This window comes from Aliidiomarina haloalkalitolerans (assembly GCF_003987315.1).
GTDB lineage: Bacteria > Pseudomonadota > Gammaproteobacteria > Enterobacterales > Alteromonadaceae > Aliidiomarina > Aliidiomarina haloalkalitolerans.
The window spans coordinates 1-92,499 of record NZ_PIPI01000010.1 but is presented as its reverse complement, the minus strand read 5'-3'; the positions used below and the strand labels follow the sequence as shown (position 1 = coordinate 92,499).

85 protein-coding genes are annotated in these 92,499 nt (G+C 51.3%); 67 read left to right on the top strand and 18 right to left on the bottom strand.

Translation table 11 applies throughout. The annotated features are described in order from the left end of the window. Positions 1-183 precede the first annotated feature (183 nt). On the bottom strand, positions 184-984 hold the full coding sequence (gene suhB, locus CWE06_RS11590) for an inositol-1-monophosphatase (RefSeq protein ID WP_126794439.1): 801 nt from the start codon (positions 982-984) through the stop codon (positions 184-186). 149 nt (positions 985-1,133) lie between these two features. On the opposite strand from suhB, the gene trmJ reads away from it, so the two are divergent. The 8 genes from trmJ (at position 1,134) to fdx (ending at position 7,384) form a co-directional block, all read left to right on the top strand. Beyond that, the gene (trmJ, locus tag CWE06_RS11585; protein WP_126794436.1) at positions 1,134-1,892 is read left to right on the top strand and encodes a tRNA (cytosine(32)/uridine(32)-2'-O)-methyltransferase TrmJ; all 759 of its coding nucleotides are present in this window, start codon (positions 1,134-1,136) and stop codon (positions 1,890-1,892) included. A 110-nt stretch (positions 1,893-2,002) separates the two neighbouring features. After that, positions 2,003-2,473 (top strand): Fe-S cluster assembly transcriptional regulator IscR, encoded by a 471-nt coding sequence (iscR, locus tag CWE06_RS11580; RefSeq protein ID WP_126794434.1) that lies wholly within the window; start codon positions 2,003-2,005, stop codon positions 2,471-2,473. A gap of 94 nt (positions 2,474-2,567) precedes the next feature. After that, entirely contained in the window at positions 2,568-3,782 is a 1,215-nt protein-coding gene (locus CWE06_RS11575; protein WP_126794431.1) for an IscS subfamily cysteine desulfurase, read from the top strand. 68 nt (positions 3,783-3,850) lie between these two features. Next, positions 3,851-4,231 (top strand): Fe-S cluster assembly scaffold IscU, encoded by a 381-nt coding sequence (gene iscU / locus CWE06_RS11570; RefSeq protein ID WP_126794428.1) that lies wholly within the window; start codon positions 3,851-3,853, stop codon positions 4,229-4,231. 11 nt (positions 4,232-4,242) lie between these two features. Further along, positions 4,243-4,566: an iron-sulfur cluster assembly protein IscA gene (iscA, locus tag CWE06_RS11565; protein WP_126794426.1), complete on the top strand. Its 324-nt coding sequence runs from the start codon at positions 4,243-4,245 to the stop codon at positions 4,564-4,566. 58 nt (positions 4,567-4,624) lie between these two features. Then, entirely contained in the window at positions 4,625-5,134 is a 510-nt protein-coding gene (gene hscB, locus CWE06_RS11560) for a co-chaperone HscB (RefSeq protein WP_126794423.1), read from the top strand. Between the two features lie 41 nt (positions 5,135-5,175). Beyond that, the gene (gene hscA, locus CWE06_RS11555; RefSeq protein WP_126794421.1) at positions 5,176-7,035 is read left to right on the top strand and encodes a Fe-S protein assembly chaperone HscA; all 1,860 of its coding nucleotides are present in this window, start codon (positions 5,176-5,178) and stop codon (positions 7,033-7,035) included. Positions 7,036-7,045: 10 nt separating this feature from the next. Next, positions 7,046-7,384 (top strand): ISC system 2Fe-2S type ferredoxin, encoded by a 339-nt coding sequence (fdx, locus tag CWE06_RS11550; RefSeq protein ID WP_126794418.1) that lies wholly within the window; start codon positions 7,046-7,048, stop codon positions 7,382-7,384. 385 nt (positions 7,385-7,769) lie between these two features. On the opposite strand, the gene msrA is transcribed toward fdx, so the two are convergent. Beyond that, complete coding sequence (gene msrA / locus CWE06_RS11545) at positions 7,770-8,315, bottom strand: peptide-methionine (S)-S-oxide reductase MsrA (protein WP_126794416.1); 546 nt, start codon at positions 8,313-8,315, stop codon at positions 7,770-7,772. A gap of 225 nt (positions 8,316-8,540) precedes the next feature. Between msrA and ndk the strand changes: the two genes are divergently transcribed. From ndk to der, 8 genes are all read left to right on the top strand, one after another. Beyond that, entirely contained in the window at positions 8,541-8,972 is a 432-nt protein-coding gene (gene ndk / locus CWE06_RS11540) for a nucleoside-diphosphate kinase (protein WP_126794413.1), read from the top strand. Between the two features lie 136 nt (positions 8,973-9,108). Continuing rightward, positions 9,109-10,245, top strand: coding sequence for a dual-specificity RNA methyltransferase RlmN (gene rlmN, locus CWE06_RS11535; RefSeq protein ID WP_126794411.1), 1,137 nt, complete (start codon positions 9,109-9,111; stop codon positions 10,243-10,245). Positions 10,246-10,303: 58 nt separating this feature from the next. Beyond that, positions 10,304-11,464: a RodZ domain-containing protein gene (locus CWE06_RS11530; protein WP_126794409.1), complete on the top strand. Its 1,161-nt coding sequence runs from the start codon at positions 10,304-10,306 to the stop codon at positions 11,462-11,464. A gap of 39 nt (positions 11,465-11,503) precedes the next feature. After that, on the top strand, positions 11,504-12,625 hold the full coding sequence (gene ispG, locus CWE06_RS11525) for a flavodoxin-dependent (E)-4-hydroxy-3-methylbut-2-enyl-diphosphate synthase (RefSeq protein WP_126794406.1): 1,122 nt from the start codon (positions 11,504-11,506) through the stop codon (positions 12,623-12,625). Positions 12,626-12,744: 119 nt separating this feature from the next. After that, positions 12,745-14,019 (top strand): histidine--tRNA ligase, encoded by a 1,275-nt coding sequence (gene hisS / locus CWE06_RS11520; RefSeq protein ID WP_126794403.1) that lies wholly within the window; start codon positions 12,745-12,747, stop codon positions 14,017-14,019. A gap of 105 nt (positions 14,020-14,124) precedes the next feature. Further along, entirely contained in the window at positions 14,125-14,742 is a 618-nt protein-coding gene (locus tag CWE06_RS11515) for a YfgM family protein (protein WP_157981177.1), read from the top strand. 2 nt (positions 14,743-14,744) lie between these two features. After that, positions 14,745-15,929, top strand: a complete 1,185-nt coding sequence (bamB, locus tag CWE06_RS11510; RefSeq protein ID WP_126794398.1) for an outer membrane protein assembly factor BamB — start codon at positions 14,745-14,747, stop codon at positions 15,927-15,929. Between the two features lie 93 nt (positions 15,930-16,022). After that, entirely contained in the window at positions 16,023-17,480 is a 1,458-nt protein-coding gene (der, locus tag CWE06_RS11505; RefSeq protein ID WP_126794395.1) for a ribosome biogenesis GTPase Der, read from the top strand. Between the two features lie 129 nt (positions 17,481-17,609). Here the strand turns inward: der and hslO are convergent, their stop codons facing one another. Continuing rightward, positions 17,610-18,476: an Hsp33 family molecular chaperone HslO gene (hslO, locus tag CWE06_RS11500; RefSeq protein ID WP_126794392.1), complete on the bottom strand. Its 867-nt coding sequence runs from the start codon at positions 18,474-18,476 to the stop codon at positions 17,610-17,612. A 17-nt stretch (positions 18,477-18,493) separates the two neighbouring features. Next, complete coding sequence (gene hslR, locus CWE06_RS11495; RefSeq protein ID WP_126794389.1) at positions 18,494-18,886, bottom strand: ribosome-associated heat shock protein Hsp15; 393 nt, start codon at positions 18,884-18,886, stop codon at positions 18,494-18,496. A gap of 149 nt (positions 18,887-19,035) precedes the next feature. Here hslR and gspC point away from each other — a divergent pair, with 149 nt between their 5' ends. The 14 genes from gspC (at position 19,036) to CWE06_RS11425 (ending at position 32,886) form a co-directional block, all read left to right on the top strand. Beyond that, positions 19,036-19,932: a type II secretion system protein GspC gene (gspC, locus tag CWE06_RS11490; RefSeq protein ID WP_126794386.1), complete on the top strand. Its 897-nt coding sequence runs from the start codon at positions 19,036-19,038 to the stop codon at positions 19,930-19,932. A gap of 8 nt (positions 19,933-19,940) precedes the next feature. Beyond that, positions 19,941-22,040 carry a type II secretion system secretin GspD gene (gene gspD, locus CWE06_RS11485; RefSeq protein ID WP_126794383.1) on the top strand — a complete coding sequence of 700 codons (2,100 nt, stop codon included), beginning with the start codon at positions 19,941-19,943 and terminating at the stop codon, positions 22,038-22,040. A gap of 17 nt (positions 22,041-22,057) precedes the next feature. Beyond that, positions 22,058-23,629 (top strand): type II secretion system ATPase GspE, encoded by a 1,572-nt coding sequence (gene gspE / locus CWE06_RS11480; RefSeq protein WP_126794380.1) that lies wholly within the window; start codon positions 22,058-22,060, stop codon positions 23,627-23,629. A gap of 3 nt (positions 23,630-23,632) precedes the next feature. Beyond that, on the top strand, positions 23,633-24,853 hold the full coding sequence (gene gspF, locus CWE06_RS11475) for a type II secretion system inner membrane protein GspF (protein WP_126794378.1): 1,221 nt from the start codon (positions 23,633-23,635) through the stop codon (positions 24,851-24,853). Between the two features lie 2 nt (positions 24,854-24,855). Continuing rightward, positions 24,856-25,293: a type II secretion system major pseudopilin GspG gene (gspG, locus tag CWE06_RS11470; protein ID WP_126794376.1), complete on the top strand. Its 438-nt coding sequence runs from the start codon at positions 24,856-24,858 to the stop codon at positions 25,291-25,293. Further along, positions 25,290-25,862 (top strand): prepilin-type N-terminal cleavage/methylation domain-containing protein, encoded by a 573-nt coding sequence (locus CWE06_RS11465; RefSeq protein ID WP_126794373.1) that lies wholly within the window; start codon positions 25,290-25,292, stop codon positions 25,860-25,862. Before gspG ends, CWE06_RS11465 begins: the two co-directional genes overlap by 4 nt. Continuing rightward, positions 25,856-26,245, top strand: a complete 390-nt coding sequence (gene gspI, locus CWE06_RS11460; RefSeq protein ID WP_126794370.1) for a type II secretion system minor pseudopilin GspI — start codon at positions 25,856-25,858, stop codon at positions 26,243-26,245. The genes CWE06_RS11465 and gspI overlap by 7 nt, the downstream gene beginning before the upstream one ends. Further along, entirely contained in the window at positions 26,245-26,883 is a 639-nt protein-coding gene (gene gspJ, locus CWE06_RS11455; RefSeq protein WP_241972552.1) for a type II secretion system minor pseudopilin GspJ, read from the top strand. Before gspI ends, gspJ begins: the two co-directional genes overlap by 1 nt. After that, the gene (gene gspK, locus CWE06_RS11450; protein WP_126794367.1) at positions 26,880-27,920 is read left to right on the top strand and encodes a type II secretion system minor pseudopilin GspK; all 1,041 of its coding nucleotides are present in this window, start codon (positions 26,880-26,882) and stop codon (positions 27,918-27,920) included. Before gspJ ends, gspK begins: the two co-directional genes overlap by 4 nt. Next, positions 27,880-29,073: a type II secretion system protein GspL gene (gene gspL, locus CWE06_RS11445; RefSeq protein ID WP_157981176.1), complete on the top strand. Its 1,194-nt coding sequence runs from the start codon at positions 27,880-27,882 to the stop codon at positions 29,071-29,073. Before gspK ends, gspL begins: the two co-directional genes overlap by 41 nt. Beyond that, positions 29,070-29,624 (top strand): type II secretion system protein GspM, encoded by a 555-nt coding sequence (gspM, locus tag CWE06_RS11440; protein ID WP_126794361.1) that lies wholly within the window; start codon positions 29,070-29,072, stop codon positions 29,622-29,624. Before gspL ends, gspM begins: the two co-directional genes overlap by 4 nt. 32 nt (positions 29,625-29,656) lie before the next feature. After that, entirely contained in the window at positions 29,657-30,403 is a 747-nt protein-coding gene (locus CWE06_RS11435) for a type II secretion system protein N (protein ID WP_126794358.1), read from the top strand. 34 nt (positions 30,404-30,437) lie between these two features. Then, positions 30,438-31,298: a mechanosensitive ion channel family protein gene (locus tag CWE06_RS11430; RefSeq protein WP_126794355.1), complete on the top strand. Its 861-nt coding sequence runs from the start codon at positions 30,438-30,440 to the stop codon at positions 31,296-31,298. Positions 31,299-31,800: 502 nt separating this feature from the next. Then, complete coding sequence (locus CWE06_RS11425; RefSeq protein ID WP_126794352.1) at positions 31,801-32,886, top strand: hypothetical protein; 1,086 nt, start codon at positions 31,801-31,803, stop codon at positions 32,884-32,886. Position 32,887: 1 nt separating this feature from the next. Here CWE06_RS11425 and xseA read toward each other — a convergent pair whose 3' ends face one another. After that, positions 32,888-34,291, bottom strand: a complete 1,404-nt coding sequence (gene xseA, locus CWE06_RS11420; protein ID WP_126794449.1) for an exodeoxyribonuclease VII large subunit — start codon at positions 34,289-34,291, stop codon at positions 32,888-32,890. A gap of 138 nt (positions 34,292-34,429) precedes the next feature. Between xseA and guaB the strand changes: the two genes are divergently transcribed. From guaB to tadA, 4 genes are all read left to right on the top strand, one after another. Further along, entirely contained in the window at positions 34,430-35,896 is a 1,467-nt protein-coding gene (gene guaB / locus CWE06_RS11415; RefSeq protein ID WP_126794349.1) for an IMP dehydrogenase, read from the top strand. A 175-nt stretch (positions 35,897-36,071) separates the two neighbouring features. After that, entirely contained in the window at positions 36,072-37,649 is a 1,578-nt protein-coding gene (guaA, locus tag CWE06_RS11410) for a glutamine-hydrolyzing GMP synthase (protein WP_126794346.1), read from the top strand. A 113-nt stretch (positions 37,650-37,762) separates the two neighbouring features. Beyond that, positions 37,763-39,181, top strand: coding sequence for a Na+/H+ antiporter NhaC family protein (locus tag CWE06_RS11405; RefSeq protein ID WP_126794343.1), 1,419 nt, complete (start codon positions 37,763-37,765; stop codon positions 39,179-39,181). 32 nt (positions 39,182-39,213) lie between these two features. Continuing rightward, positions 39,214-39,723: a tRNA adenosine(34) deaminase TadA gene (gene tadA, locus CWE06_RS11400; protein ID WP_126794340.1), complete on the top strand. Its 510-nt coding sequence runs from the start codon at positions 39,214-39,216 to the stop codon at positions 39,721-39,723. A gap of 52 nt (positions 39,724-39,775) precedes the next feature. Here the strand turns inward: tadA and CWE06_RS11395 are convergent, their stop codons facing one another. Then, positions 39,776-39,967, bottom strand: coding sequence for a hypothetical protein (locus CWE06_RS11395; protein ID WP_126794337.1), 192 nt, complete (start codon positions 39,965-39,967; stop codon positions 39,776-39,778). A gap of 32 nt (positions 39,968-39,999) precedes the next feature. Next, positions 40,000-41,352: a membrane-bound lytic murein transglycosylase MltF gene (mltF, locus tag CWE06_RS11390; RefSeq protein ID WP_126794447.1), complete on the bottom strand. Its 1,353-nt coding sequence runs from the start codon at positions 41,350-41,352 to the stop codon at positions 40,000-40,002. Positions 41,353-41,647: 295 nt separating this feature from the next. On the opposite strand from mltF, the gene purL reads away from it, so the two are divergent. Continuing rightward, on the top strand, positions 41,648-45,553 hold the full coding sequence (purL, locus tag CWE06_RS11385) for a phosphoribosylformylglycinamidine synthase (protein WP_126794334.1): 3,906 nt from the start codon (positions 41,648-41,650) through the stop codon (positions 45,551-45,553). A gap of 146 nt (positions 45,554-45,699) precedes the next feature. Here the strand turns inward: purL and CWE06_RS11380 are convergent, their stop codons facing one another. From CWE06_RS11380 to CWE06_RS11365, 4 genes are all read right to left on the bottom strand, one after another. Next, positions 45,700-46,503, bottom strand: coding sequence for a thioesterase family protein (locus CWE06_RS11380; protein ID WP_126794331.1), 804 nt, complete (start codon positions 46,501-46,503; stop codon positions 45,700-45,702). Positions 46,504-46,946: 443 nt separating this feature from the next. Then, positions 46,947-48,311 carry an alkaline phosphatase gene (locus tag CWE06_RS11375; protein WP_126794328.1) on the bottom strand — a complete coding sequence of 455 codons (1,365 nt, stop codon included), beginning with the start codon at positions 48,309-48,311 and terminating at the stop codon, positions 46,947-46,949. A 46-nt stretch (positions 48,312-48,357) separates the two neighbouring features. Further along, entirely contained in the window at positions 48,358-48,960 is a 603-nt protein-coding gene (smrA, locus tag CWE06_RS11370) for a DNA endonuclease SmrA (protein WP_126794325.1), read from the bottom strand. A 90-nt stretch (positions 48,961-49,050) separates the two neighbouring features. Then, entirely contained in the window at positions 49,051-50,211 is a 1,161-nt protein-coding gene (locus CWE06_RS11365) for a DcaP family trimeric outer membrane transporter (protein ID WP_126794322.1), read from the bottom strand. A gap of 186 nt (positions 50,212-50,397) precedes the next feature. On the opposite strand from CWE06_RS11365, the gene acs reads away from it, so the two are divergent. Continuing rightward, positions 50,398-52,341, top strand: coding sequence for an acetate--CoA ligase (gene acs / locus CWE06_RS11360; RefSeq protein ID WP_126794320.1), 1,944 nt, complete (start codon positions 50,398-50,400; stop codon positions 52,339-52,341). 40 nt (positions 52,342-52,381) lie between these two features. After that, positions 52,382-53,035: a response regulator transcription factor gene (locus CWE06_RS11355; protein ID WP_126794317.1), complete on the top strand. Its 654-nt coding sequence runs from the start codon at positions 52,382-52,384 to the stop codon at positions 53,033-53,035. 11 nt (positions 53,036-53,046) lie between these two features. On the opposite strand, the gene CWE06_RS11350 is transcribed toward CWE06_RS11355, so the two are convergent. Beyond that, the gene (locus CWE06_RS11350) at positions 53,047-54,609 is read right to left on the bottom strand and encodes a protein adenylyltransferase SelO (RefSeq protein WP_126794314.1); all 1,563 of its coding nucleotides are present in this window, start codon (positions 54,607-54,609) and stop codon (positions 53,047-53,049) included. A 121-nt stretch (positions 54,610-54,730) separates the two neighbouring features. Here CWE06_RS11350 and exaC point away from each other — a divergent pair, with 121 nt between their 5' ends. The 3 genes from exaC (at position 54,731) to CWE06_RS11335 (ending at position 59,660) form a co-directional block, all read left to right on the top strand. Then, a complete protein-coding gene (exaC, locus tag CWE06_RS11345) occupies positions 54,731-56,251 on the top strand; it encodes an acetaldehyde dehydrogenase ExaC (RefSeq protein ID WP_126794311.1) in 1,521 nt (506 codons plus the stop codon). 126 nt (positions 56,252-56,377) lie between these two features. Next, on the top strand, positions 56,378-57,517 hold the full coding sequence (nosP, locus tag CWE06_RS11340) for a nitric oxide-sensing protein NosP (protein WP_198679096.1): 1,140 nt from the start codon (positions 56,378-56,380) through the stop codon (positions 57,515-57,517). After that, complete coding sequence (locus CWE06_RS11335) at positions 57,507-59,660, top strand: PAS domain-containing hybrid sensor histidine kinase/response regulator (RefSeq protein ID WP_126794308.1); 2,154 nt, start codon at positions 57,507-57,509, stop codon at positions 59,658-59,660. Before nosP ends, CWE06_RS11335 begins: the two co-directional genes overlap by 11 nt. Here the strand turns inward: CWE06_RS11335 and CWE06_RS11330 are convergent. From CWE06_RS11330 to CWE06_RS11315, 4 genes are all read right to left on the bottom strand, one after another. Next, entirely contained in the window at positions 59,657-60,325 is a 669-nt protein-coding gene (locus CWE06_RS11330) for a response regulator (RefSeq protein ID WP_126794305.1), read from the bottom strand. The genes CWE06_RS11335 and CWE06_RS11330 overlap by 4 nt on opposite strands. After that, complete coding sequence (locus tag CWE06_RS11325; RefSeq protein ID WP_126794302.1) at positions 60,310-63,783, bottom strand: PAS domain-containing hybrid sensor histidine kinase/response regulator; 3,474 nt, start codon at positions 63,781-63,783, stop codon at positions 60,310-60,312. The genes CWE06_RS11330 and CWE06_RS11325 overlap by 16 nt, the downstream gene beginning before the upstream one ends. 70 nt (positions 63,784-63,853) lie before the next feature. Beyond that, on the bottom strand, positions 63,854-65,098 hold the full coding sequence (locus CWE06_RS11320; protein WP_126794299.1) for a type II toxin-antitoxin system HipA family toxin: 1,245 nt from the start codon (positions 65,096-65,098) through the stop codon (positions 63,854-63,856). Then, positions 65,095-65,355, bottom strand: a complete 261-nt coding sequence (locus CWE06_RS11315; protein ID WP_126794296.1) for a helix-turn-helix domain-containing protein — start codon at positions 65,353-65,355, stop codon at positions 65,095-65,097. The genes CWE06_RS11320 and CWE06_RS11315 overlap by 4 nt, the downstream gene beginning before the upstream one ends. A gap of 286 nt (positions 65,356-65,641) precedes the next feature. Between CWE06_RS11315 and CWE06_RS11310 the strand changes: the two genes are divergently transcribed. From CWE06_RS11310 to rhlP, 6 genes are all read left to right on the top strand, one after another. Beyond that, complete coding sequence (locus CWE06_RS11310; RefSeq protein ID WP_126794293.1) at positions 65,642-65,908, top strand: DUF4212 domain-containing protein; 267 nt, start codon at positions 65,642-65,644, stop codon at positions 65,906-65,908. 3 nt (positions 65,909-65,911) lie between these two features. Beyond that, positions 65,912-67,618 (top strand): sodium:solute symporter family protein, encoded by a 1,707-nt coding sequence (locus CWE06_RS11305; RefSeq protein ID WP_126794290.1) that lies wholly within the window; start codon positions 65,912-65,914, stop codon positions 67,616-67,618. A 140-nt stretch (positions 67,619-67,758) separates the two neighbouring features. After that, on the top strand, positions 67,759-69,600 hold the full coding sequence (locus CWE06_RS11300; RefSeq protein WP_126794287.1) for a DUF294 nucleotidyltransferase-like domain-containing protein: 1,842 nt from the start codon (positions 67,759-67,761) through the stop codon (positions 69,598-69,600). A gap of 32 nt (positions 69,601-69,632) precedes the next feature. Further along, positions 69,633-70,256, top strand: coding sequence for a 3'-5' exonuclease (locus tag CWE06_RS11295; protein ID WP_126794284.1), 624 nt, complete (start codon positions 69,633-69,635; stop codon positions 70,254-70,256). Positions 70,257-70,388: 132 nt separating this feature from the next. Further along, a complete protein-coding gene (locus tag CWE06_RS11290) occupies positions 70,389-70,649 on the top strand; it encodes an acyl carrier protein (protein WP_126794281.1) in 261 nt (86 codons plus the stop codon). Between the two features lie 35 nt (positions 70,650-70,684). Further along, complete coding sequence (gene rhlP, locus CWE06_RS11285) at positions 70,685-71,533, top strand: rhombotarget lipoprotein (RefSeq protein ID WP_126794278.1); 849 nt, start codon at positions 70,685-70,687, stop codon at positions 71,531-71,533. 101 nt (positions 71,534-71,634) lie between these two features. On the opposite strand, the gene rpsT is transcribed toward rhlP, so the two are convergent. Then, positions 71,635-71,901, bottom strand: a complete 267-nt coding sequence (gene rpsT / locus CWE06_RS11280; RefSeq protein ID WP_126794275.1) for a 30S ribosomal protein S20 — start codon at positions 71,899-71,901, stop codon at positions 71,635-71,637. Positions 71,902-72,206: 305 nt separating this feature from the next. Here rpsT and murJ point away from each other — a divergent pair, with 305 nt between their 5' ends. From murJ to CWE06_RS11170, 21 genes are all read left to right on the top strand, one after another. Continuing rightward, positions 72,207-73,721 carry a murein biosynthesis integral membrane protein MurJ gene (gene murJ, locus CWE06_RS11275; RefSeq protein ID WP_126794441.1) on the top strand — a complete coding sequence of 505 codons (1,515 nt, stop codon included), beginning with the start codon at positions 72,207-72,209 and terminating at the stop codon, positions 73,719-73,721. 54 nt (positions 73,722-73,775) lie between these two features. After that, complete coding sequence (ribF, locus tag CWE06_RS11270; RefSeq protein ID WP_126794272.1) at positions 73,776-74,774, top strand: bifunctional riboflavin kinase/FAD synthetase; 999 nt, start codon at positions 73,776-73,778, stop codon at positions 74,772-74,774. 20 nt (positions 74,775-74,794) lie between these two features. After that, complete coding sequence (ileS, locus tag CWE06_RS11265) at positions 74,795-77,647, top strand: isoleucine--tRNA ligase (protein ID WP_126794269.1); 2,853 nt, start codon at positions 74,795-74,797, stop codon at positions 77,645-77,647. Next, positions 77,647-78,171: a signal peptidase II gene (gene lspA, locus CWE06_RS11260; RefSeq protein WP_126794266.1), complete on the top strand. Its 525-nt coding sequence runs from the start codon at positions 77,647-77,649 to the stop codon at positions 78,169-78,171. Before ileS ends, lspA begins: the two co-directional genes overlap by 1 nt. 25 nt (positions 78,172-78,196) lie before the next feature. Then, entirely contained in the window at positions 78,197-78,643 is a 447-nt protein-coding gene (gene fkpB, locus CWE06_RS11255) for an FKBP-type peptidyl-prolyl cis-trans isomerase (protein WP_126794264.1), read from the top strand. Then, entirely contained in the window at positions 78,640-79,584 is a 945-nt protein-coding gene (ispH, locus tag CWE06_RS11250) for a 4-hydroxy-3-methylbut-2-enyl diphosphate reductase (protein ID WP_126794261.1), read from the top strand. The genes fkpB and ispH overlap by 4 nt, the downstream gene beginning before the upstream one ends. Before the next feature lie 175 nt (positions 79,585-79,759). Beyond that, entirely contained in the window at positions 79,760-80,272 is a 513-nt protein-coding gene (locus CWE06_RS11245) for a GspH/FimT family pseudopilin (protein WP_126794258.1), read from the top strand. After that, the gene (locus tag CWE06_RS11240; RefSeq protein ID WP_126794255.1) at positions 80,266-80,943 is read left to right on the top strand and encodes a prepilin-type N-terminal cleavage/methylation domain-containing protein; all 678 of its coding nucleotides are present in this window, start codon (positions 80,266-80,268) and stop codon (positions 80,941-80,943) included. The genes CWE06_RS11245 and CWE06_RS11240 overlap by 7 nt, the downstream gene beginning before the upstream one ends. Beyond that, a complete protein-coding gene (locus CWE06_RS11235; protein WP_126794253.1) occupies positions 80,943-81,449 on the top strand; it encodes a hypothetical protein in 507 nt (168 codons plus the stop codon). Before CWE06_RS11240 ends, CWE06_RS11235 begins: the two co-directional genes overlap by 1 nt. Positions 81,450-81,454: 5 nt before the next feature. Continuing rightward, positions 81,455-81,925 (top strand): prepilin-type N-terminal cleavage/methylation domain-containing protein, encoded by a 471-nt coding sequence (locus CWE06_RS11225; RefSeq protein ID WP_157981175.1) that lies wholly within the window; start codon positions 81,455-81,457, stop codon positions 81,923-81,925. A gap of 96 nt (positions 81,926-82,021) precedes the next feature. Then, positions 82,022-82,645, top strand: coding sequence for a cytochrome c biogenesis heme-transporting ATPase CcmA (gene ccmA, locus CWE06_RS11220; RefSeq protein ID WP_241972550.1), 624 nt, complete (start codon positions 82,022-82,024; stop codon positions 82,643-82,645). After that, positions 82,645-83,460 carry a heme exporter protein CcmB gene (gene ccmB, locus CWE06_RS11215; RefSeq protein WP_126794242.1) on the top strand — a complete coding sequence of 272 codons (816 nt, stop codon included), beginning with the start codon at positions 82,645-82,647 and terminating at the stop codon, positions 83,458-83,460. Before ccmA ends, ccmB begins: the two co-directional genes overlap by 1 nt. A 1-nt stretch (position 83,461) precedes the next feature. Next, positions 83,462-84,244, top strand: coding sequence for a heme ABC transporter permease (locus CWE06_RS11210; protein ID WP_126794240.1), 783 nt, complete (start codon positions 83,462-83,464; stop codon positions 84,242-84,244). A 4-nt stretch (positions 84,245-84,248) separates the two neighbouring features. Further along, entirely contained in the window at positions 84,249-84,467 is a 219-nt protein-coding gene (gene ccmD / locus CWE06_RS11205; RefSeq protein ID WP_126794239.1) for a heme exporter protein CcmD, read from the top strand. Between the two features lie 28 nt (positions 84,468-84,495). Beyond that, the gene (ccmE, locus tag CWE06_RS11200) at positions 84,496-85,044 is read left to right on the top strand and encodes a cytochrome c maturation protein CcmE (protein ID WP_126794237.1); all 549 of its coding nucleotides are present in this window, start codon (positions 84,496-84,498) and stop codon (positions 85,042-85,044) included. Then, a complete protein-coding gene (locus CWE06_RS11195) occupies positions 85,034-87,037 on the top strand; it encodes a heme lyase CcmF/NrfE family subunit (RefSeq protein ID WP_126794235.1) in 2,004 nt (667 codons plus the stop codon). Before ccmE ends, CWE06_RS11195 begins: the two co-directional genes overlap by 11 nt. Then, positions 87,034-87,624, top strand: coding sequence for a DsbE family thiol:disulfide interchange protein (locus tag CWE06_RS11190; protein WP_126794233.1), 591 nt, complete (start codon positions 87,034-87,036; stop codon positions 87,622-87,624). Before CWE06_RS11195 ends, CWE06_RS11190 begins: the two co-directional genes overlap by 4 nt. Further along, positions 87,621-88,118: a cytochrome c-type biogenesis protein gene (locus tag CWE06_RS11185; protein WP_126794230.1), complete on the top strand. Its 498-nt coding sequence runs from the start codon at positions 87,621-87,623 to the stop codon at positions 88,116-88,118. Before CWE06_RS11190 ends, CWE06_RS11185 begins: the two co-directional genes overlap by 4 nt. Next, the gene (gene ccmI / locus CWE06_RS11180; protein ID WP_126794227.1) at positions 88,118-89,320 is read left to right on the top strand and encodes a c-type cytochrome biogenesis protein CcmI; all 1,203 of its coding nucleotides are present in this window, start codon (positions 88,118-88,120) and stop codon (positions 89,318-89,320) included. Before CWE06_RS11185 ends, ccmI begins: the two co-directional genes overlap by 1 nt. Continuing rightward, a complete protein-coding gene (locus tag CWE06_RS11175; protein ID WP_126794224.1) occupies positions 89,320-90,270 on the top strand; it encodes an MlaA family lipoprotein in 951 nt (316 codons plus the stop codon). The genes ccmI and CWE06_RS11175 overlap by 1 nt, the downstream gene beginning before the upstream one ends. 114 nt (positions 90,271-90,384) lie before the next feature. Next, positions 90,385-91,371: a response regulator gene (locus CWE06_RS11170; protein ID WP_126794221.1), complete on the top strand. Its 987-nt coding sequence runs from the start codon at positions 90,385-90,387 to the stop codon at positions 91,369-91,371. Between the two features lie 29 nt (positions 91,372-91,400). On the opposite strand, the gene galU is transcribed toward CWE06_RS11170, so the two are convergent. Continuing rightward, entirely contained in the window at positions 91,401-92,297 is an 897-nt protein-coding gene (galU, locus tag CWE06_RS11165) for a UTP--glucose-1-phosphate uridylyltransferase GalU (protein WP_126794219.1), read from the bottom strand. Positions 92,298-92,499 lie beyond the last annotated feature (202 nt).

The window sequence follows — 92,499 nt, the reverse complement described above, 5'->3', positions numbered from 1 at the left end:
GCAGATGGGGTACTTTAAACTACCAGAACGCCGTGAGGATAGATGTTACCCGAGGTGGGTGAAGCCGAAAACAAGGAAATACCCCCTTAAAAGAAAAAATGCCAGTCAGCTTAACTGACTGGCATTAGCCTCTTGCGAGGCCCTTTTTGATCGTGCTTACTGTGTTACAGGTTAAACAGTTACTTATTTTTTCAGTGCTTCCGGCAACAGTGGACGCATTTGCGAAACCATCGCTTGCAGAACTTTCGGCGCACCAGCAACAATGTTGCCTGATTTTGAATAGTTCATACCACCGGCAAAATCCGTTACTACACCACCAGCTTCGCGAACTAAAAGTTCACCGGCAGCGGTGTCCCAAATCTTCAAGCCCGCTTCCCAAAATCCGTCGTAACGTCCAGCAGCGACGTAAGCGAGGTCCAGTGCAGCAGCACCAGAACGACGCACGTCAGCGGCTTGCTCAAAAAATTTGTTAAATACTTTCTGATAGTCAGGCAGTAAATGCTTCATGCGGAATGGAAAACCAGTTGCCAATAAAGCTCCGTCCAAGTCTTTGCCACCGCCAACGCGGATTCTATAGCCATTTAGTTGAGCGCCAGCCCCACGGCTTGCGGTGAACATTTCTTCACGCACTGGATCGTAGACAACCGCATGCTGCACTGTGCCTTTATGGGCAAGTGCGATAGAAATACAAAAATGAGGAATGCCACGCATAAAATTGGTGGTGCCATCGATAGGATCGATAATCCACTGGTAATCCCCTTGCGCACCACTTTCGCCAGACTCTTCGGCAAGAATCTGATGATCCGGATAGGACTTAAGAATGGTGCTGATAATCACTTGCTCGCAAGCTTTATCAACGTTAGTGACGTAGTCATGTAAGCCTTTGCTTTGAACATCAAGGTGTTGAGGTTCGCTAAAGCTTTTGACCGCCATACGGCCGGCTGCACGCGCAGCACGCACCGCAATATTTAACATTGCATGCATGGGAATTTCCTGTATTGGCAAAGAACGGATTAAAAAATCGCCGGCATTATAGGCAGGTTACCTGCTAATTGCAATGATCAAGGTTAATGCATGCGGGCAGGGCTTGTGCTAAAATTCGCCGGCTTTTTTTACCGGTAGAGGAATCACCCATGTTGGAGAACATCCGCATTGTCTTAGTTGGCACGACAGACCAGCGCAATATTGGCTCGGCAGCACGGGCAATGAAAACCATGGGTTTAAGTCGACTTGTGTTGGTTGAACCGAAAGAACCGCCACAAGGTGCAGCTCAAGCATTGGCAGCAGGCGCCACGGACATCCTTGCCAATACGCAAACGGTCGGTTCTTTAGCCGAAGCATTAACGGGCTGTTCATTGGTGTTAGCCACGAGCGCACGCAACCGTACACTGGACTGGCCGCAACTCGACCCACGTCAAGCTGGTGAAAAGATCGTCCGTGAAGGCTTTGCGAATACAGAAAACCCCGCCCAAATCGCGATTGTGTTTGGTCGTGAAGCGAACGGCTTAACCAACGAAGAGCTACAGCAGAGCAACGTCCATATTCATATTCCGGCAAACCCGGACTATAGCTCATTGAATCTTGCCATGGCCGTGCAAACTGTCTGCTACGAAGTGCGTATGGCATGGTTGGCGGCACAGCAAGAGCCGCCAACAGCAGAAGCTGAGTATCCGCTGCACCAGGACCTAGAAAGCTTCTACGTCCACCTCGAGCAAGTATTAACCAAGTCTGGGTTTATTGTTCGCCAGCACCCGGGCTTAGTCATGACTAAACTACGGCGTATGTTTACCCGCACTCGCCCAGAAGCGAATGAGTTAAACATTCTGCGCGGAATTTTGGCGTCGGTGGAGAAGTTTATACCCACCGAGGACAACAGTAAAAACAAGGGTTAGACCGCTGCCAATAAGAGATGTAATCCCTACTAATTTAGTCAGGTAAATACTTGATTAAAATAGTCGGGAATGGTACGATCTTGAGCAGATTTAGGCAGAGGTAAACCACTATGCGATTAACATCCAAAGGACGCTACGCAGTCACAGCAATGCTCGACGTTGCTTTGCACCGCGACCAAGGACCGGTACCGCTGGCTGATATTTCTGAGCGTCAGGGAATTTCACTGTCGTATCTCGAGCAATTGTTTGCTCGACTACGCCGCAGTGGACTCGTCACCAGCGTGCGTGGACCGGGTGGTGGTTATCAACTCGGCCTAGCGGCCACAGAAATTTCAATTGCCGCTGTGATTCATGCAGTGGATGAAAGCATTGACGCAACACGTTGCCAAGGTAAGTCAGACTGCCACGGTGGTACTCGTTGTTTAACCCATTCTTTATGGTCTGGGCTGAGTGACCGCATTGACGATTTTTTATCGTCGATTACCTTAGGTGAACTGGTTGATGATCATGACGTGCAGCGGGTTGCGAAAGGCCAGCAAGCACGGCGTGGCGAAAAAATTGAATTAAACTTGCAGTTTTAGGCTGACTGTTTTGGTCGGTAAACCGCGAGATTCCTATCTGGTATCCAGCGTCGGTCGCCCCCAGAGCCCGAACAGCTGAAAGAGGAGTAGCTTGATGAAATTACCAATTTATCTGGACTATGCGGCAACCACACCTGTGGATCCGCGAGTAGCAGAAAAAATGATGCAATACCTGACAATGGACGGCATTTTCGGCAATCCAGCGTCGCGTTCGCATCGTTTCGGCTGGCAAGCAGAAGAAGCAGTTGACGAAGCTCGTCAGCATATTGCTGACCTGATCAACGCCGACTCACGGGAAATCGTATTTACTTCTGGTGCGACCGAGTCAAGCAACCTTGCGATTAAAGGTGCGGCTGAGTTTTATCAGCGCAAAGGCAAGCACGTGATTACCGTGAAAACCGAGCACAAAGCGACCTTAGATACCTGTCGTGAACTGGAGCGTCGTGGTTGGGAAGTGACCTACCTGGACGTCCAAGAAAACGGTTTATTGGACTTGAACAAGTTAAAAGACGCCATTCGTGAAGACACCACTGTGATTAGTGTGATGCACGTCAATAACGAAATCGGTGTGATTCAAGACATTAAAGCGATTGCGAAACTGTGTCGTGAAAACAAAATTATTTTCCACGTTGATGCTGCTCAAAGTGCAGGCAAAATCCTCGTGGACGTGCAAGACCTTGATATCGACTTAATGTCGCTTTCTGGTCATAAAATGTACGGCCCGAAAGGTATTGGTGCGCTGTATGTGCGCCGTAAGCCACGGACTCGCTTAGTTGCACAAATGCACGGCGGTGGTCACGAGCGCGGTATGCGTTCAGGTACCCTAGCAACGCACCAAATCGTCGGTATGGGTGAGGCAGCGCGTATAGCGAAACTTGAATTAACAGCCGAAGCCGAGCGTATCCGTCACTTGCGTGACCGTTTGTGGAACGGCGTGAAAGACATTGAAGAAACCTATATTAACGGCGATCCAGAAAATGGTGTGCCGGGTATTTTCAACATTAGCTTTAACTTTGTTGAAGGTGAGTCGCTGATTATGGCGCTGAAAGACTTAGCCGTTTCTTCAGGTTCAGCGTGTACTTCTGCAAGTTTAGAACCGTCTTATGTATTGCGTGCCCTTGGCCGCAATGACGAACTGGCACATAGCTCAATTCGTTTCAGCATTGGCCGTTTTACGACAGAAGAAGAAATCGACTACGCGATTGAATTAATTAACAACTCAATTGGCCGTTTACGCGAAATGTCACCGTTGTGGGAAATGTTCAAAGACGGTGTCGACTTAAACAGCGTCGAGTGGGTTGCACACTAAGCAACCGCAAGCCCAAGTAGAGCTTGGGCGACAACCGAATTAGTTTGCAGGGCTGGAGGTAAATTCCCATGGCATACAGCGAAAAAGTTATCGACCATTATGAAAATCCACGTAACGTGGGCGCATTCGACAAGAATGACCCAAGCATCGCCACCGGTATGGTTGGCGCACCAGCGTGTGGTGACGTGATGAAACTACAATTGAAAATTGGCGAGAACGGCATTATCGAAGATGCCAAGTTCAAAACCTACGGTTGTGGCTCAGCGATTGCGTCGAGCTCGCTCATTACTGAGTGGGTTAAAGGTAAAACGTTAGACGAAGCAGCGTCGATTAAAAACACCGACATCGCACAAGAGTTAGCGTTACCACCGGTGAAGATCCACTGCTCGATTCTTGCTGAAGACGCGATTAAAGCCGCGATCGAAGACTACAAGAAAAAGCACGCCTAACGGAGGTTGGTATGGCAATTACCATGAGCGACGCGGCAGCTGAACGTGTCCGCAAGTTTATGGAAAACCGAGGCAAAGGGTTAGGCCTGCGCTTGGGCGTGAAAACGACCGGCTGCTCAGGTCTTGCTTATGTGCTGGAGTTTGTCGATGCCCTCGAAGAAGGCGACCAGGTGTTCGAAGAAAAGGGCATCACCGTAATTGTCGATGGTAAAAGCATGGTCTACCTCGATGGCACCGAGCTCGATTTCGTCCGTGAAGGCCTCAATGAAGGTTTTACTTTCAAGAACCCGAACGTGAAAGACGAATGTGGTTGTGGTGAAAGCTTCACCGTCTAAACGACAGCTTGTCTAAATGAATGGACTGAAGTAAGTCCGACAGCAAAGTGCGGAGCCCATGAATTATTTCGAACTATTCGATTTAGCCGTTGATTTCGACTTAGATACCGGTGAACTTGCTCGCCGGTATCGTTTATTACAGCAGCAATTTCACCCCGACCGTTTCGCTTCGGGGAGTGAGCGTGAAAAGCTTACGGCCCTGCAAAAGACTGCGCAAATTAATGACGGTTTTCAAACCTTAAAAACGCCGCTAAGCCGCGCCGAGCACATGTTGGCTTTGCGTGGTATTGAACTTGCCCATGAGCAACGGACGTTGCGTGATCCGCAGTTTTTGATGAAGCAAATGGAACTGCGTGAGGCATTGGAAGAAATTGATACGCCAGAAGCAGTGCTCGACATGGACGTGCAGCTACAGAGCGAAATTAAGCAGCTCACCGACGCGTTACGCGCCGAGATTATCGCCATCGACAACGACACTGCCGCTGATACCATTCGTAAACTCAAGTTTATGCACAAGTTACGTGATGAACTCGAGCGCATTGAAGACTCTTTAATGGACAGCTGGTAATCCTGCGAACTTAGAATTCATCAAATTAAGACGAAACGACTATGGCCTTATTACAAATTGCAGAGCCGGGACAAAGTGCGAGTCCCCATGAGCATCGTTTAGCTGCGGGTATCGACCTTGGCACCACCAATACGATGGTGGCAACGGTACAAAGCGGTAGTACCCGAGTATTGACCGATGAGCAAGGTATGGCCGTGATTCCTTCCGTGGTGCGTTATGCGGCAGGGCAGTCACCGCTGGTAGGTTTGCAAGCGCAAGCACAAGCAAGCCAAGCACCAGAAGACACGATTGTGTCGGTGAAGCGTTTTATTGGCCGTACCCTTGCAGACGTGCAACGAACGTTTAGCAATTTACCGTATCGCTTAAGTGAAACCGACTCAGGTGTTCCGGTGTTTCAAACTGCTGCAGGTGACGTCAACGCCGTGCAAGTGTCCGCTGATATCTTGCGAGCGGCGAAAGCACGCGCAGAAACCACGCTGCAAGGTGAGTTAACCGGCGTGGTGATTACGGTGCCAGCCTATTTTGATGACGCCCAACGCCAAAGTACCAAAGATGCAGCGCGACTCGCTGGTCTGAATGTCTTGCGTTTACTCAACGAGCCAACGGCCGCTGCAGTGGCTTATGGTCTTGATAGCCAAGAGCAGGGCCACATTGTTGTGTATGACCTTGGCGGTGGTACCTTTGACGTGTCTATTTTGCGCCTAGACCAGGGCGTGTTCGAAGTGTTGGCGACCGGCGGCGATACGGCCTTGGGCGGCGACGACTTTGATCAATTGGTGGTACAAGCATTTAAACAGCAGCTTGGCTTAGAAGATCGCGTAAGCGCGAGCCTTGAGCGCGAGCTGACTGACAAAGCCCGAGCATTAAAAGAACAACTTACCGGCACCGAGTCTGCATCGATTGCGATTGCCGACCTTGGTTCGGTGAGTATGACCCGCGTTGAGTTTAACGAGCTGATCAGTCCGTTAGTGAAGCGCACGTTAATGACTTGCCGTCGCGTATTGAAAGACTCGGGCTTAAGTTCTGACGAGATCAACAACGTTGTTATGGTTGGCGGTTCAACGCGTGTTCCGTTAGTGCGTGAGCAAGTCGGTGGATTTTTCCAACGCGAGCCGATGATCGACATCGACCCAGACCAAGTGGTTGCAATTGGCGCGGCGATTCAGGCCGATATTTTAGCGGGTAACAAACCTGACTCCGACATGCTATTACTTGACGTGATTCCGTTGTCGCTCGGTTTAGAAACCATGGGCGGCTTGGTCGAAAAAGTGATTCCGCGCAATACCACGATTCCCGTTGCTCGCGCCCAGGAATTTACGACGTTTCAAGATGGTCAAACCGCCATGGCTATCCATGTGGTGCAGGGCGAGCGCGAATTAGTTGACGACTGTCGCTCGCTCGCGCGCTTTGTATTGCGTAATATTCCGGCAATGGCTGCCGGTGCTGCCCACATTCGGGTGACATTCCAAGTGGATGCTGACGGCTTACTCAGCGTCACGGCAATGGAGAAGTCTTCGGGCGTAAGCGCCTCAATTGAGGTGAAACCGTCGTATGGGCTTGATGAAGAGACGATTACCGGTATGATTTCGGCATCGATGTCGAACGCCCAAGAAGATATGGCTGCGCGCATGTTGCGTGAGCAGCAAGTGGAAGCGAAGCGGGTGTTAGTTGCGCTTGCGGCGGCACTTGAAAAGGATGGTGACTTGCTCAACGCAGACGAGCGCGCTCAGCTTTCGGCCAGTATGCAAAGCCTCGCCGCTGCGGCAGAGGGTGCCAGTACCGATGAAATTAAACAAGCGATTGAAGCGGTCGACGCGGCCAGCCAAGAATTCGCTGCTCGGCGCATGGATGCTTCAATTCGTAAGGCCTTGAAAGGTCAATCTATTGACGATGTTAAGTAAGGTGTGATGTATGCCAAAGATTATTTTTCTTCCTCACCACGAGCTCTGCCCTGAAGGCGCTGCTCTCGATGCTGAAAAAGGCGACACGGTTCTCGATGTTGCCCTGCGCAATGGTATCGGTATTGAACACGCCTGCGAAAAGAGCTGCGCTTGCACAACGTGTCACGTTATCGTACGCGAAGGCTTCGACTCGCTCAACGAATCTGACGAACTCGAAGACGACATGCTCGACAAAGCATGGGGCCTCGAACCCGAATCTCGCCTCAGCTGCCAAGCCATCGTCGACGACGAAGACCTAGTCGTCGAAATCCCCAAATACACCGTCAACATGGTCTCCGAAAACCACTAAGCTAACTGCTGGGTTTGTAGCTCTAGGCTATGGACTCAGCGTTTGCGCCTTGCTTGCTTGTGGGGCTGGGGTGTGGCTCTGACTTTTCGCTAGCTTGCCGAGGGTGGGGCTTTGTTCCCGCTCTGCGCTTGGCTCACCAGGGCTAGGTTCAGGGATGTCAGAGACGCCGTGAACCCATCCCTGGGGGCTTATATTCGGCATCCATGCCTCATATACTCTGCCATCCCTAAACCCAGCCCTGGCAGCCGCTTCGAGCTGGCAACTAAACCCCACACTCGGCAACCGCTTCAAGCTCTCAGCCGTACCCCAGCCCCACGAACGCTGCGGCGCATCGTGTTCCATATATGCCCAGAGCTACAACCCAGCAGCGAAAGCCACCACCGCCTCAGCCTTTGAGCTTGGCGGCGAAGGTTTTGCGGAATTTGGCGAGTTTGGGGGAGACTACGGCTTGGCAGTATTGGTTTTGTGGGTTGCGAGCGAAGTAGTCGCGGTGGTATTCCTCGGCGGCGTAGTAGGTTGACAGTGGCTCGACGAGAGTCACTACCGGGTTATTGCCGTAGATTTGTTCGGCATTGATTTCAGCGATGATAGCTTCGGCGTCTTGGCGCTGAGCGTCGTCGTGAAAGAATACCGCAGAGCGGTATTGGGTGCCGATGTCGTTGCCTTGACGATTGAGCTGGGTTGGGTCGTGCAGGGCAAAGAAAATTTCGAGAATTTGGCGAAAGCTGATTTCGTCTGGATTGAAGTTGATACGAACCACTTCAGCGTGGCCGGTTTCACCAGTGCAGACCGCTTCGTAACTGGGGCTTTCAGTGTGACCACCGGCATAGCCGGGCTCGGCGTCGATGACGCCTTGGACTTGATTAAAAGCGGATTCGATACACCAGAAACAGCCGCCGGCTAGGGTGGCTTGTTGTTGCTTAACTGCCATGAATGCCTCTACATTGAAAATAAATAACCATCTAGACGGCCAAAATAACTGAGTTATACAACTTTGCCAAGCTTTCTTTTCGTTTGCCGCGCTAAATCTTAAATTTAGTGGGAAATTTTCTCTGAATCACGTATAATCCGCGCGTCTTTTTTAACCACTTGTCAGACCGAATACTTCCTGTTCGATACAGCAAGATTCGAGTCAAATACATATCAGGAGCAAATAATGGCTTTGGAACGTACTCTGTCGATCATCAAGCCTGACGCGGTCGCGAAAAACGTGATCGGCGCAATCGTAAACCGCTTTGAAACTGCAGGTTTGCGCATCGTTGGTCAGAAAATGATGCACTTGAGCAAAGAGCAAGCTGAAGGTTTCTACGCTGAACACAAAGAGCGTCCTTTCTTCGCTGCACTTGTTGAATTTATGACTTCTGGTCCTATCGTTGTGATGGCTCTAGAAGGCGAAGACGCTGTTCGTAAGAACCGTGAAATCATGGGTGCAACTAACCCACAAGAAGCTGCTGCAGGTACTTTACGTGCAGACTTCGCTGAGACTATCGACGAGAACGCGGTACACGGTTCTGACGCAGTTGAGTCGGCAGCGCGTGAAATCGCTTACTTCTTCTCTGACGAAGAAGTGTGTGCACGTACTCGCTAAGCGATTTTTTAGCGCTTAAGCGCTATAATCATGCATTAGCAAACTGCATTGAAGCTTTAATTAGCTAAGAAAAAAGGGGCGCGCAGCCCCTTTTTTGCCAGAAGTGTAAGAAAAAGGTAAGTATGAGGTCGCCAGTATGACAACCGAAACCAAAAAGATTAATTTACTCGACTTGAATCGGCAGGGGATAAAAGACTTCTTCGCTGACTTGGGCGAGAAGCCGTTTCGTGCGGACCAGGTGATGAAATGGTTGTACCATTACTGCATCGATGACTTCGATGAAATGACGAACCTCAACAAAGCCTTGCGCTCGAAATTGAAAGAAATTGCCGAAGTGAAAGCGCCGGTGATTAAAACTCAACAGCAATCTGCCGATGGTACCATCAAGTTCGCGATGGAACTTGCAGACGGTCAAGAAGTTGAGTCGGTTTGGATTCCTGAAGATGACCGGGCAACGCTGTGTGTTAGTTCACAGGTTGGCTGTGCTCTTGAATGTACGTTCTGCTCGACGGGGCAACAAGGCTTTAACCGTAACTTGACGGTGTCGGAAATTATCGGTCAGGTTTGGCGGGTGAATAAGTTACTGGGGCCATTCGGTGAAACTAACGTCAAAGCAGTGACCAACGTTGTCATGATGGGTATGGGTGAACCATTGCTGAACGTGAAGAACGTCGTTCCAGCGATGGAGCTGATGATGGAAGACTACGGTTTTGGTTTGTCAAAGCGTCGCGTCACGCTAAGTACTTCAGGTGTGGTACCAGCGCTCGACAAATTGCGTGACCAAATTGACGTTGCCTTAGCTATTTCATTGCATGCGCCAACGAATGAGTTACGTGACGAAATTGTACCGATTAATAAAAAATACCCAATTGAAGAGTTTTTGGCGTCATCACGGCGGTATGTTGAAAACTCGAAAGCGCAGTCAAAAGTGACGGTTGAGTATGTGATGTTAGACCATATCAATGATTCAACTGACCAAGCGCACCAGCTGGCGAAGATCTTAAAAGACACGCCGAGCAAGATTAATTTGATTCCGTTTAATCCATTCCCAGGTTCAGATTACGGTCGTTCTAGTAATTCTCGGATTGATCGTTTCTCAAAAGTGTTGATGGATTACGGATATACCGTTATCGTAAGGAAAACCCGAGGTGATGATATTGACGCGGCTTGCGGACAATTGGTTGGCGACGTTGTCGACCGCACCAAACGGTTACTGAAACGACAACAAAAACAAAAATCTGGGGAACCGATTAAGGTAAATATGGTCGGTTAGCTCTGGAGTCTTTCTTTTTTGCGATGGAAAGCATTAGCGAACTTTATCTCAGGCAACCATGACTCAATTAAACGACGACACAGAAGAACAACAAGAGGATGTAGCCGAATCCGCTTTACCGACGTCCGGTGAGCTATTGAAAGCTGCACGTGAGGCGGCCGGCTTGTCAGTGCTGCAAGTTGCTGACCGTTTGCGCTTGCGCCAACAACTCATTCATGAGCTGGAAGCAGACAAGCTTGACGGTCAAGCGAGTGGCACATACGTGCGCGGCTACTTGCGAGCCTATGCGAAGCTGGTGCAAATTCCTGAAGCGGAAATTATGGACGCTTACAAGCGGACTCGCGGCTCGGAAGAGCCGGAATCAAGCACAATGCAGAGTTTCTCGCGGAAAACCAGTATTGAAACGCAAGACAGCCGGCTGATGATGATCACGTGGATTATCGTGTTGTTGTTAATTGCTTCAGTTGCAGTTTTTGTTTGGCAACAGTTCGTTGACGACAAGAATGGCAATAGCCAAAGCGTGACCACCCCAGCACAAACGCAACAATCAGCGAGTACGGTAACAGCTAACCCAGATGCGGAAAGCTATAACAGTGCGGACAGTGAGTGGGGTCAAGACGTTGGTGGTAGTGACTTGCGCGGAGATATTGATAGCGGGGTTGCTAGTGCTGTTGAAGCGGGCGCAGTATCTGAAGAAACGGCGGCAATTAATCAAGCAGCAGTCCCGACTGGGGAGCGGTCAACCGCCACCTTGAACGCCGAGCAATTGCAGCAAGCGGGTCAGCAGCAAACTGGTCAGCAGACTGTTCAGCAGACTGTTCAGCAGACTGTTCAGCAAAGTGCCGAGCAAGCACTGACTGAGCAAACTGCAGCACCACGTGAGCCTGCTGCGCGCGAGCAACAAAGCCAACCAACAAGCCTGCAACAAAGTCAGCAAACAAGCGACAATGCCGATTCTCTAGACGCGGTGATTAGCAACAATGAGCTGGTGTTAGTGTTTCGTGGCGACAGTTGGGTAAATATTCAAGACGCGGATGGTGAGTCAATCGCCTTCGGCGTCAAAGTAACGGACCATGTGATGCCCTTAAATAGCGCGGCGCCTTATCAATTAACCTTGGGTGCACCAAGCGTCGTCGATGTCTATTTCCGTGGTCAGAAAATCGATTTAAGTCAATATAGTGGCGGCCGTGTAGCGCGCTTTCAGCTTCCGGCAGAGTAACGTTTGGTTGAACCCATTTTCCTTTAGAGCAGTAGAACCATGACCCACCCATCCCCAATCGTTCGCAAAAAAACTCGGCGTATCTATGTCGGCCAAGTTCCTATTGGTGATGGCGCCCCGATTGCTGTGCAATCAATGACCAATACTTTAACCACGGACGTTGCCGCGACGGTTGCGCAAATTGAACGCATTGTAGCGGCTGGAGCGGACATTGTGCGGGTGTCAGTGCCGACCATGGACGCCGCTGAAGCATTTAAATTAATTAAGCAGCAAGTGTCGGTGCCATTGGTGGCCGATATTCACTTTGATTATCGTATTGCCCTGAAAGTGGCAGAGTATGGCGTCGACTGTTTGCGGATTAACCCAGGCAACATTGGCCACGAAGACCGTATTCGTGCGGTGGTCGATGCAGCGAAAGATCGCAACATTCCCATTCGCATCGGCGTCAATGCAGGCTCTCTAGAAAAAGATATTCAGGAAAAATATGGCGAGCCAACCGGTGCAGCGTTAGTCGAGTCGGCGATGCGTCATGTTGATATTCTCGACCGTTTCGATTTCCAAAACTTTAAAGTCAGCGTCAAAGCGTCGGACGTGTTTTTGGCCGTTGATGCTTATCGGTTGTTGTCACAGCAAATCGAACAACCATTGCATTTAGGCATTACCGAAGCCGGTGGTGCACGTGCCGGATCAGTCAAATCAGCTATTGGCTTAGGCATGTTACTTAGCGAAGGTATCGGCGATACCTTGCGAGTGTCATTAGCCGCAGATCCTGTGGAAGAAGTGAAAGTCGGTTTTGATATTTTAAAATCACTACGTATTCGTAGCCGCGGCATTAATTTTATTGCCTGTCCAAGTTGTTCGCGCCAAGAGTTCGATGTCATTGCGACGGTGAATGCGCTAGAGCAACGGCTCGAGGACGTGGTGTTGCCGCTCGATGTGTCGGTGATTGGTTGTGTCGTTAATGGCCCAGGCGAGGCAATGGTTGCGAATATTGGCCTTGCGGGCGCAAAAAACAAAAGCGGTTTTTATAAAGACGGCCAGCGGCAGAAATTACGAATCGACAATAATAATATTGTTGATGACCTCGAGGCTCAAATTCGAGACTACATCGCCAAAGCTGAACGCGAAGGAAGTATTGCGATTAAGCAGGTTGATGAGTAAGCGGATTTTACCGCGGGCACGGAAATACGTATAATCAGCCCTCAGTTTGACTAAGATGACGGCGCGGGCCAAAAACTGGTTCAGCAGCCGTCATTTTTTAACCAAGGAATTTAGTGACGGTGGCCAAGCAAATTCAAGCCATTCGCGGAATGAATGACATTCTGCCAGAGCAAACAACCCGGTGGCAGTTCTTCGAAGCGGTGATTCGAGACTTGCTCAGTAGCTATGGTTATAGCGAAATTCGCATGCCGATTGTTGAGCAAACCGATCTTTTTAAGCGCTCGATTGGTGAAGTAACCGATATCGTTGAAAAGGAAATGTATACCTTTAACGATCGGAACGGCGATAGCTTGACGTTGCGCCCAGAAGGCACAGCAAGCTGTGTGCGTGCTGGTAACGAACATGGCTTGCTGTATAACCAAACGCGTCGCTTATGGTACATGGGGCCGATGTTTCGCCACGAACGTCCACAGAAAGGACGTTATCGTCAGTTTCATCAGGTGGGTGTTGAAACCTTTGGCCTACAAGGCCCAGACATTGACGCTGAATTAATTTTAATGACAGCGCGGTTGTGGCAGAAGCTCGGTTTAACTGAGTTTTTAACACTCGAGCTCAACTCGTTAGCGTCAAACGCAGCGCGTGCTGAATACCGTGACGCACTTACGGCGTACTTGCGCAGTCATATGGAATTGCTCGACGAAGATAGCGTGCGACGGTTAGAAACCAACCCATTGCGTATTCTCGACTCGAAGAACCCCGCCATGGCTGACATGTTGGCGGGTGCACCGAAGTTAAGTGAGTATTGGGATGATGAGTCACGCGCTCATTTTAACGAGCTATGCACGCGTTTGGACGCTGCTGGCATTCGGTATGTACACAACGAACGCTTAGTGCGCGGCTTGGACTACTACAACCGCACGGTATTCGAGTGGGTCACTGACAGCTTGGGTGCGCAAGGTACAGTGTGTGCAGGCGGTCGTTACGACGGCTTGGTTGAGCAACTCGGCGGTAAAGCAACTCCGGCGGTTGGCTTCGCAATGGGTGTTGAGCGTTTGGTGCTCATGCTCGAGCAACTGAACCAGCTTGCCTTACCACGTGAAGTTGACGCGTATATTCTTGCTGCAACCGCAGATGCTGAGATTCCAGCGCAGCTGTTGGCAGAGAAATTACGTGATGACGTCGCCGGCCTGCGGGTCATGTTACACTGCGGTGGTGGTAAATTTGCCAAGCAGATGAAAAAGGCCGACCAAAGCGGGGCGGAAATCGCTCTCATTTTGGGCACTGAAGAAGTGCAAAATAATCAGATTACAGTAAAATATTTGCGCCAAGACACGGCGCAAGAAACATTGTCGTATGCTGCGTTAACCGACGTGCTCACTGGCTTGGTTGCTTAGTCACAAGAACAAGTCACAAGAACAAGTCACAAGGTGTCGATTAAAGTGCCTGACGTTAACAACTGAGTTTAAAGTAACGGGTTGCAAAATAAGAGGAAGAACTCCGTGGAACATGAAGATCAACAAGTCGAAGAGATTAAAAAGTTTATTAAAACTTACGGCCCGTGGATTGTTGCAGGTGTAGTAATCGGATTGGGCTCGCTATTCGGCTGGCGGACTTATCAAGATAACCAGGTAGCTGCAGCACAAGCGCGCACCGCTGTTTATCAAGAAGCGTTAGAAACACTCCAACGCTCGTCAGCGGACGAAGGTTTGTTAGTGGCTGAGCAACTACTTGAAGAAGTTGCCGGCTCTGAGCATGCGGGTTTAATTCGTTTGCAAATGGCCCAGCGCTTAGTGTCAATTGGCGATTTTAGTGCAGCACAAAACCAATTACAGCAAGCTTTAAATGAAGTGAAGTCGGACGAATTAAAAAGTCTGACACGCACTCGTTTGGCTCGTATTGCGATTGAACTTGGTCAGTATGACGAAGCCGAAGCTCACTTGAATGCAGTGCGCCAAAATGCTTATAAAGGCTTGGTGGCAGAAATTCGTGGCGATTTACATTATGCGCGTGGAAACTTTAGCGCCGCGCGGGAGTCGTATCTGCTAGCGCAAACGGAGCAAGCTGAAACAGCTTCGCAAGCTTTGCAAATGAAAATCGACAATTTAGCAGGACAATAATAATGGTATTAAAACGTTGGCTAACCGCGTTCGCTGCAACAGCTCTCTTAGCTGCTTGTTCTTCTTCTGATGACGGCCCGCGCCATGCGGAATTGCAGCCAATCACAACGACTGTGGAAGGCCGCATTGAATGGCAGACACGAGTCGGCCAAGGAATTCAGCAGCACTACTCGCGGTTGCGCCCAGCGGTGCAAGACGACAAAGTTTTTGTTGCTGATCGCCATGGTGCGATTGCCGCACTGAACGTTGCTGACGGACGCCAAATTTGGCGTAACGAAATCGGTGGTCGTCGTGGCATCTTAAACCGTTGGTTTAAGGGCGAGCCAGCACGTATTAGCGGCTTAACGGTCGCTGGTCCGTTGTTATTCGTTGGTACCGAAAACGGGAAAGTTTTCGCTTTCAATAATGAAAGCGGGGAACTTGAGTGGGAACAAAGCGTTCCCGGTGAAGTTCTCTCTGCTCCGGCGGTTGGCGATGGTCGCGTCGTCGTGCATTTAGGCAATGGCCGTGTGGTGTCCATGTCAGCTCGCACTGGCGGGATTCAATGGCAACACGAAGATGACGTGTCATTGTTATCATTGCGCGGGACGTCACAGCCAGTGATTTCTAGCGGTGGTGTCATGTTTGGTGGCTCAACCGGTAAAGCCGTGGTGTTAATTTCGCAAACTGGTCAGTTAGCTTGGGAAGAGCGCATTGCAACGCCAACTGGCTCAACGGAGTTAGAGCGGATTGTTGATGCCGATGGCACACCATTAATTGTTGGTGGCACCATGTATCTTGCAGCGCAAAACGGCGAGTTAGTTGCGCTTGATTTGCGTACAGGTGAAGCATTGTGGAAACGTGATTATGGCGCATGGCGTTCACCCGTTCAGGTGCAAAACCGCATTGTGTTAGTTGACCAGCAAAGCAATCTGATTAGCGTCGACCGTAACAATGGTTTAGAGCAATGGCGGAATACTGATTTATTTTTACGTAGTGTAACCGAGCCAGCAACGCTGGGCAGCTACTTAGTTGCTGCCGACCGCTTTGGCTATATGCACTGGTTTGATCGCAGCAATGGCCAACTGGTTGGTCGTTTAGAGCTGAATGGTGACGCGGTGCGCAGTGCGCCAGTGCTTGCTGGTGAGCGCATTATTGTGCAAGACGCAGCAGGGCGCATTTATTCGGTGCGTCAAAGCGAGCGCTAAGCGCAAAACATCCGATGAATTTGGCCAGAGGTCAAGCAACGCCTGAGCTGTGCAAAGCAGCTCAGGCGTCTTTTAGTTTATAGAGGAATAAATATGTTACCAGTGGTCGCATTGGTTGGCCGCCCGAATGTGGGCAAATCAACACTTTTTAATCGGCTTACGCAAAGCCGTGATGCACTGGTTGCTGACTTTCCGGGGTTAACTCGCGATCGCCAGTATGGTCAGGGGCGTTATGACGATTACCAGTTCATTGTCGTGGATACCGGCGGTATTCATGGTAAGGAAGAGGGCTTAGACCTAGCCATGGCACGGCAGTCGCTGGCTGCGATTGACGAAGCTGATGTGGTTTTGTTCTTGGTTGACGCTCGCGAAGGTGCGAATGCTGCGGACGAGTTTATTGCTGAGTATCTGCGCAAGCAAGACAAACCCGTGTACTTGGTTGCCAACAAGGTCGATGGTTTGGACGGCGATGCAGCTGCAGCAGATTTCTATGGCTTAGGTCTTGGCCAAGTATTCCAAATTGCAGCGGCACATGGCCGCGGCGTTTCGCAATTATTACGTGATGTGCTTGACCCGTTAGCGCTCGAGTTCCCAGAAATGTTGGAACAAGCGCGCCAAGCTGAAGTACAAACGGAACTGACCGAAGAAGACGCGGAAGCGGAAATTGAACGTTTACAAGCCCAGCCGATTAAGTTGGCGATTATTGGTCGGCCGAATGTCGGCAAATCTACCTTGACCAATCGTATTCTCGGTGAAGACCGGGTTGTCGTTTATGACATGCCGGGGACAACTCGCGACAGCGTCTTTATTCCTATGGAGCGAGATGGCCGTGAGTATGTCTTGATTGACACCGCAGGTGTGCGTCGTCGTGGCCGCATTGATATGGCGATAGAAAAATACTCGGTGGTGAAAACCTTACAAGCGATCGAACAGGCTAACGTTGTTATTCTGGTTATTGATGCGCGCGAAGTGATTAGTGATCAAGACCTAAACCTTCTTGGTTTTGTGCTGAATGCTGGCCGTTCGGTTGTGATTGCGGTGAACAAGTGGGACGGCATGGAGCAAGAAGACAAAGATCGCGTCAAGAGCGAACTTGATCGTCGCTTAGGCTTCGTTGATTTTGCCCGTATTCACTTTATTTCAGCGCTACATGGTACCAACGTTGGGCATTTGTTTGAGTCGGTACAAGAAGCCTATGGCAGTGCGACACAGCGTGTCGGAACAGCTCAGCTTACGCGTATTATGGAAGCTGCTCAAGAAGACCATCAACCACCATTGGTGCGCGGTCGTCGGGTGAAACTGAAATTTGCTCACGCAGGTGGTTATAACCCGCCGTTGATTGTGATTCATGGCAACATGGTGAATGAACTACCGGTGAGTTATAAGCGTTATTTGATTAACTATTTCCGCAAGTCATTGAAACTGATGGGGACGCCGATTCAGGTCGAGTTCCGTACCAGTAAGAACCCTTATGAGGGGCGTAAAAATTCACTGACATTGTCGCAACAGCGCAAGCGTAAACGTTTGATGAAGTTCGTGAAGAAAAAATAGTTTAGCGTTTCCAACGATTTGAACAGACAAACAAAAGTGCCGCAAGCTGATAACTTGCGGCACTTTTTTATTTTTTGATGTGGCTACAAATATTGTTAAAGAAAGAATCAATAACAGCGCAACGTTAGCCTATTGTGCTTGGCTTGGGGCTTCGTGAGCGTTGAGGGCGTCAACGTCGAAGTCATTAAACACGTAATCGGTAAGGCAGTAATCACAGGTTAAGCGTAGCTCGCCTTTTTCGGCAATGATGTCGTGCAACTCTGCTGTCGGAACACTGCGTAAAGCAGTTTCCGTGCGTGCCCGTGAACAACCACAGAAGAAACGGACGGCTTGCTCAGGGTAAAGCTCCACTTGCTCTTCGTGATACAAGCGATGCAGTACTTCCTCCGTCGATAACTGTGTAATCTCATCGGCGGTTAAGGTTGCTGCTAGTGTTGATAAATGTTCAAAACCTTCGGTGTCCTTGTCGCTTGCAGGCAATACTTGCAAGAAGAAGCCGGCAGCTGCGCCTTGCTCTGGGTTAGCAAATAACCAAACTTTGGTCGGCAGCTGCTCGGACTGTGCGAAGTAGGCTTCGATGGTACTGGCAAGGCTGTTGCCTTCAATGCCCACCACGCCCTGATACTCTTCGCCGTGTTCGGGGCTTAAGGTAATCACCAAATATGCGCCTTCACCCACTAAGCCTAAGAAGCTCTCGTCTTTCGGTGTCTCGGTCAGGCGAGCAACACCACGTAATGCTTGGTCGTGGCTACCGTTCACTGTGGCATAGTTTAGCGGCCCATTGCCTTGAACTTGCACGTTAATATGGCCTTCAAACTTCAAGGTTGCGGTTAGAAGGCTAGTCACGGCCATTAATTCACCGAGGAGTTTTTGCACGCCTAACGGATAATCGTGGTTGGCGATGAGCGCCTGATAACTTTCCTGCAAACGCACAAGTTCGCCACGTACATCGTGGTTGCGAAACGCAAAGCGGGCAATCATATCCGTGCTGTGCATAGTGAATCCTCGTTTAACTACTGGTGTTTAAATTTTATCAGCTCGCGTCGTTGTTTTTTGTCCGGACGCTGCTCGGGGTGCGGATTATACAGCGAATTGAGTTTGCGTGCTGCTGCATTTTCTTCGCGCTTTTTAATGCTTTCGGGCGTCTCTTCGTAGAGCTGTTGCGCTTCTGGCGCGCCTCGGCGCTGGCCACTCAAACCGCGCACAACCACTTCGAGTCGCTCACTACCACGCGGGACCGTCAATACCGCATTTAATTCAACTGCTTTTGCCGGTTTACTGCGCTGACCGTTGTAGGTCACTTTACCGGCTTGAATGGCGGTGCGGGCTAAACCACGCGTTTTGAAAAACCTCGCAGCCCATAGCCATTTGTCTAAGCGGATGCTCGTTTCTTCATGGCTTGACATGCAGTGCTCCAGTAAAAGAATTTGCGTTAGCGAATTTTAACATCTTTCCTTACATATTTTTACCCGTTTACACGTTGTTGTTCGGGCGTTAGCAAGCTAGAATGAAAATCTTATAACAAAAATTCAATAGGCCGTTTAGGCAAGGGTTTATGAAAAATTTCCTCTCATCAGGGTTACGCCTTGGTGTCAGTGGTCGCGGTGGACTAGCCGCAGTAGGGGCATCAACAATCGCAACAACGGCAATGCTGTTGGGCGTTGTGTTGCTTGTTCTGATTGCGATTCAAGTCGCGCTACTCAGTGTCCGCCTATTCACACCAACCGATGTGACACCGGTAACCGTGGCTGCGGCGAACCGAGTGAGCGACAGTGCCGGCCCAGTTAATGTCGACCGTGTTCGTAATCTTCACCTATTTGGGGAGTACGGTGCGGTTCCTGCACAGCAAGTGCGGCCAACGAGTGCACCTGAAACCACATTGAATATACGCCTGATTGGCGTCACCGCTAGTAGCAACCCTGACTTGTCTGCAGCCATTGTGCAGCAAGGCAATAATCAGGTGGTTTATATTATTGGCGAAACCATTCAGTCGAGCCGAGCGGTCGTGCGCGAAATTCATGCGGACCGAATTCTGATCGAAAACGCGGGGCGCATGGAAACCTTATACCTTGATGGCCGCGACGATTTTACCCCCGAATTTTCAGCGACACCGGCACGGAGCCAAGGCGTTCCGGCTGAAGCGCCAGTTCAGTTATCCGGTACGCCGGAAGTCATGATCGACAGCGTTATGGAATTGATTTCGATTACGCCTCATAGCGAAGCGGGTGAGTTAGTCGGCTATCGCTTAAGCCCCAAATCCAATCCAGAAATTTTTCGGGCAGCCGGGCTTCGTGATGGCGATATAGCCATCATGTTAAACGGTTACGATCTTACTAATGCAGCAGAAGCGATGTCGCTCATGCAAAGTTTAGAGTCGCTCACTGAAGCGACCATCGTGGTTTTACGCGATGGCGAACCAGTGACACTCGAACTCCGAATTCCAAACGAATAGGTATAACCATGCGTCTTCTATCTCAATTACTAGGCTTAACACTCGCAGCGAGTTTAGCGCTGGTGCCAGCTTCAGCCGTGTCTCAGGAAGAGTTCTCAGCGAGCTTCAAGAATACGGAAATTGCCGAATTTATTCAGTCGGTTAGCCGAAACCTTGAAGAGACGATTATTATTGACCCGGAAGTGCGTGGACGCATTAACGTACGCAGTTACAACGTCATGAATCGCGACCAATACTACGCGTTCTTCTTGAACGTGCTGGAAGTGTATGGTTTCGCCGTAGTTCGGATGGATAACGGTGTCCTCAAGGTCATTCGCGAGCGTGACGCCCGCACCAAGCCAACCCCAGTCGTGGATGACGATAGTTACACAGGTGACGAGTGGGTGACCCGAGTGATTGCGGTGCAGAACGTTTCAGTTCGTGAGCTAGGCCCACTACTTCGGCAGTTGAATGAGCAAGCGAAAGGCGGCGCGGTGATGACGTACGATCCGTCGAACGTCATTATGCTGTCAGGTCGTGCCGAGCTGTTAAACCGTTTAGTCGAAATCATTCGTCGCGTTGACCAAGCGGGTAACCAAGACGTTGAAGTGGTACAACTGCAGCACTCGTCAGCGGCGGAAATGGTGCGGATTGCCCAAGCCGTTTTTCAGCAACAAGGTAGTAACGTACCGGAAATGTTGGTACCACGCATTGTGCCAGACGAGCGCACTAATCGGGTTTTAATTAGTGGCGAGCCACGTGCTCGTGAGCGCGCTATTCGTTTGATTAAGCAGCTTGATACCGAAATGCAAACCTCCGGAAATACGCGGGTTTACTATTTAAGATATGCCAAAGCCAACGAAATGGTCGATTTGCTGCGCGGGATGACCCAGTCGATCTTAGCTGAGCAACGCGCGCAAAGTAGTGGTGGTGGTCAAGGTGGTCAGGCTGCTCCACGCGGCCGCGCCGGTGGCGAAATTAGTATTGAAGCCCATGAGCCAACCAACGCATTAGTGATTACCGCACAACCAGACATGTTACGGGCATTAGAAGGCGTCATTAACCAGCTCGATATTCGTCGTGCCCAGGTACTCGTCGAAGCCATCATCGTTGAAGTGTTTGAGGGCGACGGCATTAACTTTGGTATTCAGTGGGTTAGTGAAGACATTGGCATGATGCAGCACAGCAATGGCCAAATGGTACCGATTGGACAGCTCGGTGTTGCTGCCGAAGCGGCACGTACACAGCCTGGCGCAGTGACTGAGCGGGTCGATAATGCGGGTAATATCTTTACCACACGTGAACCGGATCGTCGTGGTGACTACACCATGCTAGCGAGCTTACTTGGCAATGCCAATGGCCTGCTCATGGGCACCGTACAAGACGGTTGGGCTGCGGTCATTCAGGCGGTCGCAACCACCACCAACTCAAATATTTTGTCAGCCCCAAGTATTACCACGCTCGATAACCAAGAAGCGAGTATTTTGGTGGGGCAGGAAGTACCAACCTTAACCGGTTCAACCCCGAGTTCAGGTAACGACAACCCGTTCCAGACGATTGATCGGCGTGAAATTGGTGTGCGCTTGCGGGTGACACCACAAATTAACGAAGGTGACGCTGTTCAGCTCTTAATCGAACAGGAAGTATCGAGTATCGCCGGTTCAACCGCAGTGGACGTCACGTTCAACAAACGTGAGTTGCGTACAACGGTGTTGGCGCGCGATGGCGAAACCATTGTGCTCGGCGGTCTAATTGACGAAGACGTTCAAGAAAGCCTATCGAAAGTACCATTGCTTGGTGACATTCCAATTATAGGTCACTTATTTAAGTCGACCAGCGTGACAACGCGCAAGCGTAACCTCATGGTCTTTATTCGCCCGACCATTATTCGTGATGACGATCGGATGGGCAATTTAAGCCAGCGTAAGTACAGCTATATTCGTGCGCAACAAATTGAGCAACGTCAGCGTGGTGTCTCACTGCGCTCGCGTGACACGGTGCCAGTGCTCCCTGAATGGGATGACGACGCTGAGTTGCCACCAGAATACCAACGCTTCCTTGACGAGTGGCGTCGTGACATTGAAGAGCTTGAGCGTGAAGCGCGTGAAGGTCAGGGCGGCAACCGGTAATGACGAAAGAGGTGTCTATGGGAACGTTAAGTTCAAAAGCCGATGACCACATTGCGGCTGAGCAACTTGCAGTCGAACTCGATGATGCACCACTTGGTGAAGAACACGACGAGCTATTGCTAGCGCGCAAACGCTTGCCATACGCCTTTGCTCGCCGCGAAGGCGTGGTGTTGTCGTGGCAAGACGATACCCCGATTTTGAATAGCCGTGGGCGGCCGAAAGCCTTTACCTTACACGAAGTTCGCCGCATGCTCGGGCAGCCGTTTCAGGTGCATGAGCTGAATGAAAACGAGTTTGATGTGTTTTTAAGTCAGGCTTATCAACGCGACTCGTCAGAAGCCAAACAGCTGATGGAAGACATCGGTAATGAAGTGAACTTATTCTCGTTAGCTGAAGAACTGCCGCAAACGGAAGATTTGCTCGACAGTGAAGACGACGCACCGATTATCAAGCTCATTAACGCCATGCTGAGCGAGGCGATTAAAGAAGGTGCATCGGATATCCATATCGAAACCTTCGAAAAAGACCTCATCATTCGTTTTCGGATCGACGGCGTGTTGCGTGAAATTCTGCGCCCCCATCGTAAGTTGGCGTCGCTACTGGTGTCGCGGATTAAAGTTATGGCGCAGCTCGACATTGCCGAGAAGCGCTTACCGCAAGACGGTCGTATCTCGTTGCTGATTGCTGGCCGTGCTGTCGACGTGCGGGTTTCAACCATGCCGTCAAATCACGGCGAGCGGGCTGTATTGCGTCTACTTGATAAAAATAACGCGCGTTTAGATTTGTCCGAACTCGGCATGACGGATAAAAATCGGCGGATTTTTTCGCAACTGATTCACAAGCCACATGGAATTATTTTGGTTACCGGCCCAACGGGTTCAGGTAAAAGTACCACCTTGTATGCGGGCTTAAGTGAAATTAACACCAAAGATCGTAATATTCTTACCGTCGAAGACCCGATTGAATATGCCCTCGAAGGGGTTGGTCAAATGCAAGTAAACCCGCGGGTCGACATGACCTTTGCGCGCGGATTACGGGCGATATTACGCCAAGACCCGGACGTGGTCATGGTCGGTGAAATTCGTGACGGAGAAACCGCACAAATTGCCGTGCAAGCATCGTTAACGGGGCACTTAGTCTTGTCGACCTTGCACACGAATACTGCAGCTGGCGCTATTACTCGTCTTGAAGACATGGGCATTGAGCCATTCTTACTATCGTCGAGCTTATTAGCGGTATTGTCGCAGCGCTTAGTGCGGACCTTGTGTAAAGATTGTCGCGAAGCGCATACAGCAAGCCCAGAAGAGTGCGAATTGCTGGGCATTGCAGCGGATAATCCACCACAAATTTATTCGCCGCAGGGTTGTGCTAAATGTAATCACACGGGCTATCGTGGGCGAACCGGTATTCATGAAATGCTCGTGGTGGATGAAAAGATTCGTGAAATTATTCACAACGGCAAAGGCGAGCAAGCGATTGAGAAATACGCCCGTACGCTATACCCGGGCATTCGCCAAGACGGCCGCGACAAGATTCTTAAAGGACGCACCACGCTTGAGGAAGTGCTTCGTGTGACGCGCGAGGAATAAGCCATGCCAGCATTTGCTTACGAAGCGCTCGACAAGAACGGACGCAAAAAAGAAGGTGTACTCGAAGCGGACACGGAGCGTCAGATTCGCCAACAACTGCGCGAAATGGGCTTATTCCCGGTCGCAGTGGAGCCGGCTAGTGCCGAAGAAAAAGGCACAACCAAGAAGAAAGTCTGGTTTCAGCGTCGAATTAGCACCCAAGACCTTGCACTGATCACGCGTCAGTTAGCGACGCTCGTGGCTGCTGCCTTACCTATAGAACAATCGCTTTTAGCGGTTGCCGAGCAAACGGACAAACCGCGCATTAAACGTATGTTGATGTCGGTCCGCAGTCGTGTCGTCGAAGGTTATAGCCTTGCCGATGGCATGCGAGACTTCCCGGCAATTTTCGATGATCTGTTTTGTTCGATGGTCGCCGCCGGTGAAAAGTCTGGGCATTTAGACGAAGTTTTAAATCGCCTAGCGGACTACACCGAGCAACGCCAAGCAATGAAAAGCCAAATTACTCAGGCAGCGGTTTACCCGATTGTTTTGACCGTTGTCGCCATCGGTGTTGTTGCGTTTTTGCTGGCCGTGGTCGTGCCGCAAATCGTTGAACAGTTTGAAGATCTCGGCCAAGACTTGCCGACCATTACGGTAATTCTCATCAACATTAGCGAAGCGTTACGCGCCTACGGACTGTATCTACTGATCGCGATTGTGCTCGGGATAATTCTTTGGAAACAGGCTCTACAGCAGCAAAAATTTCGCTATCGTGTGCACAAGCAATTACTTTACTTACCCTTTATTGGCGGGCTTGTACGCGGAGTGAATACGGCAAGATTTGCCCGCACATTGAGTATTTTGACCGCTTCTGCTGTCCCATTATTAAGTGGCTTAAAAGTCACCGCTGCCGTATTAGGCAATTTACGCATGCGCGAAGTGGTCGATGACGCCGCTGACCGGGTGCGGGAAGGTGCAAGTTTGCGTTCAGCATTAGCCCATAGCAAACTGTTTTCGCCCATGATGCTGCACATGATAGCCTCAGGGGAAAAAAGCGGTGAGCTCGAGCAGATGTTGCGGCGTTGTGCTGATAACGAAGATAATCAGTTTTCAGCAATTGTGAATGTGAGCTTAAAAGTGTTTGAGCCACTATTGATTGTCATTATGGCAGTCATTGTGTTGTTTATTGTGCTGGCAATTATTTTGCCAATTTTGGCACTCAACCAATTAGCAGGTATGTAAAAATGAGAAAGAATAAGCACTCCGGTTTTACCATGATTGAACTCATGGTGGTGTTGGTCATTCTTGGTATTCTCGCCAGTTTCGTGGTGCCGAATGTGTTTTCACAGCGTGACCAAGCGGATCGTCAGAAGGCGATTTCTGATATTACCGCGCTCGAGAATGCCCTTGAAATGTATTATTTGGACAACGGTTTTTACCCGACCACACAACAAGGTTTGGAAGCACTGGTAACAGCGCCAACCATTGATCCGCGTCCGCGCAATTATCCGAATGGTGGCTATATTCGCCGCCTGCCACCTGATCCATGGGGCAACGAGTATCGCTTACTGAATCCAGGTCAGTATAACCGTTTCGATATTTTTAGTATGGGTCCCGATGGTCAGCCTGGAACGCAAGACGATATCGGCAACTGGAATATGCACGAGCGTAATAACGAATGATCTCAGCACGGCGCCAACAGACGGGCTTTACGTTAATTGAAGTCCTCATTGTGGCCATGATTATTGGCATTGGCGCTTTGTTTATTGTCATGAGTATTCCGCAGCGCTCGGTTAACGAAGGTACTGAAACGGTCGCTAAGCAGTTCATGCAGCAACTGCACTTTGCTCGCGAACGGGCACTGTTACGCAACCATGTGTATGGTATTGAGTTTGACGAAGAGCTGCAGTTTTACAGCTTTTATCGTTGGCACCAAGGCCGCTGGATTGCACCGGAATCGGCGCAATTGCAGCGGACCCATATGCCTGATCACATCACCTTTGAGCTGGAAATGGGGCAGTTTCGTCTGCTTGATAACATGCAAGAAGGTCGTGAGTCCGTGTTTGGTCGAGATCGTCGAGCGGATAACCCAGACGAACGGGTACCGCGACCGACAGTGATTATTTTTGAAAGTACCGAATTTATTGGTTTTTTATTGCGCTTCGAAAATTTACTCGATGGTTTAGACAGCCACGAAGTCGATGCGCGTAGTGGTATTAGCGCAGCCTTGCGGGAAGCCGAAACATGGTAAGTGCCAGAAACTGCCGACGACAAATGGGGTTCACGTTAGTTGAAACCATGTTTGCGCTTACTATTTTTGCGTTGGCAGCATTGGCGGCTGCATTTGTCGCTGGTGAGCAGTTGCGGAGCACGTCGACGTTAGAAGAGCGTTACCTCGGTCAACTCGTTGCCAGTAATCGGTTAGCCGAAGTCTACGCCAATACAGTAGCCGGCGTTTGGCCGCCGCAAAACGAACTCACTGGCACCGTTGAACTAGCGAGTCGTGATTGGTTTTGGGAGCAGCAAGTCGTTGAAACCGTTACGGGTGATTTACGCGAGGTGACGATTCGCGTGCGGCGCACGGAAGACGGTCCAGTGCTGCTCGAACTCAGCAGCTTTATGGGGCGGCGCTAATGAGCGGGTCGCATGCGACACGAATCCAGCGTATGCGCGGATTTACCCTGATTGAAGTGATGGTGGCGATTATGATTATCGCCATCATCGGTGCCGCGAGTGCTGTGGTACTGACGAATATGATTGACGCAAACCGTGCCAGCGAACGTCGTCACGAGAGCTTGCAAGCGCTCCAGTTTGCATTACTGACCCTCGACCGCGATGTCCGCCAAATGGTGGTGCGACCGGTCAGAGCGGTACCGACAGAGCGTCGCAATTATTACCTGACGAATGACGGCGCGTTACTCGACAGCGACAGTGGCGCTTTAGGTTTTGTGCGTGCAGGTTGGACAAACCCAGACATGATGTTACCGCGCAGTGAGTTGCAGCCGGTGGTTTATCGAGTGCGTGATGGAGTGTTACAGCGCTTGTACGTGCCGTTTGTCGACGACAGTCGCGGTGAGCCGCAGATTCAAGATTTGATGACGGGTGTCACTGAGTTTTCGGCGCGTTTTTTGTTTCGTGGGGATGAGTACGAACGGTGGGAGATTGCCCACTCGTTGCCCGATGTGGTGATTGTCACACTTGAGACAGAAGAATTTGGCGACATCGAACGTTGGTTGATCGTCAGTGGCGCAAAAATTGAGGCGATTCCATGAAGACTCCGCAAAAGCAACGCGGCGTCGCGATTATCACGGTGCTGCTGATTGTGGTGATTGTCACTGTTTTAGCGGTGCAAATGAGTGGCCGTTTACGTTTACAAATTGCTCGTGTGGTAAGCAGCGACCACGCAGAGCAAGCATTTTGGCACTGGATGAGTGCAGAGGCTCTAAGCCGACAAGTGTTATTGGCAGAGCTTGAGAATGACGATATGCGTGCCCACTTGGGGCAAAACTGGGCGACCCAGCAAGGCCCATTCCCAGTGCGAAATGGGTTAATAGCCGGAGAGATTAAAGACCTGCACAGTTGCTTTAATTTAAATTCGGTCTACAACAATGAAGAAGATCCTGCGGCGTTTACGGTCGCAGTTGAGCAGTATCAAGCCTTGTTGGACGTACTTGAATTTGACCAGTACACCGCGGAGCGACTGACTGCAACGTTGATTGATTGGCTCGATGCCGACAGTCAGTTGCACAGCGCGCTTGGGGCGGAAGACGCGGACTATGAGTCATTACCGCAACCCTATCAGGCGGCTAATACTTTGTTGTCGCACCGCTCTGAACTGCGCCAAATTATGGGTTATACCCAAGAGGTTTACGAGCGGTTACGGCCGTTTGTTTGTGCAATACCAGCGAACACACGCTGGCAGTTAAACTTAAATACGGTGCCAGAAGATCGTCCAGAACTCGTGGTTGCATTTTTTCGCGGCCAAATGGACATCACCAATGCACAGAATTTAATTAATGCTCGGCCGGATGATGGCTTTGCAGATGTTGAAACCATTCAACAGCAAGCCGAAATTCAGAATTTAGTCGGTGACGGGCAAACGTTAGAAGGGATTCCAGAAGTGCAAGCATTGACGGTCGAAAGCCGTTATTTTGAATTGCGCGCAGCCATTCAGTATGGTGATCTGGAGTTCTATGGCGTCAGTCAGATACATATAAGCAGCGGCGATGCGTATATCTTGCATCGATCGCGGGGAGGGTACGACCCGGATGAACGAACAACTGATAATCCGACTTCCAGCTTCCAGTAAAGCGCCGGTACATTGGTTGGTGTGGAGCGATAGCGAAAACACCACGGTTGCAAGCGGACAGCTGGACAGCATCGATGACCTAGCAAGCCTGTCGGAAAAAGCTCAGGGCAGAAGCTTACGCGTATTTGTGAGCTCGTTGGCAGTGGCCTTGCATGACGTCGAGATTCCGCAAAAGTCCCGTCGTCACCTCGCAACCATGATCCCTTTTGCTTTAGAAGATGAACTTGCCGAAGACATCGACCGCTTGCACTTTGCGTGGCCAGATCCGCTGCCCAAAAGCGACCAAATTCCGGTCTTAGTTGTGGCTAAGGAAGCGATTAAAACCTGGCGGGCTGCGTTAGCAGCGGCTAATTTACATCCGCATGCGCTGTATCCAGACTTTTTTATGTTGCCAGTTGCCGAGCAACAATGGTCGGTTGCCGATTTTGGCGAAGCATGGGTCATTCGCCAAGGTGAATGGCAAGCGGTGAGTATCGACTCGCACTTGGCCAGCTACATGCAGCCCGACGAAGACGAGGTGCTCGCAAAGATTAACTATTACGGTGAACTTGATTGGCCGCAGCCACCGGCGGTGTTAGAACCTGGCGCCGAAACGCTGGCTCTTGAGCTTGGTGCCAAACTCAACCTCAGCCAAGCAGTCAACTTATTGCAAGGCGAATATCGGGTGCAGCAAACTAGTGCCTTCGATTTTGGGCCATGGAAGTTTCCAGCTGTCGCTGCCGGAGTCGCTGTTGCGCTGCTTTTTGGCAGTAAGTTAGTGAGCATTTACGAACTTGAACGTGAAGCTCGGCAAGTGCAAGCGCAATACGAGTCATTGTACTTTCAAACCTTTCCAGACGAGACACGAATTGCCAACATCCGCTCGCAATTGCAGCAACATGTGCAAAGCACAGGTGGCGGCGGTGGCGGAGGCATAGTCCTGTTGCTCAATGAGTTGGCACCGGCATTTCAAGCAGCGCCTATTGAATTAACCAGTATGAATTATGACCACCAACGTGGTGAGCTGCGCTTGCAAGCGAATGGTCAGAATTTACAGTCGTTCGAGCGGTTCGTCCGCGCGGCTCGAGAGCAAGCGCTGAATGCTGAACAAGGGCAATTGGCGAATCGCGGTGGTCAGATCAACGGCACAATTATTATTCGGAGCGGAACATGAGCGTCATGACGAAAGTGACTGCCCCGGTTATGCAGCGTATGCAACCGACGATTACTAAGTATCAAGGTCAATTGACTCAGCGCTGGCAAGGCCTGCAAGAGCGTGAGCAACGCTTAATTCAAGTGATGGCGGTTATGCTGGTCGCGGCGATACTTTGGTTTGGTATTTGGCAACCGCTGAATGAACGTGAAGCAAGAGCGCAAATGCAACTGCAGGGGCACTATGAAACGCAACGGTTTGTTGCGCAACAAATTAGCCAGGTGTTATACGCCCGCGCGAATCAGCGCCAAGGCGTACAAGCGGTACGTGCTGACCAGTTAAATAGTGTGGTGAATCAGCTAACCGGCCAGTTAGAACTTGAAGTCTCGCGCTCGCAACCGCAGAATGAGTCGTTAGTTCTGGTCTTTAACGAGGCGCAATTCAACGCGTTATTGCAGTTTATTCAGCAGCTCTCTGAGCGCGGAGTCGTCATTGAAAACTTAGATGTGGCTGAGTCGAACACGACGGGTGTCGTACGCGTGCGCCGTTTACAAATTCGTGCTGCAGGTTAATTAGAACCGCATTTTAATTACAGGAAGTGTCCATGGCTGTTCGGACGAAGTTAGTTATTCTTTTTCTTTTGGTTTACGTTGTTACCATTGTAGTGGTGTTTCCCGCGCGCTTGGCAGTTTCTTTTGTGACCTTGCCGCAAGGTGTGAGCTTGAACAATGTCGAAGGGTCTATTTGGCGGGGTAGCGTTGCCCAAGTGGTCACGCCCGACTTAACGGTACACAACATCAGTTGGCAGGTGCGGCCCTGGCATGTCTTTACGCTAAACGGCGTGGTCGACCTACAAGTTGCCCGACATGAGAATAACCCGTTAGCTGGTAACGCGCGGGTCATTGCTTCACCTGGTTCAGTGCAAGTGATCGACGCGCGTTTTGCCGGTGACTTGTCTGAGTTACTCGATTTAAGCCCCGTCTCATCGCCTATAGCCTTACGTGGTCCGGTGATCTTGCAGGTAAATGACTATGTTCTCGGGGAACCAGTTTGTGACATTCTCGACGGTGAAGTGCAAGCTTTTGACTTACAAGGCGAATTTAATCGGCGCTGGCAGCCATTAGGCGACTATACTGTTCGTGTGGGCTGTTCAGAGGGGCGTTTGTTGGTGCAAATGCCGCGCGACAACCTACTTGGTCTCAGCGTTGACGGCACGATTGCGCCACAAGGTGTCGACTTGCGCATTGGTATTGCACCACGCGCTGGGGCTCCAGAAGGCCTCACCGAGTTACTGGCTTGGTTGGGTAATCCAGATGCCGAGGGTCGTCGTTACTTCAACTTTCGGCTATAATGCTCTATCGCTCTAATATCATAAGGAAATTTTCATGAACGAATCTCTCGATTGGGTCGCAGAAAATCAAGACGCGATGTTGTTATTCGGCGGCAAGGTAGTCGTTGCCTTAATTATTATTATTGCCGGCTTTATGATTGCTCGTGCGCTTTCGAACTTTATGGTCAAGCGCCTCGATAAGAGCAACATTGATAACGCGGTCGTGTCATTTTTGGCTGGTATTCTCAAGGCCATTATTATTGTTGCGGCAATTCTCATGTCGTTGTCACACGTGGGTGTCCAAACCACGTCGTTCGTGGCCATTTTAGGTGCCGCCGGTTTAGCGATTGGTTTATCACTGCAAGGCTCGTTAGCTAATTTCGCGTCGGGCGTGCTCATTATGATTTACCACCCGTTTAAATCAGGCGACTACGTCGACGCTGGTGGTATTCAAGGCACGGTGCAACGCATTGAATTATTCACCACGATTTTGAAAACACCGGACAACAAGCTCGTTATCGTTCCAAACTCGCGCATTACGGGTAGCGAAATTACCAATTTCTCGGAAGAACCAACGCGTCGTGTCGACTTGGTCATTGGTGTTTCCTACAAGGCGGATCTGAAGAAAACGAAAGAAGTTCTGATGGACGTCATCACCAACGACGAGCGCGTTTTAAAAGACCCAGCACCACGCGTTGCGGTCACTGCTCTTAGCGACTCATCGGTCGACTTAATTGTCCGCCCATGGGTTAACAGCAGCGACTATTGGCCGGTGTATTGGGACCTAATGGAACGCATTAAGAATGCCCTCGACGAAAACGGCATCGGTATCCCATACCCACAAATGGACGTTCACCTTCATCACCCCGAAGGCGAAGCCGGCGAAATGCGCGTCCTCAAGGTCGACAAAACCTAGAGGCTGGCGCTCCAGCTTCCGGGCCACCGGAGGGGATTCCTGAGGATCGCTCGAGTACATCCCTGTATCGCTATGGCGTCGCCATCCATGGCGACGACATTCCTCAGGAGTCCCCTCCGGCGTCCCTCGCGCTGAAGCGCTGCTACATTGCATTCCGAGAAAGCAGCATTCGCTACCCATTCGCGCCCCCGAGCCGTTAGTTTGGCGTTCCTCAGGAGTTCCCTCCGGCGTCCCTCGCGCTGAAGCGCTGCTATATTGCATTCCGAGAAAGCAGCATTCGCAAGCCATTCGCGCCCCCGAGCCGTTAGTTTGGCGTTCCTCAGGAGTTCCCTCCGGTATCCCTCACGCTGAAGCGCTGCTACATTGCATTCCGAGAAAGCAGCATTCGCAAGCCATACGCGCCCCCGAGCTGCTAGTTTGCTGGTTCGCAGCGGGTTTTTGTGTTTTTTGATGGTGTGGGATATATTGGAGAATAACAAAAAACAAACAAAGGACTGGCTTTATGTACCGGATAAGTACTGCGATAACCGCGATCCTCTTAAGTGTTGGTCTTGCTTTCCCTGCAGCGGCAAACGATGAACCCATCACGCTTCGTCACGCCATCATTGACTACCGCGACGGTAATTATGAGTCGGCTTATGAACAAATGTTAAAGTATTTGCCGTTAGGTAGCCCTGATGCTGCCTATTACTTGGGTGTGTTCAGCATTGAAGAGCTTGGGACGGATTATGACCCAGTGAAATCGGTGGGTTATCTGCGCGCTGCGAAAGCGTGGCGACATGAGGGTGCAGAGGATTTGCTCGTGCAGATTGAGCCGCACTTAAGCGCAGAAGAGCTCGCTGCAGCGGAAGCGTTTTATACAAAGTTGCAAGATGAGCTAATTGTCGCTCGTTCAGCTGGTTGGCTTGAGCGTCGTGACCGCGAATCCCGCCCTGCACGGCGACGCGCACAACCTGAGTACCCACCTCATTATGGTCGGCAGGGCATGCAGACTTGGGTAAATATCGTGCAAGTGGTTGGGAAACGAGGGCAGGTATTGGCGTCAACGGTATTAAATGAACCGATGACTGATTTCACCCGCAACTATCGCCGAGTTGAACCCCAATGGCGTTATACGGCAGGCGACCAAATTCAGTATACGCGAGTCATATTAGACTATCGAATCGATCTGAATACCGCCGAAGACCTGAAAGCCATTCAGGCAGCGTTCGATCGCGTCTTGCCTTTAGCGGAAGCTGGTGTTCCGGAACAACAAATGTTTTTGGGCGGCTTGGCCATGACAAGGGACCGCAATAACGAACCATATCCTATGTTGGCTGACTATCGCCCGTGGGTTTGGTATGACCGCGCTGCTCGTGGCGGTTATCCGCCAGCTCAGCACTTTATGGCGTTGAACTTCTATTCTCAAACTTGGGCGCAATATCTCATTGATCAAGGCGATCTCACCGTGATGACCTTCCATGGCGCGCAGCTTTATGATCTAGCAGCTGACGAGGCTGCACGCGCTCGCGGTCTGCAACTCCTCGAACAAGCTGCTGCCGCCGGTGATGAGCGTGCTGTAGCAATCCTCGCCGATATAAGCTCTTAAGCTAGGGCTTCACTTGGCGGACTTCGCTGATGACTTCGCCTTCGGCGAAGCGGGTGCGTAACTCGTCGCCAGGTTTGAAGGCGCTGGCGTTACGGATGATGTCGCCGTTGGCGTTGACAGTAATGCTGTAGCCGCGTTTAAGGGTGTGTAAGGGGCTGACTATGTCTAGGGCTTGCTGTGCTGCTTGTTGACGGCTGAGCGCTTGATTGAGGCGCTGTGTGATAGCTCGCACGCCTTGATTGTAGAGCTGCTCAGTACGCTGACGCAGTGCGGGTAATGCGTGACCGGGTTGGGCACGTTGGAGACGGTGTTGGAGTTGCTGCAGTTGTTGCTGCTGTTGGCGCAGACGACGCACCATTGCTTGCTCCGCACGTTGTTGCCAGTCATCGAGCTGCTGCGCACGCATTTGCAAACGCTGTTGCGGGCTTAATGGCTGCAGTCGTTGGCGCAAGTGCAATAACTGCGTGCGCTGACGCTGCAAGATTTGCTGCATCGCGCGCGTTGCGTGCTGTTCGGTTTGTTGCAGTTGTCGAACAAGCTGTTGTTGATCTTGGCTGACCAGCTCAGCTGCAGCGCTCGGTGTGGCGGCGCGCATATCAGCGACGAAATCGCAGATACTAAAGTCGACCTCGTGACCAACCGCACTAATGGTTGGTAAAGGACATGCGGCAAGGTCGCGAGCCAACGCTTCGTCGTTAAAACACCATAAGTCCTCTAACGAACCGCCCCCACGGGTGAGCAAAAGTACGTCAACTTCATTGCGGCGAATGGCCGTGGCAAGCGCGTGACGCAACTGTGCAGGGGCTTCTGCACCTTGCACTTGCGCGGGGTAAATAATGACGTCGAGGCTGGGATCACGGCGCTTCAAAACACTGAGAACATCTTTAATGGCGGCACCGGTGGGCGAGGTAATCACACCGAGCGTGCGCACTTGTTTAGGTAACGGCTTTTTGCGCTCAAGTGCGAACAGCCCCTCTTGTTGGAGCTTTTGCTTGAGAGCTTCAAACTGTTGCTGCAATAAGCCCGCACCGGCAGGCTCAAGGTGTTCGACGATGAGTTGGTAGTCACCGCGTGGCTCATACAGGCTTAAACGAGCGCGCACGAGCACTTGCAGGCCGTGCATGTTTTGTGAATTGGGTCGACCATTCACGGCAAGTCGCACGCGCTGGTTGTTGCCTCGGAACATGGCGCAGCGAACTTGTGCTTGCTCGTCTTTCAATGTGAAGTACCAGTGCCCAGAAGAAGGCGCGGAGAAATTGGAAATTTCGCCGACTAACCAAATACTGCCAAAGTGTGACTCTAGCAGTCGACGGACTTCGCTGTTCAGACGCGAAACGGTAAATATATTGTGCTTTTCGTCATCGTGACCCTGTTCAGAGGCAAAAGGGTCGTCGAATGAATGCATGGTCATATAAGGCCCAACGTTGTTGTCAGCGAGCTCGACATCGAGAAAATGAATTTTTTAGTTTACTGCAGAGCACGATCTGAGTAAAATACCGCCGCAACATTAATCCACCACCTACGATTCAGCGGAGATGTTGCCATGCTACGAATTGCCCAAGAAGCCCTTACCTTCGACGATGTTCTCCTGCTGCCTGCGCACTCGACTGTGCTGCCGCATACAGCAAACCTAAATACCCGTTTAACGCGTACGATTAGCTTAAATATTCCACTGGTTTCCGCAGCAATGGACACCGTGACTGAAGCCGATCTAGCCATTGCGTTAGCGCAAGAAGGTGGAATTGGTTTCGTTCATAAAAACATGAGCATTAGCGAACAAGCTGCACATGTCCGCAAAGTGAAGAAATTCGAAAGTGGTATTGTTGCTGATCCAGTGACAGTGACTTCAAAAACGACCATTAAACAAGTGAAAGCTTTAGCCCAAGAGCATGGCTTCCATGGTTTCCCTGTGGTTGATGACGGCCGTTTAGTCGGTATCGTTACCGGCCGTGACACGCGGTTTGAAGAAGCCAACAACAAAACCGTTGCCGACGTGATGACGCCAGAAGATCGCTTAGTCACCGTGAAAGAAGGCACCGATAGCAAAACAATCCTGAACTTAATGCACAAGCATCGCATTGAGAAAATCTTGATCGTGAACGACGCGCATGAAATGCGTGGCATGATCACGTTGAAAGACTTCGAAAAAGCCGCCAACAAACCGAATGCCTGTAAAGATGACCAAGGTCGTTTGCGCGTTGGTGCAGCGGTTGGCGTTGGCGCTGGCACGGAAGAACGTATCGCCGCCTTGGTTGACGCGGGTGTTGACGTGATTCTGATTGATACGTCGCACGGTCACTCTGAAGGTGTCCTTGAGCGCGTTCGCCAAACTCGCAAACAATATCCGGACCTCAACATTATTGGTGGTAACGTTGCCACTGCAGCTGGCGCGAAAGCCCTGGCAGACGCAGGTGTCGATGCTGTGAAAGTCGGCATTGGTCCTGGTTCAATTTGTACCACCCGTATTGTCACCGGCTGTGGTGTGCCACAAATCACTGCTATTTCTAACGCTGTTGCTGGTTTAGAAGGCTTAGACATTCCAGTTATCGCGGACGGTGGTATTCGTTTCTCGGGTGACATCGCGAAAGCAATCGTTGCCGGCGCAAGCTGTGTGATGGTAGGCAGCATGTTAGCGGGTACTGAAGAGTCACCGGGTGAAGTGGAGTTGTATCAAGGCCGCTACTACAAATCATACCGTGGCATGGGCTCGATTGGCGCGATGAACCAAAGCCATGGTTCTTCTGACCGCTACTTCCAAAGCTCAAATCAGGCGGAGAAATTGGTACCTGAAGGAATTGAAGGTCGAGTTGCCTATAAAGGTCCAATTGCCAACATTATCCATCAGCAAATGGGCGGACTGCGCTCAGCGATGGGTTTAACTGGCTCTGCGGATATTGAAACACTGCGCACAAAACCTGAATTTGTCCGCGTGACTTCAGCAGGCATGGGTGAGTCACACGTTCACGATGTGCAGATTACGAAAGAAGCACCAAACTATCGTATGGGCTAACGCCCGGCGTATGGGCTAACGCCTAGCAACAGGGGCTAACGCTCCGGCACATGGGCTAACGCCTAGCAACAGGGGCTAACGCTCCGGCACATGGGCTAACGCCGCAGGCAATAGGCGGCGTTAGCGCAACAAAATTGAACGACGTTTTTAATTTGCTAAACGAACTGGAAAACACATGACACAAGATATTCACCAGCATCGAATTCTGATTCTTGATTTTGGTTCTCAGTACACGCAACTGATTGCCCGTCGTATTCGTGAAATCGGCGTTTACTGCGAATTATGGGCATGGGATGTCGATGCCAGTGATATCAAAGCGTTTAACCCAGACGGGATTATCTTGTCGGGCGGCCCAGAGAGTGTCACCGAAGCAGGTTCGCCACGCGCACCAGAGTATGTCTTTGAAGCCGGCGTACCAGTTTTTGGTGTCTGTTATGGCATGCAAACCATGGCGGCGCAGCTAGGTGGCGCGGTGCAAGGCTCTAACTTGCGTGAGTTTGGCTATGCACGTGTCGAGCAAATTGCGGACTGTAAACTGTTTAAAAACATTGAAGACGGTATTAGCGATGACGGCTTGCCATTACTCGATGTATGGATGAGTCACGGCGACAAAGTGAGTGATATTCCACAAGGTTTTATTACCGTTGCACGCACAGAAACCTGCCCGCATGCAGCGATGGCCAATGAAGAGAAGAAATTCTATGGTGTTCAGTTCCACCCAGAAGTAACGCACACCCGCCAAGGTTTGCGCATGCTTGAGCACTTCGTAATTGATATCTGTAAATGTGAAAAGCTGTGGACACCAGGTGCAATTATCGAAGATGCAATTCAACGCATTCGTGAGCAAGTCGGCACGGGCAAAGTTATGCTTGGCTTGTCGGGTGGTGTCGACTCGTCAGTCACTGCAATGTTGCTGCACCGTGCGATTGGCGATCAACTGACCTGTGTGTTCGTCGATAACGGTTTATTGCGTTTGAACGAAGCCGACCAAGTCATGGAAATGTTTGGTGATCACTTCGGCTTAAATATCATTCGGGTCGACGCCGTTGACCGTTTTATGGATGCGCTCGCAGGCATCGACGAACCAGAAGCGAAACGTAAGACCATTGGCCGTGCGTTTATTGAAGTGTTCGACGAAGAAGCGCACAAGTTAACTGAAGTGGACTGGTTAGCGCAGGGCACTATCTACCCTGACGTCATTGAGTCGGCAGGTTCAAAAACCGGTAAAGCGCACGTGATTAAATCGCACCACAACGTGGGCGGTTTACCACCAGAAATGCGCATGAAACTCGTTGAGCCGCTGCGTGAGTTATTTAAAGACGAAGTGCGTAAAATTGGTTTGGAACTTGGCTTGCCATACGACATGTTATTCCGTCACCCGTTCCCAGGACCAGGCCTTGGTGTTCGAGTGCTTGGCGAAGTGAAAAAAGAGTACTGCGACATCCTACGTCGCGCTGATGCGATTTTCATTGAAGAGCTGCACAAAGCCGATTTGTATCATAAAGTAAGCCAAGCGTTTGTGGTGTTTTTACCCGTACGCTCGGTCGGCGTCATGGGTGATGCGCGTAAGTACGACTGGGTTGTATCGCTACGTGCAGTCGAAACCATCGATTTTATGACCGCACATTGGGCGCACTTACCATATGATTTGCTTGGCCGCGTGTCGAATCGTATTATCAATGAGATTGATGGTATCTCTCGTGTTGTTTACGATGTATCGGGTAAGCCACCAGCAACGATCGAATGGGAATAAGCAATATAATATTGTCGTGAATTGTGACTCATGCGATGCTGCTATAAACCGTGCGTGCTCGGTATGCTCTGAATTTGCGTGAGTCACAATAATAACAACAAGGAACGACGACAATGTCCTCAGAATTAGGCTGGTTAAGTCTATTACCCTCATTGCTTGCGATTGTTTTTGCTATTCTTACCCGCCGTGTGATTCTTGCCTTACTCGGCGGTGTCGTTCTTGCCTATCTTATCTTATTCATGCCATCGGCCGTTTCTGGCCTATATGCTGCAGTGGCCGGCCTTGGTGAAACCTTAATAAAACCTTCGAATCAGCTTATCTGGGGCTTCACACTCGCCATTGGTGCTTTGTTTGGTGTACTCGAGCGTGCCGGCACGTTTAAGCATTTTGTGGCAGCGTTGGAGCGCAAGCAAATTGTGCCGAACCGACGTCGCGCCCGTATGTTTACTTGGATGCTTGGGGTGGTCGTTTTTATCGAATCGAATGTGTCGATTATGACTGCCGGCACCACCTCGCGTCCGGTGTATGACAAGCTGGGCGTCAGTCGCCAAAAATTGGCGTATATCATCGACTCGACCTGTGCGCCGGTGTGTATTCTCATTCCACTGAATGCTTGGGGTGCGTTTAACTTAGGCTTGATTGGCAATCAGGGGGTCGAAGATCCGCTGATGACCTTTGTGTACTCGCTAGGGCTGAACTTTTACGCGATTATCGCCTTGCTTATGGCACTTTTTGTGGCGTGGACTGGCTGGGCCTTCGGCCCGATGAAAGCCTTTGAAGCAGCCGCACAAGAGCGAGCGCGAAAGGCAGAATTGAATGCTCGAGTTGAGCAAATTGAAGCAGGTCAAAGTGAATTTCCAATTAACCGCGGTGCGGTTGCAACCGTTATCATTAGTTTAGTCACCATGGTGCTGATGGTTCCGGTAATGCTTTGGTACACCGGCGATGGCTCGATTGTTCGCGGCAGCGGTATGCAGAGCGTATTTGTTGCGATAGTGACGGCATTAGTTATTGCAGTGATTGGTAGTATCTTGACGCTGAAAGCTCCCATTATGCTGATTATCGACAGCATGGCGCGAGGCGCATGGAAAATCCTGCCGTTGGCAGTGATTTTATGGCTCGCGATAGCACTTGGCGATGTAACACGGGCGATGGGATCCGGCGAGTACTTAGCCGGGATTCTGAATGAAACCTTGCCGATGTGGACCTTGCCGGCTCTGATTTTCTTATTATCGGCACTAACGGCATTTGCGATTGGCTCTAGCTGGGGCACATTTGCAATTATGCTGCCGTTAGCCATTCCGTTGGCGATGACGCTCGGCCTGCCGATCCCGTTGTTTATTGCCGCAGCTTTGGCCGGTGGGATTTTTGGTGATCACTCGTCACCCATTAGCGACACAACCATTATTGCGTCACTGGCGTCAGGCTCTGATCATATTGATCATGTGCGCACGCAGTTGCCCTATGCATTACTCGCAGCACTATTTGCAACCATCGGCTACCTAGTTGCTGGTTGGCTGGTCGCGATTTAGCAATCGGATATGAATGAGGACAATAAGTGGCCATGAGTGAAGTCAATTCCCTCGCAGAGGACACGGTATTCATGCGCGAAGCGATGGCCTTGGCTGCGCAAGCGGAAGCCGACGGCGAAGTGCCGGTCGGAGCTGTGCTCGTGTATCGAGGAGAAATCATTGGCCGCGGCCGTAATCGCGTGATCGGTGGCTTAGACCCAAGTTTGCATGCAGAGATGGAAGCGATTCGGGAAGGCGCAGCCGCGATTGGAAATTATCGATTGCTCGACACAACCCTGTACGTCACCCTAGAGCCGTGCCCAATGTGCGCAGGCTTGCTTGTGCATAGCCGAATTGGGCGTTTGGTCTATGGTGCTTACGATCTCAAAACCGGGGCTGCCGGAAGTTTAATGGACTTAGTTCGGCATCCGCAGTTAAACCATCAAATCGATGTTACCGCAGGCGTATTAGAAGATGAATGCGCGACTCAGCTGTCAACTTTCTTTCAGCGCCAACGTGCGCATAAGAAGGCCTTAAAAGCGAAACTTAAAGGTGGCGAGTAGCAATAGCGCACTCAATTTACACTTACGCAACTCACGCTTACGTAACCCACGCTTATTCAAAATCGCCATCGAGACACTCAGGGTCGGCCATGTCGATTGGCGTGCTGGTCAACGCACAGGTTTCGGTAAGATAAAACCATTTATTGCGACGGTCGACGATGGTTCGCGAGTGCTTGCGCCATAATTGGCGGCGACGTTCATTGCGAACAAAACGTTTTGTGGTACTGCGCCGAGCAATGCTCATAAGCGTGTCCTTTGTGTTTGGGCTAGCAACCGCTAGTTTGTGGGCAGGCGACCCTGCTCGTCAAGCCAAATCAGCGTATCATAATAGCGACGAATATTCTCAACGTAGCGCACCGGCTCGTCACCACGAGCGAATCCAAAGCGGGTGTTACGGTAAAATTGCCGCTGCCTCAGTAAGGGTAGTCGTTCTCGCACATGAATCCAATAATCAGGGTCAGCGCCTTGACGCTGAGTAATAATACGGGCGTCTTCTAAATGCCCTAAACCGACATTATAGGCGGCAAGTGCGAACCATGTCCGGTCTGGTTCGCTAATACGATCGGGAAGTCTTCGATGCAGTTGGCTCAAATACTCAGCACCACCCCGAATACTTTGCTCTGCGTCGAGTCGGCTATAAACGCCAAGCTGCTCGGCTGTTGGTAGCGTGAGCATCATCATGCCACGCACTCCCGTTGGCGAGCGCGCCCACGGATTCCAATGCGACTCTTGATAACTAATTGCAGCGAGCAAACGCCAGTCGAAAGGACCTGAATACTGTTGAAACAGCTCAATGAATTCCGGTAATACGGTTTCAGTTGCGGTTATAAAGGCTTGGCTGTCGACATAGTTGAACTGGGTGACATGGCCAAAGTGGCGGTCAATCAGGGTGAGCAAATTTAGGTTGTCATGCTGGGCGCCAATGTATTCAATAGCAGCTGCATACAACGAGTCGTCACCGCTGTCAGCGAATGCCCAAGCAAGTGGGGCGGGGTCGCGCACCGTAAATGCGACACTTAAATCCGGCCATGTCCGGCGTTTGATATCGAGATGGTGCGAGTCGACTATCGTAAAGGCGATTTGCTCGCTGATAACTTGGTCGAGTAACTCGTCAGCGTCATATAAGTGACTTGTGGTCCAATTTAAATGCGGATGTTCGAGTGCAATTTGCCCGAGCAATTCTTCATGACTACTGCTGGCGACGACCCGAATGGTGCCATCAACTTGGCTCCAGTCACGGGGGCGATTACGCGAACCTTGTTTGTAGACCAATTTTTGGTCAATGGTATGGTACGCCGGCGTAAAGCGGTAACGGTCCAGCCGTTGTTCGGTCACATCGATACCGGCGGCTATAAAGTCAACGCTTTGACTGTCGAGTAAGTCCCAAAGCTCACGTAAATCGTAGCGATTTACAATTTGCAAGCGAACACCCAATTGATCGGCGAGGCCTTTGGCCAGTTCATACTCAAACCCAGCTTCTTGTTCGAGACTGTCCAGATAGTAATTGACTGGGCTCATCATGGTGCCGACGTAAAGCACGCCGCGGTTCTGGATACGTTGCAGTTGATTGTCTTCAAGGCGGTCGCTGCCGCAAGCGGTTAGGCCAACAAGCACAAAACAAGCAAGCATAACCCACCCAGCCAGCCGTTGACGCAAAAGACTGAAGAAGCGACTCATGTGCTGTGTTGACAACGATTGGGCGTGCACTTGGGCCCGAGAAACTATCGGCATGACTGTCCGCATGTAAATTTAACCACATTCCATTTGAAGCAAACTCCGTTATATCAAATCTTCGTCGTCACTGCATTGCATTTACGGTGTTGTTGCAATTTGAGCGGTGCAAATTGTCTGTCGCAAATTCAGTCACTTTTCTTTATAATGCGGGGCCATCCTAGTCCCTTCAAGTTAATCCGGAGCTTAACCAGTGGATATCCTACGCGGTTCGCCTGCTTTGTCTGATTTTCGTGGTGAAAAAGTACTTCAACGTCTGCAAGCTGCAGGCCTACCGGTTCACCAAGTTTATGCTGAATTTGTTCATTTTGTGCATAGTTCTGCAGCCCTGACCAATGAACAACGGCATGTGCTCGACCGGTTATTGCAATATGGTCCCAAGCGAGACGCGCATGCACCGGCAGGGACCTTGATTGTAGTCACACCTCGAGTTGGCACCATTTCTCCATGGGCTTCGAAAGCGACGGATATTGCGCACAATTGTGGTTTGCAACAGATTCGCCGGATTGAACGCGGGATTGCCTATTATTTAGAGGTCGCGTCAGAAGGCTCGCTCAGCAACGAGCAACAAGCCCAAGCTGCGGCTTTATTACACGACCGCATGACCGAGAGCACGTTCTCCGAGCTCGCCGCCGCCTCCGCACTCTTTCAAGAACAACAGCCAGCTCCGTTTACCACTGTCGATATTCTTGGCCAAGGCCGCGCAGCGCTTGAGACGGCAAACCGAAGCTTAGGTTTGGCGTTAGCAGCAGACGAAATTGACTATTTGACAGAAAACTTCTTAAAGCTCCAGCGCAACCCAGTCGACGCCGAACTGTACATGTTCGCGCAAGCTAACTCGGAGCATTGTCGCCATAAAATCTTTAACGCGTCTTGGACGATTGATGGCGTGGAACAAGAGAAATCCTTGTTTAAGATGATCAAGCGGACTTATGAAGCGACGCCAGATTACGTCTTGTCAGCCTACAAAGATAACGCTGCGGTTATGGTGGGTAGCGAAGCCGGTCGTTTCTTCCCAGACGCAGGCAGCTGTGAATATCGCTATCATGGCGAGCCAATTCATATTTTGATGAAAGTCGAAACCCATAACCACCCAACCGCAATTTCACCTTACCCAGGTGCCGCAACGGGTTCTGGTGGTGAGATTCGAGACGAAGGCGCAACCGGTATTGGTGCCAAGCCAAAAGCCGGGTTAGTCGGTTTCTCGGTGTCAAACCTCCGCATTCCGGGCTTTGAGCAGCCGTGGGAGCAAGATTTTGGGCGCCCAAGCCGGATTGTCAGCGCACTCGACATTATGATCGAAGGCCCTCTCGGTGGTGCGGCGTTTAATAACGAATTTGGCCGGCCGAATATTCTCGGTTACTTCCGTACCTATGAAGAGCAAGTGGTTAGCTTTAATGGCGAAGAAGTTCGTGGCTACCATAAGCCGATTATGATCGCCGGTGGTCTCGGGAACATCCGTGAAAACCACGTTGAGAAAGGTGAGACTCTCGTCGGTGCGCCGTTAGTTGTGCTCGGTGGCCCAGCCATGAATATCGGCTTGGGTGGCGGTGCTGCTTCGTCAATGGCGTCGGGCGACTCGTCAGAAGATCTCGACTTCGCTTCGGTGCAGCGGGAAAACCCAGAAATGGAACGTCGCTGCCAAGAAGTCATCGACCGTTGTTGGCAGCTTGGAGACGACAACCCAATTGCCTTTATTCATGACGTTGGTGCGGGTGGCTTGTCGAATGCGCTGCCTGAGCTAGTTAACGACGGCGGCCGTGGTGGTGAATTTAAACTGCGCGCTATTCCGAATGACGAACCGGGCATGTCGCCCATGGCAGTCTGGAGTAACGAATCGCAAGAGCGTTACGTTTTAGCCTTAGTGCCAGAGCGCCGCGAAGTGTTCGAAGCAATCTGTCGCCGTGAACGTGCGCCGTTTGCCATTGTTGGTGAAGCAACGTCTGAGCAAACACTGCGTTTGTACGACGAAGTTTTCGATAACTACCCAGTCGACATGCCGCTCGATGTGTTACTTGGTAAACCACCGAAAATGCATCGCGAAGCGACGACTGGCAAAGTAGCGGGCAAGCCTCTAGCAACAGCAAATGTGAACGTTGCAGATGCAGTTAGCCGCTTGTTACGTTTACCAACGATTGCCGAAAAGACATTCTTAATTACCATTGGTGACCGCTCGGTGACCGGCTTAGTGGCACGTGACCAAATGGTCGGCCCATGGCAGATTCCGGTGGCGAACTGTGGTGTGACCGCTGCGTCATTTGACACCTACGCTGGTGAAGCCATGTCGATGGGTGAACGCACGCCAGTGGCCTTGCTGAACCATGCAGCGTCGGCGCGTTTGGCCGTAGCGGAAGCAATTACCAACATCGCCGCGACCGCAATTGGTGATTTGAAACGGATTAAATTGTCAGCCAACTGGATGGCGCCTGCAGGCCACCCAGGTGAAGACGCTGGTTTGTATGCTGCGGTGAAAGCGGTGGGTGAAGAACTCTGTCCGGCACTCGGTTTAACTATCCCGGTCGGTAAAGACTCCATGTCTATGCAGACCCGCTGGCAAGAAGACGGCACCGACAAAGCGGTTATTTCGCCATTGTCGCTCGTGATCACCGCATTCGCTCCGGTACAGGACGTGCGCAAAACCGTTACGCCAATGTTGCGAGCGGAGCGCGATGATGCCCGCCTTATGTTGATCGACTTGGGCCGTGGTCAAAACCGTTTAGGCGCGTCGTCGCTGGCGCAAGTGTATCGTGAGTTAGGCGCTGAGCCGGCTGACTTAGATTCACCAGAGCATTTACGCTTCTTCTTCAACACCATTCAAAGTTTGGTGGCGAATAACGAATTATTAGCGTACCACGACCGCTCTGACGGTGGTTTGTTGGTGACGTTGGCAGAAATGGCGTTTGCCGGCCACTGTGGTGTTGAAATCGACCTGCCTGCAGGTCAAGACACGGTTGCTGCGTTGTTCAGCGAAGAGTTAGGTGCCGTCGTTCAGGTTTCCGAAGCGGTCGCTGCGCGTTTGAACGCTGAGTTTGCTGCTGCCGGTTATGCCGATATGTTGGTTGACCTTGGCCGTGCGGTAAGTGAAGACTCACTTGTCATTCGTCAGAACGAGCAAGTGGTGTATCAAGCAAGTCGCTCTGAGTTACGTACCATTTGGGCGGAAACGACGCATCAAATGCAACGTTTGCGGGATAACCCAGCCTGTGCGGACGAAGAGTTTGCGTTGAAACAAGACACCAACAACCCAGGTTTACATGCGCAATTGACGTATGACCCGGCGGAAGATATTTCGGCGCCGTTTATTCTGAAAGGTGTGGCACCGAAAATTGCGATTCTGCGTGAGCAGGGCGTTAACTCCCACTACGAAATGGCTGCGGCCTTTGACCGTGCTGGCTTTAGCGCCATTGACGTACACATGAGCGATATTCTTGCCGGCCGGGTTAGCTTAGACGAGTTCCAAGCGCTAGCCGCCTGTGGTGGTTTCTCGTACGGTGACGTTCTCGGTGCTGGTGAAGGTTGGGCGAAATCAATTCTGTTCAATGCCAATGCGCGTGAGCAATTCAGTAACTTCTTTGCTCGCCAAGACACGCTGGCGCTCGGTGTGTGTAACGGCTGTCAGATGTTGTCGAACTTACATGAGCTTATTCCGGGCACGGAGCATTGGCCGCATTTTGTCACGAACCGTTCTGAGCGCTTTGAAGCGCGTGTGGCGATGGTTGAAGTGCAAGACAATAAGTCACCATGGTTTGCTGGCATGGCTGGCTCGCGCATGCCAATTGCGGTTTCTCACGGTGAAGGCCGCGTCGAGTTCAGTCGCAATGACGCCAACCAAGCGCTGTCTGCACTCAATGCGGATCAGTTGATTGCGCTGCGTTATGTGGACAACTATGGCAAGGTGACGGAAAGCTACCCGGCGAACCCGAACGGCTCTGTGCAAGGTATCACGGGCCTAACCAATGCCGACGGTCGCGTTGCTATCATGATGCCACACCCTGAGCGCGTTTTCCGTGCCGTGGCCAACTCATGGTACCCCTCATCTTGGGGCGAAGACGGCGCCTGGCTACGCCTCTTCCGCAACGCCCGCCGCAGCTTAGGCTAGCGTCGCCGTCGAAGTTTGCTTCCGAGGGTTGGGCCGCACGATGTCAGAGACGCCGTGAACCCTCCCTGGGGGCTTATATTCGGCATCCATGCCTCATATACTCTGTCATCGCGCAGCCCACCCCTCTCGCGCAAACTTCGAAGCAGCTAGGCGAATACGGTGATGGTTTGACGGCTGATGGCGACGAGGTTGCCGTCATCGTCCCATACATGGGAATGGGTGTGGCCGTAACCGTCAGCGGCGTAGTCGATATAGGCAACATACTGCCACCAGTCGGTGGCTTTTTTGTGGGTCGGTAATAATTCTGGGAACTCGATTGTCCATGTTAATGAGCTAGCAGGTGCCGGCTGATTCAGCATCGGTAGTACCGCAGGTGGCCAAGCGTCGACGAGACCAAGAAAGAGGCCGACGTCGATCGGTGTGTCTTCGTTACAGAAACGTACCCAACCTCCAAATTGACGCGACTGGGTGTTGCTAAACGGTAAACCACCGACTGTGACGCTGTAGTCGAAGTGGTGCGCAAACTCAGGAAGAATGGGCGTTTTCGGAAATGGTAAACCGTATTCACGACCCGGTACCTCAGCAGGTAAGGTGTCCGTGATGCTGACTTGCGATGGCCGTGAACGGCCAAACGTGAATAAGCCGCTTAGTTGCACACCGCCATTTTGGAGGATTTCTACGCGCACTTGAGTAACGCTTTTACCTTCACGCAAAATGGTGCGTTGCAAAGTCGCTTTGCCAGGTTCTAGCGGACCAACAAATGAAATGGTTAGCGCACGTATCGGCTGCTCTCCATCAACACCAAGCTTTGCATGCTGAAACGCGATCGCTGCCGAAAAACCACCAAAAAACGCGCGGCCTTGGGCCCATCCTTCCGGCAACACCAATTCTTGCTCTGTATCAGGTCGAATACTCGCTAAAACTTCGGAAAACTTCACCACGTCACTCATTTTTGCTTTCACCTAGAAATTTAAACACGCGTTTAATTCTAGCTGTGCCAGAAACAAGTTACTAGTCAAGATTGGTTAATCGTCTGGACGGTAGGCCAGGATTACGAGTCTCGTATTCGAAGCCAGTGTTAGAGGTTTACGACCGGTGCGGTCAGAGTAGGGAGTTTAGTTCGAAGCTAGCGCAAGCGATATACGTTCAGCTCGGTCAGAGTAACGAGTTTCGTACTCGAAGCCAGCGCTAGCGGTGTGCGGCAGCCGATGACAGAGTATATGAGGCATGGATGCCGAATATAAGCCCCCATGGATGGGTTCACGGCGTCTCTGACATCGGCTGCCGTGCGCCGCGGAAGCGGCTTCGCAGAACTGAACCAAGCTCTCTGACCGAGCCGGCGGTGCGCCGCGGAAGCGGCTTCGCAGCACGGAGCTTCGAAGCCGCGTTGGGGTTATTGCAGCCAGTTGATGATGATGTCGGCGATATCGGTTTGGTCTTGGAAGCCGCGGAAGTGTTCGCTCCAAGGGCCGATAGCGATGACTGGGACATCTTCGCCAGTGTGACCGCCGGTGGTCCAGCCGGTGCTGGTGTGGTAGCGGACGATGTCGATAAGGACATCTTGAATGCGTTGACGATGGCGCGAGCCAGTGTCTTGCGCAACGGCTTGTAGGGCGTTTTGTTGATCAACCGTCAGCGGGAATGGCAAGTATTGCTCCACATAGGCTTCCCAGTCGATAAACGGCATGCTTGTCATGTCTTCAGCCATGGTCCGCAAACCGCGACCAATGCGAGCAACGTCAGCTGCACGCCATTGATAGTTGCCGTCGGCACCAAGGGTTAAACCGCCAGTTGAATGGTCTGCCGTGAGCAGCACCTGCGTGCCTGGGTTTTCATTGGCATAGGTTTCTAAAAACTGCATTAAATGGTCAAGCTCTTCCATTTCGCGCATGGCGCAAGCGATGTCATTGGCGTGACCACACCAATCAACCATCGAAGCTTCAATCATCACCACGTAAGGTTGTTCTGCATGGTCGAGCAAACGTAGGCCGTGGCGTGAGAGTTGCTCTAAACGCATTTCATCGTCAATCACGTACGGAAAAGCGTCGTCGAAGAACAAGCCCAGAACCGGCAGGCGCTGTTGGGCATGAAGTTCTTCATAAGTCGATACGACACGCACGCCAGCGTTGGTCAGCGTAGTTAAATGATTAATTTCATTGCCGTCCTCGTCGGTCCGCACAAAGTGCTTGCGGCCACTACCAAGCAACAAGTCGAATACCGGTTGACCGTTTTCGTCTAAGGTTGCGAATTGGTCGGCAATTTCATCTTCCATGCGGCGTGACGGAACGTGCGTATAGAAAGCAGCAGGCGTTGCGTGAGTAACGCGAGTCGTTGCAATGGCACCGGTTAACCAGCCGTTTTCACGACTAATTTGCATCATGGTTTTGAGCGGATTACCGTCGGCGTCAACTGAAATGGCACCGTTGTAAGTTTTAATCCCGGTGGCAAGTGCTGTAGCACTGGCAGCAGAGTCGGTTACCAGCGTGTCGTCGGCCGGATAGGTGCTAGCCGCGCCAACTAGGTATTGGTCAAAAATTGTTGGGTCAATATCGCTAGCACGGGTGTAATTGCGCCCGTCTTTAAAGTAACGATAAGCGGTCAAATAAGGAAAGCCCATGCCGTCTGCGATAACGAGAATAATTCGCTGCGGCTGCTCGGTGTTGCTGTCATCCGCATAAGCGCTTGGGGCCCAAGCACTGAGTGAGGTTGCCAAAACAGCAATGAGTGAAAAATGAGTTATTTTTTGCCAAATACGCATAGTGTGTTCCTGTTTTACTGACTGCAGCAGCCGATGGGCGTGTGCTTTACCGTTTCCGATTTTGTTCTTTGGTCGCTAGTTTAACACTTTGATTTTTCCGAATCATGACATAGGTTGCGCCCATGCCACCGTGATATTTTTGTGCCGTGTGAAAGGCTAAAACGTTTTCAATGTCTGGCAGCCATTGGTTGACTAAGCTTTTTAATAAGCCCGGACGGGGTTGGCTTTTTAAGCCAATACCATGAATAACCAAAGCCGTGCGTACCCCAGTGCGGTAACAATCCTTGATAAACCGAGTGATTTCAACCCGAGCTTCGCTCACTCGCATATTATTCAAGTTTAACGTCGCTTGAGGTTCGTATTGGCCGCGCTTGAGTTGGCGAAATACACCGTCTTGAATGCCGTCGAGGCGCCATTCAATGGGGTCGTTCGGTAGTATCCAATCACGCACTTGCTCGCTCAAGGCTGCGGCTTCTTCCGCTTCGGCCTCGGCCATGGCGGCGGCGCGTCGGGCGGCTTGTTGTTCGGCACTTAAGGCACTGCGTTCGACGGCGACGGTGTCGGGTTTTGTTAGCGGTTTGACGTCCTGCATGAGCTCTTGAAACAGCGCTAACTCGTCATTTTTGTCGTTCGAATTTGACTCAGCCATAAAAAAACTCCGACGTTCATTAACTGCAAACTGAACGTCGGAGTGTAACAAATTTTCCTTGGGGGGGCAGCTATCTTGCTGTGCGTGCGCTTAGAATGCGTACTGCACACTCACCTGAATGCGGTCGAGGTTACCGTCTTGACCCGAAAGTAATTCACGGGTTGCACGGCTAACTTCGAAACCGACAACCATGCGCTCATTGGCTTGATACATGAGGTTGGCAGCAATGCGTTGCGTGTGGTCATTGGCATTCAAGCCAGTTAGTTCGCGTTTATCTTCAAAGCGGCCGCGCGCAAAAATCAGGTTCGTGCGGTACTGTTCGCTCCAAACATGACGGTACGCCAGCGTCACCCCGGTGTAACCGAGCGCGTCCAAGTTGAGAGCCTCATTGACAACAGCGTCGTTCACCGAGTTAATACCAACATAGCGACCGATACCTTCGCCATGGACAAAGCCTGCACGAATATCATGTGGGCCGATGTCAATTTTGGTGGTTAAGTTCACGCCCCAGCCGGTTTCGGTGCTGTCGACACCGTCCTGACGGTATTCAAGGCGACGGTAAATACCGGCGACACTGTAATGAATATTGTCGACTTTGTTTTGGTAGCGAGCGGTCAAATCTGGCATTGCTGTGTCACCGGTCGTTACCCGAGCAGTACCACCGAGGTTCGGTGTTACTGTGGTTTCTGGTGCTTCAACGGACACGGAGAAGCCATTATTGCTGTACCGAATTTGTGGTTGACGGTTAAAGACAATCCCGTCTGGCGCACCAACAAAATCAACGGCTTCAGGGATGATTGCGGTGTCTTGGAAGTTACTCCAGAACTGACCTGCAAGCCAATTTTTATACTGAATATAGGCGTGACGAACCCGTGGTGAATAGGAGTTGGTTACGCGTTTGTCGCCACCTGGGGTGCCGAGAAAATCGAACTCAACATAGCCTGAAATGGTCTCACCGTTCTCCAACGTTTGGTTGGCACGGAAGTAGAAACGAGTATCCCGAGCATGGAAGTCTGTGTAAGTATTACTGTCGCCACCAATGGGGGTTAAGCCTGGAATGTAGAAGTCCCGACCGATACTGCCAGATGGCAAAGAGCCACTGTCTGTGCGGGTGATCATGGCGTCGAGCTTGATGTAACCACCGTAACTAAATTCAGTTTCAGCACTTGCGTTCGCAATCGTGACTAAGCTACCAGCGCTGATTGCTGCGGCGACTGCGGTTGCGGTCAGCGCTTTGTTAAAACCTTGCATGTCAGCTTCCTCATCATGTATTCATTAACGGCTCTGAACTGGCCTTGAGTGCACAGCTACTGCTGTTTGTGCGTGCTTTTAAGCATTCGGGAAGATGCGCATTGGGTCAATCTAGACTATGGTCTAATAGGTTTCAGCCAGCGAAATCAGTACAAATGGGGCTATAAAATTTAGGAGGAATGAAATATGTCAGCACTGAGTTATCCAATGCCTGAAGCAGTGAAAGCATCTGCACGGCTGAATCCGCAAACTTATGCGGAGAAGTATCAGCAGTCCATTGCTGACCCAGAAGCGTTTTGGGCAGAAGAAGGTAAGCGCATTAGCTGGTTCAGCCCTTATAGCCAAGTTAAGAAAACTAACTTTGCGCCGGGCGAGCTAGACATTCAGTGGTATGCCGACGGCACCCTAAACGCTTGCTATAACTGTGTTGATCGTCACTTGAGTGAGCGCGGCGACAAGACCGCAATCATTTGGGAAGGTGACGAAGTCGATGTGCAAAAGCACATTACTTTCCGTGAACTCCATGAAGAAGTGGCGCGTTTTGCTAACGGTCTGAAGAAACTCGGTGTGAAGAAAGGCGACCGCGTCGCTATTTATATGCCGATGGTACCCGAAGCGGCCTATGCCATGCTTGCTTGCGCCCGCTTAGGTGCGGTGCATTCGGTGATTTTTGCTGGCTTCTCGCCGCACGCGATTGCAGACCGAGTGAATGACTGTGGTGCGAAAGTGATTATCACCTCAAACGAAGGCCGTCGTGGCGGTAAAGGCGTTGCTTTAAAGCCAAACGTCGACGAAGCCTTAAGCGGCGACGCCTGCCCAACCATTGAGCACGTGGTTGTTCTGAAGCACACCGACGTTGATTTTGACATGCACGCTGGTCGTGATGTTTGGTGGCACGAATTGATTGGCGATTGTGACGCCGACTGTCCACCGGAAGTGATGCAAGCCGAAGATCCACTATTTATTCTTTACACCTCGGGGTCAACCGGCAAGCCAAAAGGCGTCGTGCATACCACCGGTGGTTACATGGTGTATGCGTCGATGACGCACGAATATGTCTTCGATATTAAAGAAGACGACGTTTACTGGTGTGCGGCCGATGTGGGTTGGATTACCGGTCACAGCTATATTGTTTACGGCCCGCTCGCAAACGGCACCACCACGCTTATGTTTGAAGGTGTGCCAACTTATCCGGACGTGTCGCGCATTGGTAAGGTGGTCGATAAGCATCAAGTGAATATCCTGTATACCGCACCGACTGCGATTCGTGCCTTGATGGCCAAAGGTGATGCTGCAGCGAAAGGTAGTAAACGCGACTCGCTGCGGATTATGGGCTCGGTGGGTGAGCCAATTAACCCAGAAGCGTGGGAGTGGTATTACAAGATTATCGGTAACAGCAAATGCCCGATTGTTGATACTTGGTGGCAAACTGAGACGGGCGGTATTCTGATTGCACCGTTCCCGGCGGCAACCGATATGAAGCCAGGTTCGGCAATGTTACCGTTCTTCGGTGTGAAGCCGGCGTTAGTCGATAACGAGGGCAAAAAGCTTACTGGCGCGACGGAAGGCAACTTGATTATCGAAGACTCATGGCCAGGTCAGGCACGCACGTTATGGAACGACCATGAGCGCTTTGAGCAGACCTACTTCAGCACCTACAAGAACGTGTATTTCACCGGTGACGGTGCACGTGTTGATGAAGATGGTCATTTCTGGATTACTGGTCGTGTCGACGATGTGCTGAACGTGTCAGGGCATCGCCTTGGTACAGCGGAAATTGAAAGCGCATTGGTTGCTCATGAAGCAGTTGCGGAAGCTGCCGTAGTCGGTTACCCGCATGACCTGAAAGGCCAAGGTATTTATGTTTATGTGACTGTGGTCGATGGCGTTGAAGCGAATGACGAGCTGCGCAAAACATTAGTGCAGTGGGTTCGTAAAGAGCTTAGCCCGATTGCGACACCAGACCATATTCAGTGGGCTCCAGGCCTACCAAAAACTCGCTCTGGTAAGATTATGCGTCGTATCCTGCGCAAAATTGCCAGCAATGAGTACAGTAATTTGGGTGATACCTCTACGCTCGCCGATCCGAGTGTGGTAGATTCGTTAATTGAGAATCGATTAAACCGCTAAGGATAGGAAGCGACCACGTAGCGCTTCCACAAAAAGTGCTATGACCCGATTACTAATTGCTGATGATCATCCGTTATTTCGCGAGGCCCTGCAGGGGGCCCTCGCGAGTCATTTTGCCGACCTCGATATTCGCGAGGCCGATACCCTCGACTCGACTCTTGACGCTTTAAGCCAAGACGACGACATTGACTTGTTGTTGCTCGACTTACATATGCCCGGCGCTGGCGACCTTTATGGCTTAATCCGCATTCGCAACGACTATCCATTGTTACCGGTAGCAGTGATTTCTGGGTCGGAAGACTTGCAGGTAATTTCACGCTGCATGGGCTTCGGTGCGCTCGGTTTTATTCCAAAATCACTTTCGTCGGCCGACATTGCGAATGCAATTGCTGCAATTCTCGATGGCGATGAATGGTTGCCGGAGGGCATGGCTGAACAAATCGTTGATGTCAGCCAAGAGGACAAAGAGCTCGCCGAGAAAGTGGCCGATTTAACCCCACAACAGTATCGGGTGCTGTATTACGTGCACGAAGGCTTACTGAATAAGCAGATCGCCTATCAACTTGGCATTACCGAAGCGACCGTGAAGGCCCACATGACGGCAATTTTCCGTAAGCTCGACGTATACAGCCGCACCCAAGCGGTACTGTTAGCCGAGCGCCTGCAGCTTTCACCGCCTGAAGCAGAAACTTAAGAGCTAGACCTTTAAGTCCCACAAAAGGTTCGTTGTACTTCCTCGGCTTTGGACGGAGCCTGATAGAGTTCAAGTTCTAGCTCGCTGGTTGGCATGTGATAGGGTGTTTTCCACGCATTAAGCAGGGTGTAGAAACGCTTTAGACTGCCGCTTTCCTCAACTTCGGTAATCGCTTCGGCAATGCGATGATTGCGCGGAATGAGTGCGGGATTTACGCTGCGCATGGCATTGACGGTGTCGTGCACTGAACGCTGATTATCGCTGAGTCGCTGCAACCAGCGCTGGCGCCAAGCGAGGTAATCATCCGGCTTGGCAAAGAGGCTGGCGGCTGGCGCAGTTGGTTCGACGAGTACAGACTCCCCCGATGCAGATTCTCCAGAGTTTTCGATAAGTTCATTGGCAAGTTGCCAGAATGCCTGAGTGTAGTCGACGTCATGGGTTTGCAATACAACGAGAAAATCTTGAATCAATGTGTCGTCTTCAGCCTGTGCGTGTTCAATACCCATCTTGCTTGCCATCGTACTAAGCCATAGTGCTTGTGCACGCGCCGAATACTCATCTAAGACACGGGTCGCAACGGCAATGGCGTTTTCACGCGCTGCCTTTGCGCTGGCTTCGTCATTACTTTCTGGCGCAACGGTGAGCAACGGCAAAAGGCACTCCGCCAAGCGCGCGAGGTTCCATTGGGCGATCGCAGGTTGACTGCTAAAGGCATAACGTCCCCGGCGGTCAATCGAGCTAAAGACTTTTTGCGGATGATAGCTGTCGAGAAACGCCGCAGGGCCGTAATCGATGGTTTCGCCGCAAATTGACGTGTTGTCGGTGTTCATTACCCCGTGAATAAAGCCGACGCGCAGCCACTGACTGATCAACTCGGCTTGCTTCATGGCGACCGCATGTAAAAAGGCGAGGTAGCGCTCGATTCCTGTGCGGTCTTGAAGTTCCGGATAGTGGCGGGCAATGGCATAGTCAGCGAGCTGTTTAACTTTCTCAGCACCACCGTGCAACGAGGCAAACTGAAAGCTACCAATGCGCAAATGACTGCTCGCAACGCGGGTAAATACTGCGCCCGGAACGCCACCTTGGTCACGAAAAACCAATTCGCCACTGGCGACGGCAGCCAGCGCCCGGGTGGTCGGCACTCCCAGGACAAACATGCTTTCACTAAGCAGATATTCACGTAACACCGGACCAATTGCTGAGCGACCATCACCGCCCCGCGAAAACGGAGTAGGCCCAGCCCCTTTCAGCTGAACATCCCAATGCTTACCATGTTTATCAATGATTTCAGCGAGGAGCAGCGCACGGCCATCACCAAGTTGTGGCACGAGATTACCAAACTGATGCCCCGCATAGGCATGTGCGCGCGGTTTTGCCCATTCTGGCACGTGATTACCCGACCAAACACTGAGCCCAGTTTGAGTCGCGTGCAATTCAGCAGGCAATTGTAATTGTTCAGCGAGCGTCTGATTGAACGCAATCCACTGGGGTGCTTGTACTGCTTTCGGTGAGGCCGGTTGAGTAAAGAACGAGCCTAAGTCGAAAAGAGAATGTTGCACGGTGAATGCGGTCATGAAATCTCCAACTAAAGTATGAATTTTTTCATGCTGATGAGGAATAGCCGTGATTGTCACTCGCAGCATAGCATGGACAGGTACTAGATTATCATACAATGAAATCACAGAGGTGGATGCAATGATTTACGCTAATCCCGGTCATCCGGATTCAAAAGTAACCGTCAAAGATCAGTATGAAAATTATATCGGTGGCAAATGGGTTGCACCGGTCAAAGGCCAATATTTCGATAATGTATCGCCGGTCACCGGCAAGGCATTCTGTAAGATTGCACGCTCTACTGCGGAAGATGTCGATCTAGCTTTGGACGCGGCTCATGCAGCAAAAGAAGCATGGGGTAAAACATCCGTTACCGAGCGCTCCAATATCCTGCTGAAAATCGCTGACTGCTTGGAAGCTAATCTCGAATCGATCGCGGTAGCGGAAACTTGGGATAACGGCAAAGCGGTTCGCGAAACGTTAAACGCGGACGTTCCTTTAGCTGTCGATCACTTTCGTTATTTTGCCGGTACTATTCGTGCCCAAGAAGGTTCGATTGGCGAAATTGACCAAAACACCGTCGCCTATCATTATCATGAACCGCTTGGCGTTGTTGGCCAGATTATTCCGTGGAACTTCCCATTATTGATGGCCGCATGGAAACTTGCGCCGGCACTGGCAACGGGCAACTGCGTCGTATTGAAGCCTGCAGAACAAACTCCGTGGTCAATTCTGAAGTTTATTGAACTGGTCGGTGACTTGCTCCCGGACGGTGTACTGAACATCGTTAATGGCTTTGGTAAAGAAGCCGGTGAAGCGTTGGCGACGAGTAAGCGAATCGCGAAGATTGCCTTCACAGGTTCAACGCCAACCGGCTCTCATATTCTTAAGTGTGCAGCGGAAAACATTATTCCGTCTACTGTCGAGCTTGGTGGTAAGTCGCCGAATATTTACTTCGAAGACGTGTTTAATTACGAAGATAGCTATTTAGAGAAGTGTATTGAAGGCGTGGTCTTGGCGTTCTTTAACCAAGGCGAGGTCTGTACCTGCCCGTCGCGCTTGTTAGTGCACGAAAGTATCTACGACAAGTTTATTGAGTTAGTTATTGAACGTACCAAGAAAATCAAACGCGGTAATCCGCTCGACACGGATGTAATGGTCGGTGCTCAGGCTTCGCAGCAGCAGTTTGATAAAATCATGAGCTACTTTGACATTGGTCGCGGTGAGGGTGCAGAAATCCTCATGGGCGGTGACAAAGAGCAACTCGACAATGACCTTGCCAATGGCTACTACATTCAGCCAACCTTGATTAAAGGCAACAACAGCATGCGCGTGTTCCAAGAAGAAATTTTTGGGCCGGTGATTTCGGTGACCACGTTCAAGGACGAAGCGGACGCACTAGAGATTGCCAACGATTCTGAGTTTGGTTTAGGTGCGGGTTTATGGACGCGTGATATGAATCGCGCTTATCGCATGGGCCGCGGTATTCAAGCCGGTCGGGTGTGGACCAACTGCTATCACCACTACCCAGCGCATGCAGCGTTTGGTGGTTACAAGAAGTCCGGTGTTGGCCGTGAAAACCACAAGATGATGTTGTCGCATTATCAGCAAACGAAGAATATGTTGGTGAGTTACGACACCAATCCAATGGGCTTTTTCTAAGCCAATTGGCAAGCATGGAGAGAAGGAACAAGGACGTCGACAACGGGAGCTTTGAGCTCCCGTTTTTTTCGGCAGACGTTCAGGGTAGTATGAAGGGTAGAGTCACTTCGTTGGGAAACGTACAAGATGGACAAATCGATTGTCAGCGCTATGTCGGCAGCAAAAGATTCGGCAACCGCTGCCGAGGAATTGGCGACACAGCTCGGGAATAATAAGCTTGGCTTTATTCTCTTCTTTTGTTCGGCAGAATATGATCTGCCGGAACTTGCTGCCGCATTGGAAGAGCAGTTTCCACAGGTACCGAAAAGCGGCTGCACGACTGCTGGCGAATTGACACCCGCAGGTTATGCGCGCGGTCACATTGTCGCGCTCGGTTTTCACGCGAGTGATTTCCGTGTTGCGGTTGGCCCGATTCAAAATCTGACGGAGTTTGATTTGTTGCAAGCGCAGGAACTTATCGATAATTTATTGTTATCTGAGCCTGTGTATGGCGCACAGCAACGGCAAAGCTTTGCCTTGACCTTGTTCGATGGACTGTCGGCGCAAGAGGAAGTGGCGCTCTTCTCGTTACAAACGGCACTGGGGAAAATCCCGCATTTTGGCGGTTCCGCCGGTGATGATAATCAACTCACCGATACTTATATCTATTTCAACGGTAGTTTCCACACCAATGCGGCAGTGCTGCTGATATTTACCACTGCGCTGCCGTTCGAGGTGTTTAGTACCCATCACATGGAGCCGCGAACGGAAAAATTTGTCGTCACCGCTGCGAGCGACGATACGCGGACAGTCTACGAGTTGAACGCTGAGCCCGCCGCAGAAGCTTATGCTCAGTATGTGGGATGTGCGCTGACCGAGCTCGACGCGACGGTCTTTGCCATGCATCCGTTGGCGGTACGCATGGGTAATGAATATTTCGTTCGTTCGATTCAGCGCGTCAACGACGATGGCAGCTTAACTTTTTATTGCGCGGTAGGTGAAGGTGCGGTGCTCACTGCTATGGCGACGCAACCGATTTTACCGGATTTAGAACAGCGCTTTGCTGAGATCGAAAAAAGCATAGGCGAGCCATTGGTAACGATTGGCTGTGACTGCGTTTTGCGGCGGTTGGAATGTGAACAGCGCAATGAAGTTGCCGCTGCATCCGCATTCTATCGCCGCCATCAAGTACTCGGTTTTAACACTTACGGCGAGCATTTTAACGGCATTCATATCAATCAGACCTTTACGGGCGTGGTGATTGGGCGAGGTGAGGATGGCGTCTGAAACTGAGCTGCGGCATCAACTTGCTGAGCGGGAAGCAAAAATTGCTCGGCTCGAACGGATTAACCAAGCCCTGATGCAACGCATTGAGCAAGGCAGTTCGCCGCAGCTCAATGGTGTCCATTCGCCGTTTACCGCCTTTCAACATGCGGCAGTATTAGCAGAACAAGTTCGTGAGCGCACCCGAGAGTTGAAGCACAGTGCCGATGTGAGTAAACAGAAAGCCCTCGCTGAGAAAATGCTGCTGTTGCAGAACACGGTCGACAACCTATCGCAAGGTGTCGCGTTGGTGAATGGGCAAGGGCAACTTGAAGTTTGGAATGCAAAATTACTCGATTTGACTGGGCTAAGTCGCCGTCAACTTGGGCTAACCAATGACTTCCAAGCTTGCCTCATGAGGAGTGCCTTGTCACAACCACAGCAGATTTTCAGCCAAACACGAAGTGAACAGAAGTTACTGGACGGTCGAACCATTGCCGCTGAACGCCATCCTTTGCCAGATGCGGGTTATTTGTTGGCCTTAACTGATATATCAACCCACGTCGCCTATGCTGCGTCGTTAGCCGAAAGTGAGCGCTGGCTGCGTGCAATTACCGATAACGTACCTGCGATGATCGCCTACTTGTCAGCGAACGGCATATATGAATTTGTCAATCGCGGCTATGCAGAGTTTTATTTACAACCGGGACAAGAAATTCTCCAACAGCACATTACTGAAATCCATGGTGAATCAGGCTATCAGCGATTGCAGCCTTATATAGCCGAGGTGCTTAATGGTGACAATGTGGTGTTCGAAATTACGGAAACCAATATTCAGGGCGTGTCGCGGCATTTACTCAAGTCCTATGTGCCGAACCGCGATAGCGCCGGAAAAGTTTTAGGTTTCTTTGTGTTGAATCGCGATATTACCGAGCGAAAACGCACCTCAGAGGCGTTGCGCCAAGCGAATATATTACTTGAAAAGCGGGTGCAAGAACGCACAGCCGCACTCAGCCAAGCCAAAAACGAAGCAGAAATTGCGAACGCATCGAAATCGCAATTTCTTGCCGCAGTCAGTCATGATGTTCTGCAACCACTGAACGCTGCTCGTTTGTTTAATGGCGCGATGCTTGACCAGTCGTTAAGCCCCGAGGTGCGTGGACTGGCACAAAAAGCGGCGCGGTCATTGGATGACGTGGGCGACTTACTACGCACGCTGGTTGATTTGTCCAAATTAGATGCCGGTGCGCTCGCAGCTCAGGTTGAGGTCATTCCGGTCGATGCCGTATTAAAGCCACTCGCAGATGAAGCTGAGGCGATGCTGGCCAGTAAAGGCATTCGCCTGCGCTTGCAGTCTAGTCGTGACTGGATAATCACCGACAGTGCATTACTGACCCGTATTTTACGTAACTTCATTAGTAACGCTTACCGCTACACGCCTGCGGGTGGTGAGGTTTTATTGGGTTGTCGTCGCCGCGGCACTCAGCTCGAAATTCAGGTGCTCGATACGGGACCGGGTATCGCTGCAGACCAGCGAAAAAGTATTTTTCGAGAGTTTCATCGTTTGCCAGCAGCAGAGCATGAGCATGCTGGTGGCTTAGGTCTTGGATTAGCAATTGTCGAACGTCTAGCGCGGCTGCTTGATCATGTGGTGGATGTGAAGTCGAAGGTTGGGCGTGGCTCGATGTTTTCTATTCAGGTACCACGGCAGCAAGCAGATCAGAGCAGCGACCGACAAGCAAGAAGAGATGAACCGTCAGTTATTCCGAACACGATTCAAGAGCAGGGTCTCATTGGCGTCATCGATAATGATCCGGCGATTTGCCAAGCGCTCGAAAGTATCCTCAGCGGCTGGGGTTATACCGTGGTTTTGGCGCAGAATCGCGAGCAATTGGTGGCGCAGGATTTTTGGCAAGATCGCGAATTGCGGGCGGTGATTGTCGACTATCATTTAGGCGCAGATTTCGGCACCGATGTCGTCACCGAGCTGCTCCAACAGCGGCTCTCATCCGCACAGCCAGCGGTGCTATTACTCACGGCCAATCATAGCCAAGCACTGCAAGACCAAGCTCGAGAACTCGGTTTTGAACTGCTGCATAAGCCGGTAAGACCATTACAACTGCGAATGACCTTGCGGACTTTGTTTAGTCGGAGCAAATCTCGTTAATCGGGTAAATAGGCAGAGAAATCCGCGGCTTTCGCGATTAAAATCGCCTGCACACGATTGCTCACCTTAAGTTTACGGAAAATGGCGGAGACATGAGATTTAACCGTCGCTTCGCTCACGTGTAAGGCAAAGGCAATTTGCTTATTGGAAGCACCGTTAACCATTTCGCGTAAAACCCGAATTTGCTGTTTGGTAAGATCCGCAAGCGACACGATGGGCTGCTCAAGCGCTGGCGGACTGGTCTTGGCCGACAAGTTTGTTGTGCTGGCACGAAAACTGCCAGCGGGCAAATAGATATTCCCAGCAAGAATTTGTTCAATCGCTTGTGCTAATTCCGAGCGCTCGCTCGCCTTGGAAATATAACCAATGCAGCCTAACGCCATAGCTTCAAGAACAACATGCTTATCGTCTTCTGCGGAGAGCATGGCGACGGCTAACGTTGGGTATTTGGCAAGAAGTTGCGAGACCCCCTCTAAGCCATTCATGCCGGGCATATTGAGATCGAGAAGCACTAAGTCAACCGCGGGCTCGTCAGCTAATCGGGTAAAAACCTCACTCAGATTTGCGGCGTCGAGTAAGGTTGCTTGTGGAAAATGCCGGTGGACCACATCAGCGAGTGCGTCACGATAAAGCGGGTGATCGTCAGCAATTAGGAGCCGGAACATGATTGCGTCTCCTTCTGGCGCTGCATATGTTGCATCAGAGCTTTGAGCTGGGCTGGTTTCACCGGCTTGGCCAAGAACTGCAGACCGAGTTTACGCGTTTCTGCTTTTAAATCTGGGTCTCTGACTGCGGTCACCAAGGCTCCCGGTACGCGGTTTGGCCAAATGTCACTCAATGCTTGCCAGAGCGTTAAGCCGTCGCCGTGTTCGCCTAGTTGATAGTCCAGTAACACGCCGTCCGGCGCAGGGTTTTCTGCTGCCCATGTTAGTGCTTCCTGCGGGGTGGTGAACTGAATCGGATGGCAGTCCCACTTATGCAGCAGCGCTTCTAGAGCTTTAAGGTTCTCGGGTTCGTCATCAACACAGAGAATTTTCAGACCGTCGTAAGCCTGATTTGAGCGTTCAGGCCGCACACGCGGAATGACCATAGCGGCTGAGCCGAGAGGCACGAGCACGGAGAAGCGACTGCCTTGACCGAGTGCAGATTTAATCTCCAATGGGCAGTTTAGCTGTTCAGCCATGCGTTTGGCGACACTCAGACCTAAACCCACGCCGCTAATCGAACCTTGATGCAAACGAATAAAGGCCTCGAAAACTTCTTCGTGTTTTTGCTCTGGAATACCCGGGCCGCTGTCCCAAACCGCGAGTTCGGCATGGTCGCCATGTTTGCGAACGGTTAATAAAACACGACCGCTTTCGGTGTACTTCACCGCATTTGACAGGAAGTTCTGCACAATTCGCCGCAAATAAGTGGGGTCGGTATAGACGGTTAAATTGCGCAGTCGCGCTTTAAACTGCAGGTCTTTTTGTTCTGCCAGTACGGCATACTCAGGTACTAATGGCCCGAGAATGGTATTCAGGTCAATGTGCTTGAGTTGCGGCTGCATCGCCCCTTGTTCCATTTTGGCAATAGACAACAGTGCCGAAAGTAGATGCTCAGTGGAGTCGAGCGCATTATCGACTTTGTGAATTAAGCCCTGATTCTTGCCATCGAGTCGCTCGTGGTCAATTGCCGACAAGTAGAGCCGCGCGGCGTTCAGCGGCTGCAAAATGTCGTGACTAGCTAATGCCAAGAAACGCGTTTTACTGGCGTTGGCATTTTCCGCTTCAGCTTTTGCTGCTTGCAATGCGATTTCGATTTCCCGCCGCCGATCGATTTCCTCGGTCAGCTCACGGTTAATTTCTCGCACTTCGTCGGTGCGACTGCGAATCCGCGCTTCGAGGTCGATATTCGCATCTTCGAGTGCCTGCTGCGTTTCAATGTGCTCGGTGACGTCGGTAAAACTGGTAACGAACCCACCGTTAGGCAGCGGATTACCGACCATTTCAATGACGCGCCCGTCGGAGCGACGACGAATAAAGCGATGTGGTGAGCCAATTTGCATGTAGTGCAAGCGCTTGTTCACCAACTCTTCGACTTCACCAACACCACATTCGCCACGTTCGGCGTTGTAACGAATCAGATCCGCAATTGGACGTCCCGGCTGCACCATACCGTCAGGGTAATCAAAAAGCTCGAGGTAGCGTCGGTTCCAGACCACGAGGCGCAAGTCTTTGTCGACTACAGAAATACCTTGGGCGAGATTCTCCAGCGAGCTGTACATGATCGACTGTTGGGTTTGCAGCGCCTGCGTGGTGTCATCAAAGAAATGTACGACTTCTTCAAGATTCAGTTGGCGATTCTCGATGGCTGCATTGACGAGCGAGCGGGCGGTTGCGGCACCCAAAACCCCGCTAATGGCGCGTTCGGCGAAGTCCGAAAACTTAGCGTCGGCAATGCCGTCACGATCAAGTTGGCGATGACGTTGGTAACTTTTGAGTAGCTCTTCGCAGCGATGGGCGCCAAGAAAGGTCTCCATCAATAAGACTAAGTCAGCGACGCGCGTTTGTTGCAGTCGTTGCGGGCCAACGTTGGTATAGCTACTGCGCGGTTGCACAAATGCGGTGGCTTGGATTTTGTCGACCAAAGCGGGCACCGACAAATAGCTAAAGACAACGTAACCGGCAATGTTGGCCGCCATAGCAATCAGCGTACCGTGGGTGATAATGGTGTCGGTTTGCTCTGGCGGAGACTGTGTCAGCGGCAGCAGAATCGCAATTAGCCAGGTGACCATCCCTGCTATCAAGCCCCAGTAAACGCCCTGAGCATGACCGCGGCGCCAATACATGCCGCCGATAATTGCAGGCAGTAGTTGTAACACGACGGAGAACGCCAACAGGCCGATACTGACTAAGTTTAAACGCGCAAACCAAAGGTGATAGCAGGCCCAGCCGAGCACTAAAACGCTGACAATGGCATAGCGACGGACGCGAATCAGTCGCCGTGAAAAACGGTGGGGCTGTGGAATTTTCTGACCTTCGCGGGTCAGCCAAACGGGCATGACGACGTCATTACTGATCATGGTGCTGAGCGTCAAGGTAGCGACAATGACCATGGCCGTCGCGGCCGATATACCGCCGATATAGACCACAATCGCGAGCCAAGTTTGACCATTCACGTAAGGAATCAATAATGGAAATACGGAGCGTTCGTCAGGCAGGCCGTTATAGCTGCCGAGTAACTGTGTGCTGGTGATCGCCAGAACGGCAATGGCTGCAGAGGTAAGCAGCAAGTACACCGGAAACAGCCAACGGGCTGTTTTCAGGTGCGACAAGTGGACGTTATCGACGACGGTAACGTGGAACTGACGCGGTAAACAGAGGATGGCACCAGCCGCCATCGCCAGTTGAATGAAAAACTCTGCGTTTAATGCTTGCCAACCCCAACTGCTACTGAGCTGCAGGCTTTCAAGCTGGGCCGTGATGGTCAAGACGCTGTCGCTACGAAATGCCACCCACGCAAAGACCGCAACACCAAGCAAGGCGACGAGCTTGACCGTCGACTCAAAAGCGATGGCAAGCATCATACCACTGCGATACTCGGTGACATCGAGTCGCCGAGTACCAAAAACGATGGCAAATGCCGCCATCAGTAAGGCGACAATGAGCTCTTTCAGCGAGCCGCCAGTGACTTCCGGGGGCATACCACTGAGGACATTAAAGCTAATACCGACCGCTTTCAGCTGCAGTGCAATGTAGGGGATAACTGCAGCCGCGGCGATAACCGTCACCACCAGTGCCATTTTGTGGTTTTTACCGTAACGCGAGGCGATAAAGTCAGCGATAGACGTAATATTTTGCCGCTTACTGACGGCCACGAGTTTGGTTACAACCGGTAACCCGAACACATACAGCAATACGGGACCAAGCAAAATGGGCAAGAAACTCCAGCCCCCGTCAATGGCATTTCCAACCGCACCATAGTAGGTCCAGGTTGTACAATAAATAGCCAAAGACAGGCCGTACACCCACGGATGCAAGCTAATTTTGTAGCCTAACGAATGTTTGCGTTCACCCCACAGGGCAATAAGAAACAGCAGCGCAATGTAGCCTAGCGCAGATGCAATCAGAATCCAGATCATGTCGGTTGTTATGTCATTGATGGAATATTCACGGCTCACTGTGGCGTATTAGAAGACGCTCGTCAATCCGCTATTCATACTTCTTGATCCGGTCATGACGATATTTTGTCGTACCTGTCGAGGAGAGCATCACCTTTGCGACCGAGTGTTCAATGGATTCACGCAAGCCCTTAAAAAGCTCAACTTCTTGTGATTGCCTGAGATAATCGAGAATGCCTTCAGCGAGTTGCTCAATGATTTCTCTGGCTTTGCGAATTCGATATCCCTTGCCTTCCGCTAAACGCAGAAGTGTTGCCATGTCTGGAAAAGATTTACTCTGGGCTAATTTTAAGGCTAGCTTATTATCGATCGTGTCGTAAATAAGCGTATGCGTGATATCGAATGGGGGCGACACATAGATATCACTCATGTCTGGCAGGTACTGTAACGCAAAGTTCTTCAGATGAGCATCGCCATTACCAATAAGACAGTTAAAGACAATGTATCGATACATTTTCTCGATTTCTGCTTGGTTATTAGTGTACAAAAGCGTCGCATGCAAAAGAGCTTCATAGCTACCTGAGTATTTTGCGTCGGGGTCATTTGGCTTCTTCATCAGTGTGGTGAAGTCCTCGTACCCAAGTCGGCCCCCACTACTTGACGTGTCGAATCGCTCGACCACATAAGTCTCTAAATTTTCCGCCAAATAGGTTTTCGGTGGGTTAAGTCCGCACCAACGTGCTGCTTCCATACAGACAAACTCATTCACGGTAAGGAGGGGAAATTCTTCATCAAACGTTTTAACAATGATGTCGCGTTGCTCAACCGTTCGATCCGTCGCTAGCGTTTTGCTGCTCGGTACGCTCACTTTTGGCTGCACGCCCGCTAACGAGTTGCGTAAATAATACTTCTCTAACAATTGCGGGAATAACGGCTCGGGACTGTTGTAAGACAAGATGTCTTTGAGTGCTATGGACTCAATTACAGGTAATTGAATCTCGCTTTGATAGGACAGCATACCAATACCTTGATCGCCTTGTAGTGCGAGAAGATACATGTCGTTTACTTTCGCGTATCTGGCCAATTTTTCGGCAATAAATCGACGATTAAAACCTTCGGGTAGGTTCTGCGAGAAAATGGGATGCAGGCTTCCTGATGCGTAGCCATCTAATCCCTTTTTCGTCATTGTGAGCGAGATGTGATGCTCTTCTAGCGTAGGCTGAAAATGGTGGACAGAACCATGCGTGAGCAGCCCCGCTTCTATTTCGCCAACACACACTTGAATACGGGTGATTTTAGCAGGTAACTCAGGTCGCCCATTCGCAGTGCGAGTCATGATTCATCCTCCGAAAACAAGGAATCAATGTCGTCCCAGTCCGGTAAACGATGGGTCTTGCTCGACACCTCAAACTGCAAATTGACACTGTCGAGCAGGCGTTCGAAGATATCGAAAGAGCCGCTAAAGCGCCCATTTTCGATTTCAGAAATCGTTGATTTGTGAACACCAGTGAGCTCTGACAAAGCTTGTTGGGTGTATCCTAATTCTTTTCTACGCTCGCGAATTGCATTGCCGATCTCGATTCGTGTTGCCATCTTGCCACCATTAATGTTCGCTAATTGGCAAACATTATAGCCAAATGATTTATAATTTGCTATATGGCGAACAATTATGCGTAAGTAGTGACTTATTTGAGGACAAAAGACTGATTTTCAACGGTGTTGTTCCAACACCATCCACTGGTCTTCTTAACAAATAATTCACCTATTAGACTAACGTCCAATTTCCTCATTGCCATTTCTCTACGATGCTTGTTATCGACAAAAAGGTAGAACTACTCAACTAAGAGTAGCGCCAACAAACATACGTGGAGGAAATCACATGGCATTTGAATCGCAAGATCATGCCAAAGCCTACTGGAAAGAGAACCTGTCGTTGATGGTCAAGCTATTGGCTGTCTGGTTCACGGTCTCCTTTGGGTTCGGTATTATTTTGGTGGACTGGCTGAATCAGTTCTCCTTCTTCGGCTTTAAGTTGGGCTTTTGGTTTGCCCAACAAGGCGCAATTTACACCTTTATCGTGCTGATTTTTGTGTACATCGCACAAATGAACAAGCTCGATAAAAAATATAAAGTCGACGAGGAGTAAGCAATGGATATCAAAACACTGACGTTTATCGTCGTCGGCGCGACGTTTGCCCTTTATATCGGTATTGCGATTTGGGCGCGTGCTGGTTCAACAACTGATTTCTACGTTGCTGGCGGTGGTGTGCCTCCAGTCGCCAACGGTATGGCCACTGCAGCGGACTGGATGTCAGCCGCATCGTTTATTTCTATGGCTGGTTTGATTTCCATGCTCGGTTATGACGGTAGTGTCTACTTGATGGGCTGGACCGGTGGTTACGTGCTCCTGGCACTGTGTTTGGCACCGTACTTACGGAAATTTGGTAAGTTTACCGTGCCGGACTTTATCGGTGACCGTTATTACTCGCAAACCGCGCGAACGGTTGCGGTAATTTGTGCGATTCTGGTTTCCTTTACCTATATTGCCGGCCAAATGCGTGGCGTTGGCGTGGTCTTTAGTCGCTTCTTGGAAGTTGATATCACCACAGGCGTTCTGATTGGTATGGCCTTAGTGTATTTCTACACGTTACTGGGTGGTATGAAAGGGATTACCTATACCCAGGTTGCGCAATACTGTGTGTTAGCGTTTGCCTACACCGTGCCAGCGGTTTTCATTTCCATGCAAATGACCGGTCACTTCCTGCCGCAAACCGGTTTCGGTGCGACATTAGCTGACGGTTCGGGCATGTACATGCTTGAGCGTCTTGACGGCCTGTCGCAAGAGCTTGGTTTTGCTGCGTATACGGAAGGGACAAAATCCGGCATCGATGTCTTTGCCATTACGATGGCACTGATGGTTGGTACCGCAGGTTTGCCACACGTGATTATTCGCTTCTTCACCGTACCGAAAGTGAGTGATGCACGGAAATCAGGTGGTTGGGCACTCGTCTTTATTGCTGTGGTTTACACGACTGCTCCGGCAATTGCGTCAATTACCAAAGTGAACATTCTGAACACGCTGAACGGCCCTGAGCAGCAAGGTGTCTTGTATGAAAACGCACCAAGCTGGGTAACCAACTGGGAACGTACCGGCTTAATTGAATGGAATGACCACAACGAAGACGGTCGCATGTTCTACTCAGCTGACGAGCGTAACGAAATGCGCGTTGACGCGGACATTATCGTACTGGCCAGCCCAGAAATCGCTAACTTACCAAATTGGGTGATTGCGTTGGTCGCAGCAGGTGGTGTTGCAGCGGCGCTGTCGACATCGGCAGGTCTACTCTTGGTTATCTCCAGTTCGGTGTCCCATGACTTAATGAAACGAACCTTGATGCCCAATATATCCGACCGGCAAGAGTTGCTTTACGCACGAATTGCAGCGGGTGTGGCGGTTGTCATCGGTGCTTGGTTCGGTATTAATCCACCCGGATTCGTGGCGCAGGTGGTCGCCTTCGCGTTCGGTCTGGCAGCCGCCTCGTTCTTCCCTGCGATTATTATGGGTATCTTCCATAAACGCATGAATAGCTCGGGTGCGATTGCCGGTATGGTTGTCGGTGTGGTCTTTACCTTGTCATACATTATTTACTTCCGCTTTATTAACCCAGCGGCAGATACCCCAGACAACTGGTTATTTGGTATCTCGCCAGAAGGGATTGGTACCGTGGGTATGATTCTGAACTTCATTGTTGCGTTAACCGTGCTGAAGTTCACCAAGGACGCACCAGAAGAGATTCAAGAACTGGTTGAATCGATTCGTTATCCGAAAGGTTCAGGTGCTGCAACTCACCACTAAGGTCGAGCTGCAAAATCCTTGACGATTGGAAGCCCCGTGGTATCCGTGCCATGGGGCTTTTTTCTCACAAGTTTTTGTTTTATCAGGCAAACAAGCTAGACTGAAAGAAAGTTCGGCGAGGCCGACCTAAGGATCATGTAATGACCGCTGACAGTGCCGATATTCGTAGCTTTTTAATGCAAACGCCGCCATTCGATGGTCTTGAGGCGGAGCAGTTACAGCTTGCGCTCGACAAGCTGCAGGCTGTGTATGTCTGTCACGATAACCGCAAAGAAATCATGAAACCGGACGTGCATCAGTTGTATTTAGTGCGCTCCGGTGCGTATGACCTCGTCGACAAAGACGGCCAGCACTTAGACCGCCTTGAACCCGGCGACTTGTTTGGGTTCCCATCGTTGTTAACCGGCCGAAAAATTACCAATCAACTGCAGGTCATTGCCGATGGGATTATTTGGCAGTGGCCGGAGAGTGTATTTAACCAATTACGACGGAAAAACCAAAACTTCGAGCGTTACTTTGTCAACGCACATGGTCAGCGCTTGCTCGCAGAACAAGGACAGAAGCGAGGCGCTGATTGGAGTGAAAAGCGTATTGCCGAGGTAATCAATCGCACGCCTATTCAAATTCACAGCCAAGCGACTATTCGTGAAGCGGCCCAGCTGATGTCGGCCGAACGGGTGTCTTGTTTACTCGTGGTTGATGAGCAGCAATTGCGCGGTATTGTCACCGATAGGGATTTGCGTAACCGAGTCGTGGCGGCTGGGTTAAATGTCGATATTGCGGTGGCGGCGGTAATGACCCCAGCGCCGGCAGTGGTGTACGGCGACCAAAGCCTGTTTGATGCACTAACCACTATGAGTCAGAGTAATATCCACCACTTGCCAGTGTTGGACGGTAATGATGTGCCAATAGGCGTCATGACCAATACCGACTTGATGCACCAACAGCGCAGTGAGCCGGTACTGCTGATTAGCGCTTTGTTTAAAGCTGCAAGCCGCGAAGCGTTAGTGGAAGAGGCGGCGAAAGTGCCAGACTACTTGCGCAGTTTCGCCGGCCGAGTGAAAGACATTAGCATGATCGGACGCTTGCTGAACTCACTCACCGACAGCATGACGCGCAAACTCATTCGCCTCTACGAACAAGAGCACGGTAGCGCCCCTGCGACGTATGTTTGGTTGGCGTTTGGCTCACAAGCGCGCGGCGATCAGACACTCGGCTCCGACCAAGACAATGCCTTGTTATTGGCGGATGAAATTAGCGACGGCCAACGTGAATGGTTTGCCGGCATGGCGAAGTTCGTCAATGAAGGCTTGGCCGATTGCGGTATTCGTTTGTGTCCTGGTGACATTATGGCCATGAACTCGAAATGGCGCATGAACCAAATCGAATGGCGCGAGCAGTTTATGAAGTGGATTCGTTCGCCGACCCCACAGGCGATTATGCATTCGATGATCTTCTTCGATAGTCGGCCGGTTGCGGGCAATAATGCGCTGTATCGGCGGCATCGTGAAGAAATCGCCAAATTAGCAAAACAAGATATGTTTCTTGGCAATATCGCCCGCCACATTGGCGAGCTGAATGTGCCGCTTGGCTTGTTTAATCGCTTTCGAACCAAGAGCGAAGGCGACTTTGACTATATCGATATTAAAAAGCAGGCGATTGCCATTCTGAATGACATCGTGCGCCTATATGCGCTTGCGGCGGGGCTAACGGTTCCGTCGACGCCAGGTCGGTTAGAGCAGCTGAAAGGCAGTAGCTCGTTAAGCGACAAGGACAATCAAAACCTACTCGAAGCTTGGCAGTTTTTAACGCAGCTGCGCATGAATGCGCAAATGTATCGTCAAGAAGGGTCGAAGATTCCAGCCAACTCGGTTGACCCTGAAAGTTTGTCGACGCTGCAGCGTCGGCAACTGAAAGCGGCCTTTAAGGTGATTAAAGACTGCCAGCAAGGGGTGGCCTTTAAATTTGGCCGCAATATGTAGATGCGAAAGAATGTAGGCGCGGAGGACCGAGTATGATGGAACGCATTGCGCGCTGGCAGCATCGGCGGCAACCTTGGCAGAGCGGCAAATGGTTGGTGGTGGATATTGAAACCAACGGCTTGGATGCAAAAAATGACGCCATGCTGAGTATTGCGTGGGTGCCACTGCGTCCTCCCGTGATTGCCTTTGACCAGCATGGTTATCACGTCGTGAAGTCCACCGACGGTTTGTCGCAAGCCGCGGTTGTGCATCAGTTGTCGTCGGCGGACTTGGCCGCTGGCGCTCCCTTAGCTGAAGTGATGCAGGCGTTTATGCACGCGGCGCAGGGCGCCTTACTGGTGGCGCATAACGCGCGTTTTGATCTTGAAGTATTGCAGGTAGCGGCGCAGAAAATCGGCCAACCGGCATGGCGACCGCATGGGGTTTATTGTACGTTGCAGGCGGAACGGCGACGTTTGTTGCGTAGCCAAACTGAGCTTCAGCAGGGCGCATTAACCTTAGCTGCGAGTCGGGCGCGTTACGGCTTACCACCTTTTTATGGTCACCATGCGCTGAATGATGCGCTAGCCTGCGGCGAACTGTTTTTGGCCCAAGCCTATCGTTTTGCCTCGGGGCACCATCCCACTGTCGCAGCTTTATTGAAATCGGGGCGCTAGTGCTGTGGTGAATGGACAGCATTGAAAAATTGCTGCAATTTTATGCGAAATGAGTATACTGCTAACATAATCATAACAATAAAACTTAGCTGAAGTTGTATGCTCGCTGCAAAACGGCGGTAAGAGGGCGTTGTGACCATTCGAAGTTATCAAGTAGAACAACTCATTCGTGATGTCATGGATGAAGTCGCCGCAGAAACAGGCCGAGAAGAGCTTGGCGTGATAGAAGGCAATACGGTTCTAAGTGACAGTGGCTTAGATTCGCTCGGTTTTGCTATTTTAGTGGCCCGACTCGAGCAAAAAACCGGTTACGATCCATTCTCGCGTTTACCCGCGGAGCAATTTCCCCATACTTTTTCTGAACTCGTTGCTGTCTATCAGCGCGAACTTTAAACCTATCCCAATGTGTTTCTAGAAGGAACCTGTGCATGCGTAAGTGGCTTTTGGCAGTCAGCGGTGTGGTAGCAGCGCTTGGACTCTTTGGTTGTAGCTCGGCTTTTATGAATTATAACGACGCCGCGACATCGTCGAGCAGCTTAGTGAATTTTTTATATCCAGACGAAAAATCGCGTGAAGTGCTAGAGCCGACTATTCCGACTTTATCGCTGCCACTGCGTGTGGGCGTGGCTTTTGTGCCCGCGCAACGTAGTCATCGTGAAATTCCCCACGCCCAACAGATTGCGTTACTTGAGCAAGTGAAAACTGAGTTTGCGCAGTATGAATACATTGACCGCATTGAAGTCATTCCAAGCACTTACCTCAGTGGCGGTCAGGGTTTTACGACGCTTGACCAAGTTGCACGGTTATACAATGTTGACGTGATAGCGCTGGTTTCCCATGACCAAGTCGTGAACACGTTTGATCGGAAGAGCTCGCTGTTATATTGGACCATTGCGGGTGCATACGTTGTCAAAGGCACCGAAAATGAAGTGCAAACCTTTGTCGACACCGCCGTGTTTGATGTGCGTACGCGTAACATGTTGTTCCGAGCGCCCGGTGTAGCGACGACAGCGAATCGGACCACCTTAGTGGAAGCGAGTGCCGAGCTAAGTGCGCAACGCAGTGAAGGCTTCGTATTAGCGGTGGAACAAATGAACGAGAACCTGAAGTTTGAATTGGCCCGCTTCGAAGACCGCGTGAAAAACGAGAAAATTGCGCGGGTTGAACGTCGCAGTGGTTATTCGGGTGGTAGTTTTGGCACGAGTTTATGGGCAGCTTGGTTGGCGTTGTTGGCGGCATTTGCAGTGCGGCAGTGGCGAGTACGTCGCTGTCGTTAAAGGCAAATCGTTAAAGGCAAACTACAAATACAAAAAAACCGCCAGTAGGCGGTTTTTTCGTTAGTGCTTCGCGACCGTTAGTGCTTCGCAACTCGATGCAATTAAGCAGAAAGTGCCTTGATCTGAGCAGACAAACGGCTCTTATGACGAGCAGCTTTGTTCTTGTGGATCAGACCTTTGGTCGCGTAGCGGTCGATAACCGGAGTCAGAACAGCGAATGCCTGCTGTGCCTGAGCCTGATCACCGGCAGCGATAGCTGCTTGAACTTTTTTGAGGTAAGTGCGCATCATTGAGCGGCGGCTGGCATTGTGGCGACGGTTTTTTTCCGCCGTAATCGCGCGCTTCTTCGCAGACTTGATGTTAGCCAAGGTGAAACTCCTGATAATTCGTAAACTTGTGCCGGACTTTTTAAGGCCGAGGATCATGCCTCTTTTGCGATTAAAAGTCAAACGGATTCGATGAAAGATTGTGCGCGGATATTACGGATCTGGACGGTGAAAAGCAACCATTTTATGATAATCTGCTAAGCAATTTATTTTTGCGCGGTTTTTTCGCGCTTTAGCCAGCGACACGCAGGGACTTCGTGACTACACAAACAAAGCAATCTGACTTGCCACCGAAAAACAAGGCACCTGCACCGCGACTTCTTCGCTCTGGCCTGATTGTCAGTGTGATGACCTTTCTATCGCGCATCTTAGGACTTGTTCGCGACGTTGTTATTGCGGCACTGATGGGCGCAGGCGCCGCCGCCGACGTGTTCTTGTTTGCGAATAAGATCCCCAACTTTTTGCGTCGTTTGTTTGCCGAAGGTGCCTTTGCACAAGCGTTTGTTCCTGTATTAACTGAGTATCATCGGGGTAAAACCCTCGATGACACCCGTTTATTGATGGCGCGCGTTGCCGGTACCCTCGGTACGCTGGTCGGCATAGTTACTCTATTGGCGGTGATTTTTTCGCCAGTTGTCGCTGCATTGTTTGGTATGGGCTGGTTTATGGACTGGCTGCAAGGCGGCGAACAGGCAGAGAAATTTGAACTCGCGAGCTTATTACTGCGCATTACCTTTCCTTATTTGTTCTTTATTACCTTAACCGCACTGGCTGGTGCCGCGTTGAATGTGCTCGGCCGCTTTGGTGTCGCGGCCTTTACGCCGGTACTACTGAACGTGTCGGTAATTGTGGCTGCACTGTGGTTGGCACCCATGCTCGCACAACCGGAAATCGGCTTAGCCATTGGTGTGTTTGTTGGTGGTGTGGTGCAGTTTTTATTCCAAATTCCTTTTCTACGCCAAGCCGGTTTACTGGTGCGGCCGCGTTGGGGATGGCGCGACCCTGGGGTGGTGCGTATTCGCACGCTCATGATTCCTGCCTTGTTCGGCGTGTCGGTGAGCCAAATTAATTTGTTACTCGACACCGTCATTGCCAGTTTTTTACAAACCGGCTCGATTAGCTGGCTGTATTATGCGGATCGGTTATTGGAATTTCCGCTTGGCTTATTTGGTATCGCCATCGCCACCGTGATTTTACCGGCGCTGTCGGCGCGCCATGTCGACCAGTCGCTAGAGAAATTTCAACAGACCCTCGACTGGGGTGTGCGCATGGTGGTCATGCTCGGTTTACCCGCGATGGCCGGCTTATTTGTTCTCGCTGAGCCTATGTTATTGGTGTTATTCGAACGCGGCTCGTTTACCCCGAACGACGCCTATTTATCGTCATTCGCATTAATGGCCTATGCCACAGGGTTACTGAGCTTTATGTTAGTGAAAGTGTTGGCGACTGGCTTTTTCTCGCGCCAAGACACCAAACGGCCAGTGAAATATGGGATTATCGCCATGGCGGCGAACATGGTGTTTAACATTATTTTGGCGATTCCGTATGGTTACGTTGGTTTAGCTTTAGCGACCGCAATGTCCGGTACCTTAAATGCCCTTTTATTAGGCGCGGTTCTGTATCGTGAAGGCGTATTACTGTTAAGCCGGCAGACTCGCGTGTTTATTCTGCAAGTATTCTTGGCCACCGTGGTGATGGTGCTGGCAGTGCTGTGGTTATTACCGTCACAAGCAGCATGGATTGAGGCCGCTTTTAGTCAACGTGCGATTTGGCTAGCGGGTTTAATCGCAGTGGGTGGCGTGAGTTACTTAGCTGCTTGGTTTATTTTTGGTGGCCGGCCGCGGGCAATTCGTGCGCGCTGATTTGGCAAACGGAAGGGTGCATGGTCATGGGGTTTGCAGTATAATCGCGCGCCTATGGAATTAATTCGTGGTTTACATAATATAAAGCCGAAGCATCGTAGATGCGTGCTCACCATTGGTAACTTTGACGGTGTGCATTTAGGCCATCAAGCGGTGCTAGCGCGAGTGCGCGAGCAAGCCGCCACTTATGGCGTGCCTGCAGCCGTGATGATTTTCGAGCCGCAACCGTTGGAGTTGTTCGCCCCGGAAAAAGCCCCGGCGCGTTTGAGTCGTTGGCAAGACAAGTTTCGTGCCTTGAGTGATAACGGCATGGATCGGGTATTACTGACGCAATTTAATGCGCGTTTTGCTAACCTAACCGCCGAGCAATTTATTGAAGACGTTCTGGTGGCGAAGCTCGGTGTAAAATTACTCGTTGTGGGTGACGACTTCCGCTTTGGTAAAGGCCGCACCGGCGACTTCAAACTGTTGCAACAAGCGGGCAAGCACTTTGGCTTCGATGTCATTGACACAGCAAGCTATCGCACCGAAGAGATTCGGGTGTCGAGCACAGCCATACGCAGTGCGCTAGCGACAGCTGATTTTGCCGCAGCAGAGCGTATGCTGGGGCGACCTTTTAGTTTTGTTGGCCGTGTTCGCCACGGTGCCAAGCGCGGCCGCACCATTGGTTTTCCAACCGCGAATATTGCCTTGCAGCGGTTACATTCACCATTACATGGTGTGTACATGGTCAATGTTGAAGCCGCCGGAAAACTGTATGGCGGTGTTGCCAATGTTGGGCGCAAGCCAACGGTTGCCGGCGACAAAGAGCTATTAGAAGTACATATTTTTGATTTTCAGCCGACGGCAGCAATGCCTGATTTATACGGCCAAACGTTGCGAGTGACGCCTTTAGTATGGCTGCGCGACGAACAGCAGTTTGCCGATTTTGCGGCACTGCAAGCACAAATTAAAGCTGACGCCGACACCGCACGGGCGCTTTTTGCGGCCATGCATGACGAGCAAAACAACTCGGACAGTGCGGCAGCAGAGTTAACGAATTCATCGAAGTAAAATAAAACGGACCCAATGGCATGAGTGATTATAAACAGACCCTAAACCTGCCAGATACCGCGTTTCCAATGCGTGGTAACTTAGCGCAGCGCGAACCTGAGATGTTAAAACAGTGGTACCAGGACGACCTTTACGGTCAAATTCGTCAGGCGCGGGCGGGCCGAGATAAGTTTATTTTGCACGATGGCCCTCCGTATGCGAATGGCTCGATTCACATTGGCCACGCGGTGAACAAGATCATCAAAGACATGATCGTCAAAGCGAAAACCCTGAGTGGCTTTGACTCGCCTTACGTACCAGGTTGGGACTGTCACGGACTGCCAATTGAGCTAGTGGTGGAGAAGAAATACGGCAAGCCTGGGCAAAAGTTGTCAGACGCTGAGTTCCGTGCTAAGTGTCGCGAATACGCCATGACCCAAGTTGAAGGTCAGCGAGAAGACTTTAAACGGTTGGGGGTTTTAGGCGACTGGGACAACCCTTACTTAACGATGAATTTTGCTCAAGAAGCCAACATTATTCGGGCATTGGGTGCGATTATTGACCGCGGCCATTTACAGCAAGGCTTTAAGCCAGTGCATTGGTGTACCGACTGTGGTTCTGCATTAGCGGAAGCGGAAGTTGAGTATAAAGACAAAACCTCACCAGCGATTGACGTGCGTTTCCCGGTGGTTGAGAGCGACGCTGTGGTCGCGAAATTTAACCCGCCACAAGACCACAATGGGACCGGTAAAGTCAGCGTTTTAATTTGGACCACGACGCCGTGGACAATTCCTGCTAACCAAGCCGTGACCATCGAGCCAAGCCTTGAGTATGCGCTGGTGCAAATTGAAGCCGATAGCGACAACGAGATTGCCGCGGAGCGAGTAATTCTGGCCAGTGAGCTGGTGACCTCGGCAATGGAGCGTTATGGCGTGCGCAAATACCACAAGTTGGGCTTCTGTAAAGGCGCTGACTTAGAGCTGGTGCAGCTGCAGCACCCGTTGTATGACCGCCAAGTACCGCTTATTTTAGGTACCCACGTGACCACGGACTCGGGTACTGGCTGTGTGCACACTGCTCCTGGCCACGGTGTGGACGACTTTTTAGTCGGTCAACAATACGGCCTCGAAGTGTATAACCCAGTGAACGACAACGGTGTTTATAAAGAAGACACCGAGCTGTTTGCTGGCCAACACGTGTTTAAAGCCAATACGCCAATTGTCGATGCGCTGCGCGCTGCCGGCAATCTCATTCATCATGAAGCCTATGAGCACAGCTATCCGCACTGCTGGCGCCATAAAACGCCGATTATTTTCCGGGCGACGCCACAATGGTTTGTGAGCATGGATAAGCAAGGCCTGCGTGCGCAAGCCTTGAGCGAAATTAAGCAAGTTCGTTGGATCCCAGAGTGGGGCGAAAACCGTATCGCCGGTATGATCGACGGCCGCCCTGACTGGTGTATTTCCCGCCAGCGTACTTGGGGTGTGCCAATTACCCTGTTTATTCATACTGAAACGGCTGAGCCGCATCCGCGTTCACTTGAGCTGCTTGAACAAGTGGCGCAACGGGTGGAAAAAGAAGGCATTCAAGCCTGGTTTGATTTAGACGCCAGCGAGCTTCTCGGTGACGAAGCGAAGCAGTACCGAAAATTAACCGATACCCTCGACGTATGGTTTGACTCGGGTGTCACACACTATTGCGTCTTGAAGCAAGACGAAAACTTGCAGTGGCCAGCAGACCTCTATTTAGAAGGGTCTGACCAACACCGCGGCTGGTTCCAGTCGTCGTTGCTAACCGGTGTTGCGACCCAAGGTAAAGCACCTTATAAGCAAGTGCTGACGCACGGCTTCACGGTTGACCAGCACGGCCGCAAGATGTCGAAGTCGCTTGGTAATGTGGTGTCACCACAAGATGTCATGAACAAACTCGGCGGCGACATTCTGCGCCTTTGGGTCGCAAGCAATGACTACACGGCCGAAATGACAGTGTCGGACGAAATTCTGAAACGTTCAGCGGACGCCTATCGTCGCATTCGTAATACGGCACGGTTCTTGTTAGCGAACATTAATGGCTTTAACCCGACTGAGCACCAAGTTGCGGCTGCCGATATGGTTGAGCTGGATCGCTGGATTGTCGGCCGTGCGCAAGCGTTGCAGGAAGAAATCCAACATGCTTACGACAACTATCAGTTCTTAAGCGTGGTGCAGAAGCTCATGCATTTCTGTTCAATTGAACTGGGCAGCTTCTACCTCGATATCATCAAAGATCGTCAATACACCGCGAAAGCCGACAGCAACGCACAGCGTTCGTGCCAAACGGCGTTGTGGCATATTGCTGAAGCTTTAGTGCGCTGGATGACACCAATTTGTAGCTTTACTGCTCAAGAAATTTGGGAACAACTACCGCAGCCAGTTGCAGGCGAGCGCAGCAAGTACGTGTTCACCGCCGAGTGGTATCAAGATTGGCCAAGCGATTTAAGTACCGGCAAAGTCACTAATGCGCAGTGGCAACAGCTTATCGAAGTACGCGATGCGGTTAACGGTGCGCTTGAAGCTGCACGTCGAAATGACGTCATTGGCGGTGCGTTACAAGCAGAAGTCACCTTGTATGCAGCGCCCGAATTGGCGGCAACCTTACGAGTGTTGGGCGACGAACTACGTTTTGTCCTCTTAACCTCAGCGGTAACGGTGGCGGCGCTCGATAGTGCACCAGCAGCGGCAGAAAACACTGAGTTGAAAGACTTACAAGTCGTTGTTGCTCGCACCGAACACAAAAAATGTGGTCGTTGTTGGCATCATCGTGCCGACGTTGGCGCGGTTGCTGAGCACCCAGACCTGTGTGGTCGCTGTGTGACGAACGTCGACGGCGCTGGCGAAAGCCGAGAGTTTGCCTAATGACGGCGGCGCAAACGCCTAAGCGCTGGCAGGAAAGCGGTTGGCACCTGTGGTGGTTAATGGTCGCGCTGGTGGTGGCCGACCAATTTACTAAGTGGTTGGTTGTCGCCAACATGGACTTATTCAGTCGGATTAACCTGCTGCCGTTTTTCGATTTAGTGCATGTACGGAACTATGGGGCTGCTTTTAGTTTCTTAAGTGATCAAGGCGGTTGGCAGCGTTGGTTTTTTACCGCGATTGCAATTGCCATTAGCACCGTAATTGCGGTGCTGTTACGTCGGCAACCAAAAGCAATGACGACCGCGAACTGGGCGTTTGCTTTAATTCTCGGTGGCGCGCTGGGTAACTTGATTGACCGTACTCGCCTTGGTTATGTGGTTGACTTCTTAGACTTTTATGTTGGCAGTTACCATTGGCCAGCGTTTAACGTCGCCGACAGCGCCATTGTCATCGGTGCCGGTTTAATGATTTACGAAGGCTTTTTTGGCCAGTCCGCAAAGGATGCTGGCAAGAACGCGAAGTGATTGATCAACAAAGGTAAATGTCAGTATGAGCGAAGCAGTACAAATTGGCCCAGGTAGCCACGTGGTGATGCACTTCTCGATTAAGTTGAAGGACGGCTCGGCGGCCGACAGTACGCGTGTGCATGGCAAGCCAGCACGTTTAACCATTGGCGATGGCAACCTGACCAAGAACTTTGAAGACTGCTTACTTGGCTTGCAAGCGGGCGACAACCGCGAGTTTACCTTGGCACCGGAAGACGCATTTGGTCAGCCGTTGCCAGAAAATATTTATCATATTGAACGGGTGCGCTTTTCGTCGGACACGCCTGCTGAAGTGGGCGCGATTATTGCGTTTGGCCAACCTGATGGCCGTGAGATTCCTGGAATTATCCGGGAAGTAACGCCGGATATCGTCACCGTTGATTTTAATCATCCATTGGCAGGGCAAGAAGTGACCTTTGCCGTGGAAATTTTGAGTGTGGAGGCACCATGAAAATAATCCTCGCCAACCCACGCGGTTTTTGTGCCGGTGTTGACCGTGCCATCACCATTGTGGAGCAGGCCTTAGAATTGTTTTCGCCACCCATTTATGTGCGCCATGAAGTTGTGCACAACAAACATGTGGTTGATGGCCTGCGTGACCGCGGTGCAGTGTTTGTGGAAGAACTAGACCAAGTGCCAGACGACGCCATTGTGATTTTCAGTGCGCACGGGGTGTCGCAAGCGGTGCGTGAGAACGCGAAAAACCGTGGTCTGAAAGTGTTCGACGCCACCTGTCCGTTAGTCACCAAGGTTCATATGGAAGTCACCCGAGCCAGTCGGCGTCATCAAGAATGCGTGCTGATTGGCCACGCGGGACACCCTGAAGTAGAGGGCACCATGGGCCAGTACAGCAGCGACGAAGGCGGTATTTACCTGGTTGAGTCGGTCGACGATGTCGCCCGTTTGCAGGTGAAAGACCCAACGCAGTTGCACTACATGAGCCAAACCACCTTGTCGGTTGACGACACGTCAGAAATTATCGATGCGTTACGTGTTCGCTTCCCTGAGATTCAAGGGCCGCGCAAAGACGATATTTGCTATGCGACGCAAAATCGCCAAGACGCGGTACGTGACTTAGCTGGCGAAGTGGACGTGTTACTGGTCGTGGGTGCGCGCAACAGCTCGAACTCCAACCGTTTACGTGAACTTGCTGAGAAAATGGGCACACCCGCGTATTTAATTGATGACGCGAGCTGCATTGACGAGGCATGGTTAGCGGGCGCTGCTAAAGTGGGCGTGACTGCGGGTGCTTCGGCACCGGAAATCCTCGTGCAAAACGTGGTGAACTGGCTGAAAGAACGTAATGCGAGCAATAGCGTTGAAGAACGCTCAGGCCGCGAAGAAAATATTACCTTCTCAATTCCTCCTGAACTGCGGATTAAAGCGGTTTAGTTGCCTTTTTTGGGTGTCATTTATCGGTTTACCTTGAACAAAAAACAGCACAAATAATTGTGCTGTTTTTGTCAGCTAAAACCGAACTCCCTTGTTATTCCTTTTGCTGCCATTTACTTTTGTTGCAGGCTTTTAATTAGAGCTACAAAACAATCAATGGCGCAAGGAATGCAGCATGAAAAACTTCAAGGAATTCCGGGTTGGCGGTTATTCGTTAATTGAGCTCATGATAGTCGCAGGCATGTTGGCGGTGCTGGCGCTCATGAGTTGGCCAGCCTTACAAGAATCGCGCTATCGCGCCGAACTCGACGATGCAGCAGATAATTTAACCGCCTTAGTGCGCGCAGCTCGGCTGCAGGCCATTGCCACAGACAGTGCGGTGTGGGTCGGTAAAAGCCATGCCCAAAGCTTATGTTTTTGGCAGCAGGAACAACGGCCGCTTGACTGCCCAGCAGCGGACGGCTTGAATGCGCCGCTGTCACCCCGAGTGGAAGTTGAAGCATTGTTTGGTGCCTTTGAAGCGACGCGCTTTTATGGCGGCTCTGGCATGGCGGGATTTGCGACCGGCCGCTTTGAGTTACGTCACTACGAGCTGCCTCATGAGGCGGTGCGGGTGATCGTTTCGTCGCTTGGGCGCGTTCGTGTTTGTCGGGTTGGCATTCGCCAGTTGCGGCTGCCGCAATGCTGAAGAGGCTGGTTGTTAAAGGCTGTTTTCCGGCTAAAGGCTTTGCGCCGGCTAATGGCTCTTTACGAGCTAATGGCTTTTTGCCAGCTAATGGCTTTTTTCCGGCTAATGGCTTTTTGCCGGCTAATGGCTTTTTTCCAGCTAATGGCTTCTCCCTCCTCGAACTACTGCTAGCAGTGGCGGTGATGGCGGTGACGACGGTTGCGGCATTGACGGTGCATAGTCATTTATGGGCGGCAGCCTGGCAACAGCAGCAAGCGAGTGCCGCGCGCCAGGGCTTTTACGCGCTTGGCTATTGGTTACAACGTGAACTGCAACAGGAATTACAAGTTACAGCACTAGCTATGGACAGTGATGTGCTCGCGGCGAACCCATGGCACTACGATGCGAGCCTGCGGTGTTTACTCTATTTGCGTGTGAACGGCACGGTTAGCGGTATTCGCCTGCGCCAGAAGGCATTGCAGTGGAAGCCGGAGCAGGGCGATTGTAACAGTACGGGTTGGTTAAATTTGCATGACCCAGCCTTGTTTTCATTGCAAGAATTCGACTTCACTATCTCGTCTTCTGGGCAGGTGCAGCTGTGCTTGTGGCCCGCTTTTGAACGCGCTGTTGAACGAGAGCAAACGGGGCAGGTGGCGGCGCCTTGGTGTTACTCCTGGTGGGGTAGGCGCTAATGCTGGTTCTGGTTCTTGTACTTATTCATTTGTCGGGGTTGCAACTGAGCGCAGCGATTACGTCGGGTCAGCAGGCCACCGCTTTAATGGCTGTCGACCTGCGTTTAGCGCAAGCTGAACGGGCGTTAACCAGCAGTGCGGCTTGGTTTAGTATGCGCTTACAAGCAGGTGAAGCTGACGCTGGGGTTGAAGCCTTAGTTAAAGCTGCGGTTGACGGTACAATTGAGGGGCGTGGTGAAATAAATCTAGCCAATCTGCGACATAGCGTGTCGCAAGTGTCGCAAGTGCCACCGCTTATGCCTGAGTTCTTGTTGCAAGCAAGCTGGCTGCCAGTCAGTTGTCCAGCGCACTTAACTGCGGGTTTCGCAGAACCGAGTGTGGCCCGTTGTCTGCAGCTGCAGCTCACCGTCCGCCATATTCACCATGCGCTGGAACGCAGTTTGACGGTTATTTATGGTTGGGACGAGGCGGAGCAATTGCGCTTTGTCTGGCCGTTGCGAGGATAAGTGAGATGGCATGTTTATACCCGAAGGGGCAGCTTCAACAGCAGTGCCTTCAGCGGCGCGAACCAAGCCAGAGGCCAAGCCAGAAGCTAAGCCAGAGGCCAAGCCAGAAGCTAAGCCAGAGGCCGAGCCAGAGCCAGAACCGCAAGCAAGCGGGATTTACCTTGCCAGAAATTATGCTAGCGAGCGCACTGCTGGTGACGACCTTGGTCTTTTTTATTCATGCTTCGGCACAAGTGAGCGCTTTGTGGTGGCATATGGAGCGGAGCTATCGTGCTGACGCTGAGTTACAGCAGTGGTTATTGCAGTGGCAACAGCAACCACCGCAACACGCAGTTCATGGCCAGTTGAGTGACGGCCGATATTGGCAAATTACACCGCAAGCGCATGGTTGGTCTTGGCAAGTCCGCGACAGTGAGCAAAGCCCGCTTGAGCAAGGGTGGTATACCCATTGGGGGGAGATCATTCCAGCGCACTGAATCGGTACCAACTCTGGCCGGAAATTGTCGCAGACTGAGCATTTTTTGTGGTAGGATGAGGCCAATTTAATCTATGTGTACAAGGTTGTTAGAGCGGTGCTATTGCAAGGCAGAGAACTGCAATCGGTGCGCGGAGAGCGGACCTTATTTAGTGACATCAACCTCGACGTTACGAGTGGTCAATTGTGGCAGATTGAAGGCCCCAATGGCGCTGGTAAGTCGAGTTTGTTGCGTATTCTTGCGGGGCTTTTGCCGCCTCAGCACGGCGCTGTGTTGTTCGAAGGTGAAAGTATTGAGCAATGCCGCGAACGCTATTATTACGACCTTCTCTTTATTGGCCACAAAGCAGGTATCAAGCCTGAATTAACGGCCATTGAAAACCTTGAGTTTTACGCCGCCGTGGAAGGCCTCGAGTTCACCCAGCCGCCGTATGAATTGCTCGCGCAAGTGGGTTTAGTTGGCCTTGAAGATATTCCTGCACAACGTTTGTCGGCCGGTCAACAACGCCGCATTGCGTTAGCCCGTTTGTGGTTTTCACAAACGCGTTTGTGGATTCTTGACGAGCCATTCACCGCCCTCGACGTCAGTGGTATTGCCTTATTACATGAACGTTTTCAGCAACACCTCGCTCATGGTGGCGCAATTATTTTAACGTCACACCAAGACTTGCAGAGCATGAGCTATCCGGTACAGCGCTTAACCTTGAGGTATCAGCACTGATGACGGACCAGCTAACCCAAGCGCAAGCAGAAACCCAAGCGCAAGCAGAAACCCAAGCGCCAATCGCGACAGGCGCCACAACTGCAGGCACGGCAGCGGTCACGACTGCGGTTACAAAAACCCGTCAGTCACAGCGCGTTGTGAGTAGTCGCAAAGTGTTTCAGCAAATTATTCGCCGCGACCTGCGCGTGGCCATGCGCCAACGCAGTGACTTGCTCAACCCGCTGATTTTCCTGCTGATTGTGATTACCTTGTTTCCGTTAGGCGTTGGCCCAGGCCCCGATATTCTTGGTCGGATCGCCGCTGGTGTCATTTGGGTGTCAGCGTTATTGTCAGCAATGCTCGGCCTCGAGCGCATTTTCCGCGATGACTTTCGGGACGGTGCGTTGGAACAAATGCTGTTATTGCCGGTCGCAGTGGAACTCAGTGTGTTAGCCAAAATCGTGGTGCACTGGTTGCTAACTGCCGTACCTGTGTTACTGATTACGCCGCTATTGGCATTACTGCTGAACCTGCCGGTGCAAGCTTGGGGTGTGCTGTGGCTCACTTTGCTCATCGGTACGCCAATTTTAAGCGCAGCAGGCGCCATTGGTGTCGCCCTCACTGTTAGCCTGAATAAGGGCGGGGCGCTACTAAGTTTGTTATTATTGCCGCTGTTGGTGCCGTTGTTGATTTTTGCCACCGCAGCAGTCGAGGCCACCCTAGCTGGTGTTTCACCAGCAGGTCCATTGGCATTAATTGGTGCTTTTAGTGTGCTGAGTGTCACGCTAGCACCGTTGGCGGTGAAAGCCGGATTACGAGTGAGTGTAAATTAATATGTGGCGATGGTTACACCCGTATGCAAAACCTGAAGCAACCTTCCACTTGGTGCAAAAGCTGCTACCGTGGTTTCTTGTGCCTGGAATCGTGTTGTCAGTGCTTGGACTGGTTTGGGGCTTAGCCTTTGCGCCACCGGACTATCAACAAGGCGAAAGCTACCGCATTATTTTTGTGCACGTACCCGCGGCCATGTGGTCGATGGGCTTTTATGTGGCCATGGCGGCCGCCGGTTTGCTGGCATTAGTTTGGCAAATTCGGACCGCAGAATTGGCGCTGTTAGCCATTGCGCCGGTCGGTGCGGTACTGACGTTTATTTCGCTATTTACCGGTGCTTTGTGGGGCCAGCCCATGTGGGGCACGTGGTGGGTGTGGGACGCACGCTTAACTGCACAGCTCATTTTACTGTTCTTGTACCTAGGTGTGATGGCCTTGTACGTTGCCTTCGAAGACGAGCGGGCGGGTGCCAAAGCGGCAAGTATTTTGGCATTAGTTGGGGTGATTAACATCCCAATCATTCATTACTCCGTATATTGGTGGAACACCCTGCATCAACAATCGACGGTCACCCGAGCTATTACCCGACTAGAGGCGCCAAGTATCGCCCCGGAAATGCTTTATCCGTTGTTGGTGAATATTGTCGCCATGATGCTGATTAGCGCGGTACTGGTTATGCTGCGCTTAAACAACGAAATTTTACGCCGCGAAATACACCGGCCATGGGCCCTGAAGTATTTAGGCATTGCGGTCAGTACGCCTGCTGCGACAACCGGGAAGGAGTAAGCCAATGCAGTTTGAGAGCTTCACCGAATTCTTGCACATGGGCGGCTATGCCGTTTGGGTCTGGTGGTCCTTTGTAGGCACCTTGGCCTGTTTCGCGCTCTTAGCGTTTGAAGCCGTGATGCGCCGCAAAACGTTAGTGAGCGAAGCGCGTAAACACGCCGCTCGCGCTGAACGAATTTTGCAGGCTCGCCAAGCCCGTAAGCAGCAAAAAGCTGCACACTGATTTCTAAATTGACGTAACGAGAAAGATCATGAACCCAAGACGTAAAAAGCGATTCATAATGACCAGCGGGATTATCGGTGGCGTTGCCATTGCCACTGCATTAGTGCTGTACGCATTGTCCCAAAACATCGATCTGTTCTACACCCCAACCGAAATTATCAACGGTAAAGGTGCGGAACAAGTGCGCCCAGAAGTGGGCCAGCGCATTCGTGTTGGTGGTTTGGTGGTACCCGGCTCAGTGCGCCGCGAAGGCTCGGGTCTAACGGTGTCATTTAACTTAATCGACACCGGTCCAGCGGAAGTGATTGTTGATTACGAAGGCATTCTGCCGGACTTATTCCGTGAAGGCCAAGGCATTGTCGCACAAGGTATTTTAATTGCGCCAAACCGCTTGCAAGCGAGTGAAGTATTGGCCCGTCACGACGAAGAATATATGCCGCCAGGGCTGGCTGAAGCGCTGAAAGGCGTCGAGCATGTACCGCCATCGCAGTGGGACGATAGTCAGTACCGCAGCAATGATAATGGCGCAGACGACAAATCAGAAAACGAATCAGGTGGTGGTTACTATGATCGGTGAGTTAGGACATTTTGCCCTAGCGCTAGCATTTGCGTTTTCAGCGCTCCTCGCGATCATTCCACTCGTTGGTGTTGCGCGTGGTCATGGCGGTCAAATGGCGCTTGCCCGACCGCTGACCTACGGCATGTTCGTGTTTACTTTAATTTCGTTTATCGCCTTGGTCTGGGGCTTTTTAGCCAATGACTTCAGCATTGCCTATGTGGCGAATAACTCGAATACCGCACTACCGGCGATTTATCGCTTTACTGCGGTGTGGGGCTCACACGAAGGCTCGTTCCTCTTGTGGATGCTGGTGCAAGCCAGTTGGGCTGCTGCCTTAGCGTTATTCTCAAACCGTTTACCATTAGTGTTTGCCGCACGGGTACTGGCGGTAATGGGGATGATCGGAGTCGGTTTCTACTTGTTCATGTTGCTGACCTCGAACCCGTTTGAGCGCACCATTCCGCTTATTCCAGTGGATGGCCGCGACTTAAATCCATTGTTGCAAGACCCGGGGATGATCATTCACCCGCCATTGCTGTACATGGGTTACGTTGGTTTCTCGGTAGCCTTTGCCTTCGCCATTGCCGCCTTGCTCGGTGGTCGTTTGGACTCGGCTTGGGCGCGTTGGTCACGACCATGGACGATTGCCGCATGGGTATTCCTCACGCTGGGGATTATGGTCGGTAGCTGGTGGGCTTATTACGAGCTTGGCTGGGGTGGCTGGTGGTTCTGGGACCCGGTTGAAAATGCCAGTTTCATGCCATGGCTTGCCGGTACGGCATTAATGCACTCGCTGGCGGTGACCGAAAAACGCGGTACGTTTAAGTCGTGGACCGTGTTATTGGCAATAGCCGCGTTTAGTTTGAGTTTGCTCGGTACCTTCTTGGTGCGCTCGGGCGTACTGGTTTCGGTGCACGCGTTTGCCGCTGACCCAACACGGGGGATGTTCTTATTGAGCTTCCTCGGTGTCGTTATTGCCGGCTCATTGCTGTTGTACGCGATTCGCGCAGCGAAAGTACAAAGCCACAGCCGCTACGACTTGTTCTCGCGAGAAGTACTATTGCTGGGCAACAACGTGGTGTTGGTAACGGCCACTGTGGTGGTCATGATCGGTACCTTGTTGCCCTTGTTTTTCCAACAGCTCGGCCTTGGCAATATCTCGATTGGCGAACCTTTCTTCGACGAAATGTTCTTCTGGATGACCATTCCATTCGCGCTCATCTTGGGCTTAGGGCCACTGACGCGCTGGCGTCGTCAGGACTTTAGTGAAATTCGCAATAGCTTAGCGTTGGCATTCGTGTTAGCGGTGGCACTCGGTTTCGCATTGCCGTGGATTTTCGCCGATGTGGTGCATGGTTTAGCAGCAATTGGCCTGATTTTAGCGCTGTGGGTGGTGTTTACCACAGTTGCCGAGTTACGCATGCGCGTTGCGAGCCGTGAACAAAAATGGCCGGCATTGGTGAAACTCGGTCGCAGCCATTGGGGTATGGTGCTCGGTCACCTTGGTTTTGCGGTCATGGTCATTGGTATTGCCATGGTGCAAAACTATGAAATTGAGCGCACCGTGCGCATGGGCCCTGGCGACACCTTCGAACAAAGTGGCTACGTGTTCACCTTTGACGAAATGTACGAATGGGAAGGCCCGAACTTTATTAGTGACACAGCTACGTTTAGCGTGACCCGAACGGATGGTAGCCGCGTCGGTATTATCAAGTCGGAAAAACGTTTCTATGTGGTGACACGTCAAATTCAAACGCAAACAGGCTTACAAGTGAACGCGTTCCGTGACCTTTACATTGCGTTAGGGGAAGAGCTTGACGATGGTAGCTGGGCGGTCCGGATTCATATTAAGCCGTTTGTACGCTGGATTTGGGCGGGGTCGATTCTGATGGCCATCGGCGGTATTTTTAGTATGACCGATAAACGCTATCGCTTGCGTCGCCGCTTGAAAGCTGAGCGTAAACGTGAACATGACGCTGAAATTGCGAACGAGAAGGAGGCGCGCGTATGAGTCCAAAACTTCGCTTAGCTTTCTTTTTAATGCCGTTGGTATTGTTTTTACTGGTTGCGGTGTTCTTATTTAAAGGTTTATTTTCGGACCCGACGCGCCTTGACTCGGCACTAGTCGGCCGCGAAGTGCCGCAGTTTGAACTGCCGGACCTGTACCAACCGGACGTTACCCATGACAATCGCATTATTGGCACTCGGCCGTTATTAATTAACGTTTGGGCAACCTGGTGCCCAACCTGTTACGCCGAGCATACGTTTTTAAACCAATTGCTTGCCGAAGAGCAGGTGTACATCATTGGTTTGAATTACAAAGACGATTCGCGCGGTGCTGCGGTACGCTGGTTGCAAAACTTAGGCGACCCGTATGCGATTAACTTGTTCGATGAAACCGGTTTGCTGGCGCTGGACTTAGGTGTTTACGGTGCGCCAGAAACCTATGTGGTCGACCAACATGGCGTGATTCTTTATCGTCACGTGGGCGATTTGAACGAGCGGGTTTGGCGCCAAGAAGTAGGCCCAATTTACTACCGAGCGATGCGGGATGCCGGCTTGCCGATTCCTGAGCACCGCAGGGAGTTAGTACTATGATGCGACTACTCTTTTTACTGCTGACTTTAACGTTCACGTTGGGGCTTGGGCAAAGCATGGCATCGGCAGAGTTTTATGAATTTGAAACTGCCGAACAAGAACGTCGGTTTAATCAATTAACTGGTGAACTGCGCTGCCCAAAATGCCAGAACCAAACCATTGCGGACTCTGATGCGCCATTGTCGCAAGACATGCGCCAACGTGTTTACGAGATGATTATGGCGGGCAACACCAATGCAGAAATCATCGATTTTATGAAAGTGCGTTACGGTGATTTTGTGCATTATCGGCCACCGGTTAACCGCTCAACCTTGATTCTTTGGTTCGGGCCGTTACTGGCATTTTTAATCGGTATTATCGTGATTGTGATTAACGTGCGGATGCGCCGCAATGACGCCGAAGCCGAGTTGACTGCTGAAGAAGAAGCACGTTTGCGTGCGGTCATGGCCGCAGGCGATAGCAATGAATCGAAGAAAGAGGAGCACACTAACTAATGTGGTATTTCCTTCTTGCGCTCCTGTTAGTCCTAGCCATTGTATTCATGGTGCTTGCGCGCCGTAATCAATGGGAAACTTGGACCATTGAACAGGCAAATAAAGAAATTTACGAGAGCCGAATTCTTGAGCTCGAAGAAGACGTGCGCCAAGGTGTGATCTCGGAAAAAGAGCGGGTGCATGCTGAGAAAGAGCTGCTAAAAACCTTTGTAACGGACATTCACGACCCCGACGCCAAGGTTGAGAAGAAGCCAGCAGGAATTTTAATACCGACGGTTATATTAGTAGTGCTCGCCGTTGGGATTTATATCTATGATGGCTCTTGGCAGCAACAACAGCGTTCGGACCGTGCGCACGAGGCATTACCTGGTTTGAGTGCTTGGTTGCAAGGTGACCAAAGTGCAGCGCCGCGTTCAGAAGACGATCTATGGACATATGCGCTCGGTTTGCGTCAACGCTTGATGGAAGAGCCGGAACCGAATGCGTGGAGCCTGTATGGTCGCTTGATGATGCAAGTGCGCCAACTTGAACAAGCGCTCGAAGCCTTTGAAATGGCCTATCGGTTAGAGCCGAATAACTACAATAACCTGATGTCCTACAGCCAAGCGTTGATCATGTCGGGCAGTGACCATGACTTGTCATTAGCTGCGCGTAATTTACGCATGGTGTTGCAACAAAATGGTACCAACATCGAAGCGCTCGGTTTACTCGGTATTGTCCACTTTGAACGCGCCGATTTTGAACGGGCTGCGGCTTCTTGGGACATGGCTTTACGCTTGATGGACGAAGCAGACCCACGTTACAGCGCTATTGCTGACTCGTTACAGCAAGCACAAGACCGTCTAGATGGCACGGTGACGACCTTAACGGTGACGGTTGATATTACCGAAGCATTGCGCAACGAAATGGCCTGGGTGACGAATCTGTATGTATTTGTTCGCGACCCAGACGGTGGCCGCGAACCGATTGCCGTCACACGTCAACGGGTAACCGACTTCCCAGTCACCATTACCTTAACGGACGAAGACGCGATGCTCGAAGGTGTCGACTTGTCGTCAGCGAGTAGCTGGTTGGTGCAAGCGCGCTTAACCACAGGTGAGACTATGGAACGTCGTCGTGGCGATTTCGAATCGCGGCCAATGCTGATTGAGCGCGAGTCGGGTCGTCAGATTCGGATTACGCTTGTGGACATGGTTGAATAATGAAGACGATCGCTAAGGGCGTAAGTGCGGGGTTGGCGCTGCTGTTGGTCAGTGGTTGCGCGCAAACCCCGGATAGTGAAAGTGCTGCGGAAGTTGATGTGGATACGACATCAGCGTCTGCGGCGCAGTTTGACTTTGACTTTCGCGACGAGCGTGACCCTTGGGAGCGGATGAACCGTCCGTTCTATAACTTCAATCGCAATACCCTTGACCCGTACTTGATTAGCCCCGCAGCGAGCGCCTACGCATTGGTGCCACAACCGGTGCGTGACGGTTTGTTTAATGCCACGGAAAACATTGTTGAGCCGGCTTCGACGGTGAACAATTTACTCCAAGGCAAGTTCAAAGCTGCGGGTATTAGTGCCGGCCGCTTTTTGATGAACTCGACGATTGGTCTGTTTGGGCTATTCGATGTTGCCAGCAAAATGGGCGTTGGCAAAGAGCAAGAAAGTTTTGGTGAAACGCTGGCTGTGTATGGGGTGCCGGACGGTCCCTATGTGATGTTGCCGGGTGCTGGGCCAACGGTGATTATCGACCGTGGTGGCGATTTTGTTGACGGCTATGTCTGGCCGGCAACGCTCTTGAGCTGGCCGGTCAGCATTGCGCGTTACGCAATTCGTGGCTTAGAAACGCGCATTGCTTTGCGTGACCTTGAACCCATGCTGAACAATGCGATTGACGAATATGCGTTCGTGCGCGAGGCATACTTCTCGACGTGGCGCGACAAGGTCTATGACGGTAATCCACCGATAGACGATTTGTACGATGATTTTGATGATTGGGGCGATGATTGGGGCGATGACTGGGATGACGGCTGGGGTAATGAGGGGAATAATTCCAGCGCGCATTCGCCGGTGCTGACGCCTGCTTCGTATAAACTCGATTTAAATAAGCCCAGTATGACGTTGCCCGACAATTACATTGTGGTGCGAGTTCGGACCGCACCGTAAGTGATTGTTGTTTGCAGGGCGTGATTTACCAAAAATTATCACCTGCGGGTTTGACGGCAGGCTGTTTCTAGACGAGGCTTAAAAGAAGTAGGATGTGGAATTGGAGTTCCGAGCATGAATCGAAAAGTTCTGATCGTGGAAGACGACAGTGTTTATGCCTCGATTCTGGAAAATTTTCTCAGTGAAAGAGGTTTTAGCCCGAGCAAAGCCGGTGACGGCAGAAGCGCTCTGGCGATGTTAGCGCAAGAGCACCCTGACGTGGTGCTCTGTGACCTCAACTTACCTGATATGTCTGGTTTGAAGGTGCTTGAACACCTTGTTCATTCACCAGACGCTGTTCCTGTGATTGTTATTTCTGCTTCAGACCGGATGTCAGACATTCGTGAAGCGGTGCGTTTGGGCGCGGTCGACTATTTGGTGAAACCGGTGGCGAAGCTGGACGTGTTGGAATACGCGCTAGAAAGTTGTCTGGACCGTGTGGCGCTGGAAAAAGAGCATGAGCACGAACGCTGGGAATTCGACGACCACCTCGATGTGCTATTCCAAGACGACAGTGTGGTGGCGCGTTTAAGTCATGATTTAATTCGCCGTGAGTCGCTTTCGGTGGGGCCATTTCAGGTGGCGCAACAGATTGGCGCTGACGACGAGCAACGGCTCTGGATTGATTACTATCGTTTACCGAATGATCAACTGATTATGGTCTTGGCGCGGGCGCAAGCGCTTAGCGGTCAAGATGTGTTGGCGCTGTTGGTGTTAAAAACCTTATTTAACCCGCTGTTGCGGGCAACCCTCGCGGAAACCACTGCGATTTTGATGCATCCAAACAAGCTTTTAGCGCGGCTCAACAGTGAGCTCTGTCACTCTCGGATTCGGGCGGCTTTCGATATGGCTGTGGTCTGGATTGATACGCGCACGGGTGTTGCACGTTGGAGTCAAGCGGGCGACAAGATCATGCTCAGTCACGAAACCCAACCTGATCTGGCTCTCGGCATCTGGGCCAACGCGACTTTCCGCCAAAACCAAGCGCCTCTCGATACCCAAGGCTTCTACATGGCCTGCGGTCAAACCTGGCTTCGCGCCCAAGTTCGCGGCGCGGGCTAACGCCCGGCCGCTAGAAGTGCTTCGCTAATTTACCTCAGGTTTTTCAACCAGGCGGTGAAGTCTTTGCCTAGTTTTGGATGGCGCATGGCGTAGGTGACGAAGGTTTGTAGATAACCTAGCTTGTTGCCGCAGTCATGGCTATGACCTTGCATGTAGTAAGCGTTCACGCCTTCTTGTTCAAGTAACATAGCGATGGCGTCGGTGAGTTGGATTTCGTTGCCAGCGCCGATAGGGGTGCGCTCGAGTAATGGCCATAGGTTTTTCGAGAACACGTAACGACCAACAACGGCGAGGTCTGAAGGCGCTTCGGCAACCGGTGGTTTTTCGACCAAGGCTTTGATAGGCGCTTGTTCACGCGGCTTTAATTCTGCGCCACCAATGTCGGCAACGCCGTATTGGTCGACAAGTTCGCTAGGTACTTTTTCGACCATGACTTGGCTAACGCCGGTTTCGCGGAAGTTAGCGATCATCTCTGCCATGTTTTCTTTGCGTGTGTCGTAGCTTTGATCGTCCATCAGTACGTCAGGCAGTACGACGGCAAATGGTGCGTCACCGACGAGTGGTTTGGCACATAAGACGGCATGGCCGAGGCCTTTTGCGGCGCCTTGGCGGACATGCATGATGGTCACGCCTGGCGGGCAAATAGACTGTACTTCGTCGAGCAATTGGCGCTTCACGCGCTGCTCGAGAATTGATTCGAGTTCGAAGCTGGTATCAAAGTGGTTTTCGATGGAGTTTTTACTCGAATGGGTGACCAAAATAATTTCGGTCAAGCCCGCTGCAGCACACTCATTAACGATAAATTGGATTAACGGCTTGTCGACCAACGGCAACATTTCTTTTGGGATTGCCTTGGTTGCCGGCAACATCCGTGTCCCAAGCCCTGCCACAGGGATGATGACTTTGGTTACGGCTTGTCCTTTCATTTTCTTTCTCCATCTTTGGTTTCATTGCCCGTAAGTTTACATCAGATAGGGCGCAAACAGAATGCAGGAGTTGTGGTGACTGCTCCCCGCCCTAAGCGCTAAAGCGCCACGGGCGAGGCTTCCAACTTCTCAGGCAGCAACTGGTACGTGACCAGATTGACGCTTGCCTCCATTGGCAGAAACCGACAGTCCTGCGGCCTTT

Excerpts from the sequence above, each read along its gene's own strand:
- CWE06_RS11335 (WP_126794308.1), top strand. The coding sequence starts at position 57,507 with ATGGCGTCTGAAACTGAGCTGCGGCATCAACTTGCTGAGCGGGAAGCA.
- bamB (WP_126794398.1), top strand. The coding sequence starts at position 14,745 with ATGGTATTAAAACGTTGGCTAACCGCGTTCGCTGCAACAGCTCTCTTA.
- acs (WP_126794320.1), top strand. The coding sequence starts at position 50,398 with ATGTCAGCACTGAGTTATCCAATGCCTGAAGCAGTGAAAGCATCTGCA.
- ileS (WP_126794269.1), top strand. The coding sequence starts at position 74,795 with ATGAGTGATTATAAACAGACCCTAAACCTGCCAGATACCGCGTTTCCA.
- galU (WP_126794219.1), bottom strand. The coding sequence starts at position 92,297 with ATGAAAGGACAAGCCGTAACCAAAGTCATCATCCCTGTGGCAGGGCTT.
- gspM (WP_126794361.1), top strand. The coding sequence starts at position 29,070 with ATGAGCGTCATGACGAAAGTGACTGCCCCGGTTATGCAGCGTATGCAA.
- der (WP_126794395.1), top strand. The coding sequence starts at position 16,023 with ATGTTACCAGTGGTCGCATTGGTTGGCCGCCCGAATGTGGGCAAATCA.
- ccmD (WP_126794239.1), top strand. The coding sequence starts at position 84,249 with ATGCAGTTTGAGAGCTTCACCGAATTCTTGCACATGGGCGGCTATGCC.
- ccmB (WP_126794242.1), top strand. The coding sequence starts at position 82,645 with ATGACGGACCAGCTAACCCAAGCGCAAGCAGAAACCCAAGCGCAAGCA.
- gspD (WP_126794383.1), top strand. The coding sequence starts at position 19,941 with ATGCGTCTTCTATCTCAATTACTAGGCTTAACACTCGCAGCGAGTTTA.
- CWE06_RS11185 (WP_126794230.1), top strand. The coding sequence starts at position 87,621 with ATGATGCGACTACTCTTTTTACTGCTGACTTTAACGTTCACGTTGGGG.
- CWE06_RS11315 (WP_126794296.1), bottom strand. The coding sequence starts at position 65,355 with ATGGCAACACGAATCGAGATCGGCAATGCAATTCGCGAGCGTAGAAAA.
- ccmI (WP_126794227.1), top strand. The coding sequence starts at position 88,118 with ATGTGGTATTTCCTTCTTGCGCTCCTGTTAGTCCTAGCCATTGTATTC.
- iscR (WP_126794434.1), top strand. The coding sequence starts at position 2,003 with ATGCGATTAACATCCAAAGGACGCTACGCAGTCACAGCAATGCTCGAC.
- CWE06_RS11170 (WP_126794221.1), top strand. The coding sequence starts at position 90,385 with ATGAATCGAAAAGTTCTGATCGTGGAAGACGACAGTGTTTATGCCTCG.
- CWE06_RS11235 (WP_126794253.1), top strand. The coding sequence starts at position 80,943 with ATGCTGGTTCTGGTTCTTGTACTTATTCATTTGTCGGGGTTGCAACTG.
- gspJ (WP_241972552.1), top strand. The coding sequence starts at position 26,245 with ATGAGCGGGTCGCATGCGACACGAATCCAGCGTATGCGCGGATTTACC.
- suhB (WP_126794439.1), bottom strand. The coding sequence starts at position 984 with ATGCATGCAATGTTAAATATTGCGGTGCGTGCTGCGCGTGCAGCCGGC.
- CWE06_RS11190 (WP_126794233.1), top strand. The coding sequence starts at position 87,034 with ATGAGTCCAAAACTTCGCTTAGCTTTCTTTTTAATGCCGTTGGTATTG.
- fdx (WP_126794418.1), top strand. The coding sequence starts at position 7,046 with ATGCCAAAGATTATTTTTCTTCCTCACCACGAGCTCTGCCCTGAAGGC.
- iscA (WP_126794426.1), top strand. The coding sequence starts at position 4,243 with ATGGCAATTACCATGAGCGACGCGGCAGCTGAACGTGTCCGCAAGTTT.
- CWE06_RS11210 (WP_126794240.1), top strand. The coding sequence starts at position 83,462 with ATGTGGCGATGGTTACACCCGTATGCAAAACCTGAAGCAACCTTCCAC.
- rlmN (WP_126794411.1), top strand. The coding sequence starts at position 9,109 with ATGACAACCGAAACCAAAAAGATTAATTTACTCGACTTGAATCGGCAG.
- guaA (WP_126794346.1), top strand. The coding sequence starts at position 36,072 with ATGACACAAGATATTCACCAGCATCGAATTCTGATTCTTGATTTTGGT.
- CWE06_RS11350 (WP_126794314.1), bottom strand. The coding sequence starts at position 54,609 with ATGACCGCATTCACCGTGCAACATTCTCTTTTCGACTTAGGCTCGTTC.
- CWE06_RS11395 (WP_126794337.1), bottom strand. The coding sequence starts at position 39,967 with ATGAGCATTGCTCGGCGCAGTACCACAAAACGTTTTGTTCGCAATGAA.
- CWE06_RS11365 (WP_126794322.1), bottom strand. The coding sequence starts at position 50,211 with ATGCAAGGTTTTAACAAAGCGCTGACCGCAACCGCAGTCGCCGCAGCA.
- CWE06_RS11530 (WP_126794409.1), top strand. The coding sequence starts at position 10,304 with ATGACTCAATTAAACGACGACACAGAAGAACAACAAGAGGATGTAGCC.
- CWE06_RS11225 (WP_157981175.1), top strand. The coding sequence starts at position 81,455 with ATGGCATGTTTATACCCGAAGGGGCAGCTTCAACAGCAGTGCCTTCAG.
- hslO (WP_126794392.1), bottom strand. The coding sequence starts at position 18,476 with ATGCACAGCACGGATATGATTGCCCGCTTTGCGTTTCGCAACCACGAT.
- hscA (WP_126794421.1), top strand. The coding sequence starts at position 5,176 with ATGGCCTTATTACAAATTGCAGAGCCGGGACAAAGTGCGAGTCCCCAT.
- CWE06_RS11330 (WP_126794305.1), bottom strand. The coding sequence starts at position 60,325 with ATGTTCCGGCTCCTAATTGCTGACGATCACCCGCTTTATCGTGACGCA.
- ribF (WP_126794272.1), top strand. The coding sequence starts at position 73,776 with ATGGAATTAATTCGTGGTTTACATAATATAAAGCCGAAGCATCGTAGA.
- CWE06_RS11430 (WP_126794355.1), top strand. The coding sequence starts at position 30,438 with ATGAACGAATCTCTCGATTGGGTCGCAGAAAATCAAGACGCGATGTTG.
- CWE06_RS11310 (WP_126794293.1), top strand. The coding sequence starts at position 65,642 with ATGGCATTTGAATCGCAAGATCATGCCAAAGCCTACTGGAAAGAGAAC.
- CWE06_RS11405 (WP_126794343.1), top strand. The coding sequence starts at position 37,763 with ATGTCCTCAGAATTAGGCTGGTTAAGTCTATTACCCTCATTGCTTGCG.
- gspI (WP_126794370.1), top strand. The coding sequence starts at position 25,856 with ATGGTAAGTGCCAGAAACTGCCGACGACAAATGGGGTTCACGTTAGTT.
- CWE06_RS11425 (WP_126794352.1), top strand. The coding sequence starts at position 31,801 with ATGTACCGGATAAGTACTGCGATAACCGCGATCCTCTTAAGTGTTGGT.
- gspE (WP_126794380.1), top strand. The coding sequence starts at position 22,058 with ATGGGAACGTTAAGTTCAAAAGCCGATGACCACATTGCGGCTGAGCAA.
- rhlP (WP_126794278.1), top strand. The coding sequence starts at position 70,685 with ATGCGTAAGTGGCTTTTGGCAGTCAGCGGTGTGGTAGCAGCGCTTGGA.
- murJ (WP_126794441.1), top strand. The coding sequence starts at position 72,207 with ATGACCTTTCTATCGCGCATCTTAGGACTTGTTCGCGACGTTGTTATT.
- hslR (WP_126794389.1), bottom strand. The coding sequence starts at position 18,886 with ATGTCAAGCCATGAAGAAACGAGCATCCGCTTAGACAAATGGCTATGG.
- gspL (WP_157981176.1), top strand. The coding sequence starts at position 27,880 with ATGAACGAACAACTGATAATCCGACTTCCAGCTTCCAGTAAAGCGCCG.
- guaB (WP_126794349.1), top strand. The coding sequence starts at position 34,430 with ATGCTACGAATTGCCCAAGAAGCCCTTACCTTCGACGATGTTCTCCTG.
- msrA (WP_126794416.1), bottom strand. The coding sequence starts at position 8,315 with ATGGCAGTTAAGCAACAACAAGCCACCCTAGCCGGCGGCTGTTTCTGG.
- CWE06_RS11245 (WP_126794258.1), top strand. The coding sequence starts at position 79,760 with ATGAAAAACTTCAAGGAATTCCGGGTTGGCGGTTATTCGTTAATTGAG.
- iscU (WP_126794428.1), top strand. The coding sequence starts at position 3,851 with ATGGCATACAGCGAAAAAGTTATCGACCATTATGAAAATCCACGTAAC.
- exaC (WP_126794311.1), top strand. The coding sequence starts at position 54,731 with ATGATTTACGCTAATCCCGGTCATCCGGATTCAAAAGTAACCGTCAAA.
- smrA (WP_126794325.1), bottom strand. The coding sequence starts at position 48,960 with ATGGCTGAGTCAAATTCGAACGACAAAAATGACGAGTTAGCGCTGTTT.
- CWE06_RS11300 (WP_126794287.1), top strand. The coding sequence starts at position 67,759 with ATGACCGCTGACAGTGCCGATATTCGTAGCTTTTTAATGCAAACGCCG.
- CWE06_RS11305 (WP_126794290.1), top strand. The coding sequence starts at position 65,912 with ATGGATATCAAAACACTGACGTTTATCGTCGTCGGCGCGACGTTTGCC.
- fkpB (WP_126794264.1), top strand. The coding sequence starts at position 78,197 with ATGAGCGAAGCAGTACAAATTGGCCCAGGTAGCCACGTGGTGATGCAC.
- CWE06_RS11355 (WP_126794317.1), top strand. The coding sequence starts at position 52,382 with ATGACCCGATTACTAATTGCTGATGATCATCCGTTATTTCGCGAGGCC.
- hscB (WP_126794423.1), top strand. The coding sequence starts at position 4,625 with ATGAATTATTTCGAACTATTCGATTTAGCCGTTGATTTCGACTTAGAT.
- gspG (WP_126794376.1), top strand. The coding sequence starts at position 24,856 with ATGAGAAAGAATAAGCACTCCGGTTTTACCATGATTGAACTCATGGTG.
- gspF (WP_126794378.1), top strand. The coding sequence starts at position 23,633 with ATGCCAGCATTTGCTTACGAAGCGCTCGACAAGAACGGACGCAAAAAA.
- CWE06_RS11375 (WP_126794328.1), bottom strand. The coding sequence starts at position 48,311 with ATGCGTATTTGGCAAAAAATAACTCATTTTTCACTCATTGCTGTTTTG.
- gspK (WP_126794367.1), top strand. The coding sequence starts at position 26,880 with ATGAAGACTCCGCAAAAGCAACGCGGCGTCGCGATTATCACGGTGCTG.
- CWE06_RS11240 (WP_126794255.1), top strand. The coding sequence starts at position 80,266 with ATGCTGAAGAGGCTGGTTGTTAAAGGCTGTTTTCCGGCTAAAGGCTTT.
- trmJ (WP_126794436.1), top strand. The coding sequence starts at position 1,134 with ATGTTGGAGAACATCCGCATTGTCTTAGTTGGCACGACAGACCAGCGC.
- gspC (WP_126794386.1), top strand. The coding sequence starts at position 19,036 with ATGAAAAATTTCCTCTCATCAGGGTTACGCCTTGGTGTCAGTGGTCGC.
- ispH (WP_126794261.1), top strand. The coding sequence starts at position 78,640 with ATGAAAATAATCCTCGCCAACCCACGCGGTTTTTGTGCCGGTGTTGAC.
- mltF (WP_126794447.1), bottom strand. The coding sequence starts at position 41,352 with ATGCTTGCTTGTTTTGTGCTTGTTGGCCTAACCGCTTGCGGCAGCGAC.
- lspA (WP_126794266.1), top strand. The coding sequence starts at position 77,647 with ATGACGGCGGCGCAAACGCCTAAGCGCTGGCAGGAAAGCGGTTGGCAC.
- ndk (WP_126794413.1), top strand. The coding sequence starts at position 8,541 with ATGGCTTTGGAACGTACTCTGTCGATCATCAAGCCTGACGCGGTCGCG.
- CWE06_RS11435 (WP_126794358.1), top strand. The coding sequence starts at position 29,657 with ATGGCTGTTCGGACGAAGTTAGTTATTCTTTTTCTTTTGGTTTACGTT.
- CWE06_RS11465 (WP_126794373.1), top strand. The coding sequence starts at position 25,290 with ATGATCTCAGCACGGCGCCAACAGACGGGCTTTACGTTAATTGAAGTC.
- ccmE (WP_126794237.1), top strand. The coding sequence starts at position 84,496 with ATGAACCCAAGACGTAAAAAGCGATTCATAATGACCAGCGGGATTATC.
- CWE06_RS11320 (WP_126794299.1), bottom strand. The coding sequence starts at position 65,098 with ATGACTCGCACTGCGAATGGGCGACCTGAGTTACCTGCTAAAATCACC.
- CWE06_RS11195 (WP_126794235.1), top strand. The coding sequence starts at position 85,034 with ATGATCGGTGAGTTAGGACATTTTGCCCTAGCGCTAGCATTTGCGTTT.
- CWE06_RS11575 (WP_126794431.1), top strand. The coding sequence starts at position 2,568 with ATGAAATTACCAATTTATCTGGACTATGCGGCAACCACACCTGTGGAT.
- tadA (WP_126794340.1), top strand. The coding sequence starts at position 39,214 with ATGAGTGAAGTCAATTCCCTCGCAGAGGACACGGTATTCATGCGCGAA.
- CWE06_RS11175 (WP_126794224.1), top strand. The coding sequence starts at position 89,320 with ATGAAGACGATCGCTAAGGGCGTAAGTGCGGGGTTGGCGCTGCTGTTG.
- CWE06_RS11325 (WP_126794302.1), bottom strand. The coding sequence starts at position 63,783 with ATGATCTGGATTCTGATTGCATCTGCGCTAGGCTACATTGCGCTGCTG.
- nosP (WP_198679096.1), top strand. The coding sequence starts at position 56,378 with ATGGACAAATCGATTGTCAGCGCTATGTCGGCAGCAAAAGATTCGGCA.
- CWE06_RS11380 (WP_126794331.1), bottom strand. The coding sequence starts at position 46,503 with ATGAGTGACGTGGTGAAGTTTTCCGAAGTTTTAGCGAGTATTCGACCT.
- ispG (WP_126794406.1), top strand. The coding sequence starts at position 11,504 with ATGACCCACCCATCCCCAATCGTTCGCAAAAAAACTCGGCGTATCTAT.
- CWE06_RS11295 (WP_126794284.1), top strand. The coding sequence starts at position 69,633 with ATGATGGAACGCATTGCGCGCTGGCAGCATCGGCGGCAACCTTGGCAG.
- xseA (WP_126794449.1), bottom strand. The coding sequence starts at position 34,291 with ATGCATTCATTCGACGACCCTTTTGCCTCTGAACAGGGTCACGATGAC.